General features: G+C 56.0%; 117 protein-coding genes and 1 other RNA gene (2 of these 118 cut by a window edge). 75 read left to right on the top strand and 43 right to left on the bottom strand.

Annotated elements, in window-relative coordinates; all coding sequences use genetic code 11:
* The 4 genes from ACXAE6_RS05790 to ACXAE6_RS05805 form a co-directional block, all read left to right on the top strand.
* On the top strand, positions 1–271 hold the 3' portion of the coding sequence (locus tag ACXAE6_RS05790) for a Bug family tripartite tricarboxylate transporter substrate binding protein (protein ID WP_475145635.1). It extends 707 nt beyond the left edge of the window; 271 of the gene's 978 nt are visible here — the last part of the coding sequence; its start codon lies beyond the left edge, outside the window; the stop codon is at positions 269–271.
* A complete protein-coding gene (locus ACXAE6_RS05795) occupies positions 268–726 on the top strand; it encodes a tripartite tricarboxylate transporter TctB family protein (RefSeq protein WP_475145637.1) in 459 nt (152 codons plus the stop codon). Before ACXAE6_RS05790 ends, ACXAE6_RS05795 begins: the two co-directional genes overlap by 4 nt.
* Positions 714–2,237: a tripartite tricarboxylate transporter permease gene (locus ACXAE6_RS05800; protein WP_475145640.1), complete on the top strand. Its 1,524-nt coding sequence runs from the start codon at positions 714–716 to the stop codon at positions 2,235–2,237. Before ACXAE6_RS05795 ends, ACXAE6_RS05800 begins: the two co-directional genes overlap by 13 nt.
* 157 nt (positions 2,238–2,394) lie before the next feature.
* Positions 2,395–2,583 (top strand): (2Fe-2S)-binding protein, encoded by a 189-nt coding sequence (locus ACXAE6_RS05805; protein ID WP_475145642.1) that lies wholly within the window; start codon positions 2,395–2,397, stop codon positions 2,581–2,583.
* 81 nt (positions 2,584–2,664) lie between these two features.
* Here ACXAE6_RS05805 and trhA read toward each other — a convergent pair whose 3' ends face one another.
* Entirely contained in the window at positions 2,665–3,312 is a 648-nt protein-coding gene (trhA, locus tag ACXAE6_RS05810) for a PAQR family membrane homeostasis protein TrhA (protein ID WP_475145644.1), read from the bottom strand.
* A gap of 255 nt (positions 3,313–3,567) precedes the next feature.
* Between trhA and ACXAE6_RS05815 the strand changes: the two genes are divergently transcribed.
* From ACXAE6_RS05815 to ACXAE6_RS05830, 4 genes are read left to right on the top strand one after another with little or no spacing between them, the layout of a single operon-like run.
* On the top strand, positions 3,568–6,009 hold the full coding sequence (locus tag ACXAE6_RS05815) for a beta-mannosidase (RefSeq protein WP_475145646.1): 2,442 nt from the start codon (positions 3,568–3,570) through the stop codon (positions 6,007–6,009).
* A gap of 42 nt (positions 6,010–6,051) precedes the next feature.
* Complete coding sequence (locus ACXAE6_RS05820; protein WP_475145648.1) at positions 6,052–7,071, top strand: LacI family transcriptional regulator; 1,020 nt, start codon at positions 6,052–6,054, stop codon at positions 7,069–7,071.
* Positions 7,068–8,018: a carbohydrate kinase family protein gene (locus tag ACXAE6_RS05825; protein WP_475145651.1), complete on the top strand. Its 951-nt coding sequence runs from the start codon at positions 7,068–7,070 to the stop codon at positions 8,016–8,018. Before ACXAE6_RS05820 ends, ACXAE6_RS05825 begins: the two co-directional genes overlap by 4 nt.
* 10 nt (positions 8,019–8,028) lie before the next feature.
* Positions 8,029–9,216, top strand: coding sequence for an AGE family epimerase/isomerase (locus ACXAE6_RS05830; protein ID WP_475145653.1), 1,188 nt, complete (start codon positions 8,029–8,031; stop codon positions 9,214–9,216).
* Positions 9,217–9,287: 71 nt separating this feature from the next.
* Here the strand turns inward: ACXAE6_RS05830 and ACXAE6_RS05835 are convergent, their stop codons facing one another.
* Positions 9,288–9,752, bottom strand: a complete 465-nt coding sequence (locus ACXAE6_RS05835; protein ID WP_475145656.1) for a carboxymuconolactone decarboxylase family protein — start codon at positions 9,750–9,752, stop codon at positions 9,288–9,290.
* A gap of 150 nt (positions 9,753–9,902) precedes the next feature.
* Here ACXAE6_RS05835 and ACXAE6_RS05840 point away from each other — a divergent pair, with 150 nt between their 5' ends.
* Positions 9,903–10,700, top strand: a complete 798-nt coding sequence (locus ACXAE6_RS05840) for a helix-turn-helix domain-containing protein (protein ID WP_475145658.1) — start codon at positions 9,903–9,905, stop codon at positions 10,698–10,700.
* An 83-nt stretch (positions 10,701–10,783) separates the two neighbouring features.
* On the opposite strand, the gene ACXAE6_RS05845 is transcribed toward ACXAE6_RS05840, so the two are convergent.
* From ACXAE6_RS05845 to ACXAE6_RS05855, 3 genes are all read right to left on the bottom strand, one after another.
* The gene (locus ACXAE6_RS05845; RefSeq protein WP_475145661.1) at positions 10,784–11,230 is read right to left on the bottom strand and encodes a Spy/CpxP family protein refolding chaperone; all 447 of its coding nucleotides are present in this window, start codon (positions 11,228–11,230) and stop codon (positions 10,784–10,786) included.
* A gap of 111 nt (positions 11,231–11,341) precedes the next feature.
* A complete protein-coding gene (locus tag ACXAE6_RS05850) occupies positions 11,342–12,016 on the bottom strand; it encodes a response regulator (RefSeq protein ID WP_475145664.1) in 675 nt (224 codons plus the stop codon).
* Positions 12,013–13,401, bottom strand: a complete 1,389-nt coding sequence (locus ACXAE6_RS05855) for an ATP-binding protein (protein ID WP_475145667.1) — start codon at positions 13,399–13,401, stop codon at positions 12,013–12,015. Before ACXAE6_RS05855 ends, ACXAE6_RS05850 begins: the two co-directional genes overlap by 4 nt.
* Before the next feature lie 134 nt (positions 13,402–13,535).
* On the opposite strand from ACXAE6_RS05855, the gene chrA reads away from it, so the two are divergent.
* The 3 genes from chrA (at position 13,536) to ACXAE6_RS05870 (ending at position 17,938) form a co-directional block, all read left to right on the top strand.
* Positions 13,536–14,705 carry a chromate efflux transporter gene (gene chrA / locus ACXAE6_RS05860; protein ID WP_475145669.1) on the top strand — a complete coding sequence of 390 codons (1,170 nt, stop codon included), beginning with the start codon at positions 13,536–13,538 and terminating at the stop codon, positions 14,703–14,705.
* Between the two features lie 164 nt (positions 14,706–14,869).
* Positions 14,870–16,792 carry a bifunctional 2',3'-cyclic-nucleotide 2'-phosphodiesterase/3'-nucleotidase gene (locus ACXAE6_RS05865; protein ID WP_475145671.1) on the top strand — a complete coding sequence of 641 codons (1,923 nt, stop codon included), beginning with the start codon at positions 14,870–14,872 and terminating at the stop codon, positions 16,790–16,792.
* A gap of 270 nt (positions 16,793–17,062) precedes the next feature.
* Positions 17,063–17,938, top strand: a complete 876-nt coding sequence (locus ACXAE6_RS05870) for a hypothetical protein (protein WP_475145673.1) — start codon at positions 17,063–17,065, stop codon at positions 17,936–17,938.
* Here ACXAE6_RS05870 and dut read toward each other — a convergent pair whose 3' ends face one another.
* On the bottom strand, positions 17,939–18,397 hold the full coding sequence (gene dut / locus ACXAE6_RS05875) for a dUTP diphosphatase (RefSeq protein ID WP_475145676.1): 459 nt from the start codon (positions 18,395–18,397) through the stop codon (positions 17,939–17,941).
* Entirely contained in the window at positions 18,394–19,620 is a 1,227-nt protein-coding gene (coaBC, locus tag ACXAE6_RS05880) for a bifunctional phosphopantothenoylcysteine decarboxylase/phosphopantothenate--cysteine ligase CoaBC (RefSeq protein ID WP_475145678.1), read from the bottom strand. Before coaBC ends, dut begins: the two co-directional genes overlap by 4 nt.
* Positions 19,621–19,713: 93 nt before the next feature.
* On the opposite strand from coaBC, the gene radC reads away from it, so the two are divergent.
* From radC to pdxH, 6 genes are all read left to right on the top strand, one after another.
* A complete protein-coding gene (gene radC / locus ACXAE6_RS05885) occupies positions 19,714–20,391 on the top strand; it encodes a RadC family protein (RefSeq protein ID WP_392797522.1) in 678 nt (225 codons plus the stop codon).
* A gap of 221 nt (positions 20,392–20,612) precedes the next feature.
* Positions 20,613–20,849 (top strand): 50S ribosomal protein L28, encoded by a 237-nt coding sequence (gene rpmB / locus ACXAE6_RS05890; RefSeq protein ID WP_392797521.1) that lies wholly within the window; start codon positions 20,613–20,615, stop codon positions 20,847–20,849.
* A gap of 11 nt (positions 20,850–20,860) precedes the next feature.
* Positions 20,861–21,016, top strand: coding sequence for a 50S ribosomal protein L33 (gene rpmG, locus ACXAE6_RS05895; RefSeq protein WP_392797520.1), 156 nt, complete (start codon positions 20,861–20,863; stop codon positions 21,014–21,016).
* A 297-nt stretch (positions 21,017–21,313) separates the two neighbouring features.
* Positions 21,314–22,102 (top strand): class I SAM-dependent methyltransferase, encoded by a 789-nt coding sequence (locus ACXAE6_RS05900; RefSeq protein ID WP_475145682.1) that lies wholly within the window; start codon positions 21,314–21,316, stop codon positions 22,100–22,102.
* A 96-nt stretch (positions 22,103–22,198) separates the two neighbouring features.
* The gene (gene mutM, locus ACXAE6_RS05905; protein ID WP_475145685.1) at positions 22,199–23,017 is read left to right on the top strand and encodes a bifunctional DNA-formamidopyrimidine glycosylase/DNA-(apurinic or apyrimidinic site) lyase; all 819 of its coding nucleotides are present in this window, start codon (positions 22,199–22,201) and stop codon (positions 23,015–23,017) included.
* A 19-nt stretch (positions 23,018–23,036) separates the two neighbouring features.
* The gene (gene pdxH, locus ACXAE6_RS05910) at positions 23,037–23,678 is read left to right on the top strand and encodes a pyridoxamine 5'-phosphate oxidase (RefSeq protein ID WP_475145688.1); all 642 of its coding nucleotides are present in this window, start codon (positions 23,037–23,039) and stop codon (positions 23,676–23,678) included.
* Between the two features lie 160 nt (positions 23,679–23,838).
* Here pdxH and ACXAE6_RS05915 read toward each other — a convergent pair whose 3' ends face one another.
* Positions 23,839–25,191: an NAD(P)/FAD-dependent oxidoreductase gene (locus ACXAE6_RS05915; protein ID WP_475145690.1), complete on the bottom strand. Its 1,353-nt coding sequence runs from the start codon at positions 25,189–25,191 to the stop codon at positions 23,839–23,841.
* 170 nt (positions 25,192–25,361) lie between these two features.
* On the opposite strand from ACXAE6_RS05915, the gene ACXAE6_RS05920 reads away from it, so the two are divergent.
* A complete protein-coding gene (locus tag ACXAE6_RS05920; RefSeq protein ID WP_475145692.1) occupies positions 25,362–26,552 on the top strand; it encodes a kynureninase/PvdN C-terminal domain-containing protein in 1,191 nt (396 codons plus the stop codon).
* Between the two features lie 74 nt (positions 26,553–26,626).
* Positions 26,627–27,148, top strand: coding sequence for an acyloxyacyl hydrolase (locus tag ACXAE6_RS05925; protein WP_475145694.1), 522 nt, complete (start codon positions 26,627–26,629; stop codon positions 27,146–27,148).
* Here ACXAE6_RS05925 and mnmH read toward each other — a convergent pair.
* Positions 27,127–28,224, bottom strand: a complete 1,098-nt coding sequence (mnmH, locus tag ACXAE6_RS05930) for a tRNA 2-selenouridine(34) synthase MnmH (RefSeq protein ID WP_475145695.1) — start codon at positions 28,222–28,224, stop codon at positions 27,127–27,129. The two genes, ACXAE6_RS05925 and mnmH, sit on opposite strands and share 22 nt — an antisense overlap.
* Before the next feature lie 31 nt (positions 28,225–28,255).
* The gene (gene selD, locus ACXAE6_RS05935; protein ID WP_475145698.1) at positions 28,256–30,418 is read right to left on the bottom strand and encodes a selenide, water dikinase SelD; all 2,163 of its coding nucleotides are present in this window, start codon (positions 30,416–30,418) and stop codon (positions 28,256–28,258) included.
* A gap of 189 nt (positions 30,419–30,607) precedes the next feature.
* On the opposite strand from selD, the gene ACXAE6_RS05940 reads away from it, so the two are divergent.
* The 3 genes from ACXAE6_RS05940 (at position 30,608) to rmf (ending at position 34,979) form a co-directional block, all read left to right on the top strand.
* Positions 30,608–32,929, top strand: a complete 2,322-nt coding sequence (locus ACXAE6_RS05940; protein WP_475145701.1) for a Tex family protein — start codon at positions 30,608–30,610, stop codon at positions 32,927–32,929.
* Positions 32,930–33,056: 127 nt separating this feature from the next.
* On the top strand, positions 33,057–34,610 hold the full coding sequence (gshA, locus tag ACXAE6_RS05945; protein ID WP_475145703.1) for a glutamate--cysteine ligase: 1,554 nt from the start codon (positions 33,057–33,059) through the stop codon (positions 34,608–34,610).
* Between the two features lie 156 nt (positions 34,611–34,766).
* Positions 34,767–34,979 carry a ribosome modulation factor gene (rmf, locus tag ACXAE6_RS05950; protein ID WP_475145705.1) on the top strand — a complete coding sequence of 71 codons (213 nt, stop codon included), beginning with the start codon at positions 34,767–34,769 and terminating at the stop codon, positions 34,977–34,979.
* A 35-nt stretch (positions 34,980–35,014) separates the two neighbouring features.
* Here the strand turns inward: rmf and ACXAE6_RS05955 are convergent, their stop codons facing one another.
* The gene (locus ACXAE6_RS05955; protein ID WP_475145709.1) at positions 35,015–35,443 is read right to left on the bottom strand and encodes a flagellar basal body-associated FliL family protein; all 429 of its coding nucleotides are present in this window, start codon (positions 35,441–35,443) and stop codon (positions 35,015–35,017) included.
* A 218-nt stretch (positions 35,444–35,661) separates the two neighbouring features.
* On the opposite strand from ACXAE6_RS05955, the gene rsd reads away from it, so the two are divergent.
* The 4 genes from rsd (at position 35,662) to ACXAE6_RS05975 (ending at position 39,315) form a co-directional block, all read left to right on the top strand.
* On the top strand, positions 35,662–36,126 hold the full coding sequence (rsd, locus tag ACXAE6_RS05960) for a sigma D regulator (protein WP_392797498.1): 465 nt from the start codon (positions 35,662–35,664) through the stop codon (positions 36,124–36,126).
* Positions 36,110–37,141 (top strand): WD40 repeat domain-containing protein, encoded by a 1,032-nt coding sequence (locus tag ACXAE6_RS05965; RefSeq protein ID WP_475145711.1) that lies wholly within the window; start codon positions 36,110–36,112, stop codon positions 37,139–37,141. Before rsd ends, ACXAE6_RS05965 begins: the two co-directional genes overlap by 17 nt.
* Positions 37,142–37,257: 116 nt before the next feature.
* The gene (locus ACXAE6_RS05970; protein ID WP_475145714.1) at positions 37,258–37,998 is read left to right on the top strand and encodes a nucleotide-binding protein; all 741 of its coding nucleotides are present in this window, start codon (positions 37,258–37,260) and stop codon (positions 37,996–37,998) included.
* Between the two features lie 543 nt (positions 37,999–38,541).
* Positions 38,542–39,315, top strand: a complete 774-nt coding sequence (locus tag ACXAE6_RS05975) for a histone H1-like repetitive region-containing protein (RefSeq protein ID WP_475145717.1) — start codon at positions 38,542–38,544, stop codon at positions 39,313–39,315.
* Here ACXAE6_RS05975 and ACXAE6_RS05980 read toward each other — a convergent pair.
* Positions 39,312–39,797 carry a hypothetical protein gene (locus ACXAE6_RS05980; protein ID WP_475145719.1) on the bottom strand — a complete coding sequence of 162 codons (486 nt, stop codon included), beginning with the start codon at positions 39,795–39,797 and terminating at the stop codon, positions 39,312–39,314. The two genes, ACXAE6_RS05975 and ACXAE6_RS05980, sit on opposite strands and share 4 nt — an antisense overlap.
* A gap of 23 nt (positions 39,798–39,820) precedes the next feature.
* Here ACXAE6_RS05980 and ACXAE6_RS05985 point away from each other — a divergent pair, with 23 nt between their 5' ends.
* Entirely contained in the window at positions 39,821–41,728 is a 1,908-nt protein-coding gene (locus ACXAE6_RS05985) for an ABC-F family ATP-binding cassette domain-containing protein (protein WP_475145722.1), read from the top strand.
* A 261-nt stretch (positions 41,729–41,989) separates the two neighbouring features.
* Positions 41,990–42,565: an ATP-dependent Clp protease proteolytic subunit gene (locus ACXAE6_RS05990; RefSeq protein WP_475145725.1), complete on the top strand. Its 576-nt coding sequence runs from the start codon at positions 41,990–41,992 to the stop codon at positions 42,563–42,565.
* A 270-nt stretch (positions 42,566–42,835) separates the two neighbouring features.
* Here ACXAE6_RS05990 and rho read toward each other — a convergent pair whose 3' ends face one another.
* From rho to hemB, 3 genes are all read right to left on the bottom strand, one after another.
* Positions 42,836–44,092: a transcription termination factor Rho gene (rho, locus tag ACXAE6_RS05995; RefSeq protein ID WP_392797488.1), complete on the bottom strand. Its 1,257-nt coding sequence runs from the start codon at positions 44,090–44,092 to the stop codon at positions 42,836–42,838.
* A gap of 157 nt (positions 44,093–44,249) precedes the next feature.
* Entirely contained in the window at positions 44,250–44,576 is a 327-nt protein-coding gene (gene trxA, locus ACXAE6_RS06000) for a thioredoxin TrxA (protein ID WP_108163576.1), read from the bottom strand.
* A gap of 150 nt (positions 44,577–44,726) precedes the next feature.
* Positions 44,727–45,725: a porphobilinogen synthase gene (hemB, locus tag ACXAE6_RS06005; protein ID WP_475145730.1), complete on the bottom strand. Its 999-nt coding sequence runs from the start codon at positions 45,723–45,725 to the stop codon at positions 44,727–44,729.
* A 147-nt stretch (positions 45,726–45,872) separates the two neighbouring features.
* On the opposite strand from hemB, the gene ubiE reads away from it, so the two are divergent.
* From ubiE to tatC, 7 genes are all read left to right on the top strand, one after another.
* Positions 45,873–46,622: a bifunctional demethylmenaquinone methyltransferase/2-methoxy-6-polyprenyl-1,4-benzoquinol methylase UbiE gene (gene ubiE / locus ACXAE6_RS06010; protein ID WP_392797484.1), complete on the top strand. Its 750-nt coding sequence runs from the start codon at positions 45,873–45,875 to the stop codon at positions 46,620–46,622.
* The gene (locus tag ACXAE6_RS06015) at positions 46,619–47,260 is read left to right on the top strand and encodes a ubiquinone biosynthesis accessory factor UbiJ (protein ID WP_475145732.1); all 642 of its coding nucleotides are present in this window, start codon (positions 46,619–46,621) and stop codon (positions 47,258–47,260) included. Before ubiE ends, ACXAE6_RS06015 begins: the two co-directional genes overlap by 4 nt.
* A complete protein-coding gene (gene ubiB / locus ACXAE6_RS06020; RefSeq protein ID WP_475145734.1) occupies positions 47,257–48,882 on the top strand; it encodes a ubiquinone biosynthesis regulatory protein kinase UbiB in 1,626 nt (541 codons plus the stop codon). Before ACXAE6_RS06015 ends, ubiB begins: the two co-directional genes overlap by 4 nt.
* Positions 48,883–48,913: 31 nt before the next feature.
* Positions 48,914–49,246 (top strand): phosphoribosyl-ATP diphosphatase, encoded by a 333-nt coding sequence (locus ACXAE6_RS06025; protein ID WP_475151709.1) that lies wholly within the window; start codon positions 48,914–48,916, stop codon positions 49,244–49,246.
* A gap of 65 nt (positions 49,247–49,311) precedes the next feature.
* On the top strand, positions 49,312–49,572 hold the full coding sequence (gene tatA, locus ACXAE6_RS06030; protein ID WP_475145736.1) for a twin-arginine translocase TatA/TatE family subunit: 261 nt from the start codon (positions 49,312–49,314) through the stop codon (positions 49,570–49,572).
* A 12-nt stretch (positions 49,573–49,584) separates the two neighbouring features.
* Positions 49,585–49,911 (top strand): Sec-independent protein translocase protein TatB, encoded by a 327-nt coding sequence (gene tatB, locus ACXAE6_RS06035; protein WP_475145740.1) that lies wholly within the window; start codon positions 49,585–49,587, stop codon positions 49,909–49,911.
* Positions 49,892–50,650, top strand: coding sequence for a twin-arginine translocase subunit TatC (gene tatC, locus ACXAE6_RS06040; RefSeq protein WP_392797478.1), 759 nt, complete (start codon positions 49,892–49,894; stop codon positions 50,648–50,650). Before tatB ends, tatC begins: the two co-directional genes overlap by 20 nt.
* A gap of 3 nt (positions 50,651–50,653) precedes the next feature.
* On the opposite strand, the gene ACXAE6_RS06045 is transcribed toward tatC, so the two are convergent.
* Positions 50,654–50,920, bottom strand: coding sequence for a hypothetical protein (locus ACXAE6_RS06045; RefSeq protein WP_392797476.1), 267 nt, complete (start codon positions 50,918–50,920; stop codon positions 50,654–50,656).
* 174 nt (positions 50,921–51,094) lie between these two features.
* Here ACXAE6_RS06045 and ACXAE6_RS06050 point away from each other — a divergent pair, with 174 nt between their 5' ends.
* The 6 genes from ACXAE6_RS06050 to gntR all read left to right on the top strand — a co-directional run bounded on the left by ACXAE6_RS06050 (position 51,095) and on the right by gntR (position 56,741).
* Positions 51,095–52,090: a Gfo/Idh/MocA family protein gene (locus ACXAE6_RS06050; RefSeq protein ID WP_475145743.1), complete on the top strand. Its 996-nt coding sequence runs from the start codon at positions 51,095–51,097 to the stop codon at positions 52,088–52,090.
* A 143-nt stretch (positions 52,091–52,233) separates the two neighbouring features.
* Positions 52,234–53,247: a TRAP transporter substrate-binding protein gene (locus ACXAE6_RS06055; protein ID WP_475145746.1), complete on the top strand. Its 1,014-nt coding sequence runs from the start codon at positions 52,234–52,236 to the stop codon at positions 53,245–53,247.
* 47 nt (positions 53,248–53,294) lie between these two features.
* On the top strand, positions 53,295–53,855 hold the full coding sequence (locus ACXAE6_RS06060; protein WP_475145749.1) for a TRAP transporter small permease subunit: 561 nt from the start codon (positions 53,295–53,297) through the stop codon (positions 53,853–53,855).
* Positions 53,855–55,177 carry a TRAP transporter large permease gene (locus ACXAE6_RS06065; RefSeq protein WP_475145751.1) on the top strand — a complete coding sequence of 441 codons (1,323 nt, stop codon included), beginning with the start codon at positions 53,855–53,857 and terminating at the stop codon, positions 55,175–55,177. The genes ACXAE6_RS06060 and ACXAE6_RS06065 overlap by 1 nt, the downstream gene beginning before the upstream one ends.
* Before the next feature lie 15 nt (positions 55,178–55,192).
* Entirely contained in the window at positions 55,193–55,693 is a 501-nt protein-coding gene (locus tag ACXAE6_RS06070; protein ID WP_475145754.1) for a gluconokinase, read from the top strand.
* 52 nt (positions 55,694–55,745) lie between these two features.
* Positions 55,746–56,741 (top strand): gluconate operon transcriptional repressor GntR, encoded by a 996-nt coding sequence (gene gntR, locus ACXAE6_RS06075; RefSeq protein WP_475145757.1) that lies wholly within the window; start codon positions 55,746–55,748, stop codon positions 56,739–56,741.
* Here the strand turns inward: gntR and ACXAE6_RS06080 are convergent, their stop codons facing one another.
* A complete protein-coding gene (locus ACXAE6_RS06080; protein WP_475145761.1) occupies positions 56,742–57,635 on the bottom strand; it encodes an AEC family transporter in 894 nt (297 codons plus the stop codon). It abuts the gene before it with no gap.
* A gap of 126 nt (positions 57,636–57,761) precedes the next feature.
* Between ACXAE6_RS06080 and ACXAE6_RS06085 the strand changes: the two genes are divergently transcribed.
* The 7 genes from ACXAE6_RS06085 (at position 57,762) to ACXAE6_RS06115 (ending at position 63,246) form a co-directional block, all read left to right on the top strand.
* Positions 57,762–59,300, top strand: coding sequence for an esterase/lipase family protein (locus ACXAE6_RS06085; RefSeq protein WP_475145765.1), 1,539 nt, complete (start codon positions 57,762–57,764; stop codon positions 59,298–59,300).
* Positions 59,301–59,322: 22 nt separating this feature from the next.
* Positions 59,323–59,733 carry a hypothetical protein gene (locus tag ACXAE6_RS06090; protein WP_475145767.1) on the top strand — a complete coding sequence of 137 codons (411 nt, stop codon included), beginning with the start codon at positions 59,323–59,325 and terminating at the stop codon, positions 59,731–59,733.
* 51 nt (positions 59,734–59,784) lie between these two features.
* Positions 59,785–60,408, top strand: a complete 624-nt coding sequence (locus tag ACXAE6_RS06095) for a DUF2796 domain-containing protein (RefSeq protein ID WP_475145771.1) — start codon at positions 59,785–59,787, stop codon at positions 60,406–60,408.
* A gap of 7 nt (positions 60,409–60,415) precedes the next feature.
* Positions 60,416–61,114: an ABC transporter ATP-binding protein gene (locus ACXAE6_RS06100; RefSeq protein WP_475145772.1), complete on the top strand. Its 699-nt coding sequence runs from the start codon at positions 60,416–60,418 to the stop codon at positions 61,112–61,114.
* Positions 61,111–62,370 carry an ABC transporter permease gene (locus ACXAE6_RS06105; protein ID WP_475145775.1) on the top strand — a complete coding sequence of 420 codons (1,260 nt, stop codon included), beginning with the start codon at positions 61,111–61,113 and terminating at the stop codon, positions 62,368–62,370. Before ACXAE6_RS06100 ends, ACXAE6_RS06105 begins: the two co-directional genes overlap by 4 nt.
* Before the next feature lie 9 nt (positions 62,371–62,379).
* Positions 62,380–62,907 (top strand): DUF3299 domain-containing protein, encoded by a 528-nt coding sequence (locus tag ACXAE6_RS06110; RefSeq protein WP_475145778.1) that lies wholly within the window; start codon positions 62,380–62,382, stop codon positions 62,905–62,907.
* A gap of 75 nt (positions 62,908–62,982) precedes the next feature.
* Positions 62,983–63,246 carry a DksA/TraR family C4-type zinc finger protein gene (locus ACXAE6_RS06115; RefSeq protein ID WP_475145782.1) on the top strand — a complete coding sequence of 88 codons (264 nt, stop codon included), beginning with the start codon at positions 62,983–62,985 and terminating at the stop codon, positions 63,244–63,246.
* On the opposite strand, the gene ACXAE6_RS06120 is transcribed toward ACXAE6_RS06115, so the two are convergent.
* The 8 genes from ACXAE6_RS06120 to ACXAE6_RS06155 form a co-directional block, all read right to left on the bottom strand.
* Complete coding sequence (locus ACXAE6_RS06120) at positions 63,243–63,881, bottom strand: glutathione S-transferase family protein (RefSeq protein ID WP_475145784.1); 639 nt, start codon at positions 63,879–63,881, stop codon at positions 63,243–63,245. The two genes, ACXAE6_RS06115 and ACXAE6_RS06120, sit on opposite strands and share 4 nt — an antisense overlap.
* A 9-nt stretch (positions 63,882–63,890) precedes the next feature.
* A complete protein-coding gene (locus tag ACXAE6_RS06125) occupies positions 63,891–64,706 on the bottom strand; it encodes a YciI family protein (RefSeq protein ID WP_475145786.1) in 816 nt (271 codons plus the stop codon).
* 73 nt (positions 64,707–64,779) lie between these two features.
* Entirely contained in the window at positions 64,780–65,292 is a 513-nt protein-coding gene (locus ACXAE6_RS06130; RefSeq protein ID WP_475145787.1) for a GNAT family N-acetyltransferase, read from the bottom strand.
* Between the two features lie 51 nt (positions 65,293–65,343).
* A complete protein-coding gene (locus tag ACXAE6_RS06135) occupies positions 65,344–65,859 on the bottom strand; it encodes a DUF695 domain-containing protein (protein WP_475145790.1) in 516 nt (171 codons plus the stop codon).
* A gap of 49 nt (positions 65,860–65,908) precedes the next feature.
* A complete protein-coding gene (locus ACXAE6_RS06140) occupies positions 65,909–66,283 on the bottom strand; it encodes a YciI family protein (protein ID WP_475145793.1) in 375 nt (124 codons plus the stop codon).
* A gap of 58 nt (positions 66,284–66,341) precedes the next feature.
* A complete protein-coding gene (locus tag ACXAE6_RS06145; protein ID WP_475145796.1) occupies positions 66,342–67,568 on the bottom strand; it encodes an RNA polymerase sigma factor in 1,227 nt (408 codons plus the stop codon).
* A gap of 157 nt (positions 67,569–67,725) precedes the next feature.
* Positions 67,726–67,959, bottom strand: a complete 234-nt coding sequence (locus ACXAE6_RS06150; RefSeq protein WP_475145797.1) for a hypothetical protein — start codon at positions 67,957–67,959, stop codon at positions 67,726–67,728.
* Positions 67,960–68,318: 359 nt separating this feature from the next.
* Entirely contained in the window at positions 68,319–68,873 is a 555-nt protein-coding gene (locus tag ACXAE6_RS06155) for a gamma carbonic anhydrase family protein (RefSeq protein ID WP_475145799.1), read from the bottom strand.
* A 66-nt stretch (positions 68,874–68,939) separates the two neighbouring features.
* Between ACXAE6_RS06155 and ACXAE6_RS06160 the strand changes: the two genes are divergently transcribed.
* On the top strand, positions 68,940–70,475 hold the full coding sequence (locus ACXAE6_RS06160; protein ID WP_475145802.1) for a Ppx/GppA phosphatase family protein: 1,536 nt from the start codon (positions 68,940–68,942) through the stop codon (positions 70,473–70,475).
* A gap of 1 nt (position 70,476) precedes the next feature.
* On the opposite strand, the gene ppk1 is transcribed toward ACXAE6_RS06160, so the two are convergent.
* Together ppk1 and ACXAE6_RS06170 are read right to left on the bottom strand one after the other, a co-directional pair.
* Complete coding sequence (gene ppk1, locus ACXAE6_RS06165; protein ID WP_475145804.1) at positions 70,477–72,561, bottom strand: polyphosphate kinase 1; 2,085 nt, start codon at positions 72,559–72,561, stop codon at positions 70,477–70,479.
* 104 nt (positions 72,562–72,665) lie between these two features.
* Positions 72,666–73,223 carry a hypoxanthine-guanine phosphoribosyltransferase gene (locus ACXAE6_RS06170; protein WP_475145806.1) on the bottom strand — a complete coding sequence of 186 codons (558 nt, stop codon included), beginning with the start codon at positions 73,221–73,223 and terminating at the stop codon, positions 72,666–72,668.
* A 155-nt stretch (positions 73,224–73,378) separates the two neighbouring features.
* On the opposite strand from ACXAE6_RS06170, the gene ACXAE6_RS06175 reads away from it, so the two are divergent.
* Both ACXAE6_RS06175 and ACXAE6_RS06180 read left to right on the top strand, forming a co-directional pair.
* The gene (locus tag ACXAE6_RS06175; protein ID WP_475145808.1) at positions 73,379–73,891 is read left to right on the top strand and encodes a dihydrofolate reductase; all 513 of its coding nucleotides are present in this window, start codon (positions 73,379–73,381) and stop codon (positions 73,889–73,891) included.
* 82 nt (positions 73,892–73,973) lie between these two features.
* Positions 73,974–74,342 carry a VOC family protein gene (locus tag ACXAE6_RS06180; protein ID WP_392797435.1) on the top strand — a complete coding sequence of 123 codons (369 nt, stop codon included), beginning with the start codon at positions 73,974–73,976 and terminating at the stop codon, positions 74,340–74,342.
* Between the two features lie 79 nt (positions 74,343–74,421).
* Here ACXAE6_RS06180 and ACXAE6_RS06185 read toward each other — a convergent pair whose 3' ends face one another.
* Together ACXAE6_RS06185 and ACXAE6_RS06190 are read right to left on the bottom strand one after the other, a co-directional pair.
* On the bottom strand, positions 74,422–75,081 hold the full coding sequence (locus ACXAE6_RS06185; protein ID WP_475145812.1) for a peroxiredoxin: 660 nt from the start codon (positions 75,079–75,081) through the stop codon (positions 74,422–74,424).
* Between the two features lie 157 nt (positions 75,082–75,238).
* Positions 75,239–75,583, bottom strand: coding sequence for a hypothetical protein (locus ACXAE6_RS06190; RefSeq protein ID WP_475145816.1), 345 nt, complete (start codon positions 75,581–75,583; stop codon positions 75,239–75,241).
* Between the two features lie 1,001 nt (positions 75,584–76,584).
* Here ACXAE6_RS06190 and ACXAE6_RS06195 point away from each other — a divergent pair.
* Genes ACXAE6_RS06195 through ACXAE6_RS06240 form a run of 10 tightly spaced genes read left to right on the top strand, consistent with a single transcriptional unit; the run spans position 76,585 to position 86,950 of the window.
* Positions 76,585–77,223: a methyl-accepting chemotaxis protein gene (locus ACXAE6_RS06195; RefSeq protein ID WP_475151712.1), complete on the top strand. Its 639-nt coding sequence runs from the start codon at positions 76,585–76,587 to the stop codon at positions 77,221–77,223.
* A 9-nt stretch (positions 77,224–77,232) separates the two neighbouring features.
* Positions 77,233–77,520: an STAS domain-containing protein gene (locus tag ACXAE6_RS06200; RefSeq protein ID WP_475145818.1), complete on the top strand. Its 288-nt coding sequence runs from the start codon at positions 77,233–77,235 to the stop codon at positions 77,518–77,520.
* A gap of 13 nt (positions 77,521–77,533) precedes the next feature.
* Complete coding sequence (locus ACXAE6_RS06205; RefSeq protein ID WP_475145821.1) at positions 77,534–79,234, top strand: SpoIIE family protein phosphatase; 1,701 nt, start codon at positions 77,534–77,536, stop codon at positions 79,232–79,234.
* A complete protein-coding gene (locus tag ACXAE6_RS06210) occupies positions 79,209–79,574 on the top strand; it encodes a response regulator (protein WP_392797425.1) in 366 nt (121 codons plus the stop codon). Before ACXAE6_RS06205 ends, ACXAE6_RS06210 begins: the two co-directional genes overlap by 26 nt.
* Before the next feature lie 13 nt (positions 79,575–79,587).
* Positions 79,588–81,489: a chemotaxis protein CheA gene (locus ACXAE6_RS06215; RefSeq protein WP_475145822.1), complete on the top strand. Its 1,902-nt coding sequence runs from the start codon at positions 79,588–79,590 to the stop codon at positions 81,487–81,489.
* Complete coding sequence (locus ACXAE6_RS06220; protein WP_475145824.1) at positions 81,486–81,989, top strand: chemotaxis protein CheW; 504 nt, start codon at positions 81,486–81,488, stop codon at positions 81,987–81,989. The genes ACXAE6_RS06215 and ACXAE6_RS06220 overlap by 4 nt, the downstream gene beginning before the upstream one ends.
* Positions 81,990–82,046: 57 nt before the next feature.
* Positions 82,047–84,383: a methyl-accepting chemotaxis protein gene (locus ACXAE6_RS06225; protein ID WP_475145826.1), complete on the top strand. Its 2,337-nt coding sequence runs from the start codon at positions 82,047–82,049 to the stop codon at positions 84,381–84,383.
* 6 nt (positions 84,384–84,389) lie between these two features.
* Positions 84,390–85,217: a CheR family methyltransferase gene (locus ACXAE6_RS06230; RefSeq protein WP_475145828.1), complete on the top strand. Its 828-nt coding sequence runs from the start codon at positions 84,390–84,392 to the stop codon at positions 85,215–85,217.
* A gap of 8 nt (positions 85,218–85,225) precedes the next feature.
* Positions 85,226–85,876 (top strand): chemoreceptor glutamine deamidase CheD, encoded by a 651-nt coding sequence (gene cheD, locus ACXAE6_RS06235; protein ID WP_475145831.1) that lies wholly within the window; start codon positions 85,226–85,228, stop codon positions 85,874–85,876.
* Positions 85,877–85,906: 30 nt separating this feature from the next.
* Positions 85,907–86,950: a protein-glutamate methylesterase/protein-glutamine glutaminase gene (locus ACXAE6_RS06240; protein WP_475145833.1), complete on the top strand. Its 1,044-nt coding sequence runs from the start codon at positions 85,907–85,909 to the stop codon at positions 86,948–86,950.
* Here ACXAE6_RS06240 and ACXAE6_RS06245 read toward each other — a convergent pair.
* The 3 genes from ACXAE6_RS06245 to ACXAE6_RS06255 form a co-directional block, all read right to left on the bottom strand.
* The gene (locus ACXAE6_RS06245; RefSeq protein WP_475145835.1) at positions 86,947–88,098 is read right to left on the bottom strand and encodes a response regulator; all 1,152 of its coding nucleotides are present in this window, start codon (positions 88,096–88,098) and stop codon (positions 86,947–86,949) included. The two genes, ACXAE6_RS06240 and ACXAE6_RS06245, sit on opposite strands and share 4 nt — an antisense overlap.
* Before the next feature lie 136 nt (positions 88,099–88,234).
* A complete protein-coding gene (gene pepP / locus ACXAE6_RS06250; protein WP_475145837.1) occupies positions 88,235–89,554 on the bottom strand; it encodes a Xaa-Pro aminopeptidase in 1,320 nt (439 codons plus the stop codon).
* Between the two features lie 20 nt (positions 89,555–89,574).
* Positions 89,575–90,162 (bottom strand): UPF0149 family protein, encoded by a 588-nt coding sequence (locus ACXAE6_RS06255; protein WP_475145839.1) that lies wholly within the window; start codon positions 90,160–90,162, stop codon positions 89,575–89,577.
* 157 nt (positions 90,163–90,319) lie between these two features.
* Here ACXAE6_RS06255 and ACXAE6_RS06260 point away from each other — a divergent pair, with 157 nt between their 5' ends.
* The 4 genes from ACXAE6_RS06260 to ACXAE6_RS06275 all read left to right on the top strand — a co-directional run bounded on the left by ACXAE6_RS06260 (position 90,320) and on the right by ACXAE6_RS06275 (position 91,749).
* Entirely contained in the window at positions 90,320–90,529 is a 210-nt protein-coding gene (locus ACXAE6_RS06260; protein ID WP_392797408.1) for a TIGR02449 family protein, read from the top strand.
* The gene (locus tag ACXAE6_RS06265) at positions 90,526–90,855 is read left to right on the top strand and encodes a cell division protein ZapA (protein ID WP_475145841.1); all 330 of its coding nucleotides are present in this window, start codon (positions 90,526–90,528) and stop codon (positions 90,853–90,855) included. The genes ACXAE6_RS06260 and ACXAE6_RS06265 overlap by 4 nt, the downstream gene beginning before the upstream one ends.
* Before the next feature lie 82 nt (positions 90,856–90,937).
* Positions 90,938–91,116: non-coding RNA, 6S RNA (ssrS, locus tag ACXAE6_RS06270), on the top strand.
* A gap of 39 nt (positions 91,117–91,155) precedes the next feature.
* Positions 91,156–91,749 carry a 5-formyltetrahydrofolate cyclo-ligase gene (locus tag ACXAE6_RS06275; RefSeq protein WP_475145843.1) on the top strand — a complete coding sequence of 198 codons (594 nt, stop codon included), beginning with the start codon at positions 91,156–91,158 and terminating at the stop codon, positions 91,747–91,749.
* 68 nt (positions 91,750–91,817) lie between these two features.
* Here the strand turns inward: ACXAE6_RS06275 and ACXAE6_RS06280 are convergent, their stop codons facing one another.
* Positions 91,818–91,976, bottom strand: coding sequence for a hypothetical protein (locus ACXAE6_RS06280; RefSeq protein WP_392797403.1), 159 nt, complete (start codon positions 91,974–91,976; stop codon positions 91,818–91,820).
* A 184-nt stretch (positions 91,977–92,160) separates the two neighbouring features.
* On the opposite strand from ACXAE6_RS06280, the gene ACXAE6_RS06285 reads away from it, so the two are divergent.
* On the top strand, positions 92,161–92,631 hold the full coding sequence (locus ACXAE6_RS06285; RefSeq protein WP_475145845.1) for an EVE domain-containing protein: 471 nt from the start codon (positions 92,161–92,163) through the stop codon (positions 92,629–92,631).
* Here ACXAE6_RS06285 and ACXAE6_RS06290 read toward each other — a convergent pair.
* From ACXAE6_RS06290 to rimI, 3 genes are all read right to left on the bottom strand, one after another.
* Complete coding sequence (locus ACXAE6_RS06290; protein ID WP_475145847.1) at positions 92,625–93,380, bottom strand: YdcF family protein; 756 nt, start codon at positions 93,378–93,380, stop codon at positions 92,625–92,627. The genes ACXAE6_RS06285 and ACXAE6_RS06290 overlap by 7 nt on opposite strands.
* A complete protein-coding gene (locus tag ACXAE6_RS06295) occupies positions 93,377–94,831 on the bottom strand; it encodes an ATP-binding cassette domain-containing protein (RefSeq protein ID WP_475145848.1) in 1,455 nt (484 codons plus the stop codon). The genes ACXAE6_RS06290 and ACXAE6_RS06295 overlap by 4 nt, the downstream gene beginning before the upstream one ends.
* Positions 94,832–94,924: 93 nt before the next feature.
* Complete coding sequence (gene rimI / locus ACXAE6_RS06300; protein WP_475145851.1) at positions 94,925–96,016, bottom strand: ribosomal protein S18-alanine N-acetyltransferase; 1,092 nt, start codon at positions 96,014–96,016, stop codon at positions 94,925–94,927.
* 149 nt (positions 96,017–96,165) lie between these two features.
* On the opposite strand from rimI, the gene ACXAE6_RS06305 reads away from it, so the two are divergent.
* Complete coding sequence (locus tag ACXAE6_RS06305) at positions 96,166–97,611, top strand: RimK family protein (RefSeq protein ID WP_475145853.1); 1,446 nt, start codon at positions 96,166–96,168, stop codon at positions 97,609–97,611.
* Here the strand turns inward: ACXAE6_RS06305 and ACXAE6_RS06310 are convergent.
* The 3 genes from ACXAE6_RS06310 to ACXAE6_RS06320 all read right to left on the bottom strand — a co-directional run bounded on the left by ACXAE6_RS06310 (position 97,574) and on the right by ACXAE6_RS06320 (position 100,423).
* Positions 97,574–99,364 (bottom strand): response regulator, encoded by a 1,791-nt coding sequence (locus ACXAE6_RS06310; RefSeq protein WP_475145855.1) that lies wholly within the window; start codon positions 99,362–99,364, stop codon positions 97,574–97,576. The genes ACXAE6_RS06305 and ACXAE6_RS06310 overlap by 38 nt on opposite strands.
* Positions 99,365–99,369: 5 nt before the next feature.
* Positions 99,370–99,840 carry a putative pterin-binding protein gene (locus ACXAE6_RS06315; RefSeq protein ID WP_475145857.1) on the bottom strand — a complete coding sequence of 157 codons (471 nt, stop codon included), beginning with the start codon at positions 99,838–99,840 and terminating at the stop codon, positions 99,370–99,372.
* Between the two features lie 67 nt (positions 99,841–99,907).
* On the bottom strand, positions 99,908–100,423 hold the full coding sequence (locus ACXAE6_RS06320; protein WP_475145859.1) for a DNA-deoxyinosine glycosylase: 516 nt from the start codon (positions 100,421–100,423) through the stop codon (positions 99,908–99,910).
* A 258-nt stretch (positions 100,424–100,681) separates the two neighbouring features.
* Here ACXAE6_RS06320 and ACXAE6_RS06325 point away from each other — a divergent pair, with 258 nt between their 5' ends.
* The 4 genes from ACXAE6_RS06325 to ACXAE6_RS06340 are packed head-to-tail and all read left to right on the top strand — an operon-like array spanning position 100,682 to position 103,643.
* The gene (locus tag ACXAE6_RS06325; protein ID WP_475145861.1) at positions 100,682–102,181 is read left to right on the top strand and encodes a carboxypeptidase M32; all 1,500 of its coding nucleotides are present in this window, start codon (positions 100,682–100,684) and stop codon (positions 102,179–102,181) included.
* On the top strand, positions 102,178–102,672 hold the full coding sequence (locus ACXAE6_RS06330; RefSeq protein WP_475145863.1) for a GNAT family N-acetyltransferase: 495 nt from the start codon (positions 102,178–102,180) through the stop codon (positions 102,670–102,672). Before ACXAE6_RS06325 ends, ACXAE6_RS06330 begins: the two co-directional genes overlap by 4 nt.
* A 27-nt stretch (positions 102,673–102,699) precedes the next feature.
* Positions 102,700–103,134 (top strand): GNAT family N-acetyltransferase, encoded by a 435-nt coding sequence (locus tag ACXAE6_RS06335; protein WP_475145866.1) that lies wholly within the window; start codon positions 102,700–102,702, stop codon positions 103,132–103,134.
* Positions 103,135–103,181: 47 nt separating this feature from the next.
* Positions 103,182–103,643 (top strand): GNAT family N-acetyltransferase, encoded by a 462-nt coding sequence (locus ACXAE6_RS06340; protein WP_475145869.1) that lies wholly within the window; start codon positions 103,182–103,184, stop codon positions 103,641–103,643.
* A gap of 6 nt (positions 103,644–103,649) precedes the next feature.
* On the opposite strand, the gene ACXAE6_RS06345 is transcribed toward ACXAE6_RS06340, so the two are convergent.
* The 3 genes from ACXAE6_RS06345 to ACXAE6_RS06355 form a co-directional block, all read right to left on the bottom strand.
* Positions 103,650–103,868 carry a DUF6500 family protein gene (locus ACXAE6_RS06345; protein ID WP_475145872.1) on the bottom strand — a complete coding sequence of 73 codons (219 nt, stop codon included), beginning with the start codon at positions 103,866–103,868 and terminating at the stop codon, positions 103,650–103,652.
* 29 nt (positions 103,869–103,897) lie between these two features.
* Entirely contained in the window at positions 103,898–106,066 is a 2,169-nt protein-coding gene (uvrD, locus tag ACXAE6_RS06350; protein ID WP_475151715.1) for a DNA helicase II, read from the bottom strand.
* A 93-nt stretch (positions 106,067–106,159) separates the two neighbouring features.
* Positions 106,160–106,657, bottom strand: a complete 498-nt coding sequence (locus ACXAE6_RS06355) for a helix-turn-helix domain-containing protein (protein WP_475145874.1) — start codon at positions 106,655–106,657, stop codon at positions 106,160–106,162.
* Positions 106,658–106,874: 217 nt separating this feature from the next.
* On the opposite strand from ACXAE6_RS06355, the gene ACXAE6_RS06360 reads away from it, so the two are divergent.
* From ACXAE6_RS06360 to ACXAE6_RS06370, 3 genes are all read left to right on the top strand, one after another.
* A complete protein-coding gene (locus ACXAE6_RS06360) occupies positions 106,875–107,147 on the top strand; it encodes a helix-turn-helix domain-containing protein (RefSeq protein ID WP_475145877.1) in 273 nt (90 codons plus the stop codon).
* A 220-nt stretch (positions 107,148–107,367) separates the two neighbouring features.
* Positions 107,368–110,160, top strand: a complete 2,793-nt coding sequence (locus ACXAE6_RS06365; RefSeq protein ID WP_475145880.1) for a putative bifunctional diguanylate cyclase/phosphodiesterase — start codon at positions 107,368–107,370, stop codon at positions 110,158–110,160.
* Between the two features lie 233 nt (positions 110,161–110,393).
* The gene (locus ACXAE6_RS06370; protein ID WP_108163513.1) at positions 110,394–110,585 is read left to right on the top strand and encodes a PA3496 family putative envelope integrity protein; all 192 of its coding nucleotides are present in this window, start codon (positions 110,394–110,396) and stop codon (positions 110,583–110,585) included.
* 182 nt (positions 110,586–110,767) lie between these two features.
* On the opposite strand, the gene dctP is transcribed toward ACXAE6_RS06370, so the two are convergent.
* Positions 110,768–111,226 carry the 3' portion of a TRAP transporter substrate-binding protein DctP gene (gene dctP, locus ACXAE6_RS06375; protein WP_475145883.1) on the bottom strand. 438 nt of this gene lie beyond the right edge of the window, so the window shows 459 of its 897 coding nt (coding positions 439–897); its start codon lies off the right edge, out of view; its stop codon occupies positions 110,768–110,770.

The raw sequence follows: 111,226 nt of genomic DNA on the forward strand, positions 1-111,226 counted from the left end.
GAGCGACATCCCGACTGCACGTGAACAAGGCATCGATGCACTGGGTCCAAACTGGCGCGGCTTCTATATGCCAGCCGATGCCGATCCGGAAGCTCAGGAATACTGGGTTGCAGCCATCGACGAACTCTATGCCAGCGACGAATGGGAAGCGGTTATGGCGCGTAACGGCCTGATTCCGTTCCATCCGCCGGCGAATGAATTCGAAAGCTTTGTTACCGATCAGGTTGCTGATATCGAACAATTGTCACGTGAGATCGGATTGCTGAGATGACCGCACGCGGAGATCGTTTGCTCGGCCTGGTCCTGCTGGTCCTGGCCGTAGCCTACGGTTGGGCCGCCCAACAATGGCCGCCGCCCTTCGGCGGCCATGAGGCGGTCGGACCGGATACCTTTCCCACTATCCTGTCGGTGATACTGGCGCTATCAAGCTGTTATCTGATCGCCAAACCCGACCCGGATACCGATTGGCCAGGCCGCCACACGCTGGTGGAGCTGGCCGTTGCTGTTTTGGTGCTGATTGTCTACGCCTTGCTGCTGGAAGTGCTCGGCTTTGTGCTGGCAACCACCGCTGCTGTCGGCACGCTGTGCTGGCGCATGGGTGCGCGTCCCAAAGGTGCTTTCCTGACTGGCCTGATTGGCGCGGTGCTGGTGTTCATTCTGTTCAATCATCTGCTGGAACTGTCGTTGCCGGCGGGTCTGCTGGAGGTTGAACGATGGATACCTTGAACTTCCTGATGCAGGGCTTTGCCGTTGCATTGCAGCCACAGAACCTGATGTTTGCGCTCTTTGGTGCCTTCGTCGGTACGCTGATCGGCGCTTTGCCGGGTCTGGGTCCGGCCAACGGTGTGGCCATCCTGATTCCGCTGGCATTTACCCTTGGCTTATCGGCTGATACGGCCATGATTTTGCTGACCTCAGTGTATGCCGGTGCCATGTACGGTGGTCGCATCTCGTCCATTCTGCTGAACATTCCCGGTGATGAACCGGCGATGATGACCTGTCTGGACGGTTATCCGATGGCGCAGAAAGGCAAGGCAGCAGAAGCGCTGGCAATTTCCGCCATCGCCTCCTTTATGGGCGGCCTGGTCGGAACTCTTGGTTTGATTCTGCTGGCACCGGTCCTGGCGCGTTTTGCCCTGACCTTTGGTCCGGCGGAGTACTTTGCTTTGTTCTTGCTGGCCTTTGCCACCCTCGGTGGTATTACCGGCAAGAACCCGGTGAAGACCATTGTTGCTGCGACGCTGGGCATCATGATTTCGACCGTGGGTATCGATTCCACCGGTACCCAGCGTTACACCTTCGGTATTCTGAAGCTGTACGAAGGCGTCGATTTCATCCTGGCCATCGTTGGTCTGTTTGCCATTTCTGAGTTGCTGCTGTTTATCGAAGAGCGTGCCGGTGCGGGTCGTAAGCTGATCAAGGTCGGCAAGCTGGTGCTGCGACCTAAAGAAATCATCGCCACTTTGCCAACCTCCATGCGTGGCGGCGTCCTGGGCTTTATTGCCGGGGTGCTTCCGGGTGCCGGTGCGTCTTTGGGCAGCTTTATCAGCTATACGCTGGAGAAGCAGTACCTGGGCAAAAAGGGCAACTTTGGTGAAGGTGACCCGCGCGGTGTGGCCGCACCGGAAGCCGGTAATAACGGTGCATCTTCGGGTGCGCTGGTGCCGATGCTGACGCTGGGTGTTCCCGGCAGTGGTACCACGGCCGTGCTGTTGGCGATGTTGATTTCGCTGAACATCACTCCGGGTCCGCTGATGTTCACTCAGAATGCGGATATCGTCTGGGGCGTGATTGCTGCCCTGCTGATCGGTAACCTGGTGTTGCTGGTGCTGAACATCCCGCTGGTGGGCTTCTTTGTGAAGCTGCTGTCAGTACCGCCGATGTATCTGCTGCCTGTAGTGACCATGGTGGCCTTTGTCGGCATTTACTCGATCAGCCATTCGACCTTTGATCTCTATTTCATGGTGGCCTTCGGTGTTGCCGGTTATCTGCTGCGCAAGCTGGAAATCCCTTTGGTGCCCATTATTCTGGGTCTGCTGCTGGGGCCGGAAATGGAGAAGAACCTGGGACACGCCATGGTGTTGTCTGACGGTGACTGGTCGATTCTCTGGGGCAGTCCTTTGGCCGCTGGCCTTTGGATTCTGGCTGTTCTGGGTCTGGTACTGCCTTATTTGGTGGGTCCGATCCTGCGTCGTCGCATGCGCCAAAGCATGACCGAAAGCCAGACCAGTGATTGATAGCATGCGGTTCTGAAAAGCGGCCAAGCGGCCGCTTTTTTTGGCTCTGAAAACGACAAAAACTTACAGTTTTGATAACTCGAAACGCTTGTTAATAATAACGATTCGTATTAGATTTGTTATTCACTATTCAGCGTTAACAGGGTTGATCAGCACGATGTACGTCTGCGTTTGCAAAGGGGTCACTGACCGCGACATCGAAAACCTCGCCATTGAAGGTGCCGACTACAGCGAAATCCGGCGTAAGCTGGGCGTTGCTACCGATTGCGGTTCCTGTGGCCAAAGCTGTAAGCAGTTGCTGAAAGAATTCGAGTGGTCGGCAACGGCTGACTTCACCGCTGCCTGACGGTTATTGCTGCGTCGATTGAGGATGCAGATACAAAAAACCCGGCTAATATGCCGGGTTTTTTTATGGCTATCGATCGCCTCAGAGGATGACGTAATAAAGCACTGTGAAGAAATGCAGCACGCTACCCGTCAGCACAAACAGATGCCAGATGGCATGGTTGAACGGCAGGCGTTTCATGCCGTAGAAGACAACACCCAGAGTGTAAGACAAGCCGCCAGCGACCAATAATCCGAGTCCACTGGGCGGCAATATTGTAATTAACGGACGGATGGCGATCACAATTGACCAGCCCATAAACAGATACAGGCCAACCATCAACCAATGGAAGCGGCGCAACGACGTCAGATGAACCACAGTGCCGAGCAAGGTGAGTCCCCAGACGATACCGAACAAAGTCCAACCCCAGGGGCCGCGCAGGGTCACCAGGGTGAACGGCGTATAGGTGCCGGCGATCAGGTACAGGATGGCAATGTGGTCAAAACGACGCATCAACAAGCGCACGCGCGGCGCTTGGATGGCGTGATACAGCGTTGAGGCGCTGTACAGCAGAATCAGGGTCGCGCCATAAATGCTGGCGCTGACAATCTGCCAGGCATCGCCATAGAGACTGGCCAGTACGACCAGAATCACCAGGCCGGCGATCGATAAGACCGCGCCGATACCATGCGTCAGACTGTTCGCCCACTCCTCGATAATGGAATAAGTGGGTAACTTAGTGGTGGACATGTTTTATTTCCAAAAGTCCTGAAGTCGCCTATAGAGTGCTCGCTTTCTGTATAAATTCAATGACGCTCGGCCTATTTTTTGCCTCCAGGACATAATCGGTAGCAACAGGATGGTATCTGTTCGGCCGCAGTCCTGCGTTAAATCGTAATCGAAACGTTAAAATCTTTCCCCGTTGCGCTTTGAATCTTTTTATTTGGCTGGCAAACTGCGAAAAATCGCAACGTTAAGATTTTCGGCTATCCAGGAGTGAAAGGCATGTCTTCAGACAGAAGTTCCCGCTTATTACAGCAGGGTTGGACCTTGTATCGGGCTGATCAGCCGGACTCGGTTTTCCCGGCAACGATCCCGCTGGACGTGCATCAAATCCTGCTGGCGGCCGGTGAGATTCCGGACCCTTATTGGCGTAACAATGAGTCGGCGGTGCAGTGGGTGCATCAGCACGACTGGGTGCTGGAGACTGAATTTGAAATCGCCGGGACGGACCTTGCTGATCAGGTGACGCTGCGTCTTGCCTTTGTGGATACCCATGCCAGCGTGGCCATTAACGATCAGCCAGTGGGCGAGCTGGCCAACTTCTTTCGACGTTTCGATCTCGACATTCGCTCGGCACTGCATGTGGGCACCAATCGTTTAACCATCACCCTGCACGATAATGCGGCCTTGGCGGCAAAGCGTGCCGAACAACAACCCTTCCCCGTGCCGTGGGCGGAAATGAACAACCAGATGCCACACATGAATCTGGTGCGCAAAACCCAATGTGATGCCGGTTGGGACTGGGGGCTCTGTCTGTTGTCGACCGGCGTCTATATAGCGCCGGAATTAATACGGCATCCGGGTCGTCGACTGGACACTGTGCGCGTTGATCAACATCATGATGCCGATTGTGTCCGTTTAAATATTACCGTGGATACCACGGGTCCCGCCGACGTCAGCGAACAAATTGAGCTGTCGTTGACCGATGCCGAGCCCATCCAGCTAACGCTGCCGGCCGGTCAGAACCAAGTGCAGACGACGCTGGTTGTTGAGCATCCGAAGCTCTGGTGGCCGGCCGGTTATGGTGAGCAACCGCTGTATCGACTGAGCGCTCGTTTGGGCGCTCAGCAATGGCAGCGTGACATCGGTTTGCGCTCACTGCATTGGGATCTCAGCAAAGACGCGGCGGGCAATCGAATGGCGGTGGTGGTTAATGGTGTCGATATCTTTGCAAAAGGCGCCAATTGGATACCGGCCGATGCCTTCCCGGCTCGTCATCAACCCGAACGCTACCAGCAACTGCTCGGCGATGCCGTCGCCGCCAACATGAATATGGTGCGCGTCTGGGGTGGTGGTTTTTATGAGCAGGACGCATTTTACGACACCTGCGAACGGATTGGTTTGCTGGTCTGGCACGACCTGATGTTTGCCTGCGCGCTCTACCCCAGCACGCCGGCTTTTATCGATGATGTCCGACCGGAAGTCGATTACCAGGTTCGCCGCCTGCAATCCTATGGCTGTATTGCTTTGTGGTGTGGCGATAATGAAGTTATCGGCGCCATCGATTGGTTTGAGGTATCGCGCAATAACCGGGATCAATATCTGGTTAACTACGATCGCCTCAATCGCGTGCTCGATGAAACCGTCGCTCAAGCGGACCCGAGTCGAAAATTCTGGCCCAGCTCACCGTGCAACGGTGAATTGGATTTCGGCGATGCCTGGCACGACGATGGTCGCGGCGATATGCATTTCTGGGATGTCTGGCACGAAGGCAAATCCTTTTCCGCCTACACCGACATCAAACCGCGTTTCTGTTCCGAGTTCGGTTATCAGTCATTCCCGTCTTTGGAGTTGATCGAGTCGATCACTGACCCAGGCGATCGCAATGTCACCAGCCCGGTTATGGAAGCCCATCAGAAAAACTCCGGCGGTAATTCCCGCATCGTGGAAATGTTCACCCGCTATTTCCGTTTCCCGGTCGGGTTCGATCAATTCCTGTATCTGAGTCAGGTACAGCAGTCACTGGCGATCAAAACCGCTGTTGAATACTGGCGCTCGCTGCGGCCCCATTGCATGGGCACGCTCTATTGGCAGTTGAACGATACCTGGCCGGTGGCGTCCTGGAGCAGCCTGGAATACGGCGGTCGTTGGAAGCAATTGCACTACCACGCCAAGCGGTTCTATCAACCCATTCAGTTGTTTTTTATCGGTGAAGGCGCGCAAAAACAGCTGGTCGCGGTCAATGACAGGGCCGAACCGGCGCAACTGAATGGTCGCTGGCAGTTGCTGACTCTGGATGGGAAGGTTGAGCGCAGTGAAACCATTCAATTGGCGCTGGCAGCGGGTGAAAGTGCCGTGATTGCGGACCTTGAGTCGACATTTCCAGAGCAGCAATTTGTGGTGGCCCAGGCAACCGCCCGGTGCGGCGAACAAAGATTTGATTGCGACGCCACTGGCTATTTTGCGCTGTGGAAATCACTCGATCTGCCGCTTGCCAATGTGACGGTTAAAGAGGGTCAGGATGAGGGTAATAGCTGGATTGAGCTGAGCTGTGATCGACCGGCGCACTTTGTCACTCTGTCGGCGCCGACGGCGGGTCATTGGAGCGATAACAGTCTGACCTTGTTGCCGGACGAACCGCGTCGGCTCTATTGGCGGGGCGATAACTCCCTCAATAGCGCGGAATTGCGTGTTGACCATTTAGAACGCAGTTATCGGAGCTGATGGCGTGAACCCAGCTCAAAATTCTGCACAGAGGCTGTTCGCATGATGCGCGCCCGCACCACCTTAAAAACCCTGGCCCGACATCTGGGCCTGTCGATCACCACTGTATCGCGGGCATTGAAGGACGGTCCGGAAGTGCGCCCCGATACCATCGCTCGCGTTAAAGCCGCCGCCGCCGAACTGGGTTATCGGCCCAATCAGTCGGGCATCGGTTTGAAGACCGGCAAGACCCATGTGATTGCGCTGATTCTGCCGGTGTTAAAGCCCGGTGAAGTCGTTGGTGATGTGGGCACCGGTCCTTTGATTGAAGGGCTGACGGCGGCACTGGCCGAAACGCCTTATCAGCTCACCATTATTCCCAGCCGCAGCGACCAGGATGAACTGGCGCCCGTGCGTACCCTGGTGGAGCAGGGCTTGGCCGATGGCGTGGTGCTGACGCTGACCGAAAGTCAGGATAAGCGGGTTCGGTTTCTCGCCGAAGCGGGTCTGCCCTTTGTCACCTTCGGCCGGACAGAGCTGGCGTTACAGCATCCGTATGTCGATATGGATAATGTCGATTTCAGTCGTCGCGCTGCTGATTATTTGTTGGATCGAGGGCGGCAACGGTTGTGTCTATTGTTGCCACCGTCGCGTTATCTGTTCGCCTGGCATCAGCGCTTAGGTTTTATGCACGCCCATCAGGCAAGAGGTATCGCCGTAGATGAACAGCAACAATTGTTGTCACAAACGACCGACTTTGATCCGCGCGCTCTGGCGCGCCAATTAGCCGCCAGCAACACACCGCCGGATGGCTATATTTGCGGTAATGAAATCACTGCTATGGGTTTGCTCGCCGGCCTTAGCGATGCCGGACGCAGCGCAGATGTGGTAGCGTTAGAGACTTCAACGCTGGCGGATTATTTCCACCAGCCGGTCGATGGATTTAGACAAGACCTGCATCACACGGGTCGGCAACTGGGTCGGGTATTATTAACCGCCCTGTCGGAGGACGCTCCGATGAATGAACTCCAGGTGATCGATACCGCCTGTTTTATCAACCGTACGGATCCAACAACAAGATGAAACCCATACTTTGTTTCGGCGAATTGCTGATCGATTTTCTGAATTTTAACAGCGCCCATGAAGGCGGTTTTGACCTGCCCGAGTTTCGTCAATATCCCGGTGGCGCACCCGCCAATGTGGCCGCAGCGGTTGCCCGTCTGGAGGCTCCGGCGCGTTTTATCGGTCAGGTGGGCGATGATCGGTTTGGTCGCTTTCTGACCGACGCCATGGTGCAGATGGGTGTCGATATGCAATTTCTGGGCGTGCATCCCAGCGCTCATACGCCCCTGGCTTATGTCTTTCTCGATGGCGATGGTGAGCGCAGTTTTGAATTCCTGCGCAAAGCATCGGCGGATGTCTTGATGACACCGGAAGATCTGCCCATACCCGCATTCGACGGCGCGGGCCTGTTTCATTTCTGCTCCAACACCCTGACTGACGTGGCCATCGCACGGACCACCGAAGCGGCCATCGCCCAGGCACGTCGAGTCGGCGCGACCATCAGTTTCGATGTAAACCTGCGCCATAACCTCTGGCCGAAAACGGTGGTGGACCCCGCGGTGATCGATCGTTTTCTGCGTCTGGCTGACATCGTCAAAGTCTCTAAAGAAGAAGCCGACTGGATCGAAGCCAGCGGCTTCCCGCTGGATGAATGGCTCGATACCGTCAAAGCGGTTTGGGTGACCGACGGTGGCGGCGACATTCGGGTGTTGACGCGCGATGGCGATTTAGTCGTTACGCCGCCGACTGTTAAAGCCGTCGATACCACCGCCGGTGGCGATGCCTTTAGCGGTGGTCTGCTGCGTGCGCTCAATGGCCGGGAACTGAGCCAGTTGAGCCGCAGCGAGCTTGAGCAAATTACCCACTTCGCTGCTGCCTGTGGTGCCAAAGCCGTCAGCCGCGCTGGCGCACTGCCATCCCTGCCAACCTGGTCTGAAGTCAGCGATCGCTGGCCGTTCGACGCCTGAGGAACATTCGATGAATTTTTATGAAACCGATTTTCTGGTGGACCATCTGAAGTCCATCCTGGCGTTCTACGACCCGCGCGTGGTCGATTCCGGCGGCGGCTACTTCCAGAATTACTACGACGACGGCAGTCTGTTTGACCCGGGCTTTCGTCAACTGGTGTCTTCGACCCGCATCATCGTCAACTATGCTCAGGCCGGTCGCTTCTTTGATCGAGCTGATTACCTGAGCATTGCCCAGCACGGCCTGGATTATTTGGAGCGTGTGCACTGGCGCGAAGAAGCCGACGGCTATGCCTGGACGCTGCGCGATCATCAACCCGAAGACATGACCCAGCAGGCTTACGGTTACGCCTTTGTACTCTTGGCGTACGCCGCTGCCCGTCAGGCCGGACTGGTCGATAACGCACCTTTAGCAACCACCTTCGAGCAACTGGAACAGCGCTTCTGGCAAGCCGAATACGGACTCTACGCCGACGAAATCAGTGCCGCTGGTGTGCTCAGTGATTACCGCGGCCAAAACGCCAACATGCATCTGTGCGAAGCCATGATCGCCGCCTACGAAGCCACCGGTGAAAAGCGTTATCTGGACCGGGCAAAAACGCTGGCGCAGAACGTAGCGGTACGCCAGGCCGAGCAGACCGACGGCCTGATTTGGGAGCACTATAAAGCGGATTTCAGCATCGACTGGGACTACAACAAGGACGATCCGAAAAACCTCTATCGCCCCTGGGGTTTCCAGCCGGGTCACCAGACTGAATGGACCAAACTGCTGCTGATGTTGTATCGGCACGCACCGGAAGACTGGATGCTGAAGCGCGCTCAATCACTCTTCGATCGTGCCTGGGAAACCTCTTGGGATGCCGATCATGGTGGCCTGGTTTATGGTTTCGATCCGCAAGGCCAGTGGTGCGACGATGACAAGTATTTCTGGGTTCAAGCCGAGAGCTTTGCCGCCGCCGCCCTGCTGCATCAGGCGACAAACGACGACAAATATTTGGAGCACTATCAACAGCTGTGGCAATACAGCTGGGATCATTTTGTCGATCATCAGTACGGCGCTTGGTTCCGTTTGTTAACGCGCGACAACACCAAAGTCTCCAACGAGAAAAGTGCCGCCGGTGCCAAATGTGATTACCACACTCTGGGCGCCTGTCTGGAAGTATTGCGGGTTCAGGGTCTGCCAATAGCGCCGGTTTAAACGCCTTAATCTGCAAAAACGGGTGTCGATGGACACCCGTTTTTTTTGCGCAGTCAGTTCTGAGAGTGCAATTAATAGGGCGATTGATAGTCGCCGACGGTTGCCTGGAAACTTACCGCAAAGCGATTCCATGCGTTGATGGTAACGATGGCCAGCGTTAAATCCACCAATTGAGATTCGCTGAATTGTTGGCGCGCCTGTTGATAAACAGCGTCATCGATGTTCTGGGTCGATACCTGGGTGGTAGCTTCGGCCCAGGCCAGAGCGGCACGTTCGCGATCGGAGAAAAAAGGCGTTTCCTGCCAGGCATTGAGCGCGTAAATACGCTGCTCCGTTTCACCCAGAGCGCGGGCGTCCTTGGTGTGCATGTCCAGGCAAAAGGCGCAACGGTTGATCTGAGAAACGCGAATTTTAACCAGCTCGATCAGGCGTTTTTCGACGCCGGCTTGGTTTTGGCTTTGCGTAGCCAGATAGCTTTCCAGTCCCATCATGGCTTTCATGGCACCGGGGCTGGCGGATTGAAAATCAAAACGCATGGTTGGTCTCCTGTGATATTTGGAGACGCCAAGATAATCGGCCTGAGCGCGACCGAATTGTAGAAAATCGACATCCTGAAGCAAGGTTAGAACGGTCTGTTTTGACGGGCTAGAATGTCACTATCAGAACCGCTGAGACGGTCGCAAAGAATGTCGCTACGCTTAAACACCGCCCCCAGGCTGCAAGGATTTTTCCGCCGGTCACCGACTCCTGCGTTGTTGCCTTATGTGCAGAATTTCTGGTGGCTCGACATCGACGATTGGCACCAAAGCCGTTCGCATTATCTCTACGCCGACGGCGGCAGCGGGGTTATTTTTAATCTGGCGGCGCCCGTGCAGATTAACGGTGTTGTCGTTGATCAATCGGCGCTCGCCAGTGGTCCGGTGATGCACAGCACTCAAGTGCAGTTTGGGCGGCAAGTTAAGCTGGTGGGTATTCGCTTCCAGCCGGGTATGGGGCATCCCTTTTTTGCGGTCGGATTGGACGAATTGACGCTCGAAGACGGGGTGCCGGGTTTGTCACTGGGGCGGCTGGCCGAACAACTCAGCGAATGTCACCACCGCGATCAGCAACAAAGGCTGATCGAACAGGCTCTGCTGGATCGGTTGCGAGAGTCTGGTTTCAGGCCAGGGCCGGTGCATTCGTTGCTCACACGCATCAGCCAGACAGAGGGCAGCCTTCCGCTGGCTGAACTGCTGCAAGAGATTCCACTGAGTCAGCGCCAGCTTGAGCGGCAATTCAAACTGCTGGTGGGTTTGTCGCCCAAACAATACAGCCGGGTGCAACGCGTTGGTCGGGCGCGCTGGCTATTAAAACAAACTGAAAAAGTATCGTTGCTGGATGTCGCCTTTTCATCGGGCTACTTTGACCAGGCGCATTTTATTCACGATTTCAAAGCGGTGCTTGGTTTAACGCCGGGTCAGTATTTGAAAAATATCCAGACCTAAAACGACCCAAAAAAAAGCCCACCTTTAGGTGGGCAACTCGAGAAAACCGCTGGGGAATCAGCCGGCTTACTGCTTTAACAACCTCACTCGGCCGGTGCCGGCGGCATTGGCTGGCCACCAAACTGACCGCGACCGTGACGGCCACCGCCCAGCATCGGTCCGTGGAACTCCAGATAGGTCATCAAATCTTCAACCTGAGTGGCGTTGAGTACGGTTCCCAACTGATCCGACAGGGCTGTACGAGCCTGTGCGCGTAGCTCCGCAAACTCTTCTTCCGACGGTCGGCCGGCACCGGAATCACGGCGGGCCTGCATGGCCTGGCGTTGGTCGTCGCGGAAGCTGCGCATGACGTCCAGCACCTCTTCGGCTTGCTCGTCGCTCAGGTTCAGCTCGTTAAAGATATAGCCGAAGCGTTCGGCCGGATCCTGGGGGCGTTCGTTGCCACCCCAGGCCAGTGCGCCGCTGGCGCCGGTTGTCAGAGCCACGGCCAGAGCGGTGGCGATCAAAGTATTACGATGTGTCGGTTTCATGATCTGTGCTCCTGAATATCGCAGGGCCTGTGCCCCGGTGATGTTCAGTCTCGCCGCCTTATTCGCAGCGAATATGGAGCCAGGATGCACGACATAACCTTTACCAAGTGCTTATTCGTACTTGTAGCCGGCGCCATAAACCGAACGCACAAATTCTTCTTCCGGTGCCAGCAGGTGAAGCTTGCGACGCAGGTTTTTGATGTGGCTGTCGATGGTGCGGTCGCTGACCAGGCGGCGGTCGGGATAGATGGCATCCATCAATTGATCGCGTGAAAAAATACGGCCGGGATGACGCATCAGCTCTGCCAGCAGCCGGGCCTCCAAAGCGGTCAGTTCGACTTTACGATCACCAAAACGCGCTTCATTGGCGCTCTCGGGTAATACCAGTCGCGTCCCGGTCTCCGTTTCGTTGCCATTATTGAGGCCGGTGCGTCGCAGTACGGCTTTAACGCGCGCCACCACTTCTCGCGGGCTGTAGGGTTTGCAAATGTAGTCATCCGCACCGAGTTCCAGGCCCAGCAGACGGTCGATTTCCTCGACGCGAGCGGTGGTCATAATGATGGGGGTCGCCATGGTTTTGCGGATTTCGCGGCACAGCGTCAGGCCATCGGTACCCGGCAGCATTAGGTCGAGCAAGATCAAGTCCGGTTGATAATCGGCCAGCCAGGGCAATACTTCGTCACCCCGATGACAGAGGTGCGTTTCAAAACCATCGCGATGCAGGTAATCACGTACCACCTCAGCCAGCTTGGTTTCGTCTTCGACGATCAGAATCAAGGCATTCATCCGATTTTCCTCAATGGCAGCTCGATGATCAGTGTCAGTCCACCCAGTGAAGAATGGCGCGCTTCGACGCGTCCCTGATGCGCACTGACGACGTTATGCACGATGGCCAGACCCAGGCCGGAACCGCCGCTGGCGCGATTGCGTGAACCCTCAACCCGGTACAGTCGATCAAACAGCCGGGCTAAGGCAGCGTCGGGAACACCGGGGCTGGAGTCGGACCATTCGAGCCGGGCGTACTGGTCAGTGCGACTCAGGCGGATATTTACCTGCCCGGGCGCATCGGTATAACGCAAGGAGTTTTGTGCCAGGTTGGTCAATAACTGCGTCAGTCGATGGCTGTCGGCGTCGATCAGGATGGGCGTATCAGCGGCCTGGAAGCTTAGCTCCAGACCGGCGCGATCGAAGGCAGCTTGCTGGTGACTGAGAACTTCTTCTACGAGCTCGGCCAGCTCCAGAGGTTCGCGTCGATAGCTGAGCGCACCGGCATCCGACAATGACAGTTCGTGCAGATCTTCCACCAATGCACTGAGCCGTTCGATTTCCTGATACAGCGAAGTGACGGTGTCCGGGTTGGGTTGTCGCACCCCATCCTGAATGGCTTCGAGCTCGGCACGCAGCACTGCTATGGGCGTGCGTAACTCGTGAGAAATATCGGCAATCCAGCGCTGTCGGGCATTAAGGTTTTTCGCCAGTGTTGTGGCCAGATGGTTAAAGTCGCGCGCCAGATCCGCCAGTTCATCACTGCCGGTGACAGCAATCTGAGTATCGTAGTCACCGCCAGCCAGCCGATGGGTGGCGCGTTGCAGGCGGCTGATCGGCCGGGTTAAAACGGCGGCAAATGGCAACGCAACAGCAACCGACAACAGCAAGGCTACCAAGGCAATCCAACGCAGTTGCCGACGTTGTTGATCGGCAAAGACCCGGTCGAATTCCCCGGTCAAGCGCAGGCTGGTGGGCACACCCAGTTCGCCGATGCGTTCGCCGGCAGTGTTTTCAATCGGCAGCCAGGTGCTGAAATGGCGCGGAATGGGTGGCCCGGCAATCAGCGCTCCCTGAGCATCGCGCAGTTGCAACGGCGGGCCGCGAAAACGTCGGTTGGATGACGGCGAGGCCGTTTCAGCCTCGCTATCGGGCTGGCCAAATAAGAAGGGTTTAATTAACGTTGCCCAGCGGAAGTTATCCATCGACTGCCAGCCGCCCTGGTCGGCATAGTCTTCGGCCAGCGCCTCGATCAATGGCGCCAGCCGTTTGCTCTGCACCGCTTCCTGATAGTTTTCAAAGCTGGTGCTAAACGCCTGGTTGTTGGCGACCACGATGGCCAACGTCAGCAGAGCGTTGGCCAGTAAGATGACCGCCAGTATCTGGTAGCGAAGTCGAATACGCATAGAGGTTGGTATTAAGGAATCCAGTGCACAGCATAGTCGGCGATTGTGCAGCCGGTGTGGAGTGCCGAATGCCATGAAATAGTCATCGACCTTCGCAACAATGACCGGTTGGTTCAGTAAATAGGGTGATTCAGATGACGCAGCGCTTATCGACTGCGCGCAACGCCTTGGCGGTAGGCCTTCGCTTTCTTGTGCTCGGTTGCTTGAGCTTTGGTGGCCCGGCTGCTCATCTGGGGTATTTCCGGCGGACCTTTGTCCAGCGTCTGGGTTGGCTGGATGACGACGGCTATGCGCGTCTGGTTGCCCTGGCTCAGTTTCTGCCGGGACCGGCCTCAAGCCAGGTCGGATTTGCCATCGGCTTGCAGCGCGCTGGATTGTTCGGTGGGCTGGCGGCCTTTGTCGGCTTTACCCTGCCGTCTTTTATGCTGATGACTGCCCTGGCGATTGGCAGTCGCAGCTGGTTGGACCAAGCCCGGTTGCCCGCCGTGATCTCGGGTCTGAAGTGGTTGGCGCTGGTGGTGGTGGCCGATGCGGTGATTGGTCTGTTTCTGTCGTTCTGTCGACGCAGATTAACCCAGTCGATAGCGCTGGTGACTGCCGCTGCGGTATTGGTGTCTCCCTGGGTTTGGGTGCAGCCCTTTTTGCTGCTGTTAATGGCTGTGGTCGGCGCCCGTTTTCTGGTTGCCGATTCTATCCATTTGAATGCAGCAGCAAATGGCCAGATCAAACTCTGGCCGCTGATTGTTTTTGCGCTGGTCGCTTTAACGCTCTTTATTATTCGCAGCGCTCCGACCGATCTGGCGTTGCCGTTTTTCTCGGCCGGCAGTCTGGTGTTCGGTGGCGGCCATGTGGTGTTGCCGCTGTTGCAGGCGGGCGTCGGTGCTTCGATCGATGCTGACCAATTCCTCTTTGGCTACGCCAGTGCTCAGGCGATGCCGGGCCCGCTTTTTTCCCTGGCGGCTTTTCTGGGCGCGCAGTTGCAGCCGGATCAACCCTGGTGGGGTGCTGCTGTGGCAACGCTGGCCATCTTCCTGCCCGGATTTTTACTGCTGTTGGCGCTGGCCGATATCTGGCAACGACTGGCTCAGCGCCCACGCTTAGCCGGCGCGCTGGCTGCTATCAATGCGGCCGTTGTGGGTTTGTTGCTGGCGGCCCTGTATCAGCCTGTGTTTGTGTCCGCTATTGATGACTCGACTGCCTTGGCGTTGGCGTTACTGGCGTTGGTTGCGCTGCGGTTTTTGCGTTGCCCGGTGCTGGTGTTGGTTGCAGTGGCGATCGCCCTGGGGTGGTTGGGCTGGGTGTGAGCTTGTCCGGTTTTGTCGTCGCTTTGTCATTGCTTCTTGCCAAGATAGCTGGCCTTTGGCATTAGTTGACCGCAGAGTCAAAAAGGGTCGAATAGGACGCCCGGTGTGACCGTTATATACAACGACGCCGGGCCTTTCGCTGAACCAACAAGAAGGCATTTGCCATGAACAGACTGACAACAGGAATCGCCATACTGGCAGCGCTGAGTGCTAGCAGTGTCGCCCATGCAGCCAGGGTGGAATTGCGGTTGATGGAAACCACCGACATTCATATGCACCTGGTCGACTACGACTATTACTCAGACCGTACCAACGTCACCGTTGGTCTGGCACGAACGACGGCGCTGGTGAATCAATCGCGCATGGAGGCGACTAACTCGGTATTGGTCGATAACGGCGACCTGATTCAGGGTAATCCCTTGGGCGATTACGCTGCTAAAGATCGGAAACTCGAAGACGGCGAAATCCATCCGGCCTTTAAAGCGATGAATTTGCTCGACTACGATGTTGGCAATATCGGTAACCATGAATTCAATTACGGCCTGGAATTTTTAGAGCAGTCGTTGGCCGGTGCCGAATTTCCCTACGTGGTAGCCAACGTGGTGGTGGACGATGGTGATGACGACCCGAGCAACGACGAACCCTACTTTCAGCCCTACGTGATTCTCGATAAAACCGTTGCCGACACCGACGGAAAATTGCATCGGTTACGAATTGGCTACATCGGTTTTACGCCACCGCAAATCATGGTCTGGGATCAGGCGAATCTGAGCGGCCGGGTGCAGTCGCGCGATATTGTCGAGACGGCGGAAAAGTACATCCCGAAAATGCAGGCCGAGGGTGCCGACATCATTGTTGCCATTCCGCATTCAGGCATCAGCGGCAGCGTGCGCCAAGGCGGCGATGAAAACGCCAGCCGCTATTTAGCTCAGGTCGATGGCATCGATGCCATTATGTTTGGCCATTCTCACCGTGTCTTCCCAGGTCCAGGTTATGACGGCATCGAAGGTGTCGATGCGCAGGCCGGCACCTTGTTCGGTGTGCCTTCAGTCATGCCCGGTTTTTGGGGCAGCCATCTGGGCATTATTGATTTGACGTTGGAAGGCGAAACCGGCGACTGGACCATTGTCGCCAGCCAGGCACAGGCGCAACCCATCTATGAGCGCCGCGATGGTGAGACCGTTGCCCTGGTGGATGCCGTACCGGAAATTGTTCGCGCCGTCCGCACCGATCACCAAGGCACGCTGAATTACATGGCGCAGCGCGTTGGTGAAACCACGGCCAACATTAATTCCTATTTTGCGCTGGTGCAGGACGATCCCTCGATTCAAATCGTTAACAACGCTCAGCGCTGGTACGTTGAACAGATTGTTGCTGGCACCGAATACGATGGCATGCCGATTTTGTCGGCGGCGGCGCCTTTTAAAGCGGGTGGTCGCGGCGGTGCGGATTACTACACCGAAGTGCCAGCCGGACCCATTGCGCTGAAAAATGTGGCCGATCTGTACATCTATCCGAATGACTTAAAAGTCGTTGAACTCAGTGGCGCCGAGGTTGTGGAATGGCTGGAGCGAGCCGCCGGGCAGTTCAACACCATCGACCCGGAGGCCAGCGGTGAACAATCCTTGGTTAACGACGCCTTCCCCAGCTATAACTTCGACGTCATTGATGGCCTGAGTTACCGCATTGATGTCACCGTGCCGCCGCGCTATGACGGGGAAGGTAATGTGATCAACGATGAACACCGTATCGTCGATGTGACCTATCAAGGCCAGCCATTGGATCCTCAGCAGCGCTTCCTGGTGGCGACCAACAATTACCGCGCTGGCGGCGGCGGTTCCTTCCCGAACCTCGATGGTTCGACGGTGGTGATCGACGCTCCGGATAAAAACCGCGATGTGGTCGCCAACTACCTGCTCAGTCAGGGCACCTTTAATCCGTCGGCGGACAACAACTGGCAATTTGCCGACTGGGGTAATGCCGAGGTGGTTTTTCAAACCTCGCCACAGGCCGAACGTCTGATGCCGGAGCAGGTTGAGCCGGTGCGGCAGTTGGACAGCGGTTTCGTGCTGTACCGTTTTGATTAAGCACAGACTTTAGTGCCCTCCCGCCGCCTGAATCCGGGCGGCATTCTCCTTCTTTAAAAACCGGCACCAAAAAGGTGTCGTTTCTGTCCGCCTTGCAGCCGCTCTAGAATGGGCTATTGGTCGTACTAACTGTTAGACATGACAACAAAAAGCGAAAAGACGGTATTGTGAATGGTAGTTGTTGCCGATAGCGTGACTGGAACGGAGCGTGCCAAACAACAGGCGGCTGCGAATGGATGGGTAAGGCGGCATGGAAGTCGATCTGAACGGATGACAACAACGGTGGCTATGAATCCGAATTCACGCTCAAACCCCATTGCACTTGATGGCGTAGATTTCAGCGAAATCGAAGGACAGTTCAACGAGAACGTCGGTGCGTTTCTGGCGCAGGTTCGTCATATGAACCAGCAGAAAATCCCCGCCTTGATGAATGCCTTATCGGTCTCCAAGAAAACCTATCTGGAAATGGAAAAAGGCAAGCGCCAATACCGCATGCACATCATTGCCTGGTGGAGCTTTGTCATGGGATTGTCGCCACTGCATATCCTGGCGCAGTCCGATTATTTTGGTCACTTGCCGATCGGCGATTACCGCAATATCCGCCAGATTAAATTGGCGCTGCTGCTGCAGCGGGTGCCGTCGGCGCAGTCGATGGAAGCCTTGCGCGGCCTGATTGATGATTGCCCGCGTACCATTCACCGCGATATTGATCGTTCGATGCACATCTCCATCGAAGAGATGGAAGCGGCGCGTCGCTTTCTCTATTCAGATGATTATTACCTGATGATTGCCGACGCCATGCGTCGTTTTATCACCCAAAACGGTTTCACCCGACGCGAATTTGCTGACTTTTTGAGTGTCACTCAACGCACGGTGCGGCGTATTCTCAAGGGTGAAGTGGCGCTGAATTACAGCTATTACGCGCGCTTTTATTTATCGACCGGTGTCTATCCGCTCACGGTGGTGGAAGAACCGGCTTATATGAGAGTGCGTCTGAAGTTGGAGCAGCGCTTCTTTCTGATCAACGATCTGATCGCCGGCTACGGCAGTCAGCCTGAGCGTCTCGATGAAGCGCTGGTGCAATTGGGTGAACAGCCGGCCGATGCTTATTGGCGCTCGCTGTTTACCCAACAGCGTGAAGACTGATCAGTGACGACCGGTGTGCCCGAAGCCGCCGGCGCCACGATCACTGGCCTCAAAATCCTCGACCCATTCGAATTCCGCCTGCACTACTGGCACCAATACCAGTTGCGCCAGGCGCTCGCCCGGTTCCAGTTGGAAGCTGCTTTGGCCGCGATTCCAGCATGACACCATTAACTCGCCCTGATAATCCGAATCGATTAAGCCGACCAGGTTGCCCAGCACGATGCCGTGTTTATGGCCAAGACCGGAGCGCGGCAGAATCATGGCAGCGTAGTTCGGATCATCGATATGAATCGCCAGGCCCGTGCCGACTAAAGAGGTCTGTCCCGGTTCCAGCGTCAGCGGCTCATCCAGGCAGGCGCGTAGATCGAGACCGGCAGAACCTTCGGTGCCATAGCTGGGCAGAGGAATACTGTCGCCCAGACGGGCGTCGAGTTTTTTGATTTTCAGGCGGTGCTTCATTCGGTGTCCTGTCGCGGTGGCAGTTGGGTGGCAAATTGTTCGATCAGCCAGCGCGCAACCTGAGCCTTACTGGCCGGACCAAAGGCTTCGCTGCGTTGTGCGCTGACCAGCAGGATGTCGTTAAGGTCGCTGCCAAAACCGATGTCGTTGCGCGACACATCGTTAGCCACAACCCAGTCGACGGCTTTCTTCTCCAGCTTGGTGCGGGCGTGACTTTCCAGGTTTTCAGTCTCAGCGGCAAAGGCGATGACCTGCTTGGGTCGTCGCTCGCTGTTGGCGACTCCGGCAACGATATCCGGGTTTTCGATCAGCTCCAGTGTCAGACCATTGTGATCTTCGTCTTTTTTAATTTTCTGGGTCGGCACTGACGCCGGGCGATAATCCGCTACGGCGGCGGTGGCAATAAACAAATCCACCGCGTCCAGATTGGCCTGGGCTGCGTCGTTCATCTCTAAAGCCGTGGTGACATCGAGCCGCTTAACCCTGGGTGGTGTGGCGAGCTTTACCGGGCCAGCAATCAAGGTGACGTCGGCACCGGCTTCGGCAGCAGCAGCGGCCAGGGCAAAACCCATCTTGCCGCTGGAGTGGTTGCTCAGGTAGCGAACCGGATCGATGGCTTCGCGCGTCGGCCCGGCGGTAATCACGACTTTACGGCCGGTCAGAAAACCAGCGCTGAAAGCGCGGGCCGTTAGTTCAGCCAGTCCGACCGGTTCCAGCATGCGACCCGGACCAATATCGCCGCAGGCCTGCTGACCCGCATCGGGACCAAACCAGAGGGTGCCCGGCTGTAAGGTGGTGAGTTTTTCGACGTTGGCCTGGGTGACCGGGTTTAACCACATCTTTTCATTCATCGCTGGCGCCAAGGCCAGGGGCGCACGGGTGGCCAAACATAGTGTGGTCAGCAAGTCATTGCCCATGCCGGAGGCGAGGCGGGCAATAAAGTCGGCCGTCGCCGGGGCCACCAATAACAGATCCGCCCAGCGCGCCAGCTCGATATGACCCATACCCATCTCGGCTTCTTCATCGAGCAGACTGCGATGCACCGGATGGCCGCTGAGCGCTTGCAAAGTCAGCGGCGTAATAAATTCCTGAGCCGCCTCGGTCATCACTACTCGCACTTCGGCGCCGGCGCGAATCAGCTCGCGCACCAGCTCAGCCGACTTATAAGCGGCGATGCCGCCGGTGATACCAACGACGATGCGTTTTCCGACCAGTGTTTGCATGCCAAGGTCCCGCCTTTCAAAATAGAGCGCGAGAATACCACATGGGGGTGGTTGTGCTCAGAGTCCACGGTTGGACCATAAGGAGATGCAAGGATGGCGATCAAGGATTGGCCGGCGGCCGAACGGCCGCGCGAAAAACTACTCGAACGAGGCGCAGCTTCACTCACCGATGCCGAATTACTGGCGATTTTTTTGCGCACTGGTTTACCCGGTCTGACCGCGGTCGATCTGGCGCGCACTCTGCTCAACGATTACGGCAGCCTGGCGGCATTGCTCGCTGCCGATCAAAACGCCTTCTGCGCTGGTAAGGGGTTGGGCAGCGCCAAGTTCGTTCAGTTGCAGGCGGTGCTGGAAATGAGCCGGCGTTACCTGCTCGATGAATTGCGCACTGGGCCAGCACTTACCTCGCCGGCTGATGCGCGTTCCTTTGTATTGGCGCAACTGCGTAGCCTGCCACACGAAGTCTTTGCCTGTATCTGGCTTGATAATCAGCATCGAGTGTTGCTCTACGAGCCACTGTTTACCGGGACCATTGATGGCGCTGCCGTTTATCCGCGCGAAGTGGTGCGACGGGCGTTGTCGCATAACGCCGCAGCCGTCATACTGGCGCACAATCATCCCAGCGGCGTCGCTGAACCGAGCGATGCCGATCGTCGTATCACCGACCGACTGATCGATTCATTGCAGACAATCGACGTTCGAGTACTCGACCACATGGTGGTCGGTGCTGGTGTGGTGGTGAGCTTTGCCGAACGTGGCTGGCTGCGGTGAATGAGGTTGCACTCCAGGAACTGAACAAAGTTTCGCCTGGATGCTTGAGTTGGTTCGGGCCTTCTGGTATAAAACGCGCCTCATTTTATCCGGGCCCCGGATCGACAGGGCGGATCGGGGCCAAACGGCGCGCGTGCCGAACGGACTCCAGGCTTTGAACCAAAAGCCAATTTCACGAGCTATAACGTCGGTCTGACCGAAGAATCGGAGGCGATTGCACCATGTCCAGAATTTGCCAAGTTACGGGTAAGCGTCCCGTAACCGGGAACAACGTTTCCCACTCTCACATCAAGACCAAGCGCCGGTTCCTGCCGAACCTGCACACTCACCGTTTCTGGGTTGAGGGTGAAAAGCGTTTCGTCAAACTGCGTGTTTCCTCTAAGGGCATGCGCATCATCGACAAGAAGGGTATCGAAGCGGTCCTGACCGACATTCGTGCCCGTGGCGAGAAGGTCTAAGGAGCTTAGCCATGCGTGATAAAATCAAGTTGGTGTCCAGCGCCGGTACCGGTTACTACTACACCACCGACAAGAACAAGCGTAATACTCCCGACAAGATGGAATTCAAGAAATTCGATCCGGTAGTCCGCAAGCACGTCATCTTCAAAGAAGCCAAGATCAAGTAAGTCTCGGCTTCGTTAAAAAAACCGACCCTGTTCTGCAGCGTCGGTTTTTTTGTGTCTGCTTGACCCACCGCAGCGAGGCTACCTAGAATGCGGCTGCGTTCTGATTTGATAGGGTTCCCATCATGTCGTTGATGGTTTTTGCTGACATCGTCTTTGGTCGCCTGCGCTTGGCCTGAGTGGCGAGCAGACGGTACCAACCTCCTCTTCTTTCGACACGCTGCGATCCAACTTTCTGTTGGATGACAGGGCCTGCTCGTCACTGTGTTTCCGTCGAAGTTAACGACAGGAAAATCTGTGATGGCAAAACAATCCATTGCGTCGCGTTCCAGCCAGAGTTGGGATGGTGTCGCTGATTGGTACGCAGGCTGGTCCGGCCCGCGTGGCAGTATCCACCATCGTAAGCTGGCCATTCCGGCGGTATTGCAGGCTGTTGATGGACAGGCCGGTGAACGCTTGCTTGATCTGGGCTGTGGTCCGGGTGCACTGGCCGAACATGCCAGTCGGCTGGGCATGAGTTATACCGGTGTGGATCTCAGCGGCAAATTGATCAGTCGCGCGCGCAAACATCATGCTGGCGCCGGCCGTCGTTTTATCGTTGCTAATGTGACCGACCCGGCGTTGCCCGCACGCCTGGGAGACACAAGCTTTGATGCCGCGGTATTTCTGCTCAGTGTGCAGGACATCAACCCGCTGCAACCGGCCATCGATAACGCGGCAACCTTACTGCGCCCCGGTGGTCGGTTAGTGATGTTGATGACGCATCCGTGTTTTCGCATTCCACGCCAAAGTGGCTGGGGCTGGGATGGCGGTCGCCAATTGCAGTACCGGCGGGTGGACACTTATCTGTCGCCATTGAGCATACCGATGCAACGACACCAAAACGGCCAGGGCACCACGCGCAGCTATCACCGACCACTGAGCCACTATGTCAGTGCTTTGGCGGGCAGCGGCTTGCAGGTGGATCAATTGTTGGAAATACCCATGCTGGAAGCGCTGCATCCGAACCAGAAACTGAGCCGTGCTGAACGTCGTGCAGCACAGGAAATTCCGCTGTTTCTATTGCTGCGTGCGCAGAAAGTGAACTGAGCTTTGGGCCGGGTTCTACCGCTCATGTCGTTCCCGGCCCTTCATGCCATAATGGCCGCTTTTCAGCGACCGCTGTTCTGATTAACGGAAACCCAGATGCCCGAATTACCCGAAGTCGAAACCACCCGGCGTGGCATCGAACCTCATATTTTGAATCGGCGCGTTATGCGCCTGACCGTGCGCGACGGTCGTCTGCGCTGGCCGGTGACGCCGGAAATGCCGGCGCAGCTTCAGGACCAGAAAGTTCTCGGCACCGAGCGACGCTCCAAATACTTGCTGATTCAACTCGAGCGCGGCGTGCTGATTATCCATCTGGGGATGTCGGGTAGTTTGCGCGTCTTGCTCGACGACCCGACACCGGGCAAGCACGATCACCTCGACCTGGAACTCGATAACGGCGTGCGGCTGCGCTACAACGATCCGCGCCGTTTCGGTGCCTGGCTCTATACCGAAGCGCCGATCGACAGCCATGAATTGATCGCTCACCTCGGCCCGGAACCGCTCAGTGATGCGTTCAGCGCTGACTATTTATTCAAGCTTAGCCGCAAGCGCAAAACCAAGATCAAAACCTTCCTGATGGATGCGCGAGTCGTTGTCGGTGTTGGGAATATTTATGCCAACGAAGCGCTGTTTATGGCCGGTGTTTATCCCCATAAACAAACCGGACGAATCAGTAAGGCCGAGTGCGAACGCTTGGTTGATACCATCAAGCAGGTGCTGGCGTTGGCGATCAGCCAGGGCGGTACGACCTTGCGTGATTTTGTCGGCGGCGATGGCAAGCCAGGTTATTTTGCCCAGTCGTTGAATGTTTATGGCCGTGCTGGTTTGCCGTGCAAGCGCTGCGCAACGCCGATCAAGGAAATGCGTACCAATAACCGCAGCACCTGTTATTGCCCAAGCTGTCAGCCGCGTTAACGCAACCAGGAGAGACCGCATGAAACTCGATGATATTCGCCGTGATTACCTCAAGGGTGGGCTGAACCGCGCTGATTTGCATGCTGATCCCATCGCGCAATTCGAAACCTGGTTGCAGCAAGCGGTCGATGCACAACTCAGCGCTGACCCGACGGCGATGACGCTGGCCACGGTCGATGCTAATGGTCAGCCGAGCCAGCGTGTGGTGTTGCTGAAAGCGCTCGATGAACGCGGCTTTGTGTTCTACACCAATTACGACAGCCATAAAGGCCGCGATATCGCCGCCAACTCTAAAGTCAGTTTGCACTTTGGCTGGCTGGCGCTGGAGCGTCAGGTGGTGGTCTACGGCAACGCTAAGCGCATCGACGAACAGGCCTCGGCGGAGTACTTCCATTCCCGACCGCGCGCCAGCCAGATTGGCGCCTGGACCAGCCAGCAGAGTCAGCCGATTGCCTCGCGTGACGATTTGGATGCGGCTTTTGCTGCAACCGAAGCGCGTTTTGCCGACCACGAGGAAATTCCGTTGCCGCCGTTTTGGGGCGGCATTGCTGTAGAGCCGCAGCAGATTGAATTCTGGCAGGGCCGCGGCGGACGGCTGCACGATCGGTTTATTTATCGGCGTGAAGCAACGCAGTGGCGGGTTGAACGGTTGCAGCCGTAACGTCCGCAGAGCGCTAGTCGAGCCTTTGGCGGAGAGCTGACTTGAGTGGGCGTCGATCCACAGGGATGTGGATCGCCGAGCTTACAGGGATGTACTTGCAGCGTCCCACTCAAGTCAGCTCTCCGGTAAAGGCGGCCCCAAACCTCAGACCATTGTTACTCTAAATCGCCGGGCTCAGTTCAACCTTTGAACCATCACTAAAGCGATCAAAACGGAAACGACGGAGATCGTGACCGACCGGCTGCTCTGCTACCAGGTCGGCAATCACCCTGCCCATGCCGGGCCCAATCCCAAAGCCGTGACCACTCATGCCGGTGGCGATAATCAGACCACGGCAACTGGGTACCCGATCCAGTATTGGCAGAATGTCCGGCATGGTGTCGATCATACCGCCCCAGCTGGTCCGGATGCTGGCATCGGCAAAACCCGGAAAGGCATCTTTGATGCGCTGCAGTGTTTTGTTCAGCGCCTTGTGATTTGGACTCGGGTTGAGAATGCGTTGCAGCTCGAACGGACTGATCTGATCGCCCTGCCAGCGGCGCTGAGTGCCCCAGCTATCGGGGAAGTTTTTCGGTGCCAGCGGATGAAAATGCGTGCCGGAAAAATCTTTGCGCAATTGCGGCAGATAATGGCGGAAATGCCGGAAGGCATCCGGACCAATAAAGAAATCGTGGTCGTAACCGGGCGCGATGTTGTAGCCGCCATCCAGACGCCGACGCAGCGCAAAATCCGGCGCAGCCAGTTGACCATCATAGAACTCAGGCAAGGCAGTGGTCGCGCCGACGGAAGCCAGTACCGACAGCTGCGGAATGTGAATGCCGGCATTGCGTGCAAACAGGCTCGACCAGGCGCCGCCGGCCAGAACCGCCTGTTCGCAGCGAATGGTGCCTAGCTCAGTCACCACAGCGCTGAGCTGACCGGCGCTGGTTTCCAGGGTACGCACCGCGCATTGCTCAACGATGGTCACACCGGCGTTGGCTGCCGCTCGCGCCAGCGCCGGCACCGCCTGCCAGGGTTCGGCGCGACCATCGCTGGGCGTGAATAGAGCACCGAGCCAATCACGACGATAGCTCGGCAACTGTTCTTTGAGTTGGGCAGGACTGAGCAGCTTCGTATCCAGTCCCTGCTCACTGGCCAGTTGCTGCCATTGCTCATACTGAGCTAATTCCTGTTCACTCTCGGCGACATAGAGAATACCGGTCTGGCGAAAGCCGAGCTCTTCGTCGCTGTCGGCCGATAACTGCTGCCACAGCCGGTTGGCTTCCATCATGATCGGCAGTTCGTGTGGATCTCGACCCTGCTGGCGCACCCACCCCCAGTTGCGTGACGACTGCTCACCAGCGATGCGGCCTTTTTCGCACAGCACCACCTTGAGTCCTTTGCGATTCAGAAACCAGGCCGTCATGACTCCGATAACACCACCGCCGATGACGACGACATCACAGCTATCTGGCAAGGCACCGTGGTGTTCTGGCTGGCTGGGCAGTTGGAAAGGAAATTCGCTTTGGGTCATGGCAATAAACTCCAGAGTAAGGCGACCGATAACAGTAACAATGAACAGCAAAAACAAGAGCGTCGAGCATAGCGAGCCAGGCAGCGAGCGACCAGCCGGAAACCGGGCGTTCCAATGAGGGAAGGTGTCTTTGGTGCTAGGCTAATGGCGACTGACATTTAGGACCAACCATGAATAACCCAATCAATTTCCCGCGCGACTGGCAAGACCGTGCCCACCAACTGCAGCGCCATTACCAAAAATTCCGCGTCGACGAACGCATCCTGCTCACCGGCCATTCACATCAGGCCTGGCCGGATGTCGCCTTCGAAGGTCAGATGCAAGCCATTGAAGACGCCGCCACCCACGTTGATGACAAATGGTCGGCGGCTTTTGCCAAGGCCGAGCAACTGCGCGCCGGCTATGCGCGTTTGCTCGATGATCCCAGCGGTGAATACACCCTGGGTCAGAACACTCAGGAATTGCTGGTGCGTTGGTTATCGGCCCTGCCGTTGCAGGACAAACCGAGATTGATCACCACCGATGGTGAGTTTCATTCGATGCGTCGTCTGCTCGACCGCTTGAATGAAACTCAGATCGACGTCGTTAAGGTAGCGTCTGAACCGGTTACCACCCTGGCGGAACGTTTAATGGCTCAAGTGGATGATAAAACCGCCGCTGTATTGTGCTCGGCGGTTTTGTTTCAAAGCGGTCGTGTTGTGCCGCAGTTGAGTGAGCTGGCTGCTTTCTGTGAGCAGCGTGATTTGCCGTTGTTGCTCGATGCCTATCACGCCGTCAATGTGCTGCCCTGGTCGTTGGCTGAGTTGAAGCTGGAAAGCGCCTTTGTCGTTGGTGGTGGTTATAAATATTGCCAATTCGGCGAAGGCAATTGTTTTCTGCGCGTGCCCAAAGACTGCGATTGGCGGCCGTTGGTAACCGGCTGGTACGCTGAATACGCGACGCTGAATCAGGTTCCCAGCAATCAGGTGCAATACGGTCATGGTCGCTGGGCCTTTGAAGGGTCCACCTACGACACCACCAGCCATTACCGGGCGGTGTCGGTGCTTGATTTCTTTACTGACCAGGGGTTAACCCCCGCTGTGCTATATCCCTATTACAAAGCGCAGCAGCAACACCTGCTGAATTTGTTGCACGAACATGCCTGGCCCGACCATCTGCAACTGCCGCAGACACCACTCGATCACATCGGAGGGTTTCTGGTACTGCACACATCCAAGGCCGCGGACATTGTGCAGCAGCTGAAAACGCGCGGTGTCTATACTGACAGTCGTGGTGATGCGTTGCGCCTGGGGCCGGCGCCTTATGTGACGGCCGAGCAACTGAACCAGGCGGTACAGCTACTGGCTGAGGTTGTTCGTTAACCGCTTGGATTGGCAAAAGGAGATGCCCGCAGCAGTGCTTGTGATAAAAACCCGGACGAGCGGTTGTTCGCCGAATGACGATAAAAGAGGTAGACGTAGTGCGTTATTGCTGGCTGTTTTTGTTGCTCTGGATTGGACCCGTCTGGGCCGACGATGAAGCGGGTTATGCCAAGGTTTTTATTGGCACTTACGATATGTTTCGTGACAATCAGGACACTCAATACGGCTTGGAAATACAAGCGCAAAGAGGCTTGAGTCGCTACGATTTCAAGCCGCTGCTTGGCTTCATGCGCACCCGGGAGCAATCGCATTATCTCTACACCGGTATCAGCCGCACGTCGTTTTTCACCAGCGGTGAAGCCGGTCTGGCATTCACCTTCAGTTTTGGTCCGGGGCTGTATTTTTACGGCGCCGGTGAAGACACCGATCTGGGTCATATGTTCGAGCTGAAATCCAGCGGTGGTCTGATCTGGCAGTTTGCTGATGCCACCCGCATCGGCGTGCATTATGCGCATCTGTCCAACGCCAGTGTTGCGCTGGAAAACCCGGGTACAGAGATGGTGACTTTGACTTATCAGTTGCCGTTCTGGCGCTGATTCAGAAAGTCGATCAGCTCGTGACGGCCGCCGCTGAATAAAATATCACGCGGCGCTTTTTGTAACTGGTAGTCGTACATCCGGTCGTAGTAATTACTCAGCAGTAATTCGATCCAGGCACGATGGGCGTCCAGTGAACCGGTCGTGTCCTGGTGCTGAAGCGCCAACTGCAGTTCGCTGAAAACCTGTTGATACAACAACCCGCCCAGGCGACGACTGACGCGCTGCAAGGCGCCTTCCATATAGTCGCGATAACGCTGCCAACCCTCGGCGCCAAACTGTTGTTGATACTCCGCCTGTAAACCGATGACATAGTCTTCCAGAATCACCTCGACGCGTTCTTCCAGCGACACTTCCAGCATCACCACAGAAGCGCTTTTAATACGTTCGGCCAGGCGCTGACCGAGATGAACGCTGCCGATATTGCGCGATTCGTCTTCGATCACCACCGGGCGGCTGGTATCGATGCGCAGGCTGGCCATGGCGACGGCGTTTTCAAAATTAGCCTGGCTCGGTTGCGCGCTGGTGTGGCGGCCAAAAGCTGAGCCGCGGTGATTGGCCAGCGCTTCCAGGTCGATGGCGTTGCTGACCGCCTCGATCACCTTGGTTTTACCCGAGCCGGTGCGACCAGCGACGACGATCAGATCAGCGGTATCGCTGAAGCGTTGATTCTGTTCCATCAAGGCATGGCGCAGGGTTTTGTAACCGCCCTGGATCAAGGGCAGATCGAGACCGGCTTCACTCATCCAGCCCTGGCTGATCGAAGAGCGCATACCGCCACGGGCGCAATAGAGCGCGGTCTGAGCCGGCTGTGACGCAGCCTCCAGCCAGGCGCGGACCCGCTGAGTTTTGACTTCCCCCGAGACCAGCTTGTGACCCAGCGCCACGGCGGCTTTCTGGCCTTGCTGCTTGTAGCAGATGCCGACCTTATGGCGTTCCTCATCGGTCATCAGCGGGCGGTTAAGCGCGCCGGGAACATGACCCTGGTCGAACTCGATCGGTGCGCGCACATCGATAAAGGTGGTGTCGCCGGCCAGCAGCGGCAGCAGTTGTTCAGGCGTGATGCGGTCAGCCATGCGGTGCTATTGATCCAAAAAGGGGCAGCGATTATAGCGGCTCGGTCGCCCGGACCACTACCGCAGTCGGTTGCTGCGCACGCTCGGTCAGCTGGCCGATACAAACCGCGCCCGGCAGTGCGGCCTGTAACGCCGGCCAGTCAGTCGGCGCAAGCGCGATCAACAAACCGCCAGAGGTTTGCGGATCGAGCAGCAGGCGGCGCACGGATTCTGGTACCGACGCATCGAACTGACAGTCATTAAGGTAGGGCTCAAGCTGCGGCGCCAGCGTCGATTGCCAACCCGCCTCAAGCAGCGCCAGCGAACCTTCCAACGCCGCTATGGCGGTGCTCTCGAGCCGGGCGCCCAATTGGTCATCGAGCATTTCCAGCAGATGACCGAGCAACCCGAAGCCAGTCACATCGGTAACCGCGGTTGGCCGCAAAGCCCGCAGTGCTGCGGCGGCTTGGTGATTCGAACGCAACATGGAATCCCAGGCAGCATCGACGGCGTGTGCCGGTGCGGCTGCTGCCATATCGGCAGCCAGGATTACGCCGGTGCCGAGCGGCTTGGTCAGCACCAGATAATCGCCCGCTTGGCCGCCGTGTTTGGACCACAGCTGTTGCGGCTCGGCTTCACCCTGAGCCACCAGCGCCAGCTGATTTTCCGGACCTTCGGTACTGTGGCCGCCGGCCAGAGTGGCGCCTTCGGCGTAGAGTGCCTCGGCGATGCCGGTCATCAGCCGGTCGTAATCACGCTTTTGCAAACGCGGATGATGATAGGCCAGCGTAGCCCAGACCTGCGCCGCCACCGGCTCGGCACCCATGGCGTGCAGATCACTGAGCGCATGCAAGACGCCGACTCGCCCAAAGCGGTAGAGGTCGTCGCTGAAAGCGCGAAAGCCGTCAATGCTCTGCACCTGTAAGCGTCCGGGCGTGGGCTGCCAGCTTGCGGCGTCTTCGGCTTGGCCCAAGGCTGGTGTAAAGCCGGGGCGTTCCCGGCGCGGCAGTTGATCCAGCGTTTCGGCGAGAATGGCTGGCGCCAGTTTGGAGCCGCAACCGGCGCAATGCATGGATTCGCCAGCCTCGTCCTGGGTCATGGCTTGAGGCGGGCCCAGCGCTTGAAAGCGATCCATAAAGGCGCGGTCGATGCGATTCTTCCAGCGCCATACCCAGGCGCCGCGGATTACCAGCGGTCCGCGATGGCCCACGGCGGTTTTATCACCCAAGGAAATCAGCGATAGAAACCGATCTTGCAACCGTATTGGTTGCAACGCCCGGCCAGCAAAGGCGCGTTTCAGGTTGGTGTAGAGAAAGGGTGCTTCGCGCACCGCATAAACACCGGCTTTGGGGCGCGGATCGGCAATCAGCTCAGCGATATCGCCGGCGGCAAAGACATCCGGGTGGGAGCTCGACTGCAAATGCTGATTGACCGCAATAAAACCGTTCTCGGCCAAGGCCAGGCCGGAGCTCTTGGGCCAGTCTGGCGCCGACGCAGAGGTGCACCAAAGCGTCTGATCCAGCGCCAGCCTTTCGCCTTCGTTACTGATCAGAGCGCTCTGTTCTACCGCCGCGACCCGGAAGCGTCGATGTATCTGCACGCCTTGGCGTTGTAGCGCCGCTTCGGCGGCACGGACAACGGCCCTGGGCGCACCGGGCAAAATGCGTTCGCCATTGTGAACCAGATGCAGCTGTGTCGAGCGTTTTGCGCCCAAACGGTGAGCCATCGCCAGTATCAGTTCGACGCCGCCGGCACCACCGCCGACGACACCCCAATGGCCGCCGGGGTCGGCTTCGTTGAGTAATTGTTGCCAGCGGGCATAGAAGTGACTGACGGGTTTGACGCCGATAACGAAGTCGCGTGCACCGGGAATCGACAGGTCCGGGGTTGAGCCGGTGTCGATGCTGAGCTTGTCGTAAGCCAAATCGGGCTGGTCTTCAATCTGGATGCGTTTGGCGTCGGCATTCAGTCCGCACACCCGGCCGCGAATAAAGCGCACGCCGGCCCAGCGGCACAGTCGGTTTAAATCGATGTGGATGTCGTCGGCGTTGTAGTGACCGGCTATCAAGCCCGGCAGCATGCCGGAATAGGGTGTTTCACTGGCCTCGGAAAGCAGCGTGACCCGCACCCCGGGCAGGGGCTTCATGGCCAGTCGGCGAATCAGCAAGGCATGGCTGTGACCACCGCCGATCAGAACAAGATCGCGTTCGCTCATAAAGCATCGAGGCTGTGCAAGGGTTGGCAGGCGATTATGGGCGGCGCTTTGCAAGGTCACAACCGCGCCTGCAAAGGGCTTTTGCTTTTCTTTGTCGAATCAAGGATTTAGCTCACAGTTCGAGCCTTGAAATAGGGGCCGCTTTGGCTAATGATGCGCGCTTCAAATCCAGCCACAGCGGAAGCGTCCATGCCGTCCATTGAAAGCCGCATTGCCACCGAACTTCAGGTTAACGAACGCCAGGTCAGTGCCGCCGTCGCGCTGCTCGATGAAGGCGCCACTGTGCCCTTTATCAGTCGTTACCGTAAGGAAGTCACCGGTGGTCTGGACGATACCCAGTTGCGCAGTCTGGAAGATCGACTGCGCTATTTGCGCGAATTGGAAGACCGGCGCGCCGCCATCCTGTCGAGCATCGACGAGCAGGGTAAGCTGACTGACGAGTTGGCCGGTGCCATCAACGGCGCCGACACCAAAACCGAGCTGGAAGATCTTTACCTGCCCTATAAGCCCAAGCGTCGTACCAAAGGTCAGATTGCCATCGAGGCCGGTCTGGAACCGCTGGCCGATGCGCTGTTTAGCGATCCAACGCTGGACACCCAAACCGAAGCCGCTGCCTATGTCGACGCAGACAAAGGAGTAGCGGATGTAAAAGCCGCGCTCGACGGCGCCCGCGCCATTTTGATGGAGCGCTTTGCCGAAGACGCGACCCTGATCGGCCAGCTGCGTGACTACCTCTGGCAGCACGGCGAAATGCGCGCGCGCCTGGTCGAAGGCAAAGAGCAGGAAGGCGCCAAGTTCCAAGACTATTTTGAACACGACGAACTGATCAAAAAAGTACCCAGCCACCGCGCGCTGGCGATGTTTCGTGGCCGTAACGAGAGCGTATTGCAGCTGTCGCTGGGGTTTCCCGGTGAGGAGCCGCGTGGCGCCAGCCAGGGTGAAGTGCTGGTGGCCGAACGTTTTGGCATCGAAGATAAAGGCCGGGCCGGCGATGCCTGGCTGGCCGAAGTCGTACGCTGGACCTGGCGCGTGAAATTGCTGACCCATATCGAGACCGACCTGTTTAACCGGGTGCGCGAAGACGCCGAACAGGCGGCGATCGATGTCTTCGCCAAGAACCTGAAAGACCTGCTGCTGGCCGCACCGGCCGGCCCCAAAGCCACCATTGGTCTGGATCCGGGCCTGCGCACCGGTGTGAAAGTGGCGGTGCTCGATGCCACCGGCAAGGTGATGGATCACGGCGCTATCTTCCCCAACCAGCCGCAGAATAAAACGCGCGAATCGGCGCAGGTGCTGGCCGCCTTGTGCGCCAAATATCAGGTTGAGCTGATTGCCATCGGCAACGGCACCGCCAGCCGTGAGACCGAGCGCTTTGTCAAAGACATGCTCAAAGACCATCCGGAGTTGAATGCCCAGGCGGTGATGGTGAATGAATCCGGTGCCTCGGTGTATTCGGCGTCGGAATTTGCCGCCAAGGAATTCCCCGATCTGGATGTGACCATACGCGGCGCCATTTCCATCGCCCGTCGCTTGCAGGATCCGCTGGCCGAACTGGTGAAGATCGATCCCAAATCCATCGGTGTCGGTCAGTACCAGCACGATGTTTCCCAGGTGGCGCTGGCGCGACAGTTGGATGCGGTGGTTGAAGACTGTGTGAACGGCGTCGGTGTCGATCTGAATACGGCGTCGATTCCGTTGCTGACCCGGGTGTCCGGTTTGAACGCGACCATCGCCGGTAACATCGTCGCCCATCGCGATGCACACGGTGCCTTCCGCAGCCGCAAGGAATTGAAAGAGGTCAGCCGTCTCGGCCCGAAAGCCTTTGAGCAGGCGGCGGGTTTCCTTAAGGTGATGAACGGTGATAACCCACTCGATGCCTCAGCGGTTCACCCGGAATCCTATCCGCTGGTGGAGCGCATTCTCAGCAGTGTCCGCAAGCAGGTGACGGATCTGATCGGCGATGCGGCCTTTTTGCGTGGTCTGAAAGCCGAGGACTACACCGATGAAACCTTCGGTGTGCCCACCGTGACCGATATCCTGCGCGAGCTGGAAAAACCCGGCCGCGATCCGCGTCCGGAATTTAAAACCGCGACTTTCCAGGACGGTGTGGAAAAGCTCTCCGACCTGAAAGAGAACATGATTCTCGAAGGTGTGGTCACCAACGTGACTCACTTCGGTGCCTTTGTGGATGTGGGTGTGCATCAAGACGGTCTGGTGCATATCTCGGCGATGAGTCACAGCTTTATCAAAGATCCGTCGGCGCTGGTTAAGGCGGGTGACATCGTTAAGGTGAAGGTGATGGAGGTCGATGTGGCGCGCAAACGCATCGCGCTGTCGATGCGCCTGGACGATGAAGCTGGCGCGCCCCAGCAGCAACGCGCCGAAGGCGGTCGTCAAGCGGCCGGTGGTCGCAGTGCGCAGCCACGCCGGCAACGTCAGCCAGAGCCACAACAAACCGCCCTGGGTGCCCAGTTGCAGCAAGCCCTGCAGAAAAAAGGTGGACGGCTTTGATAGGCTGGCACTGATAGGCAAATGCGGCAGTGGGCCGTGCTTGGAAAATACACATACCGGCCCCACTGACGGCGAAGAATAACGGCCTTTGCATCTTAGCGAGCGGGCCCTGACAGAGGAATACCCCTTGCCTACCCTCACCCGCCTGGGTCAATTGGCTGATCTGAACCCTGCCTGGCTTAAGTTCAATCGTGGCATCGAGCGTGAAACTTTACGCGCCACCACGACCGGCGATATTGCTCAAACCCCGCATCCGGCCGGGTTGGGTTCGGCGCTGACGCATCCGTCGATCACCACCGATTACTCCGAAGCCCTGCTGGAATTTATCACCGGCGTGCACGATCAACCGGAGACGGCCCTGACCGAACTGGGTCAGCTGCATCGCTATACGCTGACTCAGTTAAAGGATGAGCAACTGTGGCCGGCATCAATGCCCACTCGTCTACCGGCTGAGACGCAGATTCCCATTGCTCAATACGGCAGCAGTCATATTGGTCGACTGAAAACCATTTATCGCCATGGTTTGTGGCATCGCTACGGTCGTACCATGCAGACCATTGCCGGCGTGCATTACAACTGGTCAATGCCGACTGATTTCTGGGCCGACTGGGCACAACGTTCAGGCTGGAACGGCTCACTGCAGGCCTTTATCAACCGCGAATATTTCAGTCTGATCCGTGGTTTCCGGCGCCATTCCTGGTTGCTGCTCTATCTGTTCGGTGCCTCCCCAGCGGCCGATCGCAGCTTCCTGCCGAAGCACAACCACGGCTTGGAAAGTCTGGGTGACGACACTCTCTTCGGGCGCTATGCCACCAGCCTGCGGATGAGCGATCTGGGTTACTCCAATAGTGCTCAAAGCAGCCTTTATGTCTGTTTCAACAGCCTGGAGACCTACGCCGAAACCCTGTCCGAAGCGATTCATACGCCCTATGCGCCCTATGAAGCCATCGGTACCAAGGTGGATGGTGAGTACCGTCAGCTCAGCACGGCCATCCTGCAGATTGAAAACGAATACTACAGCGACCTGCGTCCCAAGCGGGTGGCGCACAGTGGTGAAAAACCGATACATGCGCTGAATGAGCGTGGCGTTGAATACATCGAAGTCCGTTGTCTGGATGTCGATCCTTTCGCACCTTATGGCATCGATGTTGAACGCATGCGCTTTGTCGATCTGTTCCTGTTCTGGTGTCTGGTGCAGGACAATTCATTGATCCAGCGCGAAGACTGTTTCCGGCTGCGTGAAAACAACCAGCGCGTGGCTGCGGCTGGCCGCGATCCGAAGCTGGAACTGGTGTTCAACGGCAAGGCGGTGGGTCTGCGTGAACAGGGTCAGCGAGTACTCGATTCCTTGGCAACCCTGGCCGTTGAGCTCGATGCGATAGCGCCGGGCTCGGGTTATGCCGCTGCCGTGGAAGCCCAACGAGCCAAGATGGTGGATGTCGACTTAACACCGTCGGCACGGTTTCTGGCTCAGGTGCGCGAGGCGGGTTCTTACCGCCAGGCCAGTATGGATCTGGCGGGCATCCATGGTAACTGCTGCAAGGACGATCCCAATGATCAAGCCATCTTTGCGGCCCTGCATGACGCCGCCACAACCAGCCTGGCAACACAGCAGCAAATGGAAGCGGCAGACAGCGGTGAAGACTTCGACGCTTTTTTAAGTCTATATCTGCGTCAATAGGCCGGATTCAGCGTCGAAAGTGCTTACATAAGAACAGTCTTGCGCGGTAGTATTGTGAACTTCATCACTATTTCGTATTGGCCGCTTGATGCAGTTTTGAGCGGTTAACGCCAAGTCACCGCTCATCGCGCCTAAGACGCACAGAGGTTTAGCACCGTGGAGCGCACGCATTGGACGCTGGACAGCCTCAATAAAGCCTACCAACAGGGCTATCTGGTGGGTTTGACCGGTCGTGGCGCGGAAGACTGCTGCTATCAGATTGATGTGTTGGTGGCGGCGTGGGAATCCGGTTGGGATGATGGCTTTGAACAGTATCAGCGCCAGCAGGAAAGTCACTCGAGCGAATCAAACTCCCCTCGCACTGCCTGATGAAACTCTTGGCGTTGCTGCCTAGCCCTGAAGTCTTAGCCTTGAACGACGATGGATGTGAACAGCACCTTGCGAATCATGGCTTCGCCCACTTCGCGTTCCATGACTTCGCGCAAGCGATCCAGCAAACGTTCCCGAATTAATTCCCGGCCTTCAATGCTGCGCAAAGTGCTCTCTTCTTCCCGGGCGAATTGCATAATGACGGCGTGTCGAATGGAGTCGGCATGAGCGTTAACTTCCAAGGCCGCATTGTTGTCATCCACTTCCAGCGTCACTGACAACTGCACGTATTTCAGTCGATCACCCTGACCGTAGTTCAAGGTGAACTCCGGCTCCAGCGCCACGTAATTTGGGCCCAGCGGTTCTTCCTCAGCATAAGCTGTCAGGCTGACAGTCGATAGCAGCGCAATCAGGCTGCCCAGAATAGCTGCGCAGTAACGACGGTAAATGGGCTGAGCGGTCATCTCGGCAACGCCTCCTGAAACGATGTGAACGGGCTACATCCTGGCCGGTCAATAGCCATCAGTCCAGTCATTCTAGCCGCCACATCGCTGGCTGCCCACTGGGTTATAGTGGGCAGTTGTCGGGTGTGGGTGGCTGACCTATAGTGAGTCTCCCAGGGAGCAAACCTAACAATGAACGGCCGGGTTACCCTGTTGAACTTCTTACCGTGGGAATCGCTATGCTCGAAGATTGCAAAACAGCCCATGAACGTTGGGGTGGCACGCACGAAATGATCGACCGTTGGCTGGAGAACCGCAAACGGACCCTGGTTGCTTATTTCAAGCTGAAAAAAGACATCGCCGCCGATCAGCAGGCCGAGCCGCTGCAGGATTTTTGCGAAACACTGATGGATTATGTTTCGGCCGGACATTTCGAAGTCTATGAACAGCTGATTCGGGAAGCCCGTGAATTTGATGACGGCGGTCTGGATTTAGCGCACAAGCTGTACCCCGCACTGGAAACCACCACCGAATTTATCCTCTATTTCAACGACAAGTACGACACCGCCGAACAATGCGCACTCCATGCCGAGGAACTGCCAGCTGACCTGTCCAAACTGGGTGAGCAGATGACCGAGCGCTTTGAGTTGGAAGATCGTTTGATCGAACGATTGCACAACATTCATCGTGGGCAAGTCGCCTGAGTCCGTTGGCGATGATGACCTGCGCCGGCCCGCTGTTCGCGTTATCGCTATGATGCCCCCGGTGCTGTTTTCCCTATGGCGATGGTCTTGCATCAGTCTGATGGCCGGCGTGTTAGCCGGTTGCTGGTATTCGGTGCCCGAACAGCGCTGGGAGGTGGCCACGCAGGGCGCCTACAGCGGTGGGCTCAGCGCTGATGGTAATCGTCTGGTGGTGGGCTCCATTCATCAAGGCGGCAGCTATTGGACAACCCGACCACCGGCGCGTCAGTACGACTGGAATCATCAGCCCGGCAGCTACAGCGAAATCCTCTACAGTCAGTTCTCCAGCAACGGCCTGGTCGCACTGACCGCTGACTATTACAACCTGGTGACCTGGAATACCAGCAACGGCGAGTCACTGTCTTTCTGGACGGCGCCCGCGCGGATTGAAGCGGTCGATTTATCCGCCGATGGTCGTTTTGCCTTGCTGGGATTAAATAACAACAAGGCGGTCTTGTTTGATACCGTCAATGGCGGCGTACTGCGGGAATTTTTGCACGATGGTCCGGTGCTGTCGGTATCGCTGACGGCGGATGCCAGCCGCGCCTTGACCGGCTCGGAAGACCTGACTGCAAGGCTGTGGGATGTCCGTGAAAATGCCTTGATCCAGCGCTTTGACCTGCCCAATCAGGTTACCTTGGTAAAACTCAGCAACGATGGGCGGTTGGCGTTACTGGCGCCGGCCAGCGAAATATCCTCGGTCTGGAATCTGGCCAGCCGGCGTAAGGTGGCCGATCTGCCGACCGATCAGCATCGTTTATACAGCGCTCGATTTATCGGCCAAAACCAACTCTTATTGGGCACCACTCATCGTGAAATTCTGCAATACGATTTGAACAGCGGTGAGCGTCAGGCTGTTTGGAGAATCGGTTCTTTTTGGCAAAATGCATTCCGCAGTGCGACAGTACTTGATATGACATGGCAGAATGACCGACTATTGGTGTTAGGTTCGGATGGATATCTGTATGCGTTCTAAATTGGATTTAGGCCAACAATGGTCAAAAACCATGGGGTCAAAAACCATGGTCGCTTTGCGTCAGTTAATGACCATTGCAAAGCACAATAACCAGGGAGTTAGTAGGGGTCTGATGAATGTCTGCTGATCCTTCAGAAAATCCGGAAAGTACCGAGAACGCTGAGGCGCAATCGCCCAGCGCTCGTGTTATTTCTGCGCCGCAGCCGGTACGAATTCTGGTCGCCAACGCTAAAGGCGGCAGCGGTAAAACCACTGTTGCGACCAACCTGGCCAGTCTCTTTGCCAGCCGCAACGAAACCGCTGTGTTGATCGATTATGATCCCCAGGCTTCGTCAACCCAATGGTTGCAGTCGCGCCAGGCGGACCAGCGTTATATTCATGGTGTTGCCGCGTTCCGCCGCGCCGCCACTCAGATCACCCGGTCCTGGCATCTGCGCAACATGCCGGCAGATACCTCCAAGGTTATTATCGATACGCCTTCTGGTTTGACCGGTTCCTTGCTGAATGAACTGGTCCGCGAATGCGATGTGGTGTTGATCCCGGTCACACCGTCGCCAATTGATATCCGTGCTACCACCGTTTTCATTAAAGATTTGTTGTTGTGTCCGGCGTATCGTTCTTCGCCGCGCCGTGTTGCGGTATTGGCTAACCGGGCTCGTAAAAACACCCTGGTGTATTCCAAGCTGGAGCTGTTTTTACGCAGCTTGAAAATTCCTTTTATTGCCACCTTCCGCGATACCCAGTTTTATGTACGGGCATCGGAATACGGCATGGGTTTGTATGACCTGGATAATGCCCAGCAAGCAGACTTAACTGACTGGCAGCAGTTAATCGACTGGATCGATCAAGATAAATAATCAGTGTGGATCGAGAAGTGAGTTACTGCTCAGTAAAGGCCCACTAAAAGAGGTCAGTAAATACGTCGAGCGGAAATATCGGAAATAGTCGAATAAAAGCGCAATAAAGTTGTCGAATTGAACGTCTTGGCTTGAATTTTTATAACGCCCTGACAATAGTACAGGGCACTGGGGATTAAATGAGAGGAAAGACTCATGGCCGCCGCAAAAAAGAAAACGACTGCCCGTAAAACCACTGCCAAACGCAAAGCAGCACCGAAGCGTAAAGCAGCACCGAAAGCTACAATGAGTTCACCGGTTGAGTTGTTGAAAACTGAGCTGGGAAAACTGCAAACCGAATTGGAAAAAGCGCGCGGCAAAGCCGTATCTGAATCAGAGAAGCTGCGCGATCAATTGAAGAAAAAACTGGATACCGCCAAAAAGCAGATGGCCACGGCGCAAGCCAAGCGCAAAGCCGCTGCTGCCCGCGCTAAAGCCAGTGCCACTAAAACGGCGCAAAACCAACTGCAGAAAGCTGATGCGACCTTGACGTCAAGCAAGGCTGTGGTTGAAGACCTGAAACTGGAATTCGAGATCGCCAAAGACAACTTGTCCGCTGCACTGGCAGAGAAAAAATCGGCTGATGCGGTGAACAAGGCGGTTGAAAAGGCGCGTCAGGCTGCCGAGAAAAAACAGGCGGCTCAGGCCAAGAAGGCCGAAGCCAAAGCCAATAAGAAAAGCGCCGCCAAGGCCAAAAAAACAGCAGTGAAACAAGCGGCTGCCGCTAAAAAGGCCGCTGCCAAGAAAACCACCGCCAAGAAGTCGACTGCCAAAAAAGCGGCGACCAAAAAAACGGCAGCGAAAAAGACCACCGCTAAAAAGACGGCTGCCAAGAAGACGGCCGCTAAGAAAACCGCTGCCAAAAAGACCACGGCCAAAAAAACCACGGCTAAGAAGTCGGTAGCGGCGAAGAAGACCACGGCTAAAAAAGCGGCGGCAAAAAAAGCAGCACCGAAGAAAACCGCTGCTAAAAAGTCCACCGCCAAGAAGGCGCCGGCTAAAACAGCAGCAGCACCGAAGAAAGCTCCGGTGAAGCAGCCCGCAACCCCGGCCAGCAGCGCTAAACCAGCGACCCCTGCACCGGCGGCGCCAAAACCGACACAGCCAACGCCTAGCCCGACGCCAGCTGCAACCAGCACGCCGAAGCCGGAAGCGCCCAAGCCAGCAGAGCCTAAGCGTGAAGAAACTCCGGCCAAACCGGCGGAGAATAAGCCGCTGGTAAACACTGTCCCATCGGGTGATGGCCGCAGCTTGTTCGATCCGAAAAAAGACGCCTAAGTCAGGTCAGTGCTCCAGGAACCCAGGCGTTGCACCAGTTGGTGCAGCGGCTGGGTTTTTGTTATCTGCCAATGCTGACAAAGCGCATCGACTGCCTGCTCAGCCGTAACACTGCTGTGTTGTTGATTCAGACAGTCGGCCAGCAACGCCAGATCCCACTGTTCCAGTACTAACTCCCACTGCAAAGCCAATGGCCAAGTCGGATGACTGGGTGTCAGTTGGAAACGGTGCTGTCGTAGCCGGCGTAGCAGCTGCCGTGGTCGCCCGGTTTCAACCGTCAGCCAGGCGGACCAGTCCAAACACCATTGGTGCTGCTTCGCAAAACCACACAGCAGAATATCGTTCACGCCCGCGCCGTCAGCCTGCCATTGCAGCAGTGTTTCTTTGTGGTCGGGATAAACGGAAAGCGCAAAATCCCAAAGCTTGGGGCCTAAAGACGTCATATTGATGAGACTGATGGTATTGGACGCAGACAGTATCACAGAGCGTTGGTAAACTCCGCGCCATGATTCAGCTTAACCAAATCAGCCTCCAGCGCGGCGGCGTCCCCCTGATTGAAGACAGCACCATCACCCTTTATCCGGGTGAGCGGGTGGCCGTTATCGGTGCCAATGGCAGTGGTAAGTCAACGCTGTTCCAAGTCTTGCAGGGCGAGCTTGCTGTCGATGGCGGCAATGTGTCCATCCCCGCCTCCTGGCGTATTTCCCATATGGCGCAGGAAGTGGATGCCAGCGCACGGTCGGCCCGCGACTTCGTACTTGATGGCGATGACAAATTGCGCGCGCTGGAAGCCGAACAGGCTGCAGCCGAAGTGGCCGGAGACGACCATCGTCTGGCCGACGTTCTGGGCGAGCTCGATAATTATCAGGCTTACGCCAAAACCAGTCAGGCAGAGCAACTGCTGTTGGGATTGGGTTTTACCACCAGCGACTATGATCGGGCCGTGGCGGATTTCTCCGGTGGTTGGCGGGTGCGGTTGAACCTGGCGCGTGCCTTGATGAAACCGGCCGACCTGCTGCTGCTCGACGAACCGACCAACCACCTGGATTTGCACACTTGCTACTGGCTGGAGAACTGGCTGCGTCGCTACCCAGGCACGGTTTTGTTGATTTCGCACGACCGCGACTTTATCGATGGTGTTGCCACCCAGGTGCTGAGCCTAAGCCAGCGCCAACTGACTTTATGGCGCGGTAACTACAGCCAGTACGAACGCCAGCGCGCCGAGCATGAACGGTTGCAGCAATCGCAGTATGAAAAGCAGCAGGCACGTATTGCTGAAATTCAGTCTTTCGTCGATCGGTTTAAAGCCAAAGCCAGTAAAGCCAAGCAGGCACAAAGCCGAGTTAAGATGCTTGAACGGATGACGCTGGAAGCGCCGGTGCATATCGATAATGGCTATGATCTCAGCCTGCCCTGCCATGACAAGGTGTCGGATCCGCTGCTCAGTCTCAGTAACGTCAGTCTGGGTTATGGCGAACGCGCTGTCATTGAAGGCATTCGGCTGAGCTTGCATCCAGGCATGAGAGTGGGTTTGCTGGGTGTAAACGGCGCGGGTAAATCGACCCTGGTCAAAGCGCTCGCTGGCGAGCTGAAGCCGATGGCCGGTGAGTTGACCTCGGGACAACATCTGCGCATTGGCTACTTCGCTCAGCATCAGCTTGAATCCCTGGACAGCCATGCCAGCGCGATGGAACATCTGAAGCGCCTCGATCCGCGTGAGCGCGACCAGACACTGCGTAACTTTATCGGTCGTTACGGCTTTAATGGAGACCGCGCCGATGAACGCATTGAACATTTTTCCGGTGGTGAAAAAGCGCGCCTGGCGCTGGCCCTGATCGCCTGGCGCAAACCGAATGTTCTATTACTGGACGAACCAACCAACCATTTGGATCTGGAAGTCCGGGCGTCATTAAACCTGGCGCTTCAAGCTTATGAAGGGGCCGTTATTCTGGTATCGCACGATCGCTATTTGCTGAACAACACCGCTGAGGTTTTCTGGTGGGTCAATCAGGGTCGCGTCGATGAATACAGTGGCGATCTGGACGATTATTTCCAGGCGTTGTTGAAGCAGCCGGAGCAACTTAAAAGTCGTAAAGAAACCAATGCGCAACCGCAAAACAGCGCCCCGGTTGATAAAAAACAGCTGCGTCAGCAGAAAGCGGCCGAGCGTGAACGCTTGAAACCGATGAAGCGTCAGTTGCAGCAGTTGGAAAAAGAGATGGAAAAACAGCAGCAACGTCTGGCAGCCATTGAAAGCGACCTTGCCAATACCGATCTATACGAAGATTCGCGCAAAGACGAACTCCAGGCCTTGCTCAAAGAGCAGTCGACTTTGAGTCAGCGCCAGCAGGAATCGGAAGCGCAGTGGCTGACATTGAGTGAAACAGTGGAAGCGGCAGAGGCCGCTCTCTAATCTGTGGATAAGTTGTTGGATAAGCTTGGGTCAACTGCGCCAGTTTGGGGCGGAGGCGTTGAATGGAGCTGCCAATGATGCTCGATGAAAAAGAGAATTTTAAAATAAAATCAATAAGTTAGAGATATATCTTCAGAGGTTGTCATAACAAAGACAGCTAACCGTCATAGGCAACCACTTTGTGTATAAGCTGGGTTGTCAACTTGAGAACCGTAGCGGTGCCAGGCACCGGGGCGGCTCACCCAGCCCAAGGAGACATAGATGAGCGACGACAAGAAAGACACCAAAGAAATCCTCGATCCCGTCGGTGATCGGCTGATCAAGGCGCGCAAAGTTCTGATCTGTGAAGAGATCAATCAGAGCATGGCAAAGAAGGTGATCGGTCAGTTACTGACCCTGGCCGAAGACTCGAACGATGACATTCAACTGTTTATCAACAGCCAGGGTGGTCACGTTGAAGCGGGCGACTCCATTCACGACATCATTCAGTTTATTGAGCCGCGCGTTAAAGTGATCGGCACCGGCTGGGTGGCCAGCGCTGGAACGCACATCTTTTTAGCGGCCGACAAAGAAGATCGTTACTGCCTGCCCAATACCCGTTTCCTGATTCACCAGCCGACCGGTGGCGTTGGTGGTCAGGCCAGTGATATTGCCATTCAGGCCGAGCAGATTTTGCGCATGCGTGAACGCTTGGCGCGGATCATCAGCGAAGCGACTGGCCAGAGCATCGAACAGGTGCGCAAGGACATCGAACGCGATCGTTGGATGACCACCGATGAAGCCATTGAATATGGCATCGTCAGCAAGGTGGTTCGGTCCAGCTCTGAAATGGCGTAACCCGACTTAGATAAAAAAATCCCGGCCTTTGCCGGGATTTTTTTTGAACGCTCTGACTAGCTTGGGAGATAAGACATCCCTGTAGTCTGGTCCAGCCCCGGTGTGCCGGTCGCAGACGGATCCATGGCCGGTCGTAAATCGCTCTGACTAATTTGGTAGGCAGGACATCCCTGTTAACTGGTCCAGGCCGACGTCCATGTCGGCCGTAAAAACCCTATCAAAGCCCCGTTAAGGGGCTTTGATTTGGCCGCGTAGCGGCCAATCGGGTTTTTACCCCTTCATCGACTTGAAGAATTCGTCGTTGGTCTTGGTCTGCTTGAGTTTGTTGATCAGGAAGTCGATGGCGGCGACGTCTTCCATTTCCGCCAGCAGCTTACGCAGAATCCACATGCGTTGCAGTTCGTCCTGGCTGGTCAGCAACTCTTCGCGACGGGTACCGGAGCGGCGCACGTTGATGGCCGGGAAGATGCGTTTCTCGGCAATCTTGCGATCCAAATGCACTTCCATGTTGCCGGTGCCTTTGAATTCCTCGTAGATCACTTCGTCCATCTTCGAGCCGGTATCGATCAAGGCAGTGGCCATAATGGTCAGCGAACCGCCTTCTTCGATGTTCCGCGCGGCACCGAAGAAACGCTTGGGGCGTTCCAGGGCGTGGGCATCGACACCACCGGTCAGTACCTTACCGGAGCTTGGTACGATGGTGTTGTAAGCACGCGCCAGGCGGGTAATGGAGTCGAGCAGAATGACCACATCCTGCTTGTGCTCGACCAGACGCTTGGCTTTTTCGATCACCATTTCAGCGACCTGAACGTGACGCGCCGGTGGCTCGTCAAAGGTTGAAGCGATGACTTCGCCGCGTACCGAACGCTGCATGTCGGTCACTTCTTCCGGACGTTCGTCGATCAGCAAAACGATCAGATGCGTTTCCGGATTGTTGCGGGTAATTGCCTGTGCCACGTGTTGCAGCATCAAGGTTTTACCGGCCTTGGGTGGCGAGACGATCAAACCACGCTGGCCTTTGCCGATCGGCGATACCAGGTCGAGAATCCGGCCGGATAAATCTTCGGTTGAGCCGTTGCCGGACTCCAGCAGCAGTCGCTCTTGTGGGAACAGCGGCGTCAGGTTTTCGAACAAAACCTTATTGCGGCCACTCTCCAGTGGTTCGTAGTTGATCTTGTCAACTTTGAGCAGCGCGAAGTAACGCTCGCCTTCTTTGGGCGGGCGAATTTTGCCGGAGATGGTATCGCCGGTGCGCAGATTGAAGCGTCGGATCTGGCTGGGCGAGACATAGATGTCATCGGGGCCGGCCAGATAAGAAGCGGTTGCCGATCGCAGAAAGCCAAAACCGTCCTGCAGAATTTCCAATACTCCATCACCCCAGATGTCTTCACCGCTTTTGGCGTGACGTTTAAGGATGGTGAAAATCAGGTCTTGCTTACGGGAACGGTTCAGGTTGTCCAGGCCCATATCCTTGGCAATTTCCAGGAGCTCAGGCACAGGTTTGGTTTTTAAGTCACTCAGATTCATAGGATTAGCGGTTTTGATTGTATAGGGATGATGGGCGGGCGGGGTGCCCAGAGACGTGGTTGGGAAGCGTTGGAATTTAGAATTAAAGACACTATAGGGGGTGCAATTTAGCCTGTCCAGAAAAGATTCGGGCCGGATTTCCCGGCCCGGAACCGCGTCACAGGTTGCCCTGGATAAACTCGATCAATTGAGTTTTGGATAAAGCACCGACCTTGGTGGCAACGACTTCGCCGCCACGGAACATCATCAGTGTCGGAATGCCGCGAATACCAAACTTAGGCGGCGTGTTGGGATTGTCGTCGATGTTCAGTTTGGCAACATCGAGTTGCTCGGCGTACTCATCGGCGACTTCTTCCAGAACCGGCGCAATCATTTTGCAGGGGCCACACCATTCCGCCCAGTAGTCCACCAGGACTGGCTTGTCGCTGCCCAGTACTTCGCTTTCGAAGCTGTCGTCGGTTACGTTTTTGATTTGTTCGCTCATTAGGTTCCGTACTCGTTAAATGAAATCGTTCCTGAACCATCAAGGCTGCTGGGCACCCTTGCAGTAAGAAGCTGTCTGGCGGTATTGACCGGGAACACCGGACGGCGCTCCCTCAGGAAGCGCCTAACATGAACGCTTAGGCGCTGCTTTTCAAGTCCGATTTGCCAGTAAACGGGCGGTATCGACGGCGAAATAGGTGAGAATGCCATCGGCGCCAGCGCGTTTAAACGCCATCAGGCTTTCCAGCATGACGCTGTTTTTATCCAGCCAGCCCTGGGCGAAAGCGGCCTGATGCATGGCGTATTCACCGCTGACTTGATAGGCGAAGGTGGGCACACGGAATTCGTCTTTCACGCGGCGCACGATGTCCAGATAGGGCATACCCGGTTTAACCATGACCATATCAGCGCCCTCTTCCAGATCGAGTGCAATCTCGTGCAGTGCTTCATCGCTGTTGGCCGGGTCCATCTGGTAAGTCGATTTGTTGCCTTTGCCCAGGTTGGCGGCTGAACCGACGGCGTCGCGGAACGGGCCGTAGTAGTTGGATGCGTACTTGGCCGAATAGGCCATGATCTGGGTGTTGTGAAAGGCTTCTTCTTCCAGCGCTTCACGCATAGCGCCGATGCGGCCATCCATCATATCGCTGGGTGCCACCACATCAGCACCGGCTTCGGCGTGCGACAAGGTCTGGCGCACCAGAGTCTGGACGGTGACGTCGTTCATCACATAGCCGTTGTCATCGATAATGCCGTCCTGGCCATGAGTCGTGAACGGATCGAGCGCCACATCGGTCATCACACCCAGTTCCGGATAGGCCGCTTTTAACGCCCGGGTGGCGCGTTGTGCCAGGCCGTCGGGGTTGTAAGCCTCTTCCGCCTCAAGCGATTTCTTTTCTGTAGGCACCACCGGAAACAGCGCCACCATGGGAATGCCCAGTTGCACCCACTCCTCGGCCGCTGCCACCAGCAGATCCACCGACAGGCGTTCCACGCCCGGCATGGAGGGTACCGCTTCGCGCTGCTGTTCACCTTCAAGCACAAAAACCGGATAAATCAGATCGTCCACCGTCAGTTGGTTTTCGCGCACCAGGCGGCGCGAAAAGTCATGGGCGCGCAGGCGGCGCAGACGGGTTTGGGGATAATGACGCATGGCGGTGGAACTCCTGAAGTCGGTGGCAGGCAATTTGACTGACGTCATTATCCGGGCGTAAAGGTCAGTTTCCAAGGTCGGTGCTGTCGCCCCGCTCAGGTGAAATCGTTACAATGCGGGTTGCCTTGTTATTGCTGCGGAGTTCGGATGGCCGACAAAGACACCACTCATTTTGGTTACCAGGAAGTCGCCACGGGCGATAAGCAAAAAAAGGTGGCCGATGTGTTTCATTCGGTGGCCAGCAAATATGACCTAATGAACGACCTGATGTCGTTCGGCATTCACCGACTCTGGAAGCGTTACACCATTGAATTGTCCGGTGTTCGTGCCGGCAACAGCGTGCTGGATATTGCCGGCGGTACCGGCGATCTGAGTTACGCCTTTGCGCGCAAGGTTGGCGCCGAAGGCCAGGTGGTGTTGGCGGATATCAATGAGTCCATGCTCAAGGTTGGTCGTGACCGTCTGGCCGATCGTGGCATCGCCGGCAACCTGGAAACCGTTCAGGCCAACGCTGAATCGCTGCCGTTTGATGACAACCGCTTCGATGTGGTCACCATCGCTTTTGGTTTACGCAACGTCACCCACAAAGAAAAAGCCCTGGCAGAAATGCAGCGCGTCTTGAAGCCCGGTGGCCGTTTGCTGGTGCTGGAATTTTCCAAGCCGCGTAACGATCTGCTCAGCCGTGCCTATGATTTTTATTCGTTCCAGGCGCTGCCGCGCATGGGCAGCATGGTCACCGGCGATGCCGACAGCTACCGCTACCTGGCCGAGTCCATTCGCATGCATCCGGATCAGGAAACGCTGAAAGCCATGATGAGCGATGCCGGCCTGGAGCGTGTTCAATACCATAATTTGACCGGTGGCATTGTCGCCTTACACCGAGGCATCAAGCCATGAGCCTGCTGGCTTTGCCGCTGCAGCGACTGATCAACGAAGCCCTCCGTTATGATCCCAGTGCCCGGCATCGGTTGGCTGATTTGGCCGGTCAAAGCCTGGTATTGGAAATGCGCGAACCGGCATTAAAGGTGGCGCTGGCGATCGAAGCCGACGGCGCTGAGGCCCAAACCGCACAAATCGAAGTGGCGTTTCATGAGCCCGAGTCGGTTAACGCCCGCGTCAGCGGCCGCGCCACAGATTTGTTCGCTGTGCTGCGTTCCACCGATCGCACTCAGGCGATGATGGCGCATCAGATCGATATTCAGGGTGATACCCGTACCTTCTTTACGCTGCAGTCTATTCTCGCCGGGCTGGATATTGACTGGGAAATGGCGCTCGGTGATCGCCTGGGTGATCTCCCGGCGCACTGGCTGGCCGAAGGGTTGCGCAGTTTCGCCGGCTGGGCGCGGGTTCAGGGTGAATCGGCTGGGCGCACGCTGCATAACTATCTGCGCGAAGAAAGCGATGCCCTGGTACCTAACTCGCTTTGGCAAGCACACAGCGAGCAGGTGCATAACACTCGCCTGGCCGCTGACCGTCTGGCTGCGCGTCTGGAACGTTTGTCCAAACGCCTGAATACGGAGACGTCCCGCTCTTGACCCTCTTCCGTCTGATCCGCATCGCCTGGGTGCTGAGTCGATACCGTTTGGATACCCTGCTGCGCTACCAGCAAGTCCCCTGGCCGATCCGGGTGGCGCAATGGTTTTTCCCGTTGCGCTGGATCATTCCGGCGCGTGGCAGCGAAGGTTATCGGCTGCGCCGCGCGCTGGAAACGCTCGGTCCGGTGTTCGTTAAATTTGGCCAGATTCTGTCGACCCGGCGCGATTTGCTGCCGCCGGAAATGGCCACCGAACTGGCCTTTTTGCAGGACAATGTGCCGTCTTTTCCCAGCAAAAAGGCCCGCGCTCTGATCGAAGAGGCCTTGGGTCAATCCATCGACGATCTGTTTCTTGAATTTGATGCCGATCCGCTGGCGTCGGCGTCCATTGCCCAGGTGCACAGTGCGGTACTGCCCGATGGTCGCTCGGTGGTGGTCAAGGTCATTCGGCCGGGTATCAAAAGCGGCATTATTAAAGATGTGCGTTTGATGGAAGTGATGGCCTGGCTGGTCAATATGCTGCCGGATGGTCATCGCTTGCGGCCTCAGGCGGTGGTTGAAGATTTCCGCAAAACCATTCTCGATGAACTGGATTTGATGCGTGAAGGCGCCAACCTGGCGGCGTTTAAACGTAACTTTGAAGACTCTGAGCTGCTCTATATTCCCTGGGTTTACTGGGAATACACCCGGCGCAATGTGCTGGTAATGGAACGCATTGATGGTATCGGCGTGTCCAGTGTTGATGAGCTCAACGAACTTGGCGTCGATATGAAAATCCTTGCCGAGCGCGGTGTGGAGATTTTCTTTACGCAGGTGTTCCGCGATTCCTTCTTCCACGCTGACATGCATCCGGGCAATATTTTCGTCAGTCGACAGCATCCGCAATCGCCACAGTACATTGGTATCGATTGCGGCATTGTCGGTTCGCTGTCACGCGAAGATCAGAACTATCTGGCGCAGAACCTGCTGGCGTTTTTTAATCGCGACTATTATCGCGTTGCCGAACTGCATGTTGAGTCCGGTTGGGTGCCGGCCAATACCCGGGTCAACGAATTCGAGGCGGCGATTCGGTCGGTATGTGAACCGATTTTTGAGAAGCCACTGGCGGAAATTTCCTTCGGTTTATTGCTGGTGCGTTTGTTCCAGACCGCACAACGTTTTGATATGCATGTTCAGCCGCAGCTGGTGTTGCTGCAAAAGACTTTGCTGAACGTCGAAGGCCTGGGTCGTCAGTTGTATCCACAACTCGATTTGTGGGCGACGGCTAAACCGTTTTTGGAACGCTGGATGCGCGAGCAGGTCGGACCCAAGCGACTGCTCAAAGCCATACAGCAGCATGGGCCGGGCTGGCTCGCCAAGGCGCCGCAGATGCCGGATCTGGTGCATGATACCTTGCTCAACTTGCGGCAGGTCGGTCAGGTTGAGCAGCGTTTGCAGCAGCGTCTGGCCGATATTCAAGTCAGTCAGCAGCGCGCCAATCGCAAACTGACGCGCCGGTTGTTGGCGACGGTTTTGTTACTCTTTGTGTTCTGGACCGGTGATCCAGGCGCCTGGCTGCTCAGTCTGTCGCCGGGCCAATGGGCCGGACTGGGTGTTGGTGCCCTCTTGCTGCTGTGGCCTTAGGACCGACATAATTCGTTAACGACGGTGTCATATTATGGATGTTTTGCAACAATTGGCGGCGACGCTGGAAGCGCGTAAAGGCGCGGCGGCGGATGAATCCTACGTGGCTTCGTTATACGCTAAGGGCTTGGATAAGATTCTCGAGAAAGTGGGCGAAGAAGCCGTCGAAACTATTCTCGCGGCCAAGAACGTTAAAGCAGGCAGCGACCCGGCGGAGCGACTCATCAGCGAAACCGCTGATCTCTGGTTCCACAGTCTGGTGATGCTGGCCGACCTGGGTTTAGGCCCGGACGCAGTTCTGGAAGAATTACAGCGACGTTTCGGTTTATCCGGACACGATGAAAAAGCCGCCCGCTCCAACTGAGGGGCGCGCACGAATCCCGCGCTTCGGCAACGGCCGAAGCGCTTTAAAACCGAGTGAGGTGCAAGATGGGTTTTGGTGGAATTTCCATTTGGCAATTGCTGATCGTCTTGGCGATCGTTGTGCTGATTTTCGGCACCAAGCGACTGAAAGGCTTGGGTGGTGATGTCGGCGGTGCTATCAAGTCGTTCAAGTCAGCGATGAGCGAAGAAGAGAAAGCGGAAAAGGCGGAAGAGGCCAAGAGTCTGGAAGAAAAATCCAAAGACGCTCAGTTTTCCGAAACCGCCACTGCTGAAGCCAAGCAGGAAAGCGACAAGAGCAGCAGCTAAGAGGCTTCACCGATGTTCGACATGGGTTTTAGCGAGCTGCTGTTGATTGCCGTGATCGGTCTGGTCGTGATTGGCCCGGAACGATTGCCAGGCGTGGCTCGTACGGTGGGTCGCCAGGTCGGCAATTTGCGCCGCTTTATGCGTTCCATGCAGACCCAGCTGGAACAGGAAGTGAAGCTGGATGAACTGAACCGGAAGATCATGGCTGAAACCCGCGGCCAGACATTCCGCAATAATGATGAACCGGCTGGTAAAGACCCGTCGTCATCTTCCTCCTCGACTCCATCGCAGTCGACGTCGGCACCCTCAGGCAGTAATGATGACCACGGAAAACCCTGAAGATTCTTCTATGCCACTGGTCGCGCATCTCAAGGAGTTGCGCGACCGGATGATGCGTTCGTTGCTGGTGGTATTTGTCGTTTTTCTCGGTCTGTATTTCCTGGCCGGTGATCTGTACATGATTCTGGTCCGGCCGCTGCAGATTCTGTTGCCTGAAGGCGGCCAACTGATTGCCACCGGCGTTGCCTCGCCGTTTTTCGTACCACTGAAACTGACCATCGTCTTGGCCATTTTTGTGTCGGTGCCTTATTTGCTGCATCAGATCTGGGGCTTTATTGCGCCGGCTTTATATAAGCACGAGCGCATGGTGGCGGTGCCGCTGTTTATCTCCAGCGTTTTTTTGTTTTATGCCGGCGTTGCCTTTGTTTATTTCGTGGTGCTGCCGCTGGTGTTTGGGTTTTTTACTTCGGTGGGTCCGGAAGACATCAACCTGATGCCCGATATCGGCAACGTCCTGGATTTCTGTCTGAAGCTGTTTTTTGCTTTCGGTATCGCCTTTGAAATTCCCATTGCTACTTTTCTGGTGGTACGGGCAGGGATCGCTTCGGTTGAATCTTTGAGTAAGAAACGACCTTACGTTTTTGTCAGTTGTTTTGTGATTGGCATGCTGGTGACACCGCCGGATGTGGTGTCTCAATCGATCCTGGCGGTGCCGATGTGGTTGCTGTTTGAGCTGGGTTTGTTATTCAGCCGCTTTATTCCGAAAAAGTCGGCCGAAGACATCAGCGCAGAGAGTTAAAGGCTAGCGATCGTCGTCGTGATTAACGACTTCACCTTCAATGACATTGCCCTTTTGTGAGGATTGCCGGCGCTGCTGTTGTTCGTAAAAACGACGGAAGCGGCTGGCGAACAAGGGGCGACCGGTCAGTTTTAATTTAATGGCGTTAATTGCCGCCAGGCCAATGCCAATGGCCAGCGCGGCCAGAAAAACAAATAAGCCAATCCAGAACAGAAAGACCATAACGGCCAGACCGATAATGGCGGCGAGCAAGCGTTTCAGCGGAGACATGGGTGGTTTACCTGTCCTTTGTGGAAAATTCGAGACGCTGCAACTCGGCAGCGGTCGGTAAAATCGTTTTAGGTCAATGGGGCTAGCCTGACACATTGCAATCAAGCTCGGCCAGTCAGAGGTCACATTTTGCGCCTTCTTGACGGCGAGATGACACACTAATCGGAGCATCCTATGAGCACAGACGTCATTCGCTGGGGCATTCTTGGCGCCGGTAATATCGCGCGTAAACTGGCCGCCGCTGTGCAGCAGCACGAGGGCAGCGAATTGCTCGCCGTGGCTTCTCGTACGCCGGCCAAAGCGGCCGAATTGGCGAGTGAGTTCGGCATTGATGGCTGCGACTATGAAACCTTACTTAAGCGGACCGATATCGATGTGGTCTATGTCGCCACCACACACAACTTCCATTACGATAACGCCCGCATGGCTCTGGAGCATAACAAGTCGGTGTTGGTGGAAAAGCCGTTTACGGTTAATGCTGATCAGGCCAGTGCTCTGATCAAGTTGGCCCAGGTGCGTGGTCTGTTTCTGATGGAAGCCATCTGGACTCGGTTTTTGCCAGCTCAGGCGCAGTTAAAAGCGCAATTGGACAACGGCCTGATCGGCGCTCTGCGCCAGTTGAATATCAGCTTCGGTGCCTTTGTGCCGCCACATTATGAAACCCGATTGAAAGACCCGGACTTAGCTGGTGGTGTCACCCTGGATATGGGCATTTATCCGCTGACCTTCGCCAACTTCCTGCTTGACGCACGGCCGGTTGAGGTTAAATCGATGGCTGAATTTGGCACCACTGGCGTCGATGAATGGGCTAATTATCTGTTGCGTTATCCGTCCGGTGTGATGGTCAATATCAGCACCAGTTGCAGCCTGAAGATGAAACCCGAAGCGATGATCTATGGCAGCCAGGGCTATGTCGAATTTCCCGAGTTTCAGCAGGGCAATCGCTTTATTCATCATCGTCATGACGGGGGTAACGAGGTGCTTAGCAGCGAGACTCATGAATGGCAGCGACATGACAACGGCTTTGTCTATCAGGTTGAAGAAGTGGCGCGGTGCCTGGCCGCCGGTGAGCGGGAGAGTTCCGTTATTCCCTTGACCGAGACGCTGTCGATGATGCAATTGATGGATTCAATGCGCGCCGACTGGAACTTCCTCTACCCCTTCGAATAGCCTGTCGCACTTTCAATTCGCTGCGTATAAATCCTCGCTTGCCAAGCCGGAAAAGCTGCATTAGAGTTCGCCGAGTTACCGGTAACATCGCTAACGATGTTACCGGTAACAAAACCAACAAAAACAAAAGCTAGGAGACTACCATGCACGCTTCCCTCAAGTGGGCGGCCGGTTTGGCGTTGATCGCCATCGGCAGCCAGGCAATCGCCGCAGACTACCGTTTTCAGTTCCAATCATCTGACCCGTCCGGGGTCCGTAATTTCGAGATCAAGCAGGAATGGGCTGAGCGCGTCGAAGCCATGACCGGCGGTCGTGTCGACATCGAAATCCTGCCGGTCAACTCGGTGGTCAGCCACACCGAAACGCTCGATGCCATCGAATCCGGCATTCTCGATGGTCATATCTCGGTGACCGGTTACTTCTCCGGTAAAGATCCGGCTTTTGGTTTGATCGGCAACACCGTTGGCGCCTGGTCGAACCCCGATCAACTGATCGATTACATCTATTACGGCGGCGGCTACGAGCTGATGAACGAACTCTATGAGCCCTATGGCGTTAAGTTCGTCGGTGGTGGCGCGACCGGTCTGGAAGCTTTTGTATCCAAAGTGCCGCTCGATGGCGTTGCCGATCTGCAAGGTTTGAAACTGCGCGCACCGGAAGGTCTGGTGCAGTCGGTGTTTGCCGCCGCTGGCGCGGCGCCGGTGAATCTGCCCAGTTCGGAAGTCTATACCGCGCTCAGCAAAGGCGTGATTGATGCCGCCGATAACACCGTTTTTTCCACCAACCACGCCCAGGGTTTGCACGACATTGCTCCGCACCCGGTCTACCCCGGTTTCCATTCGCTGCCGCTGTTGGAAGTGGCGATGAACCTGGATGAGTGGAATGAGCTGCCCGAAGATATTCAGGCAATCTTCACGGTGTCAGTGCGTGACTTTGCCAACGACATCAGCACCCAGTTGGCGATGGCCGATATCGATGCGGTCAAAGAAGCACGTGAAAACCCAGACATTACTATCCACGATTGGTCAGCTGAAGAGCGCATGGAGTTCCGTGCTATCGCCCGGACGCAGTGGGAGGAATACGCTGAGGAATCGCCTAACGCGCGTCGCGTTTACGATTCGGTCACCGCCTTCCTGGAATCTCAGGGTCTGCTTTAAGTCATTGACTGTGATGCCCCGGTAACGGCCGGGGCCGGAGCCTTTGCATGAATACCGAACCCCAAGCTGCGGTGGTGCCGACAGAGGACGATGCCGACCTGGCATCGACCTGGCTCGACCGCGCCATTGTTTGGCTCGGCAAAAAACTGAGCCTGATTTTTGCCATCGTCGCCATCATCGGTTGTTACGAAGTGGTGCGGCGTTATGCCTTTAATGCGCCGACTTTCTGGGTGCACGAAACCGCGACCTTTCTTGGCGCGTCGCTGTTTATCTTCGGCGGCCTCTATGCCTTTGCCACCGACAAACACGTGCGGGTGGTGTTGATCTATGACCACCTGTCAGAGCGCGGCCAGCGGGCGTTACGCATCGTCCATCATCTGTTTGGCCTGGGTTTCTGCGCCATGATGCTCTACGCCTCCTCAATCATGGCGAAGAAAGCGGTATTCACGCCTTGGGGCGCCTTCCGTCTGGAAACTTCCGGCTCGGCCTGGAATCCACCGTTTCCGGCCTTGTTGAAGGTGATGGTATTGCTCGCCATCGTCGTGCTGACGCTGCAATACCTGCTGCATCTGTTGCGCGATCTGCGCCAGTGGCGGAGGAAAGTCTGATGTTTGAACTCTCCGATATTGGTATTGGCTACGGCAGTTTGCTGATGCTGGTGCTGATGATCGCCTTGCTGCTGACCGGTATGCAGCTGGCGTTTGTCACCGGTTTTGTGGCGCTGATTTTTGCGCTGGGCTGGTTCGGTCCGCCGGCGCTGGGCATTGTCAGCAGTCGTCTGTTCAGCTTTATCGGCAGCTATGTGTTTCTGGCCGTGCCGATGTTTGTGTTGATGGCCGCCTTGCTCGATCACTCTGGTATCGCCCGTGACCTGTTCGATGCGATGAATCGCTTAGGTCGCAAAATTCGTGGCGGTGTTGCGGTCCAGACGCTGGTGGTAGCGGTCATTCTGGCGTCGATGTCCGGTGTTATTGGTGGCGAAACCGTTTTGCTCGGTTTGCTGGCTTTGCCGCAAATGCTGCGTCTGGGTTACGACCGTCGTCTGGCCATCGGTACGACCTGTGCCGGCGGCGCACTGGGCACCATGTTGCCGCCGAGTATTGTGCTGATTATTTATGGTTTAACCGCCAACGTATCCATCGGCGATCTGTTTAAAGGCGCCTTTCTGCCCGCCTTGTTGTTGGCCTTGTTGTACGTTGGTTATGTGCTGATTCGGGCTTATCTGAATCCGTCGTTGGCGCCCTTGCCGTCCGATAACGCTACCGAAGCAGAGGCCGAACCAGCACCGAATTTCTTCAAAGCCTTGCTGTTTCCGTTGTTGTCCGTGGCCGTTGTGCTGGGTTCGATATACACCGGCGTGGCGTCGGTGACCGAAGCCTCTGCTTTGGGTGTTATCGGCATTGCGCTGAGTACCTGGGTGCGTGGCGAGCTGAGCTATCAAATGATTCGTTCGGCCACCATCACCACCTTGCGCACCTGCGGCATGATCATCTGGATTGGCATTGGTGCCACCGCCCTGGTCGGGGTTTATAACCTCATGGGTGGCATCGAGTTCGTGCGCGAAACGGTGCTGGCGGTCAGCGGTGGTAATGGTCTGGCGACCATTCTCTTTATGATGGCGATTCTCTTGGTGCTGGGTATGTTTCTCGATTGGGTGGGCGTCGCTCTGCTGACCATGCCGATCTTTGTGCCCATTATTACCGAGCTTGGCTACAGCCCGATCTGGTTTGGCGTCTTGTTCTGCATGAACATGCAGGTGTCTTTCCTGTCGCCGCCCTTTGGTCCGGCCGCTTTTTATCTGAAAACCGTAGCGCCGAAAGACATCTCGCTGGGCGAAATTTTCCGTTCGTTGTTGCCTTTTATTGGTTTGCAGATTGTTGCGCTCGCCTTGCTGGTCGCCTTTCCGCAGTTGGCGCTTTGGTGGCAATAGGGGTGGTGGTAATCAATGAATGACCAAAGCATTGTCGTTATGGGTGTGTCTGGCTGCGGTAAGAGCCTGATCGGTCAGCAACTGGCGCAGGCGTTACAGTTGCCATTTTTCGACGCCGACGATTTTCACAGCGCAGACAACGTCAGCAAGATGGCCAGTGGCGTACCGCTAACCGATGCCGACCGCGCCGATTGGTTGGACAGCCTGGCGCAGTTGATCCGCACGCGCGCACCTTTGGTGTTGGCCTGTTCCGCGCTGCGCCAACGTTATCGCGATGCCTTGCGCGAGGCCGATCCATCGCTGGTGTTTGTGCATCTGGATGGCGATATCGACACCATCTGGGCACGGCTTTCGCAGCGTCGCGATCATTATTTTAATGGTCGCGACATGTTGCAAAATCAGTTCGAACAGTTGGAGCGGCCGGGTTTGGATGAAGCCTTTCGCATCGATATTAATCGTCCGGCGGACGCTGTGCTGGCCGCTTGCCTGGATGCCATTGGACGGGGCACCGCTTGAGCCACAGCTGGTGTAAGATGGGGCGGTTTGCCCACGCCCAAAGCGGAGCCCCGTGAAGAAACGTCGTCCTACCCTGCAAGACATCGCCGACCAGGTTGGCGCTACCAAGATGACCGTCAGTCGCTGTCTGCGCGACCCGGATACGGTGTCTGAAGGCTTGCGCCTGCGCATTGTCGAGGCGGTGGAAACGCTTGGTTATATTCCCAATCGCGGCCCGGATATTCTGTCCAAGTCGACCAGCCGGGCCATCGGTGTGTTGTTGCCATCGCTGACCAACCAGGTGTTTGCTGATGTGCTCAAAGGCATCGAAGCGGTGACCGAGCCCGCCGGTTATCACCTGATGCTGGCGCATTACGGTTACAGTCCGGAGGTGGAAGAACGGACGTTGGCGTCGTTGCTGTCCTATAACGTCGATGCCGTTTTGCTGTCGGAAAGTCAGCATACGGATCGCACCCTGCGCATGCTGGAAACGGCCGGCGTGCCGACGGTGGAGTTGATGGATACACGCAACCCGCCGATTCATCAGGCCGTTGGTTTCGATAACGTCGCCGCCGCCCGGGCCATGGTCGAAGCCATGATTGAACGCGGTCGACGTCATATTCTCTACCTGGCAGTGCGGCTCGATGCCCGCACCCTGCAGCGTGAAGAAGGCTATAACCAGGCGATGCGCGCTGCTGGCCTTACGCCGCAAACACTGCGCCGCGCCGAGCGTTCCTCTTACAGCGTTGGTGCGACCTTGCTCGGCGAGGTGTTGCAGCAATATCCACAGGCCGATGGTCTGTTTTGTACCAACGACGATGTCGCCATCGGGGCCTATTTTGAATGCGTGCGACGCGGTCTGGAGGTTCCCGGCCAGTTGGCGATCGCCGGTTTTCACGGCCACGATGTTGGCCAGGTAATGGCGCCCCAATTGGCCAGCGTGGTCACGCCGCGCGAAGCCATGGGCCAGCGGGCGGCCCAGGCGTTATTGGCGCGTTTGCGCGGTGAAGCGGTCAAGGAGTCGATCATCGATCTGGGTTATCGCATCGAAACCGGTGGCACGCTCTGATCAATGAAACACCGGTGCCCACTGCATCAGCGCCATCACGGCCAGCAGCGACAGTGGAATGCTGATCAGGGTAATGGCGGCGATATCATCCTTGGGCCCGTCATAATGACTGGCCAGAATGTAGCTGATCACCGCCACCGGCATGCAGGCCTGAAGCAATAAAGTCTGCGCCACCACTGGCGCTAGCGGCATCAGCCAGATCACCAAGGTCGCCGCACTGATCCCCAACATCACCCGACCGAAAGACAGTCCCAGTATCCTGCCCAGGCGTCGCAACTCGCTCAGATCAATCCCCGCCAGCGAGCGACCGAGCAATAACAACATCACCGGAATGGTCATGCCGGCCAGCAAGTCGAGCGTGCTGATAATGGCCGTCGGTGTCGGCAACTGGGCAGCATGCCAAACCGCGCCGACGATCAACGCAATAATAGAAGCGTTACCCAGTACTGATTTCAGCGTAAAACGACCGGACAGCAGCCAGGTGCCAAGGGTAAAATGGCTGATCTGGACGACGGTGGAGATGACCACGGCGTGCACCAGGGCGTTTTGCCCGAGCAGGGCAAACACCAGCGGGATCCCCAGATTGCCGGTATTGGGATTGACCAGCATCGACAGGTAACCGCGCACGCTTAGGCCGCTCAGTTTCAGTACCACCGCGCCCAGTAATGTCGACACCACCAGCACCAGCAGTATGGCCACTGCCGTAGCGGAAACGTCTGCCAGTGGTGCCTCCATACCCAAGAGGGCATTGAGGATCAGGGCTGGTAAACCAATTTGTGTGACCAGTTGAGACAGCCCCGGCGCTGACAACAAGGCGGTCCGTTTTGCTAACAACCAACCGAGCGCGGCGCAAAACACCACCGGAAAGAGTGCATTGAGGTAGGCGGCGATCACAGCGAACTCACAACAAGGAAAACGTCAGTATATCCAAGTGAGCAACACCCGTCCGGCTTGCAAATACAATGATACACTGTAACATCCGGCTGGGGTTGCGCAGGATACAACCCAGGGAGAAAGACCATGTCATTTGTACATTCACTGAACACCGCTCGACGCAGCTTATCGTTGTGCGCGCTGCTCGTGGTGAGCGGTTTTATGACCGCCTGCGCCCAAAATGAAACCTCACACAAAGTGCACAACCCAGTCGTTGTTGTGCCCGGCCTGCTCGGTTCCCGGCTATGCCGCGACACCGCTGAGGGCCAGCAGCAGGTGGTTTGGGGCACCGTTGCGTCCATTACTAAATTTCCAACCTTAGCCTACGACCCGGCCGATACCGATACCCATCCATGCGGCTTGATTCGGGAAATCTCCTATCTCGGCGTTTACAAACAGGAAGTCTACGCCGGCTTCGTGAATCGCTTGACCGCAGAAGGCTACCGCGAAGGCGAAGATCTGTTTTTATTCGATTATGACTGGCGCCGCAGCGTGTTCGATAATGCCCGCATCCTGGCCGACTATATCGACGAGAATATTCCTCAGGATCAGACCGTCGATCTGGTGGCGCACAGCATGGGCGGCCTGATTGCCCGCGCCTATATTCTGGAAGAAGGTGGCAGTGCGCGCGTGCACCGTCTGATTACCGCTGGTACGCCACTGCGCGGTTCGGTGGAAGTGTTTGATCTGCTGGAAAACGGTTGGGGCACCGCCAATATCTTTATGGGCGGCATTGATGGCTTTCGCCGTACCATGCTGACGTTCCCCTCTACATTTGATCTGATTCCGCGTTACGACGGTTGTTGCGGTGAAGCTGGCAGTCGCCTTGCCGATTTTAATATGGACAATCCTGACGACTGGGTCCGGCTGAACTGGGAAGGCGTCGATGCCGATGGGTTGCCCGACCTGGCCGCCGCGCGTGAACGTCAGATGCATATTCAGGAAGTGATCGAGCAATCGCTGCCGGCCCATATCGAAGATGTGATAGTGATTGGCATCGATCAGCGCACAGCCGAGCAATACCGCATCAATTACCTGACTAACAACGAAGAAGCCCAACTGGTGATTGAAACCAGCTGGGGTGGTGACGGTGTCGTGATGCGCAATAGCGCCCTGCTCGAAAACCGCTATGTATTCCCTACCAGCTTTGCCACTCACCAAGCCATTTTGAACGAAGAGTCCGCTCAGGATTTTGTCGTCACTGCTTTGGAAAAAGGTGCCAAAACGGCGGTCAAGCAGGTGCCGGTGCGGCCGCGGACTACGATCTTTACCGCCTTGGGTGACGTGGTGGCGCTGATCGGTGTCAGTGTTAATACCGAGACGCCGGTTTATCAGGTCGGCGAGCAGGTTAAGGCGATCGTGCGTATCCTGCCGGATTCGTTCGATGAAATAGACGCCAGTCGTGTCAGCCTGACCTTGACCCGTCCCGGTGGTCATCCGACAGAGGTAAAATTACAGGGTGACCCGTCTCTGTCCGACCCGACCAACAACCGTGAGCAATCGTTCTTTGCTCAATTCAGTGCTGGCAGCAGAACCGGTGAGTTAGTGCTGACTGCCACCATTACGTCCGATGGCACTGAACCGCGCCAGGCATCCTTGGTGGTGCCGGTCGTAGCGTCGCACTAAGTCACAGAGGCAAAAGAGTCCAATGTCCGATGTCAGGCAGACAGCAACTTTCTTCGGCCCGCGCCGAACGGATGCCGCCTGCCTGATGGTTAAGATCGCTCAACGTCGTTGGCGTGCCTTGTTGTTGGTGACGCTGTTGATGTTGGTGGGCCAGGGGGCTGTGCAGCACTGGCACGCGCCGGTGCATCTGGCGCAGCAGACGCAAAGTCTGGCGGCGGATGATGGTCAGCATACGGATGTTGACAACCTTACCGACTGCCAAAGCTGTAACCTGCTTAAGCTCAGCCAGGTCGGAGCTTTCGCTTTTATCTTATTATCGACCATCGCCAGCGCTGCTCCGCTGGTGGCCCAGCGTCCTTTTTGGACCATCGACCAAGCTGTAATCCAACCGGCGGCTCGTGGGCCGCCGGCTTCGTCTTCAATACTCAACTGATGTTAGTGGCCGACCCTCGGCCGTCGTATTTATTGTTGAATTGAGGATCGTATGAAAACCAATCTCCCCCTGTTGCTGGCCACCTTTGCCATGGCTCCGCTGGCCACTTCTGTAATGGCTGAAACCGAACGTCAGCACGGCGCGCACGAACACGGTGCGGCGCAGTTATCGATTGCTCTTGATCACCACGAATTGGTCTTTGCCCTGGAATCGCCGGCCTATAATGTGTTTGGTTTTGAACACGAGCCCAGCACCGAGGAGCAGCACGCCGCTATCGATGCTGCCGTGGCCAAACTGCGTGATGCCGATGCCTTGTGGGGACTGAGCTCTGCCGCCGGTTGCGAACTGGAAGCTGTGGATATCGACAGTGCGGTGCTCGAAGATGATGAGCACGAGCATCATGATGAAGACCACGACCACGACCACGACCACGACCATGATCACGACGAAGATCACGACGAAGATCACGACCACGACCACCAAGGCGCTCAGCACAGCGATGTGGACGTTAGCTGGCACTTCCATTGCGACAATCCGGAAGAACTGGTGCAGGTGGAAGTCGGTCTGTTCGACGCCTTTGAGCGCTTCGACGATCTCGACGTTCAATACCTGACCGAAACCAGCCAGGGCGCTGCCGAACTGTCGCCGAGCCGTACTCTCTTAAACCTGGAGTAATCACACCATGAGCACAGCTGTCTCCTGGCAGGCGCTGAGCTACCGCTGGCCGGGCATGTCCCGGCCCACGGTCGAGCTTGCCGACCTGGCATTACCTCAAGGCAAATCCTTGTTTATCCAGGGTCCCAGTGGCAGTGGTAAAAGCACGCTGCTGAATTTGCTCGCCGGTGTTCTGGTACCCAGCGAAGGTCAGTTGCAGGTGCTCGAACAACCGCTGAGTGATTGGCCCGGCCGGCGACGCGATCGCTTCCGCGCCGATCACCTGGGTTACATCTTTCAGCAGTTTAACCTGCTGCCTTATTTATCGGTCGCCGCCAATGTTGAGTTGCCGGCGCGACTGTCCAAGCGGCGCCTGCAACGCACCCACGACGAGCATGGTGATTTGCACAGCGCCGTCGAACATTGGTTGCGCCGTTTGCAACTGCCGGAATCTTTATGGCATGCCCCGGTTTCGCGGCTTAGCGTTGGCCAGCAGCAACGCGTGGCTGCGGCGCGTGCCTTGATCGGTTCGCCGGAATTGATCATTGCCGACGAACCCACCTCGGCGCTGGATGAAGACAACGTCGAGAACTTTATGCAGGTGTTGACCGAACAGTGTCGCAGCATCGGCGCATCCTTGATTTTCGTCAGCCACGACCGTCGTCTGGCGCCCTGGTTTGATCATCAGCTGGCGCTGACCGCCCAGGCCGCGGAGGTGAGCCAATGAACTGGATTAACCTCGCGCTGCGCAGTCTGTGGAACCGACGTTCAACCGCTGTGTTGACCTTATTAATGGTGGCGCTGTCGTTGGCGCTGTTGCTGACCGTCGACCGCGTTCGCCAAGACACCCGCTCCAGCTTTTCCAATACGCTGTCGGGCACCGACTTGATCGTCGGTGGCCGCACCGGTGGTTTGAATTTGTTGCTGTACTCGGTCTTCCGCATCGGCAACGCCACCAACAACATCAGTTGGCAAACCTATGACGACATCCGTAAAAACGACGCCGTCGACTGGACCATTCCGTTTTCGCTCGGCGATTCGCACCACGGTTATCGGGTACTGGGCACCAACAACGATTATTTCGTGCATTACCAGTACGGTCGTCGTCAGAATTTGAACATCAGCGAAGGTCGCAGTTTCGACGGCGTTTATGACGTTGTGTTGGGCAGCGCCGTGGCCAAAGCGCTGAACTACCAACTGGGCGACGAAGTGGTTATCGCCCATGGTCTGGGCAGCACGTCTTTTGAATTGCACGACGACAAACCCTTCACCGTGGTCGGCATTTTGGCTCCGACAGGCACACCGGTGGACCGCACCTTACACATTCCGCTCGAAGGCATGACCGCCATTCACGTCGACTGGACCGCAGGTGTGCGCTTACCCGGTTTCGATGTGTCGGCCGAAGAAGCGCTGGCAATGGACCTGACGCCCGATACCGTGACCGCCGTTTTGGTGGGCATGAAATCGCGCATTCAGGCTTTAGGTTTTCAACGCCGTATCAATCAGTATCGTGCCGAACCGCTGACCGCCATCATACCCGGCGCAACGCTGGCCGAGCTGTGGCAGATGATCGGCATCGCCGAAAATGCGTTGATTGCCATTTCCGGTCTGGTGGTGGTTACCGGCTTGCTCGGCATGGTCACAGTCATTCTCGCCGGGCTGAATGAACGCCGCCGCGAAATGGCGATTTTGCGCGCGCTCGGCGCCCGACCGCAGCATATTCTTGGCTTGTTGATGATTGAATCCGGCTTCTACGGCATCGCCGGCCTGGTGCTGGGCTTGCTGCTGCACTGGGCGCTGATTGCTCTCGCCGCGCTCTGGGTACAGCCAGCCTACGGCATTCAACTAACACTGAGTCTGCCGGTCTGGCCGATGTCCGGTGTCTTGTTGGCGGTGGTGGCTCTGAGTATTCTGATCGGCCTGGCGCCGGGCTGGAAAGCTTATCGGCGTTCACTCAGTGACGGCCTGACCGTCACCACCTGAGGACACTGCATGAAACTTCGTTGGGCGCTGATCGGATTGATGCTGGTCAGCACCGCCTGGGCCGAAAGCCGGCCGGTGCAGGAACTGCGCTGGGGAGAACTGATCCCCAGCGGTTTCAGTTATGGCGATTTGGCCGCCAAGATCGAGCAACCAACAACGTCGCTGTCGAGCCTGGCCGACGACGACCCCGAAGCGCAACGGCTCTATCAGTCGATGCGTAATGCCCTCGCCGATGCGCCGGTGGTGGAAGCCTACGACGGCCTGTCGGTAAAAATCGCCGGTTTTGTTGTGCCGCTGGAACAGGACGAAGATCGGGTACTCAGTTTTCTGCTGGTGCCCTATTTCGGCGCCTGCATTCACACCCCGCCGCCGCCAGCCAATCAGATTATCCATGTGCAGACGCAGGGCGGTTTTCCGACCCCTGGCCTGGATGAGCCGGTCTACGTCACCGGCCTGATGCGTACCCAAAAACACGATTCCGAACTGGGTTCGGCGGGTTACACCCTTTATGCGGGGTCGGTTGAACCTTATCTTTAATGTCGTGAACAGCCATGGCCGAAAGATCGCTGTTTGCTAAGCTAAGGTTAGGTTTTCGATAACGTGGAGGTGGGTATGGCCAGTGGTTGGGCCGGCGATGGCGCCGTCCAGGATCAGATCGATGCCACCATCGATGACGCTCTGGAGCGCGCGCGTCGTAACCTGCCCCAGGGCGCAAGCCGACACGACTGCGCCGAATGCGGCGAAACCATTCCCGAAGCACGCCGCCAGGCCTTGCCCGGCGTGCAACTGTGTATCAACTGCCAGGCCGAGCGTGACGCCGATGCCGCTTACAGCAGTTACAACCGGCGTGGCTCCAAAGACAGTCAGTTGCGTTAGTCGGCCTTGGCGAAGTGCGCCAGCTGATCTGCATACGCCTTGGTAAAGGCCGGACGAGCAGTGGCCTGTTCGACATAGCGGCGACAAGCCGGAAAATCGGCTAAGCCATCAAAGCGATTCACCAGCCGCAGCACATCGGCCATCAGAATATCGGCAACCGAAAAGTCGCCAACCAACCAGTCTCGCCCACTTAGAACACTCTCCATATGTCCCAGGCGCCCGGCTAGAAACCGGTCCAGGTTCTGTCTGCCCGGCGTCTGTTCGTTGTCCTGCGAGAAGATATAGATTGTCCATGGCAGGCTCGCCATCTCGACTGAATTGAGCGCGGCAAATAACCACTCAATGACTTCGCCACGCTGCGGGTTGGCCAGCGGCATCAGTCGCTCACTGCGCTCGCCCAGGTGCAGCATAATGGCGCCGCTCTCGAAGATGGTTTGTTCGCCATCGGTCAACCAGGGTACCTGGCCGAAGGGTTGATGCTTGAAATGATTCGCGTCGCGGTCGCTAAAAGGGACACTGCGAACCGAGTAGTCCAGCCCGGCTTCTTCCAGTGCCCAACGTACGCGCAGATCGCGTACATAGCCGCGTGGCGGTTCAGGCACCCAGTCGAAAGTTGTTAACGTTAATTGCGACATCGAATTTCCTTAGACCGTGCTGATCATCCAGTGAATACCGAAGCGGTCAGTCAGCATGCCGAAGCCCGCCGACCAGAACGTCTCGTCAAACGGCATGCGTACCTTGCCGCCTTCAACCAGTTGGTCGAACGCGTAGCGTGACTTCTCAACGCTGTCGAAGCTTATTTGCACGCTAACACCCTGCGGCTTTTCGAAGTACGCCGGTGGCGCATCGACGCCCATAATCACCAGATTGCCCAGCGACAGCTCAGAGTGAATGACCTTGTCGGACCAGTCGTCCGGTACCGGTGCTGGTTCCGGCGCATCGCTGTAGGTCGAGAGGGTCAGCAGTTTGCCGCCCAATAAGTCAGCATAAAACTCCAGTGCTTCGCGACAGTTACCGGTAAAAGACAGATGCACCGCCTGACTGACCGATTGACGTGCAATGCGCGCGTCCAGATCGTTATGAACATCGATGCCGACTCCAGGCTCAAAGTCTTCCAGGCCATAGACCGGACGCAGTTCCAGACAGACATCGCCATCTTCACGCGGCCAGCGTTTTACCCAATCGAGCGCTTCTTCGACGGTCTGGGTTTCAATCATGGTATAGCCGGCGATCAGTTCGCGGGTTTCGGCAAAAGGTCCGTCGATGACTTCAGGCTCGCCGCCGCCACGAAACTGAATGCGATAGGCTTCATTCGTCGGTTTTAAACCTTCTCCGCCACGCCACACACCGGCATCGACCAGGGCCTCGTTATAACGGCCCATGGCTTCTAATAAACCCTGGCCGGGCATGACACCGGCTTCGGTATCAGCATCGGCTTTACGGATAATCATAAATCTCATGGCACAGCTCCTGTTGTTGGGGTTCGCTCTGCTGGTCGAATCGGCCCAGCGCTTTTCGACAGCGTTTGCTTATTTAACCGAACGACTTGGCATACAACGACAGAACCTCGTCGGAGCCGGGATGAGAAAAACCGGACTCATGGCGAAAGCCCAGTTTTTCCAGCAAGGTAATGGAGCGGTAATTCATCGGTTTGGCGATGGCCAACAGCTGTTGCAGCGCCAACGTCTCTTGCGCATAGACCAATGAAGCTGTCGCAGCCTCCAACGCCAAACCCTGGCCCCAATGTTTGCTCAACAGCGCAAAGCCCAAATCGGGATGCGGCAGACTGTTGCGTTTCAGCAAACCACAAATACCAACAGGATCGCTGTCAGTAATGGTTTCAACCAACCACAAACCAAAGCCATGTTCGCGGTAACTGGCCAGCATCTTTTGTTCGATGTATTCGGACGCTTTTTCGATGCTGTCGATTGAGTTTGGTGCAATAAATTGATGCCAGGCAGGTTCGTTGAGCAACTCTAGGAGAAAGGCAGAATCGTCGATTTGCGCTTCGCGCAGTATCAGCCTTTTGGTCTTACAGATGATCAAGGGATATGTCCTATCATTCTTGAGAAAATGCTGTTTGGTATAATCATGCGGTTAATTGAATTTTTCAGACTTCCTTATCCAATCGAAGTACCAGTTCGGCTGTTGCCATTCTTTATCCATTGCCATGTGATAATCAAAGTACCTTGGGTACTGATGGTGCTCAATCAGGTGTTGAAGGTGCTCGTGTGCGATATCCGGGTCGTAGACCATCCACACCAATCGACAGGTTTTATTCCAGGTTTCCCTGGCTAAGAATAAAGCATTTCCTCCTGCTTTAATCTCTTTGTTGAGCTTGTCAGCAAATGCTTCGACGATTTCTCTTTCTTGAACGGACGGCATTCCATTCTCAACAATTTCTGATTCATCAAAGTCGATAATCAATGAAAGATGCCAACAGAAAATCCCTTGATGATCAAAATCCATTAACCCTGTATTGATGACCGCAACGCCGGGTAATCCTTCTCGACTGTAGTTGGCGACTGTGAAAGTTTCTTTCGGAAGTATTAGTCGTACTTCAGTGCCTTCCTTTTTAGGTTCGCTGAATTTTCTGAGCAGTTTTTTTAGCAAACTATGGCCTCATTGATAAACAACTGACTTTATTAATCAGCTTCTTTGGCTAGCGATAGTGCTCATTCCCCTCACTGCGTAACTCCCGCACCGGCCTGATTTCCACACTGCCATAACGCGCCGGTGGAATCTTGCCAGCCAGTTGAATGGCCTGGTTTAAATCCCGTGCTTCCAGTAAATAAAACCCAGCTAACTGCTCACGGGTTTCGGCGAAGGGCCCATCGGTTACGGTCACTTTGCCATCGCGTACGCGCACGGTGGTGGCGGTATCGACCGGCATCAGCGGGCGGCCGTCAAGCATCTGGCCATTGGCGGTGAGGCCTTCACTGCAGGCGATGCATTCCCGGTTCAGGGCGTCCCAGTCGTCGGTGGAAAGTTCGGCCATCTTGGCTTCGCTGTAGTAGACCAGTGCTAGATATTGCATGGTGTTTCTCCGTGGTGGTTTTGGTGTAGTCGTTGGCCGAGATTGCAATTCGACATTGCTAACCCAGCGCCTGTAGTTGGCGGCGCAGAAAGCGTTGTTCCGGTGCCAGGGCGGTGAGTGCCAGTGCTTTTTGGTAGGCAGCACGGGCTTTATCCAGTTGACCAAGCTGGCGACAGAAATCGGCACGGGCGGCGAAAGTCAGATGGTAGTTTTGCAAGGTGGCATCGCTGAGCAGCGCCTCAATGGCGGCAAGTCCCGCCGCCGGTCCCTGGCTCATGCCCAGAGCGACAGCGCGGTTCAGGGCGATGACTGGCGATGGGTTCAGTTGCAGCAGGGCATCGTAGAGGCCGAGAATCTGCGCCCAGTCGGTGTCGGCAAAGTTAGTGGCCTCGGCATGCAGGGCGGCGATGGCGGCTTGCAAACCGTAAGGGCCGATACCGCCCGGTGCCAAAGCGCGCGGCACTAAAGCACAGCCTTCTTCGATCAGTTTGCTGTCCCACAGGCTGCGGTCCTGATCCTGCAAGCGCACCAGTTCACCCTGGATATCGCTGCGCGCCGGCCGACGCGAATGATGCAACAGCATCAGGGCGAGCAGGCCGAGTACTTCAGGTTCGGGTAACAGGTCGGCCAACATGCGGCCTAGGCGAATGGCTTCTTCGGCGAGATCAGGTCGAGTTAAGTCATCGCCTTCCGAAGCCGCATAGCCTTCGTTAAACAGCAGATAGACCACCGCCAGGACCGCTTCCAGTCGCTGCGCCAGTTCGTGGCGTTCGGGTACTTCGTAAGGGATGCCGGCGTCGCGGATTTTGCTTTTGGCGCGCACGATGCGCTGGGCGATGGTCGGAGTTTTGGTGAGAAAGGCGCGTGCCACTTCTTCGGTGCGCAGGCCGCAGACTTCTCGCAGGGTGAGCGCTAACTGAGCCGGCCGGGCCAGTGCCGGGTGGCAGCAGGTGAAGATCAGCCGCAGTGGGTCGTCATCGATGCTGTGATCAATATTGTCCGCTTCGGCCTCCTGGTCGATCAGTGCTTGAGTGGTCATTTCCTCGACCGCATCTCGGTGGCGACTGCGTCGGCGCAGCTGGTCGATGGCTTTGAAGCGTCCGGCAGAGACCAGCCAGGCGCGGGGGTTATCGGGTATGCCGTCTTCAGGCCATTGTTTTAAGGCCGCCATAAAGGCGTCGTGTAAGGCTTCTTCGGCCAGGTCGAAATCGCCGAGCAGGCGAATCAGGGTGGCGAGAACGCGGCGGTTTTCTTGTTGGTAGATGCGTTCGATGTCGGTGCGCATACAAGCCGTTATCCGAGGGGCTTGCGGGCAGTCTATCACTGAGTGAGAGGGGATAAAGCAGCTGTTGTCGGGGTGCGGATCTGCCCTGGCGCCCCGACACAAAAAATGGGGAGCATCCTGTCAGCATCGTCTCTGACGAAATGGATGCTCCCCATCGTTAGGCGCTACCAGGCCCTGCTCTTTCTCTGCCAATACTGGCTTGCTCCTGGCGCTCTTCCTTGACCGTCCTCCAGTTCAGCGGACGTTCGACGGTTTGTTGATGCAAGCCAATATCGTTTTGCAGGTGATCGCTTAAGTGATCGGCCAGAAAGCGTTGTTGGCGTTTTTCTTTCAACCACAGGTTCAGTTCGCGACGGCGCTGCAGATGGTTGATCAGTTTGTTGACTAACATGGTTCGTTCTCCAGTTTGTTAAGCCTGGAGCGACGGATTGGAGCCTTGGAGGGAACTGTTTTGTGGTGCTAAATCAGTACGGGCCGCGGCTTCAATCCGCGGCTCGTGAGGCAGGTGTTACACGAATCGCGGACGCAACAGATTTTTAACTCCGGTCGCCATCAGGCGGGCGGAGCAAGAGGTATTTTGTGCGTATGGATGAATGCGTCGCATAGCTAACCTCCGTCTGTGCTTATGAGTTCGTGTGAGGGTTTAAAATGACGAAACACTGCGTTTCGACCCGTGGGACTGTATAACAAGCTTTTCAAGGGCTCAAGCTGAAAAAGCTTATTAAACGAAATTTTCCGGGACGATCAGTGTCAGTCTGGCGCAACACTGTTCAGACCTTCGGCGCGATAGTCGTCTTTCAGTTTGACGTAGTTGGCGGCCGAATAGCGGAAGTAGCTCAGCTCTTTTTCGCTCAGCGCACGCTGCTGTCGCGCGGGTGAACCCACGTAGAGAAAGCCCGATTCCAGCCGCTTGCCCGGCGCTACCAAAGAGCCCGCGCCGATTACTACCTGGTCTTCGACCACGGCGCCGTCGAGCACGGTGGCGCCGATGCCAATCAGCACTTCATTGCCAATGGTGCAGCCATGCAGACAGGCCTGGTGACCGATGGTGACGTCGTTGCCAATGGTCAATGGATAGCCGTCGGGGTTGTAATCGCTGGCGTGGGTGATGTGCAGCACCACACCATCTTGGACGGAAGTACGCGCACCGATGCGGATGCGGTGCATATCGCCGCGCACGATGGCGCCCGGCCAGACCGAGACATCATCACCCAGTTCCACATCGCCAATCACCATGGCGCTGGGATCGACAAACACCGCCCGGCCCAGTTTGGGTTGATGGTTGCGAAATGAATGGATGGCCATCGTCCTTGCTCCTGTCATAAAGCTGAGTCAGCATTGTCGCAGTTTGCCTGTTAGGTTGCATTGCTCATGCTTAAGTTGTCGGATTTCTGGCGCAACCGGGTCGAAGAAATGGCTGCCATCGATCTGGGTTCCAACTCCTTTCATATGATTGTCGCCCGCCTCGACAAGGGCGAGTTGACCGTGCTCGACCGCATTAAAGAGCCGGTGCGACTGGGGTTCGGCCTAAGCGAAGATGGCGCTCTGGACGATTTGTCACAGCGTCGCGCGCTGGAATGTCTGAGCCGTTTTGGTCAGCGCATCAGTCATTTGCCAGCTTCGGCAGTCCGCGCTGTTGGCACCCGAACGTTGCGCAAGGCGACCAACTCGTCAGTGTTTTTGACCAAGGCTGAACAGGCGCTCGGGCATCGCATCGATGTGATTTCAGGCGCCGAAGAAGCGCGACTGATTTATCAGGGCGTGGCGCAGGGCTTGGATGACGAACTCGATCGTCGCCTGGTGGTCGACATCGGTGGCGGCAGCACCGAGGTGATTGTCGGCGAACAATTCCAGCCCTTGCAGCTGGAAAGTCTGGGCATGGGTTGCGTCGCCCTGATGCGCGAATTTTTCGACTCCGGTTCGCTGAGCAAAAAAGCCGTGAAGAAGGCGACTACCTATTGCCTGCAAAAAATCGAACCGGTGCGCGATGAATTTCTAACGGTCGGTTGGCAACGCGCCATCGGCTGTTCCGGTTCCATCAAGGCCATTTCCAAAGTTGCTGAAGCAACCACCGGTTCACCTATCATTACCCGCGCCTTGCTCGATGATTTATGCGACCAGGCTGGCCAGGCCAAATCGATTGATGACTTCAAACCCGACGGCCTGGGCAGTGATCGGCAGCCGGTTTTTGTCGGCGGTTTGATCGTCTTGCGTGCTGTCTTTGAAGGCTTGGGTCTCGACAGTATGGAAGCTTCGCCCTGGGCGCTGCGTGAAGGTTTGCTGTACGACCTTATTGGCCGGCTCGATCAGGAAGATGTGCGCAGTCGCGGTGTGACTCATCTGGCGCAACGCTTCCACGCCGATGCCGCTCAGGCCGAGCGCGTCGCCGCCACCGCCGAAGGTTTTTTGAACAATAATGTCGAAGCTTTGGGACTGACCGATCCGCATCCTTGGAACAATTATTTGCGCTGGGCGGCGCAGCTGGCTGAAGTGGGCTTAGACATCAGCCATAACCAGTTTCACAAACATTCGGCGTACATTGTGCAGCATTGTGACCTGGCGGGTTTCAGTCGCGAAGAACAACAGCGACTGACGTTTTTAATTCAACATCATCGCAAAAAACCGGACGCCGATGCGCTGACACATTTAACCGATGAAGACCGCCAGATTCTGCCCGCCCTGCTGGTGATGTTTCGTCTTGCAGTGGTGCTGCATCGCGCTCGTACCGGCAGCAAATCGGAAGGCATTTCGTTGCGCATCGACAACACCGACCTGTCCTTGATCGCCACCGCAGACTGGTGGGAAGAGCACAGCCTGACCCAGGCCGACCTGGAACAGGAAGCGCAGTATCTGACGAAGCTGGGTTATCAACTGCAGTTGCCGACAATGGATAACGGCGACACCTGAATCAGTTAGTGCCGGCGCTGCTGATGGCCTCGTCCAATAACGTCTGCTGCGCCGAAACAGGGTTATCTTTGCCGGGGCGACACAGCTGATAATGGCCGTCGCTGTCGAGTTCCCAGGCCTGGCAATTATCGGCCAGGTAACTTTCCAAATCCTTGATCACCTTGTCGCGCAGTTTCTTGGTCAACAACGGAAAACCGATTTCCACGCGATGAAACATATTGCGGCTCATCCAGTCGGCGCTGGCGAGAATGACTTCCGGGTCGCCATCGTTATGGAAGCAGTAAGCGCGAGTGTGTTCGAGGAAACGACCGACGATGGAACGCACACGAATATTCTCTGAAACACCGGGCAAACCCGGACGAATTTGACAGACGCCACGTACAATTAAATCGATTTTCACACCCGCCTGACTGGCTTCATAAAGTTTACGCGCCAGCTGTTCTTCGTAGAGTGAATTCATCTTCAAAATGATGCGCGCAGCTTTGCCGGCTTGAGCGTTTTCAATTTCACGCTCAATGCGCCGCATCATGGTTTTATGCAGCGTAAAAGGCGATTGAAACAGCGTATCGAGTTTGCTGACTTTACCCAGGCTGGTGAGCTGTAAAAATACCCGATAGACATCATCACCAATCTGCTTATTGCAGGTCAGCAAACCATAGTCGGTGTATACCTGAGCAGTTTTCGGATGATAGTTTCCGGTACCCAGATGCACATAATGACGCAGCTTATCGCCTTCGCGCCGCGCCACCATCAACATCTTGGCGTGGGTTTTATAGCCGACAATGCCGTATACCACATGAATGCCATATTCCTGCAAACGTTCGGCCAAAACCACATTGGCCTCTTCATCAAAACGCGCCAGCAATTCGATGATGACGGTGACTTCCTTACCGGCTTTGGCAGCGGCCACTAATTCATCGACGATGATGGAATTAGCGCCGGTACGATACAGCGTTTGTTTGATGGTGAGCACGTTCGGATCTTTCGCCGCCTGACGAATAAAATCCACAACCGGCATAAAGGAATCGAACGGATGATGCAGCAGAATATCGCTCTTTTTAATGGCATCGAAAATATTGGCTTTGCGACGCAATACGCGCGGAACCCGAGCATCGAATGGCGGATAGAGCAGCTCTGGTCGAGCGACAGTATCAATCAGGTTGGCGAGTCGGTTCAGGTTAACCGGGCCATTGGCACGGTATAAATCGGTCTCGGTAATTTCGAATTGCTTGAATAAAAATTCCAGTAGTTCATCCGGGCAGTTGGCAGCCACTTCTAACCGCACTTCGTCGCCGTATTGGCGATAAACCAATTCACCTTCGATGGCTCGGCGCAAATCGCCGCTTTCTTCTTCATCGACGAACAGATCGGAATTTCGGGTAACGCGAAACTGGTAACAACCTTTGACCGTCATGCCGAAGAATATTTCGTCCATAAAGTAGTGAATGATGGACGACAGAAACACAAAGTCATGTGGTCCCGAACCGGTTTCGTCGGCGGGCAACTGAATCATATCGGGAAGGGCACGCGGGCATTGCACGATGGCCTGGCCGGAGTTGCGGCCAAAGGCGTCTTTACCATCAAGCTTGACGATAAAGTTCAGACTCTTATTGAGAATGCGCGGAAACGGATGCGCCGGGTCGAGCCCGATTGGGCTGAGCAGCGGCAGCACTTCGTGTTCGAAAAACTGCTGCAACCAGGCGGTTTGCGACCCGCTCCAGTCTTCGCGTTTGATGACCCGAATATGATGCTCGGCCAACAGCGGCAGCAACTGCTCATTGAGAATTTGATACTGGCGGTCCACCAGTTGGTGTGCGCGCTCAGCGATGTCATCCAATTGCTGGCGCGGTGTCAGCCCTTCCGGACCGGTGAGTGTGGAGCCGGCTTCGAAGCGTTCTTTCAAACCGCCGACGCGAATCTCGAAAAACTCATCCAGGTTGGTGCTGGAAATACACAGAAAACGGAGCCGTTCCAGCGCAGGAATCTGATCATTTTCAGCCTGGGATAGCACCCGGTCATGGAATTCGAGCAGCGACAGCTCGCGATTGATGAAGTGGGCCGGGGTAACGCTGAGCGGTTCGTTCATGTCTGGGCTCGATAAGGTCGATTACCCCAGTGTATGACAACTTGATGGCAAGTCGATGACAGCCGCATCTTGGATGCGGCTGGGCGGCACTCCGCGTTTTCCGCTTAAAGCCCTTTAACGGCGTAAATCCCCGGTGCGTTGCGCCAGTAACCTTTGTAATCCATGCCGTAGCCGAATACATAACGGTCTTCGCATTGCAGACCCACATAGTCGGGCACGATGTCCGGACGGGCTTTGCGGTCGTGTTGCTTGTCGACCAGAACGGCGATCTTGATCTCGGCAACACCGGCTTCGCGGCAGTGATCGACAATAGCGCCGAGGGTGGCGCCTTCGTCGTAGATGTCGTCCACGACCAGAATGGTACGGCCTTCCAGCGACTGCTGCGGCAGCATGCGCCACTCCAGGTCGGCGCCGGAAGTTTTGTCACGGTAGCGGGTGGCGTGCAGATAGCTGATTTCCAGCGGGAAACCCAGCTTGGTGACCAGCTTGCCGGTCAGCACCAGGCCACCGTTCATAACACTGAATACGATAGGGTTGGTCTGCTCCAGGTCACGGGAAATGTCGGCAGCCATGGTATCGATGGCACGTTCGACCTGGGTTTCACTGAACAGACAGTCGGCCTGTTCGCGCACTTCACGAATCTCGGCGGGAATGGCGGTCATAGCGGCCTCGGTTTGCTGGATAAGTGGTCAGGAAAAAAGGGTTGCGAACTTTAGCGGCTCTGATGCAGCCGCGCAAGCCCGTGACCGACTGCGCCAGCGTCGTCCTCGCTGGCCGGGCTCTGGTAGTATACCGCGCTTAGTGAAGGAGAGAACGCATGCGCATTGCACTTATCTGGGCTATGTCTGAGAACCATGTCATAGGCCGTGACAATAAATTGCCCTGGTACCTGCCTAACGACCTGAAATACTTCAAGCAGATCACCTCCGGCAAGCCGGTCATCATGGGTCGCAAGACCTACGACAGCATCGGCCGGCCGCTGCCCAATCGCACCAACATCATCATCACCCGCGATACCGGTTTCAGCGCCGAAGGCTGTCAGGTGGTGCATTCACTGGATGAGGCGCTGGAGCTGGCCGATGCCCAACTGGCGGTGAACGGCGGTGAAGAAGTGATCGTGATGGGCGGCGCGCAGATTTACGCTGAGGCGTTACCGCGGGCCGATCGGCTTTACGTCACCCTGGTGCATGCCCAGGTCGCGGGTGATGCGCTCTTTCCCGCCATCGATTTTGACGCCTGGCAGGAGCAGTCGCGTGAGGACTTCGCAGCCGAAGGTCCCAACCCTTACGACTACTCCTTTGTCATTTATGACCGGCCGGCGTTGAACTGATTAAGCGACTTTGAACTGACTAAAAAGCGTCTAAACTGATCGCACCTGTGGCCGACCGGCAGCGCCGGTAAGGAGCATAACGATGGCTCTGGATTCCCAACCCATCGCCTGGTTTGAAATTCCGGTGGCGGATATGGAGCGTGCGCAACGCTTCTACGAAGGCGTGCTGGAAACCTCCATGGAAAAGCTGGATCTGGGCGAGAATTTCAAGATGACCTTGTTCCCGGCGTCGGATCACCGTGCCGGCGCGTTGATGCAGGCACATGGCTATACACCCTCCTATCAGGGCGCCATGGTTTATCTGGCTGTGGATGACATCGCCGCCACCCTGGATCGCGTCGAGCAATATGGCGGTCAGGTTATCAACGCCAAAATGAGTATTGGTGAACGCGGTTTTGTCGGTCATTTCGAAGACAGCGAAGGCAATCGAGTCGGTTTGCACAGCCACTGACGCAGCAACCCAGCAAACAACCCGGCGCCAGGCCGGGTTGTGTCAGACGTAGCTCAGACCTAACAACGAAACCGCTGTCTTACTTAGGCTGTTCCACCAACCGCAGATAAGGCTTCAAGGTGCGATAGCCCTGAGGATACTTCTTCTGTGCCTCTTCATCGGACACCGCCGGTGGAATAATCACATCTTCACCCTGCTTCCAGTTAACCGGTGTCGCGACCTGATGGCTGGAAGTCAGCTGGATGGAATCCAGAGCGCGCAGAATTTCATCGAAGTTACGGCCGGTGGTCATCGGATAAGTCATGGTCAGCTTGATCTTCTTATCCGGGCCGATCACAAAGACCGAACGCACGGTGGCGTTGTTGGCCGGAGTGCGACCTTCCGAATCTCCGGCTTCCTCGGCTGGCAGCATGTCGTACAGCTTGGCTACGTTCAGGTCGGTATCGCCAATCATCGGATACTTGGGGTAGTGACCCTGAGTTTCTTCGATGTCCTTGGCCCACTTTTCATGGTTATCGACCGCATCGACACTCAAGCCGATGATCTTGGTATTACGCTTGTCGAACTCCGGCTGCAGGCCGGCCATATAGCCCAGTTCGGTGGTGCACACCGGGGTGAAGTCTTTGGGATGGGAAAACAGAATTGCCCAGCTGTCGCCGATCCAATCGTGGAAATCGATAACACCCTGAGTCGTTTGGGCCTTGAAGTTGGGAGCCGTATCGTTAATGCGCAATGACATAAGTCGTTCCTCCTTAACCAAAGATGTAACCGGGCAGGACAACGAAGATTGCCGGTTACCCCCTAGGTCGAGCTGTCATCGCAAATTTCAAGGTAGCTGGCTCCGTGCTGCTAAACCGTTCTGTTCTAATCTTATGCCGGGCGACTGTGATGGAAGGCTACTGAACCAGAGTGTTCAGCTTCAGCAGTTCGTTCAGATTGGGTGTGTTACCCGCATCGACCTCGTTTGCCAGGTGCATTAATTCCGCACCGGAAAACAGTGCCTTCAGCCCGGCATTCAGACAATGTTGTTTCAGCCGCGATGGCGGCAGCTGATGAGCCAGGGCAAGTAACTGTTGCGACATCAGCATAAATTGTCCCAACTGGCTGGGTGTTTTAAAGGTCGGCACCAGGGCTTGATGGGCATCGATGGTCGAAGCCATAACCTTGACCGATTCGGGTTCTGAAAACTCGAAGACAAACAACGAGTCAATGTACTGATCAACAATGGATTCACTGGCCACAATTAATATCCCTTTAGAGTTTTTAGCGGTAAGAAAACACAGTGATTAGGAGTTTCACTCTAGTGCAAATAATGAATCGTGCAGATTTTATTGCGAGCTATGAGAATTTTTTGCTTAGCCAACGAATCGATGTCGATCTTCATCAGTAACGTTATAACAGCGTACGGTGTCGTATCTGTCCGCTTCTGCTGCTTTTTGTAACGCCAATAAAAGCAAAACAACGGCAATAAATTCCTTATCAGTAACCAGTGCGAGCCAGGGTTTATCGGCATTCAACAAGGCGTTGGCCGGAATTATATCATTTATTAGTAGACGCTAATGTTATTTCAGGCCAAATCTAACAGCTGTAAAAATTATTCTTGTCATACATCAGGATGGGCGCATTTCTGTCCGCCTCCCGCTTGCATAAGCGCTATGTCGGTCTACGTTCAATAACAGAACCGGTACCAGCCGACTTAGGAAAATCTTCCATGCAATTAGGTTTTGGCCCACTAAAGAAGGGCAGAGTTTTTTTTGCTCTTGGCGTCTTGGTGTTAGTGGCTGCAAGTACAGCCTTAGGACGTATTTTGCCGACCAATATTCTGCCGGCAGTGACGGCTTTATCAGTGTTGGTTTGGGTCGGTGTGGCAAAAAAATGGGTCACTAAAACAGCTAAACAGAACGTCGGCCAAAGAAGTGCTCCGGTGCAGCAAACCAATACCAAAGAACCGGACTACTTCGATGCTGCCTTGCGTTGGTTAAACGATCAACTCATAGAGCATAAAAGTGTCATGGATGGTTTGAATGAGCGCCAGAACAAGTCGGTCGATAACCTGGTTTACGCCTTTAAGGAAATTCACCAGTTACTCGACCAACAAAATGTGCTGATCAGCCAGATCCTCGAATTTCACGAAGATGAAAATTCTGAATCACTGCACACCAGCATGCAGGATTTTGCGCTGCGCACGTCCCAGACCATGGATAACTTCGTTTCCACCACAGTAAACAACAGCACTGAAATGATGGAATTGGTGGAGCTGGTGGCCAGCATCGAAGAGAAGATGCCATCGGTGGTGAAGGCATTGGAAGACATTGATGGCATTTCCGATCAGACCAACCTGTTGGCGCTCAACGCTGCCATTGAGGCGGCGCGTGCTGGAGAGCACGGCCGTGGCTTTGCCGTGGTGGCTGACGAGGTTCGTGCCCTGTCTACCCGCTCTGCCGAATTCAGTGGTCATATTCGTAACCAGGTTATCTCGGTACGCAAAGATATTCGCACCTTGCACGAGCGCATTGGTGTGACGGCTTCGAGTGATATGAACTTCATTCTGAATTCCAAATCGGATGTCGAAAATGCCATCGAGCGATTGGTAAGAAAGGCCGATTCAGACGAAAAAGCCACCGTCGATATCCAAACCGTAGCGAGCAAGTTATCGCAGGCCTCCAACGATGCGGTACGTGGCTTGCAGTTTGGCGACATCAGCTATCAGACCATTGAACACCAGATGAAATTAATGCAGGCCATCCAGCAGCAGATCGTCACCATCAAACGGCCAATGACTGAAGCGGACTATCAACGCCTGATCAACTGTCACGATGATATTCAGTTATCCCCAGTGGAACACCAACCCGAGGGCTCGGGTGATGTTGAACTATTTTAAGGAGCGGTGATGAGTACCGAAAAAGCAGTAATCAGCATCCCAGAACAATTTAACTTCGGCTATCACAGTCGCTTTACGGCCGACTATAAGCCGCTGTTAAAAGACCCGTCGGTCAATGTTATTACTTTGGATTTTTCACGTGCCGTTTATCTGGATAGCTCAGCCATTGGTATGGTCAATATGCTTTATAGAAAAGCCAACGCCGAGAACAAAAAACTGGTTATCCGTGGTGCCAAAGGCACCGCCAGAGATTTGATCGTGTTGTCGAATCTGCAAAAGCTGATTCCTCTTGAATAGGTAGTCACGTTCGATGATTCAGCAGACAGAAAGGTTATTGATTGTGGATGATCAGCCATCAGCCAATGAAACCATCAAGTCAGCCATCGAGCGGTTGGGTTTGCCTATTCATCAGGCATACAGCCACGCCGAAGCCATGACCTGTATCGGCGAAGGTTATTACGATTTCATCATCCTCGATCAGGTACTCGGTGATGGCGATGGTTTGGATGTATTGCGGGCTTTGCGTCGGCAACGACATGAACATAAACCATTTGTATTGATCATCAGCGCCAAGGACAGCGAAGAATTTATCGAAAGTTGTTTTCAGATCGGTGCAGACGACTACTTGCATAAGCCCATCCGGTCGACGCTGCTGCGATTGAAAGTGAAGGCGTTTCTCGAGAAGCGCCGATTGCGCCGGACTTTTCAGCGCAACAACCAATCGTTACAGCGGTTACTGGTACAGATGGAAGACGAAACGCGGATGGCACGGTTTATTTATGATCACCTGCGCAATCGTTATCACGAAGAGACTGAAGGCTTGCACTGGCACATTCAGCCACACTCCCAGTTTTCCGGGGATATGGTGTTAAGTTGTTCCGGCGCCAATGGACATCTCTATGGCATGGTCGCCGATGCAACCGGACACGGACTGGCAGCAGCGCTGACCATGCTGCCCGTGCTGGGAGTGTTCCACACCATGGTTAAGAAAGGTTTTCCGTTGGTGATGATCATCCGGGAAATGGACCGGAAGGTGTTTGAAGAATCGCCGGACGATCGCTTCGTTGCCGCCGTCATGTTCGAATACGATCCGGACTTGCGTGAACTGGAGATCTGGAACGGTGGAATGCCCCCGGCTTACTGGGTCAAGGATGGCATTCAGCAGGAATTTATATCAACCGATTTACCACTGGGTTTGGGTGGCGAAGCGCACTTCGATGGCCAAACTTCGTTATTGAAAACGACGCAAGATGGTTTTTTTATGGCCGTCAGCGATGGTCTGATTGAACAGCGTGATCTGAACAACAACTTTCTTGCTGTCGGCGCCATTCATGAACGTCTGCAACAGGCAAGTGCTGATAGCGCCATTGCCGGTTGCCTGGAAGTGTTCAGAAAGCATCTGGATCAGCCTACTCCGGACGATGATGTCAGCCTGATGGTGTTCAGTCCGAGTCACTTTAGGCGTCCCGATACCCCGGTACAGATCGACACCCGCTTACTGCAGGGCAACGCCTTGTGGCGATACCGGTTATGTGGCCTGGCTTTGGTCGTTGAAGCTTTTTTGGCCGCCGCGAATGAAGTGCTCAAACGCTGGGTCGTTTCGCTGACTTTGCAACAACGCGCCTTCACGGTGTTAACAGAATTAATTACCAACGCCATTGATCATGGCTGTTTAGGATTGGATTCAAATCTAAAAACCGATCCCGACGGCTTTGCACATTATCTCGAAAAGCGTGAACAACGCCTGGCGTATTTAAGCGACGCCGACTGGGTCGAAGTTCGCATGAATTTAACCAGCGGCAGTTTAATTATTGAAGTTGAAGACAGCGGTCCTGGTTACCTACGTGACAGCTCTACGCTATTGAATCTTGAAGCTGTTGCCGGTCGTGGACTAGCACTGTGTCGACAGCTTGCAACGGAGATGGTTCTTACCCCACCGGGCAACATGACCATGGTTTCTCTATCACTCACAGGAAGCAAAACGGATGAGCAAGCACTTTCTCATAGTTGATGACTCCTCCTCCATCCGACAGATGGTTGAGCACACTTTGAAAACGGCGGGTTATCAGGTCACGACGGCAGAAGACGGTCAGGACGCATTGAATAAATGCCAGTCCGCCAAGTACGACTGTGTGCTGACGGATCAGAACATGCCACGCATGGATGGTTTGACGTTGATCAAATCATTACGCGCCCAGGCCAATTACAAAACCACGCCGATTTTGGTGCTGACCACTGAAGCCGGTGACGACATGAAAGCCCAGGGGCGCAGTGCGGGCGCAACCGGCTGGATGGTCAAACCGTTCGACCCGCAGCGATTGCTGGAAGTCGCTGCCAAAGTTCTTCCATAACAGGATATAGGTTATGAGTCTGGACCTGAGTCAATTTCATCAAGTGTTCTTCGAGGAAAGCCAGGAACATCTGGATACCCTCGAAAATGGCCTGATGAGTCTGGATATCGATGCACCGGATATGGAGTTGCTCAACAGCATCTTCCGGGCCGCTCATTCCATCAAGGGCAGCAGCGGTGTGTTCGGATTTTCTGCGCTCGGCCAGATAACCCACGTTCTGGAAAACCAGTTGGACGACTGGCGCAAAGAAGTATGCCGACCGGTGACGGACCATATTGATCAGATGTTGATGGTAGTCGATGACTTGCGCGCGCTGCTGGCCAGTTACCAGTCTGATGAGAGCATTGATGACGACTGGGTGAAGCAACGTATTCAGGAGATGGAGACTGCTTTCAAAGGTGGTTCATCAGCACCGGCAGAAGCGGTAACCGAGGATGTCGGCTTTGGCTTTTTTGACGAGGAAGACGACAGCACTGCTGAAGATGATCCTGGTTTCGGCTTTTTCGAAGAGTCAGAAGAGACCGCATACAGCAAGGATGAAAACCAGGATGAAGGCTACGGATTCTTCGAAGACACAGCACCCGTTACCTGCAATGAACCAATAGAAGACAAAGGTTTTGGTTTTTTTGATGAGCCGGAACAAAAGCCCGCAGCTAAAGCGTCCGAACCGGTTAAACCGGTGGCTGAAGCGAAAGCAAAATCCGCGGCACCAGCGGCAGGCGCTACCGCGTCCAATCAATCGATTCGAGTTAATGTCGACAAGGTTGATAGCCTGATCAATCTGGTCGGTGAACTGGTTATTACTCAGTCGATGTTGGCGATGATGGGTAAGGACATCAGCACCATCCGTCAGGAGAAGCTGGAAGCGGTGGTTGAAGAGCTGCAACGCAACACCCGGGAAATTCAGGAATCGGTGATGTCGATTCGGATGTTGCCGGTATCTTTTGTGTTTAACCGTTTTCCGCGTGTGGTGCGTGACATCGCCACCAAGCTGGGCAAAAAGGTTGAACTGGTGATTGAAGGTGGTGAGACAGAAATCGATAAAAGCCTGGTCGAAAAACTGTCCGATCCGCTGACGCATTTAGTGCGCAACAGCATCGACCACGGTATCGAAACGCCCGAGAAACGCAAAGAGTTGGGCAAAGCGGAAACCGGGACCGTACGACTCAGCGCATCGCAGCAAGGCGGTAATATTGTGTTGAGCATTATGGATGACGGCGGCGGTTTGAGTCGTGAGCGCATCCTTTCAAAAGCGCGCGAACGCGGTATGTCGGTTGACGATAACATGCCAGATCATCTGGTATGGCAGTTGATATTCGAAGCCGGTTTCTCCACGGCCGAACAAGTGACGGATGTCTCTGGCCGTGGCGTCGGCATGGATGTGGTGAAGAAGAATCTGACCAGCCTGGGCGGCCGCATCGACATCGAATCAGTGCAGGGATTTGGTACTACCTTGAAGCTGTTGCTGCCACTGACGCTGGCTATTCTGGACGGCATGGCCGTCGCCGTTGGCGACGAAACCTACATCATTCCGTTGGCCAGTATTGTCGAATCCATTCAGCCATCTAAGCATGAAATCAAAACACTCAGTGGTGATGAACTACTCGATGTGCGCGGTCATTACTGGCCGATCATCCGGCTGCATAAAGCCATGCAGGTCGATACCGATTGCCAGAAACTTGATCAGGGGATTGTCGTTCTGGTCGAGTCTGGCAAACAGCGATTCGGCATTCTGGCAGACCGCTTGATTGGCCAGCAGCAAGTGGTGATTAAGAGTCTGGAACAACATTTCAAACGCATCAACGGCGTATCGGGAGCCACCATCATGGGTGATGGTCATATCGCCCTGATTCTGGATCTGGCATCCCTGGCCAAAGGCATGAAAGAAATTCCCGCGATGGAGGCGGCGTCATGACTGCACAAACCGACAGCGAAGTTCGTTATGAATACCTGACCTTTGCGCTGGGTGACGAGGTCTATGGCATGGACATTATGCAGGTAAAGGAGATTCGCGGTTACGAAGCAGTAACACGTATCGCCAATGCGCCTGCGTTTATTAAGGGAGTGATCAATCTGCGCGGTGAAGTGGTGCCGATTGTCGATCTACGCATCAAATTCCTCAACATCAAACCGGAGTATGACGAGTTCACCATTGTCATCGTTGTACAGGTGCATGATCGCCTGGTCGGCATGGTGGTTGATGGAGTGTCTGATGTGATCGGTTTGACGCGGGATGAAATAAAACCGTCGCCGGATTTTGGGGTGGCATTCGACAGTCGATTTTTGTCGGGACTCGCCACTCAGGAAGATCAGATGATCATTCTGGTCAATATCGAAGCCTTGATCAGCAGCAACGAACTGGGGCTGATCGATGAGGAAGCCGTAGCTATTAAAGAAGCTGGCAAAAGTCAGTGACTCATCAGGAATTATGCTGCGGCGCTTTGAGAATGCTGGACGTTGGAGGTCCAAACCATGAATAAGCTGATACCGTCTTTCAGTACGCGACAGCTATTGACCACAGTGATACCGCTGATCTTGTTGGTGATCATTGGTTTTGCGCTGGTTGGTTCTGTATCCGGGTTCAGTGCCCGGATGGAAGCGGCGGCTTATCGCAATGATCTCATTGCCAGCGGAGCCACGCTCGATACCCTGGCAGAGAAACGGCTCAATCACATCTACAGTGCGCAGCTTTATCGTCGTGATCAGGTGCCCTTTAGCGTTCCGGCACTGCGCAATGAGCTGGATGAACTGGCGCATGAAATCGAAGAGCGAATGTCGCATCTGGTGATTGACGCTGAAGGCCTGAATATTGCGATTCCCGCAGCGCTCCCTGGATTGATAGACCGTTTTCTGGCTGAAACAGATGCCGCCGTTGGTCGCCAACTCAGTGTGCCCCAGTTGGAAGAACTACAGGCGATCTATAGCCAGATTGATCAGCAGTTAACGACGCTGGTTGAACAGCAGGAAAATGTTATGACCGGGGCGAACCTGATTCGCCAGGTAACCATTCAGCTGATTATCGCGGGTGTCATTATGTTGCTCGCGCTGATGTTTTCAATCTGGGGGTTCCGCAATTTGCGCCAGAATCTGGGTACTGAGCCAGATCAGTTACGAAGCATTATGCAGGCTATTCAGGCGGGCCACCAAGACATTGACTTTCCCGCCAAGGTCAGGAATGGCAGCGTGCTGGAATCGGTCGTGGCCATGCATAAAACATTGCGCGAAAGTTTGATCAACGCCGTCTCGGATGCGCGCATCCGTAAGGCCATGGATGTGACCAGTACCAATGTCATGATTGCCGATACCGACCGCAATGTGGTTTACGCCAACGAGGCGGTATCGGAAATGATGCATCGGGTTGAAGCCGACCTGCGTAAAGAATTACCGCAGTTTTCGGCTGACCACATTGTTGGTGGCAACATCGATCGCTTCCATAAAAACCCACAGCATCAGATCAGTATGCTGGATCGGCTGACCGATACCTACATCACCGAAATTCAGGTCGGCAAGTTGACCTTTGAATTACAGGCGACACCAATCTTCGACGCCGAAACCAACCAACGATTGGGCACCATTGTCGAATGGAAAGACCGAACCGAGGAGGTTTGGACTGAAGGTGAAGTCACGCGCATTGTTGAGGGAGCCGCCAACGGTGACTTCACTCTGACCATGGACGTTGAAGGTCGTACTGGCTTCTTTAAAACCCTTGGTACCGCCATCAATGGCCTGGTGGCTGTCGCCAATGACGCCCTGAAGACCGTGAACGGTGCCTTGGAGAAAATGGCCGAAGGCAACCTGACTACTCGTATTACCACCGAATTTGGTGGCAGCTTTGGTGATCTGCGCAACTACTGCAACAAGACCGCAGAGAACCTCGATTCCATGCTGATTCAGATCAGCGAGGCGGTGGCGACCATTCAAACCGCCTCAGCGGAAATCGCTCAGGGTAACAGCGACCTGAGTAATCGCACCGAACAACAGGCATCGAACCTGGAGGAGACGGCGTCGAGCATGGAGCAACTCAGTTCAACCGTGCGCTCGAATTCCGACAACGCTCAGCAAGCTAATCGTCTGGCGGAACAGGCGTCGGAGGTGGCCAATCAGGGTGGCGATCTGATCGGCCAGGTGGTGACCATGATGGATGCCATTAACACCTCGGCGCAGAAAATTTCTGAGATCATCGGCGTGATCGATGGCATCGCTTTCCAGACCAATATCCTGGCCTTGAACGCGGCGGTGGAAGCCGCCCGTGCCGGTGAACAGGGTCGCGGCTTTGCCGTGGTGGCGTCGGAAGTTCGCTCGCTGGCGCAGCGTTCGGCCAATGCAGCGAAAGATATTAAGTCGTTGATTTCAGACTCGGTCGAGAAGATCGAAGACGGCAACGTTCTGGTCAACCGTTCCGGTGAGACGATGGGCGAAATCGTCAAGTCGATCAAACGTGTCAACGACATCATGGGCGAAATTGCCGCCGCATCGGCGGAGCAAAGCAGCGGTATTTCCGAAGTCAGTACGGCGGTGAGTCAGATGGATGAAATGACTCAGCAGAACGCTGCTCTGGTAGAGGAAACCGCAGCGGCGTCGGAAAACCTTCAGGCGCAGGCCGATACCCTGGTACGTAACCTGTCCCAGTTTGAGCTGAGTCGAAAAATGCAGGCCCGTGTTGCCGCCAAACCTGAGGAGCGTGAATCGCGATCGACGAATATTGCGCCCATTCGTTCGCCCTCGGCAAAGCAGTCGCCGGTCAGTAAGCCGGTAGGATCGGTGGTTCCGCTGCCGGAAAGCGACGACGATGACTGGGAGTCTTTTTAAACCACCATGACGGTCGACAAGGAATGGGAATTTGACTACGACGAAGCCGATTTCGAGGCCATTCGCAAACGGATTTTTCAGGCTGCCGGAATCAAATTAGGCGATAGCAAACGTCAGATGGTGTACAGCCGTATCGTGCGCCGTCTGCGCTTGCTGAATCTGAACAGCTTCCACCAATACCTGAGTTTTTTGGACCAACATCCTGATGAAATTGAGCTGTTCATCAACGCCTTGACGACGAATCTGACGTCTTTTTTTCGCGAGCCGCATCACTTTCAGGCGCTGGCGGGCATGCTGACTGAGCGCCATCGTCAAGGCAAGCCGATCCGCATCTGGTGCGCTGCTGCCAGCACCGGGGAGGAACCTTATTCCATTGCCATGACAGCCTGCCAGACGTTTAAGAGTCTGACTCCGCCGATACAGATACTGGCAACTGATATCGATAGCCAGGTATTAACGACAGCGCGCCTGGGCACCTATGCCGAAAGCCGGGTTAAGGACCTGGATATCGGCTTGAAAAAATCCTATTTGCTGAAGGGCAAAGGCGAACGTCAGGGACTGGTGAAGGTGCGCCCGGAATTGAGTCGGCTGATTCGTTTTGAACGGCTGAATTTGCTCGATAGCAACTGGCGTGTGGAAGCGGATTTAGACGTGATTTTCTGTCGCAATGTGATGATTTATTTCGATAAACCCACGCAACTCAAACTGCTCGATCGCATGGTGCCTTTGTTGGCCAAAGACGGTTACTACGTGGCCGGCCATTCAGAAACCATTGACCGTGAATATCGTGCTCTGCGTTTGGTCGGGAAGACCATTTATCAACGGCAAGCCTAGGAGGCGCAGTGAGTTACGACGACGGCGAAACCTATACCGGTCAGTCCCGGCAGCATCACAATGTCGAGCTGGCACCTAACCGTTATTACGACCGCCATTTCCAACGCGAGGCGGTTAAAATTCTGCCCGGTGAGTATTATGTTGCGCAGCCGGGTAAGTTGATTGTTACCGTCCTCGGTTCCTGTGTCGCGGCCTGCATTCGTGATACTCAGCTGGGTATTGCTGGCATGAATCATTTTCTGCTACCGGCGGATGAAACCTCTGAATCTTTAACGTCCTACAAGTCCGCGCGTTATGGTGCTTATGCGATGGAGTTGGTGATCAATGAGTTGATCAAAATGGGTGCCAGCCGCAAGCACCTGGAAGCTAAAGTCTTTGGTGGTGGCAATGTGCTGGCGGCCATTACCAGTCAGAGCGTGGGGCAGAAAAATTCCGATTTTGTATTGAAGTATTTGGCGGATGAAAACATCCCCGTTAAAGCCCAGGATTTGCTCTCGCCCTTTCCGCGCAAGGTGTATTTCTTTACTGAGTCGGGTCAGGTGTTGGTGAAGAAGCTGAAACAGATGCACAACGACACCATCCTGAAGCGGGAGGATCAGTATCTGCATCGTCTTAACGATGAGCGACCGGAAGGTGACATTGAGCTTTTTGATATCTGATCGGTTTTTTTATCGAACTAAGGAAGCGATGTGATAAAAGTTTTGATCATCGACGACTCTGCGTTAATTCGTCAGGTGCTGACTGAGTTGATCAATCGTGCCCCGGATCTGACAGTGGTCGGTGCCGTTGGCGATGCTTACGCCGCCCGCGATTTTATCCGCCAGTCACCGCCGGATGTGCTGACACTCGATATCGAAATGCCGCGCATGGATGGTCTGACGTTCCTGCAAAAACTGATGAAAGGCCATCCGATGCCAGTGGTTATGGTGTCGACACTGACCGAAAGTGGCGCCGAGGCCACCTTGCAGGCGCTGGATCTGGGTGCGGTGGATTATATCGCCAAACCCAAGCTCGATGTGCGCCGCGAGCTGGTGGATTACCAGACCACCATTCACGAAAAACTGCGTGCCGCCGCCGCCGTTAAACGGTTTCGCGCCACGCAACAAAGCGTCAGTCAACCGGTCCAGGCGCTCGGGGTCAGCACTGAACATATTCTGGCGATCGGCGCTTCCACCGGTGGTACCGAGGCGATTAAATCGGTATTAAGTGCATTGCCGGCGGATGCCCCTGGCATGGTCATTACCCAGCATATGCCGCCGGGTTTCACCCGCACCTTTGCGGCGCGGCTGGATCGCAACAGCGCCTTGCAGGTGCGTGAAGCCCAGGGACATGAACGCATTTTGCCGGGCCAGGCATTTATCGCCCCGGGCAACCGGCATTTAACGGTGGTGCGTTCTGGTTCGGATTTTCAAACACGGTTGGTCGATTCTGATCTGGTTCAGGGCCATAGGCCCTCGGTGGATGTGTTGTTTAAGTCGGTCGCTGACGCCTGCGGTGCCAATGCGGTTGGCGTGATTTTAACGGGCATGGGTAAGGACGGGGCGGCGGGTATGCTGTCCATGTATCAGGCGGGGTGCTATACGCTGGCTCAGGATGAAGCCAGCAGTGTGGTTTATGGCATGCCCAAGGTGGCGCTGGAGACCGGCGGCGTGACCGAAGTGCAGTCGCTCGATGATATTCCCGAGCGACTCATCAAGCACTGGAAAAAAGTCGGCGCTGGTCATCGTATCTAGTCGTTGGTTGGCAGCAAGCCAAGCAAGCCCAGCTTGCGTTGATAGTCGTCACCGTCGGTACGTCCTTTCACCTGGTCGACGGCGACGGTCATCAGAATTAATTCGTGTCGGTTTAGGTCCGCCGGTAATTCGTGCGCGGCGCTGATGCGTTCGCGCAGTTCCTGCGGCAGTTTCCACAGTTGTTGCAGCGCTTTCAGATAGTCTCCACCCAACTTTTCCAGCAGTGTTTCGACTTCGGCGTTGTCGATCTTGCCACCCTGATCAAGATAACTTTGCATCAGTTGCAGCAGTGCCAGCTCACCCAGTGGATAGAGCAAGCCAGCGGTATAGCTTTGGCTGACGTTGACCTTGAGTTGCTTGGCCAAAGTGGCCGCTGCGGCGGCAATTTTTTCGGCATCCTGGCACAGCAGGATGGACTGTTGTGCCAGCGCCGGATGCGACAGTTGATCGCGCTGGTTCAGTGTTAATGCCAGCGCCTGTTGCATCGCCATGGTGACGCCAATGCTGTTGATGGCGTCGAGTAAGTTATCGACGTTTTTGCCGTAGCGGTTGACCATGCCGCTGTTGGCGATATAAATCAGCCGGGCAGTAATCGCCGGGTTGGTGCGCCACAGTTTGGTCAGGTCTTTGCCGCTGGGCGGTTCTTTGGCGCTGAGTTGGTTGACGATGTCGCGGATGCCACCGAGTGTCGGTGGTGGTGTCAGCCGGCTGTTGATATCGCCTAGCCAAACGTCCAAAGGTGGCAGTTGTTTGGCTGTTGCCGCGGCTTCATCCGGGTTGGTCGCTGCCAGGTAGGTTTTCAGTCGATCGCCGAGCCGAACCGGGTCGAAGGGTTTGATGATAAATTCGGTGACGCCGCTTTTCCGGCTGCTGACCACGGTTTCACGATCGCCACGGCCGGTGATCATCAAAACCGGCGTTTCGGTGTCGGTTTCGCGGATGTATTTGACCAGCTCGATGCCAGGGTTGCTGCTATCGGCCAGTGACCAGTCACACAACACCAGTTGCGGTCGGTGTTTTTGCCACAGCGCACGGCCTTGATGGGTGGTGTCGGCTTCCAAGACTTCGACATCATCGCTCAGGCTATAGAGCACCGTCTTGATGAGTTCTCGGATGATGACTTCATCTTCGAGTATCAGAACCTGCATCGGGGTCTCCGGCCAAAAAACTCTGTTCTGATACGACAGCTTAGTCAAAAGCGGCGGATTTGCTTTCTGGCAGAGTGATCGTCGGATGCAAAATAAAGACAGCGGGCACCGGGCGGTACCCGCTATAGAGATGAGCTTAGTGGGCGGCCATTAAGGCTTCGATCTCGCCCGGGTCTTTGGGCACATCGGCGCTGAGAATCTCGCAGCCGGTGCGGGTGACCACGACATCGTCTTCGATACGAATGCCGATACCGCGCCACTTTTCATCAACGTCAGTATTGTGTGGCGAGATGTACAGGCCCGGTTCAATGGTCAGCACCATGCCCGGTTCCAGTACCCGCCATTCACCGCCGACTTTGTAATCGCCGACGTCGTGCACATCCATGCCCAGCCAGTGACCGGTTTTGTGCATGTAGAAGGGTTTGATGGCGTTGTGTTCAATCAGCGTATCGACGTCGCCTTCGAGCAGACCCAGTTCCACCAGACCTTCGGTCAGCACGCGCACGGTGGTGTCGTGCGGTTGAATCCAGGTGGCGCCGGGTTTGACGGCCTCGATAGAAGCCAATTGGGCGCGCAACACCAGATCGTAGAGCGTGCGTTGCTCTGCGCTGAAGCGGCCGTTGGCAGGGAAGGTCCGGGTGATGTCGGAGGCGTAGTATTCCAGTTCGCCGCCGGCATCGATCAACACCAGATCGCCGTCTTTGATGACCGCTGAGTTTTCGATGTAGTGCAGCACGCAGGCGTGATCGCCCGCGCCGACAATGGCCGGATAGGCTGGCCAGGGGCTGCCGCCGCGCATGCATTCGTGTTCGATTTCGGCCTGCAACTGGTATTCCATCACGCCCGGCTGGCAGGCTTGCATGGCGCGTTTGTGGGCGCGGGCACTGAGCTGAGCGGCTTCGCGCATGATGGCGATTTCCTGCTCGGATTTAACCAGGCGCTGGTCGTGCAGCAGGTGAGCGATGTCGGAAAAATCGTCCGGCGGCTGAGCACCCATACGAACCCGGGCACGAATCTGATTCACCCAGGCCATCAGCTGATGATCGAAGCCGGCATCGACGCCCATGTGCGAATAGACGCGGGTGCGGCCTTCCATCAGGCCCGGCAGGATGTCGTCGATGTCATCGATGGGAAAGGCGTCGTCGGCATCGTAGTCGGCGACGGCGCCTTCCGGACCGGCACGATAGCCGTCCCAGATTTCCCGCTCCGGGTCTTTATCGCGCACAAATAAGATGTATTGCGCGGCTTCGCGGCCAGGCACGAGCACGGCCACGGCGTCCGGTTCGGCAAAGCCGGTCAGGTACATAAAGTCGCTGTTCTGGCGAAACGGATGATGCACGTCGTTGTTGCGGATGGTTTCGCTGGCGCCAGGAATGATGGCGATGCTGCCCGGTGCCAGTTGCTCCATAAGCTGTTGGCGACGCTCGGCGAATTCGGTTCGGCTGATGCGTGTCATTAAGGTGTCTCCAGAGCCGTTCAATGAACGGTCGGTTCGGATTTGCCATCCGCCGCCGGCCGGTTGTATTCGAGAAACAGATTGAGTACGCCCATACGCACGTGCTCGCTGATGGCGGTGAAATCTTCTTCCGCCTGGGCGTCGCCGTCCTGGTCGGTTTCGACCTGAGCGATGGCCGAAAGGTCTTCGAGGATCTCTTCGATTTCAGTCGGCATTTTTTTATCCTCAGCGACCACACCGACGGTGCCAAAGGCGCCGAGAAAAGAACCGCACCAGTCGCTCAGCGCTTCCAGTCGATCGCTCAGCGGGCTGTCATCGGCTGGCAGCAACGGCCGAAAACTCATGTTGCTGTCTTCCAGGGCATTGAGGGTGGTGCTGTAGAGTGCCTTGAGAATGGCCTGGTGATCGGTGGTGAGGGTTTCACTGGGGCCGATCATATCGCTCGCCCAGCTGACCCAGTCGGCGCTCTCCATGCGATGGCCAGCGGCGAAGACGCCGGTCAGCGAGGCGTGCAGCGTGGTCGGGCTCTGGCCGGAGCCGAGCAGTTGAAAAAATTTGGCCAGATCCTGGTGGCGCATCTGGGGGACATCTTGGTTCGATTCGGACATGCATTCTCCGCGGGCGTCTTTTGCGACTGCCTAGGTGGGGTTTGATCGGCAAAATGCTACCATTGTTGGCACTGTGACCGCAGTCGTTGACCGCTCTTTGAGCCAGTCTATATAGTTCGGCGGTCTTCCAACCCTTTCTTCGCAGGCCAGCGGTGTTATGTCCGAACCCACTCTGAAGCAGCTTGAGTACAAGGTTGAAACGCTGATCGAGCTGTATCAGCAATTAGAACAGGAAAATCGTCTGCTCAAAGCCGAACGTGCCGCCTGGCAGGGTGAGCGCGCCAAGCTGGTGAAGCAGAATGAACTGGCTCGCGATCGCGTCGAGGCGATGATCGAACGGCTGAAGACGATGGAGCAATCTGGATGAGCCAACCCAATACCCTGACCGTCACCATCTTAGAGCGCGAATACCGCGTCGCCTGCCCCCAAGGTCAGGAAGCCAAGCTGGAGCAGGCTGCTGCGTCGCTGGATCGTAAAATGAAAGAAATTCGCACCACCGGCAAGGTGTTTGGCATCGAACGCATTGCGGTGATGGCCGCCTTGAACCTGACCCGCGAATTACTCGATCGTGAACCGGGCGATAATCGCGAAGAACAAATCATTACCGAAAAATTGGTGCGTCGCCTGGATGAAGTGCTGCCAGCCCAGGCGCAGTCGATGTCCCTGGATCTGGACAGTGACGGCGACGCCTGAAGGCGCAAGTAAAGTCGCTATACAGCTGTCGAAAAGCGCGCTGTCAAGACTGTCATTACAGGGATTTTCATTATAATTGGAGTTGTCCCTGGGCTATGCGCCAGTCGTGCACAGTCCTCGAGCCGATACTTTGAATACAGGTGTTCCTGAGTTTTCGATGTGAGCATGTCCGCTTGTCGGAAAGCCTAATTCGATACGTGGAACGCCGCCTTGGACTTCACGGTTCAAGGTCTCCCACGGCAGCGGTAGTCTGGGGCATTTCCTTCCTTTTTTGTTTGTTGGGGCTGAGTCGGGGGCTCAATGACATCCGCCACCGCGCAACTCAAACAACAATTGCGTCGCCAATTACGTGCCCGCAGGCGCGCACTCTCTTCCTATCAACAACGGCTTGCCGCCGAGCGCTTAACCCGCCAGCTGGTGCGTCTGCCCGGTTACAGCCGAGTGCGGTCGGTAGCGCTTTATTGGGCGACCGATGGCGAAATCGATCTGCATGCTTTGATGCGCCGCCTGCAGCGTCATGGCAAGAAGGTTTATCTGCCGGTGTTGCAGCCGCGCAAGATTGCGCTGTGGTTTCGTCCCTGGCGGACGAACAGTGCCATGCTCGCCAATCGTTTTGGCATTCCCGAGCCAACATCCGGCCGGCGCCAACCGCCCTGGGCGTTGGATTGGGTGTTGTTACCGCTGGTGGGGTTCGATGCTGAAGGTGGGCGTCTGGGCATGGGCGGTGGTTTTTATGACCGCACCTTTGCTGCGCGTGCGCGCTGGCCGCGGCAGCCGCGTTTGATCGGGGTGGCACATCAGTGCCAGCAGGTCGACCGCATACCGCTGGAGAGTTGGGATATTCCACTAGCCGCTGTGGTGACTGATCAACAGGTTTTGAATCACAATAGTTGAATCAATCACAGTGTCGGCTGTGATCCATCCCTGGATCCTGGGTTACCAGTTCGTCTGAATCCTGAATGTCAGTAGGATGTGTTGCTGTTGACCATGACACCCGAAGCCTTGGCGTTATAGCCGGACTTGCGCGCATCATCATCGCCTTGACTCAGGCTGGACAGCGTCACACCCAGGCCGAGCATAAAGGCCAGAGCAATCAGAATATCGGGCTTTTTACGTTTCATAAGCGTACTTCCCTGCCGGAATTTTGGCGTTTGCACAATTCCCGGATCACTGTTGAGTTGAAAAGCCATATAATTGACGTTAAATGCTGCTAAATGCAGATATTTTCACGCCGGTCGATCAATTTGGCACAGAACGTCGAAAAAGCAAATACAAAAATGAAACCACGGCACAGAGGAGAATCAAATGGCGAACTGGTTGGCAAAAACCGAACCGGATGAGTTTTCACTGGATGATCTGGCTGCTTGCGGTGACGCCGGTGAACCCTGGAATGGCATTCGCAACTATCAGGCGCGTAATCACCTGCGTGCCATGGTGCCGGGCGACCGGGTGCTGATCTATCATTCGGCCTGCGCAGAACCGGCGGTCGTCGGTGAAGCCGAGGTGATCAGTGAGCCCTACCCGGACCCGGATGCGCTGAATCCTGAATCGCGTTATTTCGATCCTAAAAGCAGCGCCGATAACCCACGCTGGACGGTGGTCAAGCTGGCCTTCCGCAAGCGCTGGCCGCAGCCGGTGCCGCTAAAGCAGATCAAACAGACGCCGGAATTGGCGAAGATGGCTTTGTTGCGTCAGTCGCGTTTATCGGTGAGCCCGGTCAGCGATGAGCAGTGGACGGTGTTGGCGCGATTGTCGGCTCAATTATCGGCTCAATAACCCAGGCGATATACCAGCCAGCCCAAGTATTCGTGCAGCGCCAGATTGCTGTTTTTCAGAGCAGACGCATTGGGTACCCAGGCGAGAATGGCGGATTCACTGGTGCCCAGTGGCGCGGTTGGTGCGGCGATGACCTCCAGACCGGCGTTTTGGAACGCCATCACGGCTCTGGGCATATGAAAGGCTTCGGTAATCAACAATACGCGCTGTACTCCGGCACGGTTAAGCAGGCTGGCCGAAAATTGCGCGTTTTCCTCGGTGTTGCGACTGCGACCTTCCAGCCAGCGCACCGGCACCCGAAATTGGGTCACCAATTCTGTCGCCATGATTTCCGCCAGCGTCAGGTTACTGCGCGTCAGCACACGACCGCCGGAGACCAGCAGCGGCAGTCCCGTCTGGCGTTGCGCAAAGGCGGCATAACGCAGCCGCACTAAGGTGTGTTCACTGGCGCTGGGACGACCAAATTCGGTGCCAGTCGGGTCGAGCCCGGCGGAAATCACGACGATTGCCTGAGCCTCGCTCGCTGCCAGTTCGGTCGGCGTCAGCAGTGGATACTGCTGTTCCAGGCCGGCGACCAACCATTCGCTGATGCGCGGTGTTGCCAATAACCACAGACTGAGTGCCGAAACAATCGCCAGGGCGCGCGCCAGCCTGGGCAGACGGCGCCACAGCAAAGCTGCCAACAATAAACCCAATAACTGGGCCAGTGGCGGCAAGACTAAAAACTTCAGCAGGTAACGCAGGGTCATTCGATGGCAACCTGAAATAAGGCTGATTCATCCGTGCTGGCGCTGAAACGCAGATGACGTTGGATCAGTGCCGGCTGTTCATCGTCGCGGTGACTGACGAACAGCAAGGTCGTCGGACCGGCATCGAGAATACGCTCCACTGCAGCCAGCACCCGAAAGCGGTTTACGTCATCGAGGCCTTGAGTTGGCTCGTCCAGAATCAACAGCGGCGGTTGTTTGATCAGCGCCCGGGCGATCAGCACCAGCCGTTGTTCGCCGGTTGATAAGCGTTTAAAGGCTTCACCGGCTTTGTCGGCAAGGCCGAGTAAGTCGAGCCACTGGCGCGCCAACTGGGCTTCGTGCGCACCGGTATCGCGATAGACACCAATCGAATCGGTTAAACCTGAAACAACGGCGGTGAGCGCATTGCCGGCGACGCGATAATCGCGATGCAGATGACCGGACACCAGACCCAAATGCTTCTTGATATCCCAGATGCTTTCGCCCCGGCCGCGCCGGTAACCAAAGACGGTCAGGTCGTTGGCGTAGCACTGCGGGTGATCGCCGCTGATCAGGTTAAGCAGCGTTGATTTACCGCAACCATTGGGGCCGTGAATCTGGGTGTGTTCGCCCGGGCGCAGTTGCCAGTTGAGGCCTTCGAATTGCGTCCCAGTGCTGTATTCGACGCGACCGTTATGCAGTTCCACCAAAGGCTTGTCGGCCGGCCAGTCGGCTAATTGGAATTCGGACTGGCGCTCGGGCAGGTCGATGGATTGGCGTGCGGACAGATCCAGCGCAGCCGTCCAGTCCGGATGATTCAGTACACTCTGCGCCTCGCCCTGTAACACCAGTCGGCCGCGATCGAGCAGCGCCAGATGGCTGGCCCAGGGCGGTACATCCTGACGCTGGCCGATCAACATCATCAGCCATTGACCGTTCGCGGCGAGATCGCCCAGCACGGCAATCAAATCGAGCCGCGCCTGACGATCCAATCCTTCGAAAGGCTCGTCGAGCAGCAGCAGATCGGGCGCGTCGAGCACCGCCCGCGCCAGCATGACTTTGCGGCCTTCGCCGCTGCTGAGCAGCCGATAGCCGCGTTCGAGTAAGGGCGTGAGTGTCAGTAAATGAACCAGACGCTCGTGCTCATCGCTCCACGGGCGGATTTCTTCGAGTAATTCGCGCACCGACGTACCCGGATCGAGATGGTCGCTAAAGTCGGTTTCATCGCGGTACAGTTCGCGCTCGTACAGCGCCTGCTGGCTTTCCAGCGACAGCCAGTGCACCTGGGCGGGTCGGTCGTGCAACGCACCTTTGGCGATGGGCAGATCGTGGCACAGCAAGCGCGCCAGAGCGCTTTTACCGCTGCCGTTTCCGCCAAGAATCACCCAGCTTTGTGGCGGCACCAGCTGCCACTGATCCAGATACAGACTCGGGCCGTGACGCGGGTGAACTTCCAACTGCTCAAACTGCATGGCGTTACCTGATAACTCGACAATAGGATTCAACGCACGTTAAGCGCGCCGCGACAACGGATCAACGGCGGTTTTGCCAAGAAGGCGTTGCGCTTAACGCCGCCGAACCATGACGCTGGCGCGGTAACGTTGCTGGCCATAGCGGGTCAGGGCATCCAGTTCATCCAGCCGTACCGGCATAAACAGGTTATCCAGATCACGGCGGTCGTACTCTTCGTCGGTGTCCGGGTCGTTCAGGTAAGCGTGATCGTCATCCATACTGACTAGCCAGACCCAGTGCGGCGCCTTGTTGCGGTTCAGTCGCCAGGTGCTGATCAGCACCAGCAGTGCCCAGCCGTCATCAAGCAGGCGGCGGATGTCGGCCAACGTCAGTTCTTGCTCGGCCAGTTCGACCTTTAATTCTCTACAAGCTTCAATAAACGACTGGTGCACCAGCGTCATTAAGTCGCGTTTATGGTCGGAGCGCACTGAGGCCAAAAACGGCACGTCCAGATGGCTCGCCCAGACCGCCGCTTCGAAACCCCGCCGCGCCGCTGCCGCCGCCAGACCAAAAGGCGAGGTGCCGCCCAGGCCGGTGGTCATATAGACGGTGGTGGCTTCGCGCCACAGCTGTACTTCTTCGTCGCGATTCAGCGGTCGTTGTTTGTCCTGATGATGCAGCGCCATCATCAAAGCCGCTGGACCGCAGGTGAAGGGCGTTGTCTGGCTGAAAAACGGTAGGTTTTCCGGTTGCGGATGCGCCGGATGCAGGCGTTTTTCCAGCCGCAGCGCATCGCCGCCGTCTTCGTAATAGCCGGCGCGCTTGCCGATAATTTTGTAACCCTGGCTCTGGTATAGATGAATGGCTGCCGCATTGTCGGTGCGCACTTCTAGCCGAATAAAGCGTCGCTCCGCCGTTTCGGCCGCCTGCTCCAATTGCGCCATTAATTGCCGTCCCAGGCCCTGTCCTTGGGCGCGCGGCGAAACCGCCAGCGAATAGAGCCGCGCCAGGCTGGTGCCTTTGTGACACAGCAGCAAACCATAACCGAGAATTTCGCCGTCTTGCTCGGCCAGGCGGAAGATCGGGGAGTTGCGTTTCAAAAAGCGACGCATGGACCTTGGGCTGATGCGATCGCTGTCGAAGCAGTCGCGTTCCAGCTGGATCAGGGCGTCCAGATCGGCCGCAGTGGCTGGCCTGAATTGCATGGCAGATTCTCAATCGGGTAAGGGTGAAAAATGGCGTTGGGGATCAGACGGTGACCGCAGAAAATTCACCCTGGCAGAACATTGTATTTTGCACCAAAGTGATAACACTATAGTCGCCCGTTTCGGGTCTCACACAAAGGATTTTTCGCGTGACGCGACTGAGCATCATCGTCGACCAGACAGCCGACTGGAAAGCCTACCACCCGACTGAAGACCTGCGCTCTGCTCAGGCGTATCTGGATGGCGCCGACCTGGAACCGCAGCGGGTGATTAATCTGTGCCGGTCCTACAAATACATGAGCCGCGGTTACTACGTCTCGCTGTTGGCGGAAGCGCGCGGCCACAAAGTCATTCCCTCGGTAAAGGCACTGACCGACCTGTCGCAACCGGCCATTTACGGGGTGTTCGATCAATCGATTAATAAGGCGCTGGACAAGGTCGCCGGCACCGCCAGCAAACACAGCTGGCGCATCTACTTTGGGGAAACTCAGCAGAGCGACCTCGCTGATGTATCGCGACAGTTGTTCGAGCGTTTTTCAGTGCCCATTCTGGAAGTGCGCTTTCACAAGAAGACCGATTGGCAATTGGCATCGGTGCGCGCCGTCGGTCTGAATAAACTGGGCGAAGATGAAGAAGGTTTTTTTGCCGAGAGTCTGGAACGCTTTTCCAAAAAAATCTGGCGCGCGCCACGCGCCAAGCGCAACTACCGTTACGATATGGCCATCCTGGTTAACAAAGACGAAGCGCTGCCACCGAGTGATAAGGCGGCGCTGCGCAAATTCGAGCGCGCGGCCAAACGTCAGGGCATGGATGTCGATTTTATTCAGCCCAGCGACTATTTTCGTCTGGCCGAATACGACGCCTTGTTTATTCGCGAAACCACCAATGTGAATCACCACACCTATCGCTTTTCGCGCAAGGCGGCGCACGAAGGCATGGTGGTGATGGACGATCCGGATTCGATTCTGCGCTGTACCAATAAAATTTATCTGTCGGATTTGATTCACAACCGCCGGCTGCCGGCGCCAGCCAGTCGTGCCATCAGCCAGGTAAGCAGCACGGTGTTGGGTGAGCTGGAAGCGGATCTCGGTTATCCGATGGTATTGAAGATTCCCGACGGTGCCTTTTCCCGCGGCGTGATCAAGGTGAATGACGCCGACGGCCTGAAACAAACGGCGGCGGACTTGCTGTCGCAAAGCGCCATCATTCTGGCTCAGGCTTATGTGCCGACCGATTATGATTGGCGCATTGGTGTGCTCGGTGGCCGCGCCATCTATGCCTGTCGTTATTTTATGGCCAAAGGACATTGGCAGATTTATAACCACGCCGCCAAACCCAGCCAGCAAAGCGGTGGTTTTGAAACCGTGCCCACGCACGAAGCGCCGCGCGCGGTGATTAAAGCGGCGCTCGATGTCGCCAGCGCTTTTGGTGACGGTTTGTACGGTGTGGATTTAAAGCAAAAAGGCGATGACGTTTATATCATCGAAGTGAACGACAACCCGTCCATCGACAGTGGTGTGGAAGATGCCTGGGCCGGTGATGGTCTGTACGACGCCATCATGGAGACGTTTCGTCAACGGCTCGATCGGCGTTGATCGGGCGACCACTCAAGTAAGGTGACACCACCGTCTCCAGATTGCGCAGCCGGTAAGGTTTGGACAGAAAATCGACCATGCCGGCGCGCAGACACTCCTGGCGCGAATCCAGAGTGGCGTTGGCGGTGAGAGCAATAATGGGGATCTCAAGGCCGTCGTGCTGTAACTGTCGTGCCACTTCCAGTCCATCCATTTCCGGCATTTGGACGTCCATTAAGATCAGGTCGTAATGCTGCTGTTGCGCCATCTCAAGGGCCTGACGACCGTTGTGGGCGATGTCCGCTTCGGCGCCGAGTTTTTCCAGCATGCGCCGGGCGATCACCTGGTTAATGGCGTTGTCTTCGGCAATCAGCACACGACCAGTCAACGGCTGGTTGGTCGGCTCAATGGCTTTTGGTGGGGCCACGGCTTTGACCGTTGCCGGTGCCCGCTGCAAAGGAAGGCTCAGCGTGAATTCACTGCCTCGACCCAGCTGGCTTTCCAGCGCCATCCCACCGCCCATCAATTCCGCCAGTTGCCGGCTGATGGCCAGGCCCAGGCCCGTGCCGCCTGCATGGCGCTGTTCCGGTCCGTTGGCCTGATTGAACGGCTGGAACAGGCGCTCGCGTTGATCCGCAGCGATTCCAATACCGCTGTCGCGTACCGCCAGTCTGACCCAGAGTTGATCGTCACCCTTATCTTCGACGGTGAGCCGCACCTGGATGCAACCGTTGTCGGTAAACTTGATGGCGTTGCCGATCAGGTTGAGCAGAATCTGGCGGATTTTGGCGTCATCACCGCGCACCCAAAGGCTGTCTGGCTGAGCATGTTGAAAACTCAACGCCAGATTTCGGGTTTGGGCCTGAGCCATAAAGACGGCGATTGAATGCGTCACCAGTTCGATTAAATCGAAGCGTGCGATATCGACCTGATGCTGACCTGACTCCAGTCGGCTGTAATCCAGGACGTCATTAATCTGTGCCAGCAAGGCATCCGATGATTGGTGCAGGGTATCGATCAGGTTGTCGTATTCGGCCTGGTCCTGCGCCTGTTCCATTAACTGGATGGTGCCGATGATGCCGTTCAGCGGGGTGCGGATTTCATGGCTCATCCGGGCCAGAAAATTCGCTTGCGCCTGGCGCGAATGTTCAGCGTTAAGGCGTAAACGACGCGTACGCAGTAAGGCAATCAGCATGGCGAGCATGGCCAGAGTGCCAAGCGTGCCAAGCAAAATCAGCACATCGCGGATGCGATAGTAAGTGGCCTGGACCAGCTCACTGCGCTGCACCGCCTGAATATAACCATTTTCGTAGAGGCGGAAGAAACTGAACTGAAAGGCTTCGCCCCAATTGGTTAGTTCATCGGCCAGCATCTGAGCGTCGGTCGATGACATCCGATAGACCTCAGTCTGATGCGCTTCGAGGAAAGCAATAATGTTCGATACTTTTTGGTAGAGCTCGGGGTCAACGCTGTGGGTGTAGTCGCCGGTGGAGCCTTCGGTCAGCAAAGCGGCGCGGCTCCAGAAAATTTCCGTATGCAATAAAGCGCGTTGACGATGTGCTTCGGTCGGTGCGACCAGATACAGATCGAGTGAGCCGCTCATGCGTTCCATTTCCACCTGCAGGCGGGAAATATGCCAGGGTCTTTCATCGCGCAGTTGCTCATCAAAACGGTCGATCTCGTTAGAGATCTTCACCACCAGAGCGCACAGCCAGACCAGCAAGACCAGAAAGGCAAGCGCCCAGAGCACGACAAATCCGTAGCGTTTCATCATGCGGGCTACTCCACCGGTTCCAGGCGTTGCAATTGCCAGATGGACCAGGAACGCACTTCACGATTGAGCAGCTCCGGTCGCTCGGCCCAGGGAAACACCAGCCAGAACGGACCTTTATCGCGCACGCGCATCGGTTCGCCATCGACCTGAACGGCAATAAAAGCGCCTTCATTGATGGCCGTAGCAACTGAAATGACGACGGAGTAACCGTTCAGTGCGCTGGCCAGCAAGTGTTCGGCGTCAACATCGGCGTTTTTGAGCACAGTTTCCAGGCGGGCACCTTCGAACCGCTGTATGCCGTCAGTCCAGGGGGTCGTGGTTTCGAGTGTCGTGGTTTCGAGCGCCAGCAGCTCAGCCTGAGTGTAGCGCACACTGCTGGTGTGACTGCTGACCACCAGATCGTAGGCAGAAGCCTGGCCGGCGAAGAGAAAAGCACCTATTCCCAGGTGAAGCAGGGGTCGAAAAATCCTTTCCAAGCGCATATCCGTGGGCCCGGGGTCTGAAACAAACGCTTACAATAAAGGAATGCGTCGCCAGGGCCAATTAGCCGAACAAATAATTATTTACTACCGACCAGTCCACAAATTTCTTATCCAGTGTCAGGCTGGCGTGAGCCGGACTGGTCGACGCCAGCCGGATCACCGGCAAGGCCGCGTAATCCGTGGGCAATGTCGGAATAACGTACTTGCGATAGCTGTCGAACGCCTTGGCACCGTTGCAGAAAACGGCCTGGGTTTGCGGCTGTCGTTCGAACCAACGGGCGAAATCGTTGGGCACAATGGACGATTCCACTATGTCCGAATCCAGGCTGGACGTGCGGGTACAGGCCGCCAGGACATCCCAGACACCCACACCACCGGCTTTTAACTGGGCGACTTTCTGCTGGTACGGCAAATCGGCATCGAAACCCAACAGCCGGGCCCATATCGGCCAAAACGCGTTGCGCGGATGGGCGTAATACTGTTGCGCCCGCAGCGAGGCCTTACCCGGCATGGAGCCGAGGACGAGAATTTTGGCCTGGTTTGGCTCGATGGGTGCGAAGCTTTGGATGGTGGGCATTTTTTTCGGGAGACGCTGGACGGGAGACGGAAGACGCAGGTTAGCGGAAGCAAGGTACGATTGGCAGTGGGTCAGGGGTTTCGATCTGTTGTTTCGGGAGACGCTGAACGGGAGCGGAACGCCGCCCGGACGGAAGACGCAGGTTAGCGGAACCGGGGCGCGATTGGCAGGTGCTGGTTTTGAACTTAGCGTCTGCCGTCTCCCGCTACCCCCCACCTCTTGTTAAACTGACGACTCCATTGCAACCGGTCCGCCACCATGTCCTACACCACCCTCCAAAAAACCTTCCATCGTCTTGCTCAGCTGGAGCACGCCCAGGCCATGCTGGGTTGGGATCAGGCGGTGATGATGCCGCCCGGAGGAAACTCGGCACGTGGTAAAGCCATGGCCGAATTAAGCGTGTTGAGTGCGGAAATCCTGCAGGATCCAACGCTCGCCGATGCCTTTAGCGCGGCCGAAAATGAAGCGGATTTAAGCGAATGGCAACGCGCTAACCTGCGCGAAATGACGGTGCAGTGGAAACAGGCGTTGGCGATACCGAAAGAGCTGGTCGAAGCTCAGGCTCTGGCCAGCAACGCATGCGAACACGCCTGGCGCACTCTGCGTCCGGAAAATAACTGGACCGATTTCGAACCTTTACTGCAAAGCGTTTTCGACCTGGCCAAAGAATCCGCTCAGGCATTAAATACAGCCCTTGCGAACGAACGCGGCTACGCCAACGACTATGACGCCCTGATCGACCTGTACGACCCGGGCACCCGCATGGCGCGCATCGACCCGGTATTTGATGAACTCAAAGCGACGCTGCCGGGCCTGCTGCAAGACATCCTCGATCGCCAGAACAGTCAGCCGCAACCAACGCTGCCGGCCGGCCCGTTCGCTATCGACAAACAGGATGCCCTGGCGCGCGAGTTAATGGGCAAACTCGGCTTCGATTTCAACGCTGGCCGCCTCGACCAGACCGCCCATCCGTTCAGCGGTGGCGTGCCGGAAGATGCCCGCATCACCACCCGCTACGACGAAAACAATGTCATTGAAGGGCTGATGGGTGTGATCCATGAAACCGGTCACGCCCGCTATGAAATGGGTCGCCCTAAAGACTGGCTCAGCCAGCCGGTGGGTCAGGCGATGGGCATGGGCGTGCACGAAAGTCAGAGTCTGTTTTTTGAAATGCAACTGGGACGATCGCAGCCTTTTATCGAAGCGCTGGCGCCGCTGTTGAATAAACACCTCGGCAAGGATCCAGCGTTCGAGCCTAATAATCTTCGTGCGCTCTACACTCAGGTTAAACCGGGCCTGATTCGCGTTAACGCCGACGAGGTGACCTACCCGTTGCATGTGATTCTGCGTTACGAACTGGAACGCGACATCATCCTTGGCCGCGCTGACGTAAGCGATATTCCCGAACGCTGGAACATCGCGATGGAAAAATACCTCGGTCTGGATACGCGCGGTAATTACAAAGATGGCCCGATGCAGGACATCCACTGGACCATGGGCGCGGTCGGTTATTTCCCGTCCTACACCCTGGGCGCCATGAACGCGGCCCAGTTGCATCAGGCATTGATCAAACAAGTACCCGGCGCGGCCGATGGCATCGGCAACTGGCAACTGCAGCCGATTTTTAACTGGTTGAGTGGCAAGGTTTGGTCACAGGGTCGCTTTTTTAATTACGACGACCTGCTGAAACATGCCAGCGGTGAAACCCTGAATTCAAGTTATTTTCTGGATCATCTGAAAGCGAGGTATCTGGCTTGAATAAAGCAGCCGGGCAGTTCAGCCAAGCCAAAATCAGCTTGCGTGAAGCGCAGCTAACCGATAAAGCCGCCTTGCTTGCGTTGGAGCAGGCGCTGATATCCGCAGAGCGACCTTTTAATGCGTCGTTAAAAACCAGCGGCGCTTATTATTACGATCTTGATCACTTGATCGACGATGCAGACACCCATCTGCTGGTGGGCGAAGTGTCGGGCGAAATCATTGCATCCGGCTATGCGCAAATTAGACGCTCAAAAGCAGCGCTGAATCATGATCGTCATGGTTACCTGGGTTTTATGTTTGTCGCCGAAAGCTATCGCGGTCAGGGTTTGAATAAACAGATCATGCAACGACTGATCGACTGGGGCAAAGCTCAGGGCGTCAGCAATTTTTATCTGGATGTTTACTCGCAAAATGCGTCGGCCATACGGGCTTATGAAAAGCTGGGCTTTACCTCCACGCTGATGGAAATGCAGTTGAGTCTGGAAGACTGAGGCGAATGACTAAAGGAGGTCGCATTAATGTCAGTGGTGATTCGTGAAGCTAGGCTTGCCGATGCTGAGCGACTCGCTGAGTTAATGCAGCAACTGGGTTATACCATCGCGCCAGCCAAGTTAGCCGATAAAATTGCTGACTTTTCGAAAAGTCATAGTGATACGGTCTTTGTTGCAGAACTCGATGACAACCTGGCCGGCTTTATTTCCTGCCATCTAACACCGCTGTTCCATCAACCTGGCAGCAGTGGTCGTATTACCAGCCTGCTGGTCGAGCAGAGCGTCAGAAACAATGGCATTGGACGACGATTGGTTGCTGAAGCGGAAAGCTTTTTTATCAGTCAGCAGTGTGTGAAATTTGAAGTCACCAGTGGGCTGGAGCGTTCTGAGACTCATTGGTTTTACCAAACGTTGGGGTACCAGGCAGATAATCTGCGCTTTATAAAAAATCTAAGCCCTTAAATATGAGCCCAGTTTTCTCGCCGCGCTGATAAAGAAGGCGTCTTCCTATGCGTTTGCAATACCGAAACACTCAACCTGCTGACGTGGACCAGCTTTTTGTGGTCCGTGCTCAAACCCGCGATAATCCAATTCCATTAGATCGCTTGGCTGAAATAGGCATTACGCCAGCATCGACGCGTCGGTCTATAGAGCTGGGGCAATGGTGTAGTTGGGTAGCGGCGTCTGGAGATGACATCGTTGGTTTTTGCAGTGGCGATATGAACACCGGCGAAGTGCTGGTGTTGGCCCTACTGCCAGAATTTGAAGGTCAGGGAATTGGTCGGCGGTTGTTGAGCCATGTCGTGGCCGAGCTTAAGCAGAATGGATTCAGTACCCTTTGGTTGGCCGCAGACAGCAACTCTAAGGTCCGGGCGCATGGGATTTATCGCAAATTGGGTTGGCAGCCGAACGGCGAGAGCCTGGAAAACGGCGATGAGATTTTGTTGCTGCGCACTGAAGATCAACAGTAGGTTGGTTTAGTCGCCGGTTAATACCATTGTTTTAACTTTAACCGCTTTCTCAAAATGATCCAGCTGATGCGTTTGAATCCACCAGGTGGCCGCTTCCATCAGTAATTCAGGATCATCATTTTTGTTGGCAAAGAACGCATAAAATGACAGGCCAACCTTGTCGCCTTTGGCAGCAATTTTTTGATCGCAAACCTGGATGATTTTTTCGCGAAGTGACGCCCGCATTCAGTGCGTTCCCGCGCCTAAGATTCTCATCAAATCGCTTCCAACTTCGCATACTGCATCATCAACCAACGCTCACTGCCGTCATCGAACGCCACCTGCACACGCGCCTGGGCACCACCACCTTCGGCATTGATTAAGGTGCCTTCACCAAACATCGGATGCAGCACGCGCTGGCCTAAGCTGAAGCCACCGGCGTCCATCGCCATGTCTTCCTGTAAACCGAAACTGACCGGTCGCGAGACGCTCGAGCGCAGCCGCACTTCGTTCATCAGTTCAGCAGGGATTTCTTTGATAAAACGCGATACCGAATTGAATTGTTCCGAGCCATAGAGGCGGCGGCTTTCGGCGTAGGTCAGCGTCAGGTTTTTGCGGGCACGGGTGATGCCGACATAGGCCAGACGACGTTCTTCCTGCAAACCACTGGCGTCGTCCATCGACATCTTGTGCGGGAACAAACCTTCTTCCATACCGACCAGAAAGACCTGTTCGAATTCCAGCCCCTTGGCCGAGTGCAGCGTCATTAAGTTCACGCTGTCTTCAAATTCGTCGGCCTGGCGGTCGCCGGCATCGAGTGAGGCTTCGCCGAGGAATTGCGCCAGTAATTGTATTGGCGTTTCGGCCTCGTCGTCGCCGGCAAAACTCTGGGCGGCAGTGACCAGTTCCTGGAGGTTTTCGATGCGGGCGCGGGCTTTTTCGCCTTTTTCTTTTTGCTCGTAGTGTTCGATCAATCCGGAGGCGTCGTTGATTTTTTCGACCATCTTGCCCAGTTCTTCCTGCTCGCTGACCAGGGCTTCGAGGTCGGCGATCAACAGCATGAAGTCGGCCAGCGCATTGGCCGCACGCGCAGGAATGGCTTTGTTTTCGACGGCGTTGGCGCTGGCTTCCCACAGTGAACAGCCCTGATCGCGGGCGATGGTGCGAATGGCTTCCACCGTTTTGCCGCCAATGCCGCGCGTTGGTACGTTGTTGACGCGTTCAAAGGCGGCGTCGTCCTGACGGTTTAATACCAGTCGCAGGTAGGCGACGCTGTTGCGAATTTCCTGGCGTTCGTAGAAACGCTGGCCGCCGTAAATGCGGTAGGGAATCTGGCTGTGGATCAGCGCTTCTTCCAGCACCCGGCTCTGGGCGTTGGAGCGATACAACATGGCGATGTCGGAGGCGGAGGTGCCGCCGTCGATCAGCCGGCTGATTTCGTCGGCCACATAGCGCGCTTCGTCCTGTTCGTTGAAGGCGGCGTACAGACGAATCGGGTCGCCTTTGTCGCCTTCGGTCCAGAGGTTTTTGCCCAGTCGCGCTGGGTTACGGGCGATGACCGCGTTAGCGGCGTCGAGGATGGTTGAGGTGGAACGGTAGTTCTGTTCCAGGCGCACGATGTGGGTGCCGGGGAAGTCGTGTTCGAAGGTTTGGATGGTTTCCACCTTGGCGCCGCGCCAGCCGTAAATGGACTGGTCGTCGTCGCCGACGATGGTCAGGCTCAGCCGGTCGCCGGCGAGCACGCGCAGCCAGGCGTATTGAATGGTGTTGATGTCCTGAAATTCGTCCACCAGCAGGTGGGTGAAGCGTTGCTGATAGTGCGCCAGGATGTGCGGTTGGTTCAGCCACAGCTCGTGGGCGCGCAGCAACAGTTCGCCAAAATCGACCAGGCCGGAGCGTTCGCACAGTTCTTCGTAGAAGCGGTAGATTTCCACCAGTGCTTCACCAAACCAGTCGCCGTTGCTGAAGGAAGCCGCCGCGCGAATGCCTTCATCTTTCTGACGGTTGATATAGCCCTGAGCCTGCTTGGGCGGCACCCGGTCGTCGGGAATGCCGCGCTCGGTCATCACCCGCTTGACCAGCCGCAATTGGTCGTCGCTGTCCATTACCTGGAAGTTTTCCGGCAGGCCGGCATCGACGGTGTGGGCCTTCAATAACCGATGCGCCAGACCGTGAAAAGTACCCAGCCACAAGCCGGTACTGGGCGATTCGAGTAACTCTTCCACCCGGCCGCGCATCTCGCGTGCGGCCTTGTTGGTGAAGGTAACCGAGAGCACTGAATAGGGCGACGCCAGGCCGGCGGCAATCAGCCAGGCGATGCGATGCGTCAGCACTCGTGTCTTGCCACTGCCGGCGCCAGCGAGCACCAATAAATGCTGGGCGTCGCTTTCCACGGCCTGGCGTTGTTCGGGGTTCAGTTGGTCGAGCAGGGCGTTGAGGTCCATCGGCATCAATAGCTGTACAAAAAAACAGGGAATGGAGTGTACCAGAAGGAAGGCCGGGCTGGGGATGGCAGATTGACGACTGCCGGGTCGCCGTTATTCCTTGGCGTCATGGCTGCCTTCGGGGGCGCCGTTGGTCAGCAGGGCGACCTGGATAATGGGCAGCAGGTCGGCTTCGTCGAGGTTGTCGATATTGATCGAGCCGGCCATCTTCAGCACGCCCAGTAAGCGCAGCGTTGCCGTTAAAATGGCCTGGCGTTCGTCGGGGGTTTTGCCCAGATCGTGCAGCGGGGTCACCATCTTGGCGTAAATCTCAACGGGCAAATGATCGATGGTGTCAGCGGCGCTGAGGGTATAGGCGCTCGCTGCCTCGGCTACCGTCGGCCAGGCAGCGAGGCTGTCCATCCGGCCTTCGCCGGCGGCCAGCCAACCGACTGATAGCTGAGCCGCTTTGGCCAGTTGACACAGATGTCGGAGCGTTGGCTCGGACTGACCAGAGCGCCACTTACGTAATACCGAGGTGGAGACGCCCGCCTGCTTCGCCATGGCGGTGGCACCGCCGGCTCGTTGTATCGCCACATTCAGACGCTGCATAAAGTCATCTGAGCTTCGATCAGTTGCCCGGTCAGCGTGATCTTGTGCAATTGAATGTGCCATTTTTTAGTTTAATCCATTGATTTAATTGAATTTTTATAAATCGTCATATTTATGGCGATTATTTGCTGAAAAGCGCCATAAAAGTTGAATGTCGACCCAAACGTGTGCACTATGCGGTTATATCGCAACAAACATGGCGCACTGCTTTTGTTTTATGACTACACAAAATGACGCTAAAAAAACCAGCCTTGAAGACTGGCATCGTGCCGACATCGTAGCCGCAGTGCGCAAGGCCGGCTGGAGCCTGCGTCGGTTGGCAGTGCATCATGGTTATGCCTCGCCCAGCACACTGACCAATGCCCTGGCCAGGCCCTGGCCCAAGGGGGAACGCATCATCGCTGACGCCATAGGTGTGGCGCCGCAGGTGATCTGGCCCAGCCGCTATGCCGACAAGAATACCACTGGCAACGCCAAGCGCCGAGACTAGGTCGCATAATGTGACCCTGATGGCGTCTGTTTGTCAGCCAGCGAGGCTGGCAACCTCAGCCTCACTGATTTTGCCACGCGGTTAATCGGCTAATAGCGGTACCGGCATTGCGCAGCAACAAGCCCTCGTCCAAACAGCAGGCCCTGGAGTAATGATGCCCTGGTTCCCGCCTGTTCCAGGCCGACGACCGTTATCGGTATTGGCCGGTAAAGCGCCAAAAATGAACTATACTGATGCAAATTACTCTCATCTCGGTATTACGCCGAGCCATGGCGATCTGCTGATGCATCAACCCCAGGACACGCTGCGTTTTCTACGCCATTCGCTGATGCTGCGTTATAGCTCGCTGCTGTGGATCAGTTCGTGGCTGTTGGCCAGCGTCTGCACGATCATGCGTGAGGCACCCTTTGCCGGTTATGAGTTGGGTCTGATGGCCTTGTTAACGCTGGTGGGTATCGCGTTTGCGCATTGGGGCGGGCAGCATCTGAAACAGCGGCCAGGCTGGCGGCCGGATATCTGGATTAGCGCGCTGGCCGTGGTGCACGGCATTTACTGGGGCGTTCAGGCGAGCGCTGGCGGGCTCTGTCTGACCCTGGGGATTGCCTATGCGGTGCTGTCCTGCATCGCGCTGATTCCACAGTGGCGCAGCCAGGTGGCGGCCTGTCTGCCGGTGTTGTTGATTCCCGTCTTTGCAGAACCAGGGTTACCGAACCAGACCTTGATCGAACTGCATTTGCCACTGATGTTGCTGATTCTGCTGGCTTCCTGGCAGGCCAGCAATATGGCGAAACGCAACCTGGAAAGTCTGATCGACCGCCGCCGTCTGGCTACTCAGTTGTCGCGCCACAGCGATGAGTTGGAAAGTATTGTCAGCCGTCGCACCGCCGAGCTGGAAGCGATTAACCAACGCCTGAACGATGAAGTCGGCCTGCGCCAGCAGGTCAACCAGACGCTGCTGAAAAGCGAAGAACAGATGAACATGGCGATGGCCGCCAGCGGTATTGGTTTCTGGGATTGGGACATCACCGGCCGGCGCGTCTATCACTCCGATCAGCAGCGGTTTTTTGGTCAGGTGACCGACGCGGTCGATTACATCGATCTCGAAGCCTGGGTCGATGCGGCCGACCGCGCTCTGGTGCGCCGGGCGCTGCGTGCCCATCTGAAAGGGCGCACCCGGTTTTACCACGCCCGTTACCGCCTGCACCGCCCCGATGCCGATCGCCCGATCTGGCTGGAAGACAGCGGCCGGGTGATTTCTCGTGACGATCAGGGCCGGCCCCAACGCATGGTGGGCACGCGCCGTGATATTTCCAAAGACATGCGCTTGCAGGAAGAATTACGACTGTCGTCATCGCTGTTCAATAACAGCCCCGATGGCGTCTTTGTGCTCGATAGCGATCAGCGTCTGCGCACCTGCAACCGGGTGTTCAGCCAGATAATCGGGCGGCAGAAAAGCCAGCTGGTCGGCCAGGGTCTGTTCGATGTGATTCGCACCGAACAGCGCAATCGCATCGCCCAGGGCATGACCAACAACGGCCGTTGGCAGGGCGAGATCGTAGCGCTGCGCGATGGTCATTATCGGTTTCCGATGCGGCTGACGCTGAGCGCCATTCGCAGCACCGATGGTCGTACCAGTCATTATCTGGGCATCGCCCGCGATCTGACCGAGCAGCAAAACAAAGCGCTGGAACTCGATTATCTGAACAACTATGACAAGCTGACCGGCCTGTTCAATCGAGCTTACTTCCATCAATTGCTCAAGCAGTTCGAAAGCCATGAGCCGTTGATGTCGAACCAATACGCGGTGGCGGTGATGAACCTCGATCGCTTTAAGGCGATCAACGAAAGCCTGGGCCAGGACGTCGGTGATCAGTTGCTGCGCGATGTCTCCGCCCGCCTGAACAATCTGCAGGATCCGGTGCGTTCGGTCGCCCGCCTCGGCGGCGATGAATTTGCGTTGCTGCTCGATTATGGCGGCGATCGGCAGGCGCTTGATACCGCTTTGCTGATGGCGCTCGAAGAAGTCAGCCGGCCCTGCCTGATTGGCGAACACGAACTGATCATCACCGCCAGCATGGGCGTCTGTCTGGTGCATCGCGATAATCTGCACCAGCTGTTGAACCAGGCCATCACCGCCATGGGTCAGGCACGACAGCGCGGCGGCAATACGCTGCTGTTCTACCGTCAGGCGTTGAGCGACCGTCCGGCCGAACGCCGCAAGCTGGTGGAGGAACTCAGCCAGGCCGCGACCACCGATCAGTTGAGTGTCGATTACCAGCCCAAGCTGAATCTGAAAACCGGCATGATCGATTCGGTCGAAGCGCTGGTGCGTTGGCAACATCCGCAGCGTGGCCCGATCGATCCGGAAGACTTTATTCCACTGGCCATCGATGCCGGTCTGATTGGCCGCATCAGCGATGCCGTGCTGCAACGCGCCTGTGTCGATGCGGCGCGCTGGCAACGTCAGGGGCTGGGTGACATCGCCGTATCGGTCAATCTTTCGGCCAGTCAGGTCTACCGCGACGATCTTTATGATCGCGTCGCCAATGCCCTTAAACAAAGTGGTCTGGAAGCGCGCTACCTGGAACTGGAAGTGACCGAAGCCATGCTGATGGAAGACGCCAATCACGCTCAGGATTTTCTCAACCAGCTGCGCACCCTGGGTGTCGGCCTGACGCTGGATGACTTCGGCACCGGCTACACCTCGCTTAACTACCTCAAGCGTTTCCCGATTCAGGCGCTGAAAATTGACCGCTCCTTTCTGCAGGAATGGCGTCAGGGTGAAAGCAGCCCAGTGATCGAAGCCATTATGGCCATGGCCGACAGTCTCAAGATGGGCGTGGTCGCCGAGGGTGTGGAAAGCCGTGAGCAACTGAATTATCTGAAACGACTCGGCTGTGGTCATGCCCAGGGTTATTTGATCAGCCGGCCGCTGCCGGCGGAAGAGATGTTTACCCTGATCCGTCACACCAACCTGCCACAGGTATTCGACAGCACCGATCGCGTGCATTGACAACGCAGATTGGTCTTGCGTCTGAGAACCTTTCTCGCATGGGCACATATCCTGCTTACATTTTGCCACCTGGTCGCAGCTGGGGGCCGAAAGTGAGTCCTTTCAGGCGTTCACAGTTTTGCCACAGCCGCTGACTAAAATGTGTTTTTCGTTCGGGCACCAACCAGGTACCCGGCGTCGATAAACCAAAAAAGAACAAGAAACGGCAGTCGCCATTTAAAGGAGCTGATCTCATGTCTGTGAATCTGTTTGATTTGGAACTGGCTAATATCGAGGACAATCAACTGCACAAACCGGCAGATACCAGCGAAAACAAGCGTTCCACCAATCATCGTCGGTTGGCGGCGCGTCGCGCGATTGAAGACCATCTGGAGCAAAATCGCTTGCGGAAGGATCTGGATGATTTGGATCTGGAACTGTTCTGATCGGTCGTTAAGACCGCGAAAAGCGCCCTAGGGCGCTTTTTTTATGGCCGTCACCCTTGTTACACAAGCTCACACCCGGGTGTTACCAAGCGTTACCCAACCGGCATGGTTGGGGATTAACCGCGGAATTGCTCCACAACTGCGGACAGATGCGACACCAGAGGCGTCGCTCAAGGTGTCACTCAGGGCGTCGGCAGTTGCTGACGCAGCTCAGCCAGCTCGGCCGGCGCAAAGGCGACCGGGGTGAGCAGACTCAACAGGGCGGTGCGAGCCGAGGCATTGGATTGTCGCATCTGCGCATCCAACTCAGCGGCCCAGCGATCCAGGCGGCTGAACAGCGCCTCGCGCTGCGCGTCCGACAGTCGCGCCACCGCCCGTTCCGGCAAGATCAACATACCCCAGGTGTAGACCACCGGCTGGTCGGTCAGATAATCCAGTCGGCTGTGCCAGTTTAAGGTCAGGGCGGCCGCTGGTGGTGCAATCAGAGCGTCGATTGCACCGGTTTCGAGCGCCGCCAAGACATCACCCACGCCCAGAACCGCAAAGTCGATAGCCACACTGCTGCTGAAATTCCGCACCGTTGGTGTATCCGGCAGCCAGAGTTTGCTCGCCTGCAAACCGGCCATGCCCTCCACCGGTTG

This window comes from Saccharospirillum sp. ABV4_185, assembly GCF_056159245.1.

Bases quoted from the DNA above. Each gene is read 5' to 3' on its own strand.
- ACXAE6_RS05955 (WP_475145709.1), bottom strand. From the start codon at position 35,443: ATGACCGCTCAGCCCATTTACCGTCGTTACTGCGCAGCTATTCTGGGC.
- ppk1 (WP_475145804.1), bottom strand. From the start codon at position 72,561: ATGAACGAACCGCTCAGCGTTACCCCGGCCCACTTCATCAATCGCGAG.
- ACXAE6_RS06120 (WP_475145784.1), bottom strand. From the start codon at position 63,881: ATGTCGCAATTAACGTTAACAACTTTCGACTGGGTGCCTGAACCGCCA.
- pdxH (WP_475145688.1), top strand. From the start codon at position 23,037: ATGAAACTCGATGATATTCGCCGTGATTACCTCAAGGGTGGGCTGAAC.
- tatB (WP_475145740.1), top strand. From the start codon at position 49,585: ATGTTCGACATGGGTTTTAGCGAGCTGCTGTTGATTGCCGTGATCGGT.
- ACXAE6_RS06090 (WP_475145767.1), top strand. From the start codon at position 59,323: ATGTCCGATGTCAGGCAGACAGCAACTTTCTTCGGCCCGCGCCGAACG.
- ACXAE6_RS06110 (WP_475145778.1), top strand. From the start codon at position 62,380: ATGAAACTTCGTTGGGCGCTGATCGGATTGATGCTGGTCAGCACCGCC.
- ACXAE6_RS06095 (WP_475145771.1), top strand. From the start codon at position 59,785: ATGAAAACCAATCTCCCCCTGTTGCTGGCCACCTTTGCCATGGCTCCG.
- mnmH (WP_475145695.1), bottom strand. From the start codon at position 28,224: ATGGCTGACCGCATCACGCCTGAACAACTGCTGCCGCTGCTGGCCGGC.
- ACXAE6_RS06245 (WP_475145835.1), bottom strand. From the start codon at position 88,098: ATGCAGGTTCTGATACTCGAAGATGAAGTCATCATCCGAGAACTCATC.
- ACXAE6_RS06280 (WP_392797403.1), bottom strand. From the start codon at position 91,976: ATGAAACGTAAAAAGCCCGATATTCTGATTGCTCTGGCCTTTATGCTC.
- ACXAE6_RS06320 (WP_475145859.1), bottom strand. From the start codon at position 100,423: ATGCCCACCATCCAAAGCTTCGCACCCATCGAGCCAAACCAGGCCAAA.
- ACXAE6_RS06045 (WP_392797476.1), bottom strand. From the start codon at position 50,920: ATGTCTCCGCTGAAACGCTTGCTCGCCGCCATTATCGGTCTGGCCGTT.
- mutM (WP_475145685.1), top strand. From the start codon at position 22,199: ATGCCCGAATTACCCGAAGTCGAAACCACCCGGCGTGGCATCGAACCT.
- trxA (WP_108163576.1), bottom strand. From the start codon at position 44,576: ATGAGCGAACAAATCAAAAACGTAACCGACGACAGCTTCGAAAGCGAA.
- ACXAE6_RS06155 (WP_475145799.1), bottom strand. From the start codon at position 68,873: ATGGCCATCCATTCATTTCGCAACCATCAACCCAAACTGGGCCGGGCG.
- ACXAE6_RS06295 (WP_475145848.1), bottom strand. From the start codon at position 94,831: ATGCAGTTTGAGCAGTTGGAAGTTCACCCGCGTCACGGCCCGAGTCTG.
- ACXAE6_RS06290 (WP_475145847.1), bottom strand. From the start codon at position 93,380: ATGACCCTGCGTTACCTGCTGAAGTTTTTAGTCTTGCCGCCACTGGCC.
- uvrD (WP_475151715.1), bottom strand. From the start codon at position 106,066: ATGGACCTCAACGCCCTGCTCGACCAACTGAACCCCGAACAACGCCAG.
- chrA (WP_475145669.1), top strand. From the start codon at position 13,536: ATGACGCAGCGCTTATCGACTGCGCGCAACGCCTTGGCGGTAGGCCTT.
- ACXAE6_RS06255 (WP_475145839.1), bottom strand. From the start codon at position 90,162: ATGTCCGAATCGAACCAAGATGTCCCCCAGATGCGCCACCAGGATCTG.
- ACXAE6_RS06325 (WP_475145861.1), top strand. From the start codon at position 100,682: ATGTCCTACACCACCCTCCAAAAAACCTTCCATCGTCTTGCTCAGCTG.
- ACXAE6_RS06050 (WP_475145743.1), top strand. From the start codon at position 51,095: ATGAGCACAGACGTCATTCGCTGGGGCATTCTTGGCGCCGGTAATATC.
- ACXAE6_RS06180 (WP_392797435.1), top strand. From the start codon at position 73,974: ATGGCTCTGGATTCCCAACCCATCGCCTGGTTTGAAATTCCGGTGGCG.
- ACXAE6_RS05835 (WP_475145656.1), bottom strand. From the start codon at position 9,752: ATGCGTTTTGATTTTCAATCCGCCAGCCCCGGTGCCATGAAAGCCATG.
- rpmB (WP_392797521.1), top strand. From the start codon at position 20,613: ATGTCCAGAATTTGCCAAGTTACGGGTAAGCGTCCCGTAACCGGGAAC.
- ACXAE6_RS06220 (WP_475145824.1), top strand. From the start codon at position 81,486: ATGACTGCACAAACCGACAGCGAAGTTCGTTATGAATACCTGACCTTT.
- ACXAE6_RS05800 (WP_475145640.1), top strand. From the start codon at position 714: ATGGATACCTTGAACTTCCTGATGCAGGGCTTTGCCGTTGCATTGCAG.
- ACXAE6_RS06185 (WP_475145812.1), bottom strand. From the start codon at position 75,081: ATGTCATTGCGCATTAACGATACGGCTCCCAACTTCAAGGCCCAAACG.
- ubiE (WP_392797484.1), top strand. From the start codon at position 45,873: ATGGCCGACAAAGACACCACTCATTTTGGTTACCAGGAAGTCGCCACG.
- ACXAE6_RS06215 (WP_475145822.1), top strand. From the start codon at position 79,588: ATGAGTCTGGACCTGAGTCAATTTCATCAAGTGTTCTTCGAGGAAAGC.
- ACXAE6_RS06355 (WP_475145874.1), bottom strand. From the start codon at position 106,657: ATGCAGCGTCTGAATGTGGCGATACAACGAGCCGGCGGTGCCACCGCC.
- ACXAE6_RS06125 (WP_475145786.1), bottom strand. From the start codon at position 64,706: ATGAGATTTATGATTATCCGTAAAGCCGATGCTGATACCGAAGCCGGT.
- radC (WP_392797522.1), top strand. From the start codon at position 19,714: ATGGCGATCAAGGATTGGCCGGCGGCCGAACGGCCGCGCGAAAAACTA.
- ACXAE6_RS06100 (WP_475145772.1), top strand. From the start codon at position 60,416: ATGAGCACAGCTGTCTCCTGGCAGGCGCTGAGCTACCGCTGGCCGGGC.
- hemB (WP_475145730.1), bottom strand. From the start codon at position 45,725: ATGCGTCATTATCCCCAAACCCGTCTGCGCCGCCTGCGCGCCCATGAC.
- ACXAE6_RS06175 (WP_475145808.1), top strand. From the start codon at position 73,379: ATGCGCATTGCACTTATCTGGGCTATGTCTGAGAACCATGTCATAGGC.
- ACXAE6_RS06265 (WP_475145841.1), top strand. From the start codon at position 90,526: ATGAGCCAACCCAATACCCTGACCGTCACCATCTTAGAGCGCGAATAC.
- ACXAE6_RS05970 (WP_475145714.1), top strand. From the start codon at position 37,258: ATGTCTGCTGATCCTTCAGAAAATCCGGAAAGTACCGAGAACGCTGAG.
- ACXAE6_RS05855 (WP_475145667.1), bottom strand. From the start codon at position 13,401: ATGCGTATTCGACTTCGCTACCAGATACTGGCGGTCATCTTACTGGCC.
- ACXAE6_RS06195 (WP_475151712.1), top strand. From the start codon at position 76,585: ATGGAATTGGTGGAGCTGGTGGCCAGCATCGAAGAGAAGATGCCATCG.
- ACXAE6_RS05920 (WP_475145692.1), top strand. From the start codon at position 25,362: ATGAATAACCCAATCAATTTCCCGCGCGACTGGCAAGACCGTGCCCAC.
- ACXAE6_RS05825 (WP_475145651.1), top strand. From the start codon at position 7,068: ATGAAACCCATACTTTGTTTCGGCGAATTGCTGATCGATTTTCTGAAT.
- rimI (WP_475145851.1), bottom strand. From the start codon at position 96,016: ATGCAATTCAGGCCAGCCACTGCGGCCGATCTGGACGCCCTGATCCAG.
- ACXAE6_RS05990 (WP_475145725.1), top strand. From the start codon at position 41,990: ATGAGCGACGACAAGAAAGACACCAAAGAAATCCTCGATCCCGTCGGT.
- ACXAE6_RS06285 (WP_475145845.1), top strand. From the start codon at position 92,161: ATGGCGAACTGGTTGGCAAAAACCGAACCGGATGAGTTTTCACTGGAT.
- ACXAE6_RS05845 (WP_475145661.1), bottom strand. From the start codon at position 11,230: ATGAAACCGACACATCGTAATACTTTGATCGCCACCGCTCTGGCCGTG.
- ACXAE6_RS05915 (WP_475145690.1), bottom strand. From the start codon at position 25,191: ATGACCCAAAGCGAATTTCCTTTCCAACTGCCCAGCCAGCCAGAACAC.
- ACXAE6_RS05830 (WP_475145653.1), top strand. From the start codon at position 8,029: ATGAATTTTTATGAAACCGATTTTCTGGTGGACCATCTGAAGTCCATC.
- tatA (WP_475145736.1), top strand. From the start codon at position 49,312: ATGGGTTTTGGTGGAATTTCCATTTGGCAATTGCTGATCGTCTTGGCG.
- ACXAE6_RS06260 (WP_392797408.1), top strand. From the start codon at position 90,320: ATGTCCGAACCCACTCTGAAGCAGCTTGAGTACAAGGTTGAAACGCTG.
- ACXAE6_RS06070 (WP_475145754.1), top strand. From the start codon at position 55,193: ATGAATGACCAAAGCATTGTCGTTATGGGTGTGTCTGGCTGCGGTAAG.
- ACXAE6_RS05850 (WP_475145664.1), bottom strand. From the start codon at position 12,016: ATGAATGCCTTGATTCTGATCGTCGAAGACGAAACCAAGCTGGCTGAG.
- ACXAE6_RS05900 (WP_475145682.1), top strand. From the start codon at position 21,314: ATGGCAAAACAATCCATTGCGTCGCGTTCCAGCCAGAGTTGGGATGGT.
- ACXAE6_RS05925 (WP_475145694.1), top strand. From the start codon at position 26,627: ATGACGATAAAAGAGGTAGACGTAGTGCGTTATTGCTGGCTGTTTTTG.
- ACXAE6_RS06365 (WP_475145880.1), top strand. From the start codon at position 107,368: ATGAACTATACTGATGCAAATTACTCTCATCTCGGTATTACGCCGAGC.
- ACXAE6_RS06335 (WP_475145866.1), top strand. From the start codon at position 102,700: ATGTCAGTGGTGATTCGTGAAGCTAGGCTTGCCGATGCTGAGCGACTC.
- ACXAE6_RS06200 (WP_475145818.1), top strand. From the start codon at position 77,233: ATGAGTACCGAAAAAGCAGTAATCAGCATCCCAGAACAATTTAACTTC.
- ACXAE6_RS06205 (WP_475145821.1), top strand. From the start codon at position 77,534: ATGATTCAGCAGACAGAAAGGTTATTGATTGTGGATGATCAGCCATCA.
- ACXAE6_RS06055 (WP_475145746.1), top strand. From the start codon at position 52,234: ATGCACGCTTCCCTCAAGTGGGCGGCCGGTTTGGCGTTGATCGCCATC.
- ACXAE6_RS05870 (WP_475145673.1), top strand. From the start codon at position 17,063: ATGACAACAACGGTGGCTATGAATCCGAATTCACGCTCAAACCCCATT.
- ACXAE6_RS06360 (WP_475145877.1), top strand. From the start codon at position 106,875: ATGACTACACAAAATGACGCTAAAAAAACCAGCCTTGAAGACTGGCAT.
- rpmG (WP_392797520.1), top strand. From the start codon at position 20,861: ATGCGTGATAAAATCAAGTTGGTGTCCAGCGCCGGTACCGGTTACTAC.
- ACXAE6_RS06065 (WP_475145751.1), top strand. From the start codon at position 53,855: ATGTTTGAACTCTCCGATATTGGTATTGGCTACGGCAGTTTGCTGATG.
- ACXAE6_RS06150 (WP_475145797.1), bottom strand. From the start codon at position 67,959: ATGTTAGTCAACAAACTGATCAACCATCTGCAGCGCCGTCGCGAACTG.
- ACXAE6_RS06140 (WP_475145793.1), bottom strand. From the start codon at position 66,283: ATGCAATATCTAGCACTGGTCTACTACAGCGAAGCCAAGATGGCCGAA.
- ACXAE6_RS06115 (WP_475145782.1), top strand. From the start codon at position 62,983: ATGGCCAGTGGTTGGGCCGGCGATGGCGCCGTCCAGGATCAGATCGAT.
- ACXAE6_RS06340 (WP_475145869.1), top strand. From the start codon at position 103,182: ATGCGTTTGCAATACCGAAACACTCAACCTGCTGACGTGGACCAGCTT.
- ACXAE6_RS05805 (WP_475145642.1), top strand. From the start codon at position 2,395: ATGTACGTCTGCGTTTGCAAAGGGGTCACTGACCGCGACATCGAAAAC.
- ACXAE6_RS06230 (WP_475145828.1), top strand. From the start codon at position 84,390: ATGACGGTCGACAAGGAATGGGAATTTGACTACGACGAAGCCGATTTC.
- ACXAE6_RS06170 (WP_475145806.1), bottom strand. From the start codon at position 73,223: ATGACCGCCATTCCCGCCGAGATTCGTGAAGTGCGCGAACAGGCCGAC.
- coaBC (WP_475145678.1), bottom strand. From the start codon at position 19,620: ATGCAAACACTGGTCGGAAAACGCATCGTCGTTGGTATCACCGGCGGC.
- rho (WP_392797488.1), bottom strand. From the start codon at position 44,092: ATGAATCTGAGTGACTTAAAAACCAAACCTGTGCCTGAGCTCCTGGAA.
- ACXAE6_RS06210 (WP_392797425.1), top strand. From the start codon at position 79,209: ATGAGCAAGCACTTTCTCATAGTTGATGACTCCTCCTCCATCCGACAG.
- ACXAE6_RS05940 (WP_475145701.1), top strand. From the start codon at position 30,608: ATGCCGTCCATTGAAAGCCGCATTGCCACCGAACTTCAGGTTAACGAA.
- ACXAE6_RS06225 (WP_475145826.1), top strand. From the start codon at position 82,047: ATGAATAAGCTGATACCGTCTTTCAGTACGCGACAGCTATTGACCACA.
- ACXAE6_RS06060 (WP_475145749.1), top strand. From the start codon at position 53,295: ATGAATACCGAACCCCAAGCTGCGGTGGTGCCGACAGAGGACGATGCC.
- ACXAE6_RS06275 (WP_475145843.1), top strand. From the start codon at position 91,156: ATGACATCCGCCACCGCGCAACTCAAACAACAATTGCGTCGCCAATTA.
- ACXAE6_RS06015 (WP_475145732.1), top strand. From the start codon at position 46,619: ATGAGCCTGCTGGCTTTGCCGCTGCAGCGACTGATCAACGAAGCCCTC.
- selD (WP_475145698.1), bottom strand. From the start codon at position 30,418: ATGAGCGAACGCGATCTTGTTCTGATCGGCGGTGGTCACAGCCATGCC.
- ACXAE6_RS05985 (WP_475145722.1), top strand. From the start codon at position 39,821: ATGATTCAGCTTAACCAAATCAGCCTCCAGCGCGGCGGCGTCCCCCTG.
- ACXAE6_RS06345 (WP_475145872.1), bottom strand. From the start codon at position 103,868: ATGCGGGCGTCACTTCGCGAAAAAATCATCCAGGTTTGCGATCAAAAA.
- ACXAE6_RS06160 (WP_475145802.1), top strand. From the start codon at position 68,940: ATGCTTAAGTTGTCGGATTTCTGGCGCAACCGGGTCGAAGAAATGGCT.
- ACXAE6_RS05865 (WP_475145671.1), top strand. From the start codon at position 14,870: ATGAACAGACTGACAACAGGAATCGCCATACTGGCAGCGCTGAGTGCT.
- pepP (WP_475145837.1), bottom strand. From the start codon at position 89,554: ATGACACGCATCAGCCGAACCGAATTCGCCGAGCGTCGCCAACAGCTT.
- ACXAE6_RS05815 (WP_475145646.1), top strand. From the start codon at position 3,568: ATGTCTTCAGACAGAAGTTCCCGCTTATTACAGCAGGGTTGGACCTTG.
- ACXAE6_RS05820 (WP_475145648.1), top strand. From the start codon at position 6,052: ATGATGCGCGCCCGCACCACCTTAAAAACCCTGGCCCGACATCTGGGC.
- rsd (WP_392797498.1), top strand. From the start codon at position 35,662: ATGCTCGAAGATTGCAAAACAGCCCATGAACGTTGGGGTGGCACGCAC.
- ACXAE6_RS06310 (WP_475145855.1), bottom strand. From the start codon at position 99,364: ATGATGAAACGCTACGGATTTGTCGTGCTCTGGGCGCTTGCCTTTCTG.
- ACXAE6_RS05840 (WP_475145658.1), top strand. From the start codon at position 9,903: ATGTCGCTACGCTTAAACACCGCCCCCAGGCTGCAAGGATTTTTCCGC.
- ACXAE6_RS06105 (WP_475145775.1), top strand. From the start codon at position 61,111: ATGAACTGGATTAACCTCGCGCTGCGCAGTCTGTGGAACCGACGTTCA.
- trhA (WP_475145644.1), bottom strand. From the start codon at position 3,312: ATGTCCACCACTAAGTTACCCACTTATTCCATTATCGAGGAGTGGGCG.
- ACXAE6_RS06145 (WP_475145796.1), bottom strand. From the start codon at position 67,568: ATGCGCACCGACATCGAACGCATCTACCAACAAGAAAACCGCCGCGTT.
- ACXAE6_RS05795 (WP_475145637.1), top strand. From the start codon at position 268: ATGACCGCACGCGGAGATCGTTTGCTCGGCCTGGTCCTGCTGGTCCTG.
- ACXAE6_RS06085 (WP_475145765.1), top strand. From the start codon at position 57,762: ATGTCATTTGTACATTCACTGAACACCGCTCGACGCAGCTTATCGTTG.
- dut (WP_475145676.1), bottom strand. From the start codon at position 18,397: ATGAAGCACCGCCTGAAAATCAAAAAACTCGACGCCCGTCTGGGCGAC.
- tatC (WP_392797478.1), top strand. From the start codon at position 49,892: ATGACCACGGAAAACCCTGAAGATTCTTCTATGCCACTGGTCGCGCAT.
- ACXAE6_RS06370 (WP_108163513.1), top strand. From the start codon at position 110,394: ATGTCTGTGAATCTGTTTGATTTGGAACTGGCTAATATCGAGGACAAT.